This is a genomic window from Catenulispora sp. GAS73 (assembly GCF_041262085.1).
Taxonomy (GTDB): domain Bacteria; phylum Actinomycetota; class Actinomycetes; order Streptomycetales; family Catenulisporaceae; genus Catenulispora.
This window is the reverse complement of record NZ_JBGCCM010000022.1, coordinates 57672-173014: the sequence shown is the minus strand read 5'-3', so window position 1 is coordinate 173014 and position 115343 is coordinate 57672. Positions and strand designations below refer to the sequence as shown.

The following is a 115343-nucleotide window of genomic DNA, read 5'->3' as shown; positions in this document are numbered from 1 at the left end:
CCGCGCCCGCGCCTTCGCCGAATCAGCCCTCTTGCATGGGCTGACGGTCTGCCGTATCGAGCACGCCGACCTCACCGAAGCCGGCGGCGCGACAGCCGCCGCCACGATCATCGAGGCGGGCCAGGCGACAGCCGTCTACGCGAGCTCCCTGGCCCAGGCGATCGGTGCCATCCACGCCGCACACCAAGCGGGTCTGGTGATCCCCGACGACCTGTCGCTGATCGGCGACGAGGACTTCCCGATCGCGGCCTACCTCACGCCTGCGCTGACGACGATCGCCATGCCGCTGGGGGAACTCGGGCGGTACGGGGCTGACGCGATCATCGATCAGCTGGAGGGGGCGGCGCCGGGCGACGTGGTGATTCCCACTGAGCCGAGGCTTGTGGTTCGGGGTTCCACGGGACCGCCCGACTTACTTTGATCCACGCTGCGTGCTTGCCTATGCCGCCTGATCGGCGACGCCCATCTGACGCAGAACGCTGCGGTTGTCGACGCGGACCCATTCCTCGACCATGCGTCCCCGGTCGTCGAAACGGAAGATGTTGATCAGGTCGAACACCACGCGTGCGCCGTTGGGCGGAAGCGGGCCGGCCGGGGACTGGGTGAACTCGCGGACGAAGGTGCCCTCGATCCACGTCTGGCAGGCCAGGTGGTCACCCTCGGCCAGGACGATGCCGCGGCGGATCGTGCGGTCTTCGAAGGCGGCGCGGACCGCGTCGAAGTAGGCCATGAGGCCGGCGAAGTCGGATTCGAAGCCGTCGGGCCCGTGGAAGCGGAACGTCTCGGGGTCGAAGTACGTCGCGGCCTCGGCCATGTCCTCGCCGGACACTTCCAGCTCGCCGGCCCTGACCAGACGTGCCACGAGCTCGTCACGTGTGAATTCCTGTGTCATGCGATCCAGCCTGCCCGCGAAGATGCGTGCTGTCCAACGATGGTTCGGCACTCTATCCATGACTGAAGCGCATGCTATTTTCGTCGCATGGCCGAATTCACGCTGACCGGTCTGCGCATCGTCCAGCAGGTCGCCGAACGGGGATCGTTCACCCGGGCCGCCGAAGCGCTGGGCTACACGCAGTCCGCCGTCTCCCGCCAGATCGCCGCGATGGAGGCGGCAGCCGGGGCCGGGATCTTCGAGCGCAGCCGCCGCGGCGTGGCACTGACCCCGGCGGGCCAGGTGATCGTGCGCCGTGCGACGGAGATCCTCGCCGACCTGGCCGCCACCGAGGTGGAGCTGGCGGGCCTGCGCGATCGGCTCGCCGGGCGCCTGACGATCGGCGCGTACCCGACCGCCGCCATGGCGCTGGTTCCCAGGGCGATGGCTGAGATCACCTCCGGGCATCCGGGCCTCGCGGTCGTCCTGGAGGAGGCCGCGACGCCCGCGCTGCTGCGGCGGCTGCGCGCGGGCCGACTGGACGTGGCCGTCATCGGCATCGGGCACGGGCTGCCGGACTACGACCTCAGTGAGCTCCGACAAACGACGCTGCGTCACGGCGGCCTGATGGTGGCGGTCAAGGACACCCACCGCCTTGCCGGCCGCACCAATGTCACCGCCGCGGATCTGGAGCAGGAGCACTGGATCGCGGGCGAGGCCACGCCGGGCGAGCCACAGTTCGGCGCATGGCCGACCTTGTCGGAACCGCTCATCGCGCACACGTCACGCAACTGGTCGACCCGCCTCGGCCTGGTCGCGGCCGGACTGGGCATCACGGTCATCCCCAGCGTGGCCCTCCCGGCGCTTCCAGCCGACGTCAGGGCGGTGGCCGTCACCGACAGCCAGTGGGCCGGGCGCGGGACGCTGGCGGTGACGCGGCCCCGGTCATCCGCACAGGCTCAGGCGATGGTGACCGCCTTGCAGAGCCAGGCCGAGCGACTCCAGGCCGACCGACTCCGCGACAGCTGACGACCCGACTCGTGCCCCGAACGCGATCAGTACCATTCCCACCATGGAACTGGCCCCAGGGATGGCACTCGGCGACCGCTACCGGCTGGTGGAGCGCATCGGCCGCGGCGGCTTCGGCGAGGTGTTCCGCGCCCACGACGAGAGCCTGGGCCGGCCCGTCGCCGTCAAGACGCTGCGGACGACGGAGGCCACCGAAGCCGCCGGCCAGGCCTTCCTGTCCCGTTTCGAGCGCGAGGCCCGGGTCATGGCCTCCTTGCGGCATCCGGCGATCGTCACGGTGCACGACCGCGGCGTATATGAGGGTATTGCGTACGTCGTCATGGAGCTGTTGTCCGGACCGGACCTTGGCACGATCCAGCAGCAGCGCAGGATGCTCCCGGCCGAGGAGGTCATGGGGTACGGCGTCCAGGCGGCCTCGGCCGTGCGGTATCTGCACGGCCTGCCCGAGCCGGTGGTGCACCGCGACCTGAAGCCGGCGAACCTGGTCCTGGACGGCGGCGCGGTGAAGCTGTGCGACTTCGGCATCGCCGCGGTGCTGGCGCCGGACCTCACCCGGATGACGCAGGCCGGCCAGATGATGGGAACCCCGATCTTCGCAGCACCCGAACAGGTGCGGGGTGAGACCGCCTCACCGGCGTGGGACGTGTTCTCGCTCGGCACCGTGCTCTATTCGCTGTTCGCCGGCGGATCGCCGTTCTTCGCCGGTCCCGATCTGGCGGAGTCCCTGCGGCGGGTGCAGTTCGAGCAGCCGCGGCCGCTGTCCTCCTGGCGTGCCGACATCCCGGAGCGGTTGTCGCCACTGGTCGCGGCGATGATGGACAAGCAGGCGGAGCGACGTCCTCCGGCGGTCGTCGTCGCGCACGAGCTGACCGCCATGCACACGGCGATGACCGCGCCGCAGGCTCAGTACCCTGCCACGCCGCTCGGCAGCGGGGGAGCGGCGGGACCGGAGCCGATCCCGCCGGCGGCGCCCGACCCCGCCACTCTGGCCGAGCAACGGATCCAATCCGCCGAGCACCTGCTCAACGGCGGCCGCTACGCCGACGCCGACCGCGAGTTCGCCGAGGCGGTCAAGCTCATGAAGGCCGCCGGCCAGGGCGGTGATCGCAGGGTACTGATGGCAGAGTTCGGCCGCGTCCGGGCCGGATACGCCCGGGGCGACGGCGCCGCGAGCGCGATCCGCCTGCTGCGGCTGACGGATCGCGCCGAAGCGCTGCTCGATCCTTCGGATGAGTTCGTCCAGGTTCTGCGACGCTTCCAAGCGATGCGGCGCTAGTCTCCTGACTCAGGAGACTAGCCTCGCGCGACCAGCTATTCCCTATCCCTACTGCATGGGCGCCGACCACAGCACGAACTTCGCGGTCGCCTGGTTCTTGTTCGTGTCGACGGAGATGATCCGCGCGACCGCGACCTGGTAGTTCTCGCCCTTGATACAGATCAGGCCGCCCTGCGGCACGGTGGCGCCCAGATTGCCGTTGGAATTCAGGCTGTCGACGCAGTCCTGGCGGGACGGCGGGTTCGCCCCGGTCCAGGCGATGAGCTTCCCGGTGACGCCGAAACGCCCGAAGCCGTACTGGCCCGCGGGCTGGTGGGATGTGCTCAGCTCCAGGTCGCTGTAGATGCCGCTGGTGTAGGCGATGCTGGTCTTGCCGAGCGTGACGCCGTCGGTCCCGAAGACCAGCTGGCCCTGCCAGGCCACGGGGTCGGTCCCGGAAGTGAGCGGGCCGGCGGTGTTCGCCGGCGCGGCCGCCGACGTGTCGCCGGTCGAGGCGTCCGACCCGGCGGTGTTGGTCGAGCCGCCGGCCGACGACGCGGTCGGGTTCGTGCCGCCGGCGTTCTGGGGCGTCGTGGTCGGGCCGCTCGTGGCCGTCGAGCTCTTCGCCGCTTGCGCGGCTGGGTTGGTCGAGCTCTGGGCGGCCGCGGGGCCGGAAGCGGCATGATTGTTCGAGGACTTCGTCATCGCGCTGACCGCGATCACCGCCACGGCACTCAGCGCGGCCGCGCCGACGACCAGGCCCACGACCTTGCCGGTGGTCCAGGTGCCGCCCTTCGCGGGCAGGGCTGTTGTGGCCGCCTCGTGGTGGGGGAGAGGACTAGTTGTCCCAGAGCCCTGAGAAGCTGCGGTCCCGGCGACCGCTCCGGCACCGGCGAGGACCGGCGTCTGCGCCTCCTGCGACGCCCCGTCACGGACGGTCGGCGCCTGCGCCAGCAGGGCGGTCGAGGACTCACTGCGGGCCCGGGCCATCTCGGCGACGCCGTCGGGGAGCCAGCCGGGACCCGCCGCGGTGCTGTCGCCCTCGCAGTACCGGATGATCGCCGCGAGGTCGGGACGAGCCTCGGGGTCCTTGTTCAAGCACGCCGCGACCAGATCGCGCACGACCTGCGGGCACTCGCTGAGGTCCGGCTCCTCCTGCACGATGCGGTACAGGATCGACAGCTCCTCGCCCTCGCCGAACGCCTGGCGTCCGGTGGCGGCGAAGAAGGTCAGGGCGCCGAGGGCGAAGACGTCCAGCGCCGGCGTCGCCGACTGGCCGCGCACCTGCTCCGGCGCCATGTACTGCGGCGAGCCGATGCGTCCGCCGGTCAGGCCGGTGGTGGAGTCGGCGGCGCGGGCCACGCCGAAGTCGATGACGCGCGGTCCGTCCTCGGCGAGGATCACGTTGGCGGGCTTCAGATCCCGGTGGATCAGGCCCGCCTGGTGGATGGCGTCCAGAGCGCGCGCGATGCCCGCGGTGAGGATGCGGACGGTCTGCACCGGCAGCGGCCCCTGGAGCCGCACGGCCTCCAACAGCGAGGGGCCGGGTATGTAGGCGGTGGCCAGCCACGGGATCGGATCGTCCGCGCCGACGTCCAGGAGCTGGGCGATGTGGATTCCGTTCACCTGCTGCGCCGCCCGCGCCTCCAGCGCGAAGCGCCGCCGGAACTCGGAGTCGGCGGCGAGCCCGTCGTGCACGACCTTCAGGGCGACCGGACGCCCGCCCGGGAGCGTGGAGAGGTAGACGCGGCCCATGCCCCCGGCGCCGAGCCTCGCGTAGAGCCGGTAGCGGCCGATCTCGGGCGGATCGGCCGGTTCGAGCACTGAGAGGGCGGATTGTGACAATTCGCGGTGCGAAACGGCCTATGAGCGGCGCCTGGCGTCGCCAGACGACCTTTACAGCCAACCAGGATGCGGCAGGCCGTCTGTCTAGCCATGCTTGCTCCTAGACCGTTTCGCTCGTTCTCGAGGTCAGCTGCGGTTCCGCATACCGCAAATTGTCACAATCCGCCCTCTGAGAACCCTTCGAAGGACCCCGTCATCGCGTGAACGCTCCTGGAACAGTCGATCGGACCGCGCGCGGCGGGTCCGGGCCGGTGTGGACAGTGTGGGCTGTCGAACGGCGTTGACGCAGGCCGCGTGTGTGCGATCGATGCCGACCGGAAGCCTCGCGACAGGATAGTCGGTTCGGTGGCGGGTCGTGCGTCGGGTCGGGTGTCGCGTCAGGTGTAGTTCTGGATCGCAGGGCGCAGATTCACCGAGGTCTGGGGTCTGTCATCCGCGAGCGGTCCCGAGCCGCACCGGCAACGCGATCACGAGATTGCCGACAAACGTATGCGAATACTCCAGCTCGTCCTCTCCGACGGCCAGGTTCAGCTCGGGGAACCGCGCATACAGCCGCTCCAACGCGACCTCTGCCTCCAGCCTGGCCAAAGGCGCACCGAGGCAGTAGTGCGGCCCGTAGCCGAATGCCAGGAGCTCGACGCGCTCGTCGCGGGTGACGTCGAAGCGGTCGGCGTCCGGGCCGTAGGCCGCCGGATCCCGGCCGGCCGCGGAGTATCCGGCCAGGACCGCGGTGCCGGCCTCGATGCGCAGTCCCGCGACGTCCAGGTCCTTCGTCGGGTAGCGGAGCGGGAAGTAGCTCACCGGACCGTCCCAGCGCAGGGTCTCCTCGACCACCGCGGCCCAGGTGGCCTTGCCGTGTCGGACCAGGTCCAGCGCCTCGGGATGTGCGGACAGTGCGCGGACCGCGTTCATCAGCAGCGCCATGGTCGTCTCGTGGCCGGCTATGAACAGGTTCCGCAGCGAGCCGGTGACCTCCTCCGGGCTCAGGAGTGCCGGATCGGCGGCGCGGGCTGTCAGCTCACTGATGAGGTCCTGCTGCGGCTGCTCTGCCCGGTCCGCCACGATACCGCTCAGTACCGCCAGCATCTCCTGGCTGGCGGCGATCACCCGGGCCGGTTCCACGTCCGTGTTCACCAGCACCGAGCTGATCTCGTGCAGGCGCGCGCGAGCCGCCTGCGGAACGCCCAGCAGCTCGCAGATCACCTCCAGCGGCAGCGGCAACGTGAACTGCGTCCGCAGGTCCACGACGCCGTCCGGCGACGCCGAGGCGGCCTGCTCCATCTGGTCCAGCAGCCGATCGACCAGCTGCTCGATCGCCGGCCGCAGAGCCTTGATGCGTCCGCGCGTGAACGTGCTCCCGATCGCCGCGCGCAGGCGCCGGTGCTCGGGCCCGTCAGCCGTCAGCATGCTGCGATTGAGCGTGAATCCTGACAAAGGCCACCCGTCGGGGACGCGTCCCTGCTGGTACTCGGCGAAGTTGGCCGGATCCTTCGAGACGTCGGGGGAGGCCAGGAACTCCTTCAGGGCGGCGTGCCCGAGCACCAGGGCGCCGGGGACGTCGCCGGGCATCAGGACGTGAGCCGCGGCGCCGTCGGTCAGCCAGCGGGCGTTGTTCGCATGGGGGCTGCCGCCGAGCGGGTCCAGACGGTGTCTGGGGCAGCTGTTCTGAGCATCCTGGGCGGTGCCGTCCGGCTCCATGCGCAGCTCCTTGGTCAGCGTTCGTGAGGGTACTGAATCAGCTCTCTGCTCGGTACGTGCTCACTCTTCCCAGGGTTCATGCGGCTGGACAGTCGGTTGACGAAAAAGTCCGCGCCCCGCCACAAAGGCGGAGCGCGGACCCAGGCCGGGGAGCCTGTCACACCATCACATCAGTGCCCTGCTGAATCAGCCCTCGACGATCGCGTTGGCCGCCGCGGCGATCGCGTACTCGGTCGGCACGTTGATCGCCACCGGGCCACCGAAGATCTCGATGAGCCCGGCCCCGCCCAGCGAGGCGCTGATCCCGTGCAGCGCGTTCGCCGTGTACGCCGGCAGGTTGGTCACGTTCGTCAGCACCAGCGGGCCGCCGGCCTGGGCCAGCTGCGCCGCGCCGGTGAGGGCGTCGGCGAAGGACAGGCCGGTCGCCACGCCCGCGACGTGCTCGCCGTGGAAGGTGCTGGCGACCTGCGCCGCGGTGTCGTAGCGGTCGTAGCCGGCGAACTTGGTCACGTTGGCCAGGTGCGCGCCGTTCGCCGCGGCCACGGCCTGCCCGCCGACGGCGGTGACGGCCTTGGCGCTGTGCGCGTAGGCCGCGACCGCCGGGCTCATGGTCTTGTCGTTCGTGAGCAGGATCGCCGCCGGGTTGCCGTTGTCGGCGAACACCGTGGAGGCGTACGGGCCGGAGGCCAGGGCGTCGGCGAAGCCGTTGCCGGTGGCCAGGACCACGTGGCTCGGGTTGCCCAGGGCGCCGGCGATCTTCAGCGCGGTGTCGTAGCGGTCCACGCCGCCGATGCGGGTGATCTGCGCGGCCGGCAGGCCCAGGCCGTTGACCACCTTCGGGGTGATCGCGGCCGTGCCGCCGAGCACGTAGACCTTGCCGCCGGGCTTGAGCACCCGGTGGATCTCGGCGACCACCTGCGAGTCGACCACGTTGCCCGGGGTGAGCAGCAGCGGGCCGCCCATCTTCTTGGCCAGCGGGACGCCCGCGAGCGCGTCGGGGTAGTTCGTGCCGATGGCCAGGACCACCGAGTTGGCCGAACCCGGCGCGTACTGCTGCTGCGAGATCTGGATGCCGGTCTGGTAGCGGTCCTCGCCGGCGATGCGGCCCAGGCGGTTGGCGTCGTAGTTGCCCTGCACGAAGCCCAGCGTCGGCGAGCCGAGACCGGTGGCCGTGTCGTAGCCGCCGCCGGCCTTCAGTGAGGTGTCCTGGCCCATGTACGTGACCCGGGCGTTGTTGTTCGCCTCCGGGATGATCGTGGCCATGTTGCCGTTGGCGGTGATGTCACGGAACTTGCTGGAGTTCGCGTAGATCGTCGCGTTCTCGAAGCCCGGCGCGACCCCGCCGTGTGCCTGCATCTGCAGCGCCTCGACGCCGGCGAACAGCGGGGTGGCCAGCGAGGTGCCGCCGATCGGCCCCCAGTCGGGCGACCCGCTGGACGCGTCGAAGAACGCCATACCGGTCTCCGGCGCGCCGTCCATGGACACGTCCGGGGTGGCCCGCATGGGCTGGCCCAGGTGCGCGCCGTTCGGCGCGGTCTGCGAGATCGAGGCCGGGACGAAGCCGCGCTGGTAGAACGGCTGCGGCACGTCGGTGGAGGTGCCGCCGCCGGCGCCGCCGATGAAATGGCCGGGCCCCGGGTTCGCCGGGTTGACGATCCCGGTTTGGTAGTCGCCCCAGGGCTCCTCGCCCCCGTAGTTGCCGTTCTGGTCGACCTTCAGCGAGGTGCCGCCGACCGCGGTGACCCACTGCGAGCTGGCCGGCCAGGCGCTCTGCTTGCCGGCCGAATGGAGCTGGCAGTTGCCGCCGGTGGCTGCGTTCGCCGGGTCGTTGTCGCCGCAGTCGCCGGTGGCGAAGTTGAAGCTGATGCCCTCCAAGGCACCCCGCATGAAGATGCGGTCGTACGCGGCACGCGTGGCGGCGTCCTGGTTCCACCCGTCGGTGTGCATCAGGCCGTCGATCGAGCCGGAGACGATGTCCGCGGAGTGGTTGTTGACCACGGAGGAGTAGGCGGCCATCAGGTCGTTGTCGTTGCAGGAGTTCGCGGCGACGTAGACGATGTTCGCGTCCGGGGCCATGTTGTGCACGGCCTCGACGTCGAGCGCCTGCTCCTCGTGCCAGGTGCCCTCGCCGCAGGCCGACTGGTCGTTGAACGCCGCCGGGTTCGCCTGCTCGGTGTACTGGCCCGAGCGGAACTGCTGCTGGTGGAACTGGTTGTTGTAGGTCTGCATGTCGGAGACCATGTTCGGGTTCAGGTACGCGTCGATGATCGCGACCGTCGCGCCCTTGCCGGTCAGGCCGGAGCTGGCCATGCCGTAGCCGCTGCGCAACTGCGAGCCGTCGTAGCCGCAGCCCTGGACCGGGACACCGGCGTAGCTCTTCTCGGCCCAGAAGGTCGAGCACCCGCTGGTGTCGAAGGTCGGGTTACCGCTGGCGGGGCTCGCCGACGCGGCCGAGCCGCCCTTGGCGGTGTTCGCGGTGGTGGCCAGCGCCGGCTTGTTCACCGTCGGCGTGTCGGAGAGCCCGGAGATACCGGAGATCACACTCGCGACGTGCGCGGGCAGCATCGCGGCCGAGGACGGCGCGTAGTGGCTCTGCCCGTCGGGCGCGGCGTAGTTGGCGATCGTGGTGCCGAAGGCGGCCTGCACCGTCGAGGCCGAGCCCTGGGTGTCCACCCAGCCGTCGCCGATCGAGGTGACCTTCAGACCGGCCCCGGTCGCCCAGTCGGTGACCGTCTTGACCTGGTCGGCGGTCGCGCCGAACTCCGACTTGACCTGCGCGGGCGTCAGGTACTTGTGGTAGTTCCCGCTGCTCGGGTCGGAGATCGACTGCGCCAGCGAGGACAGCTGGTCGGCGTTCTGGCCGGCCAGGAAGATCCGGGTGCTGATGGTCTGGGTCGCCGGGACCGCGGCCTTCTCGGTGGCGGGGGTGGCCCAGGCCGGCTGGGTCCCGCCGATGGCGACCCGGCCCAGCGAGTCGGTCTGGCCGTTGTTGGTGTCGTTGCCCTGCGCGTGGGCGGTCGACATACCCAGGGCCGCGATGACGGCCGTGGCCATCGGGATCGACCCGACGGACATTATCTTCGAACGCTTCTTTGCCGTTGACATGGTGTTGAGAAACTCCCCGAGAGATGTGATGTGCGCGACGAGTGGGTGACGTTCAGTCCTGGGTCCACCCGCCGACGCCGTAGTAGGTGAAACCGAGGCCGGACCAGGGATTCCTGGGATCTCCGGACCGCCGGCACGCGGTCGGCGGGACCGGCGGGGCGGGGGTGGTCAGTACACTGACGAACCCGGTCGCCGTTCCCGTCATGCTGCCGCCGCCGCAAGGATGGGCTGCACTGTCGCCGTTCCGGCCGGGCGGTCGCGGAACGGTTCTTCGCGGCGCTGGATGTGAAGGAGCGAGTCAACGACGCCCGGTGCGGCGGCAGCGCGTGCCGACGACCGGCGGATCGCCGGTGTGGCCGCGTGGCCTACGCGCACCATGATCGCCTTCGTCGCTCTCACCTCCCCCGAGTGCCGCGGACAGCCAGCGTCAAAACGCTTGCGTCGACATATGACCGCGCTAGTTTCCAGGTTTGGTGTTGAATACCTGTTGAACAAGGGTTTGGGGAAGGGGCGCGGGGGTGAGCTCTACCGTTTGGTTCGGGCTGTTGGGTCCGGTGGACATCCGGCTGGACGGAGTCCCCTCGCCGCTGCCGTCGGCCCGGACCAGGGCCTTGCTGGCCGCGCTGCTGTGTCAGGCCAACCGCGTCGTGAGTGTGGACGGCCTCGTGGACGCGGTCTGGGGCGCCGACCCGCCGGACGGCGCGGTGACGACGCTGCGCAGCCACGTGATGCGCCTGCGCCGCTGCCTCGGCCCGGAGGCGGGCCGGCTGGAGACCGTCGCGCCGGGCTACCGGATCCTGCTCGACCCGGGCACCGAACTGGACACCCGGATCTTCGTGGCGCGCTACCAGGCCGGCCAGACCGCGGCCGGAGCCGGCGACTGGCACACGGCGGCCCGGCTCGCCGCCGAGGCGCTGGCACTGTGGCGCGGCGAGCCGCTGGCCGACGTGCCCTCCGAACTGCTGCACCTGGAGGAGGCCGCGGCCTGGGCCGAGCTGCGGGTGGAGGCGATCGAGCTGCGGGCCCGCGCGGACATCGCGCTGGGCCGTGCCGCTGACGCCGTGGCCGCGCTGCGCCGGCTGGCCGCCGACCACCCGCACCGCGAGCCGGCCTACGCGCTGCTGATGTCGGCGCTGGCCGCCGCCGACCGCCGCGCCGAAGCGCTACAGGTGTACCGGCTGCTGCGCACCGTGTTGGTGCGAGATCTGGGCATGGAGCCGAGTCCTGAGTTACGGGCGCTGCATCAGCGGATATTGGCGATGGACGCCGGGAAGAAGACGGCGGTCGCCGCCGGTGACGGAGCCGCCGCCGCTGTGATCGCCGAGCCGGCGGGCGAAGACGAGCCGAACGCGGCTTTTGTCGCCTGGCCCACGCCGCGCGCGCTGCCTTGGGATACCGCCGATTTCACCGGCCGTGAGGACGAACTTCGCCGCATCGTCGAGGGGGTCACTGAGTCGCTGGAGCCGCACGCTGCCTATGCCGCAGTCATCGACGGCATGCCCGGCGTCGGCAAGAGCGCGCTCGCGATCCACGCCGCCCACCTGCTCACCGACCGCTTCCCCGACGGCCAGCTCTACGCGGACCTGCTCGGCAGCACACCGTCGCCGGCCGATCCCCGTGACGTCCTGACCTCGTTCCTGCGCCTGCTCGGCATCGCCCCGACCGACCTGCCGACCTCCGACCTGGAACGCGGCGCGCTCTACCGCAGCCTCCTGGCCGAGCGCCAGGTGCTGGTCCTGCTCGACGACGTCCACGACGCCGAACAGCTGGCCCCGCTCATCCCCTCCGCCCCGGGATCGGCCCTGCTGGCGACCACGCGCGACCGCCGCGTCGGCATCGCCGGCGCACTGCGCGTCGCACTCAGCCCTCTGACACCTGCCGAATCGCACACGCTCCTGGCCCGCATCGTCGGCGCCGAGCGCACCAGCGCCGAACCCGAGGCGACCACGGCGATCCTGGCCGCCTGCGCCGGACTGCCGCTCGCCCTGCGCGCCGCCGGCGACCGCATCGTCGCCCGGCCCGCCTGGCAGCTCGCCGACCTGGCCCGCCGCCTCGCGCGTCCGAAGGGTGTGGTCGGTGCGGTCGATGCGCGCTTCTTCGACGAGCTCAGGTTCGGCGACCACGACGTACGCGCGACCTTCGAGACCGCATTCGCCGCACTCACAGCCACGGACTCCGACAACACGCTGGCGACCGCGTTCTGCCTACTGGGCTTATGGAACGGCACGGAACTGGGTCTCCCAGTCGCCGCCTCCCTCCTCGGACGCCCACCCGCCGACGCCGAACAGCTGCTGGAGCGCCTGGTCGACCTGTTCCTCCTCCAATCACCCCGCCACGGCCGCTACCTCCTCCACGACCTGCTCCGGAACTTCGCCGCCGCAAAGGCCGCCACCCTGCTCACCCCCGAGCAGCACCGCCAAGCGGCCGACCTCTGGCGCCTGCCGCACGCCCGGTCGGCGGACAGCTCCGTGCTGCGGGACGACGGCTTGTCCCAGCCCTCGTAACCGCGCGGCGCTGCTAAGGCGCTCGCCGCAACGGTGTCCGGCGGCCGCGCCAGGTACTCGGACTCCTCGGCGGCGCTCTGGTTGCTCGTGCGCACCATCACGCACAGCCCCGCGCGGCCCGGCGGCGTGGCCATCACGCCATCACGCCGCGCGGCCCGCAGGTCCGGCTAGAAGTTGAACTGAGCGATGTTCGTGGCGTCGAACACCGTCGGCGCACCGAGCGTGACCACCCCCTGCGCGCCGACCGTGAAGCTGCCCAGCGCCCCGGCCGTGAACGTCTGCCCCTGCCCGCCGGAGATCTGCCCGGAGGCCAGCGCGACCGCGGTGTACGCGGCGAGCTGTCCGAGTTTGCCCGGGTCCCACAGCTCGAAGGCCTTCACCGTCCCGTCCTGGACGTACGACCGCATGTCGTTCGGCGTCCCCAGCCCCGTGAGCAGCACCTTCCCCTTGTACTGCGAGCCGTCCAGGTACTGCGCGGCGGCCTTGATCCCGACCGTGGTCGGGGAGATGATCCCCTTCAGATCCGGGTACTGCTGCAGCAACCCCTGTGTCTGCTGGAACGACATCTGCGCGTCGTCGTTGCCGTAGGCGATCTTCACCAGCTTCATGTTCGCGTACTGGGGCTTCTTCAGCTCGTCCTGCATGAAGCCGATCCACGCGTTCTGATTCGTCGCGGTCTGCGCCGCCGACAGGATCGCGATCTGCCCGCTGTAGTTCAGCTCCTTGCCCAGCAGGTCCACCTCGCTGCGGCCCAGCGCCTCGGAGCTGGCCTGGGACACGAACACCTGCCGGCAGCCCGGATCGGTGTCCGAGTCGTACGTGACCACCTTGATCCCCGCGCTCATCGCCTGCTTCAGCGCCGTGCACAGCGCGCCGGGGTCCTGCGCGGACACCGCGATGGCCGACACGTGCTGCTGGGTCAGGGTGTTGACGTAGGACACCTGCCCGGCGGTGTCGGTGGCACTCGTGGTGCCGACCTCCTTGTAGCTCTCGCCGAGCGCGGTCAGCGCGGTGTTGCCGCCGGCGTCGGAGATGTTGAAGTACGGGTTGTTGACCTGCTTGGGCAGGAACGCGACGGTCAGCCCCTTCTTGGTCGCCGCGTTCGGATCGGCCGCCCCGCTCTGCGTCGCGGCCGGCGCGGTGGAGGCCGCCTTGTCCGTGGAGCTCTTCGTGGCGCCGCCGCACGCGCTCAGGCTCAGCGCTATCAGACCGCTCGCGGCCAGGGCCGCGACGGCGCGCGGAGCCTTGCGTCGCGAGCGCGGAGCGTTGCGTATCAGGACTGTGCTCATGACTTTCCCCTCATTGGTTGGAGTCGGGCTTGCCTGGCGAACACCTGCCGGGCCACCCGCGGCCCGAGCACGGAAACGGTCAGCAGCACGCCGGTGACGACCGTCTGGGACTGCGCGGAGACGTCGGCCAGGCTCATCACGTTCTGCAGCGTGCCGAGCAGGAACACCCCGGCGATCGCGCCGCCGAGCGTGCCCCGGCCGCCGTCGAAGTCCACGCCGCCGAGCAGCACCGCGGCCACCACCGACAGCTCCAGCCCGGTGGCGTTGCTGTACGTGGCGCTGGCGTAGTGCAGCACCCAGAACACGCCGGTGAGCGAGGAGATCAGCCCGGTGGCCACGAACAGCGACAGCTTGACCCGCTTGACGCGGACCCCGGCGTACCAGGCGGCCTCCGGCGAGGCGCCGACGGCGAACACCGAGCGGCCGAAGCCGGTGGCGTGCAGCACCACGATCGCCAGCGCCGCCAGCACCAGCCAGGGCAGCACGGCCGTCGGCAGGAACGAGCCGCCCAGGCGCCCGGAGCCGAAGTCCAGGTAGTTCTGCGGGAAGTCGGTGACCGAGTTCGAGCCGAGCACGATCTGCGCGACGCCTCGGTACAGCGCCATCGTGCCGATCGTGACCGCCAGCGAAGGCAGCCCGAGCCGGGTCACCAGCAGCGCGTTCACCAGCCCGCAGACCACGCCGAGCACGGCGCAGATCAGGATGATCGCGTTGATGTTCACGCCGTGGTTCCACAGCGCGCCCATCACCGCCCCGGACAGGCCCACCGTGGAGCCCACCGACAGGTCGATCTCGCCGGCCGCCACCAGCATCGTCATCGGCAGCGCGATCGCCGCGACCGGCAGCGTGTTGCCGATCAGGAAGCTGATGTTCAACGCGTTGCCGAAACCGCCGACGGTACTGAAGGAGACGCCGATCAGGATCACCAGCAGCGCCCCGACGACGGTGTCCCACCGGACGGCACCGATCAGGGCCGGCCGGCGTCCGGTCCCTTGTGTGCTCAGGGTTTCCGGGACGTCAGTCATTGGTGCCGCTCCTCACCTGTCGGGCCCGGCTGCGCAACAGCCCGGCGATCCGCAACGCCACCACCCGGTCCACCGAGATGGCCAGCAGCAGCAGGACCCCGTCGATCGCCTCGACCCACACCGAGCTGACGCCGATCGCGGGCAGGACGCTGTTGATGGAGGTGAGCAGCAGCGCACCGAGCGCCGCGCCGTAGACACTGCCCGAACCCCCGGTGAAACCGACGCCGCCGACCACCACGGCCGAGACGACGGTGAGTTCGTAGCCGCTGCCGGTTCCGGCGTCGGCGTAACTGAAACGGGCCAGATACAGCGCCCCGGCCAGGCCCGCGAGCGCGCCACACAATATGAAGGCGCCCAACACGCGCCGCCGCACCGGAACGCCGGCCAGCGCCGCGGCCTGCGCGTGCGAGCCGAGCGCGTAGCACTCCCGGCCGCTGCGGTAGTTGCGCAGGAAGTACCCGACCGCGATCACCACGACGATGGCCAGCAGCGCCAGATACGGGATCGCCCAGATTCCGTTGTGGCCGAAGCTCTTGTAGCCGCTCGGCAACAGGCTCGCGGTGACCTCGCGGGAGCCCACCCAGATCGAGTCCAGGGCGCGGATGATGTAGAGCGTCCCCAGCGTGACCATCAGCGAGGGCACCTGGCCCAGGCCCACGAGGATCCCGTTGAAGGCGCCGAAGCCGGCCCCGAGGACGACCGCTAATCCGATCGCCAGGACCGGATTCCCGCCGTGCCGCAACAGATCGCCGGCGGCGAAGGCCGTGACGCCGAGCACCGAGCCGACCGACAGGTCGACGTTGCCGGTGATCACCACGACCGCCTCGCCGACCGCCACGAGTATCAGGATCGTGCCGTTGAGAAGCAGGTCCTTGATTCCCTGCTCGGACAGGAACGAGGTGTTGTCGATCTGCGTGGCGACCAGCATCACGGCCAGCACCACCAGGATGGCCAGCTCGCGCATCACCAGGACCCGGTCCAGCAGGGCCCGGGGCGCCTCGGCGGCGAGCAGCGGCTGCTCGGCCGCCGTCGTGGAGGCCGTCATATCGTGCCTCCCGCCGCGTCCCCGACCGCCGCGCCGGTGGCCGCCGCCATCACGGTCTGCTCGGTGGCGTCCGCGCGCGAGATCTCGGCGCTGATCCGGCCCTCGCGCATCACCAGGACCCGGTCGGCCATGCCCAGGATCTCCGGCAGGTCCGAGGAGATCATCAGCACCGCGACGCCGTCCGCCGCCAGCTGCGAGAGCAGCCGGTGCACCTCGGCTTTGGTGCCGACGTCGATGCCGCGCGTGGGCTCGTCGACGATCAGCACCCGCGGCCCGGTGGCCAGCCACTTGGCCAGCACGACCTTCTGCTGGTTGCCCCCGGACAGCGTGCCGACCAGATCCGACAGGCGCGCGTACTTCACCTGGAGCTTGGCCGCCCAGTCCACCGCGCGGTCGCGTTCGGCGCGTCGGCTGACCAGGCCGGCGGGGTGGTGCGCGGGCAGATCGGCCAGGCCGATGTTGCGCTCGACGCTCATCTGCATGATCAGGCCCTGCGCCCGCCGGTCCTCCGGGACCAGGGCCAGGCCCGCGGCCATCGCCAGGCTCGGCGAACCGGGCTTCAGCATCCGTGCGCCGACCGCGACCCGCCCGGCGTCGAAGCGGTCGATGCCGAACACGGCGCGCGCGACCTCGCTGCGTCCGGCGCCGACCAGCCCGGCCAGGCCCACGATCTCCCCGGAGCGCACCTGGAAGGAGACGTCGGTGAAGACGCCCTCCCGGGTCAGCCTGCTGACATCCAGGGCGACCTCGCCGACCTCGGCCGGCTGCTTGGGGTAGAGCTCGTCGAGGGTGCGGCCGACCATGCGCCGCACCAGGTCGGCCTCGGTCAGCCCGGCCAGCGGCTCGGCGGCCACCAGCGCCCCGTCGCGCAGCGTCGTGACCCGCTGGCAGAGCCCGAACACCTCCGAGAGCCGGTGCGAGATGAACAGCACCGCGGCGCCCTGCTCCCGCAGCGCGCGCACCACCGTGAACAGCCGCGCCACCTCGCTGCCGGTGAGCGCCGCGGTCGGCTCGTCCATGATGAGCACCCGCGCGTCGAAGGACAGCGCCTTGGCGATCTCGACCAGCTGCTGGTCGGCGATGGACAGCCCGCGCGCGGGCCGCTCCGGATCCATCGCGACGCCGAGCCGGGCGAACAAGGCGGCCACGGCTTGGTGCACAGCGCGGTGATCGACGCGGCCGAACGAGCGCTTGGGCTGGCGCCCCATGAAGATGTTCTCCGCCACGCTCAGGTCGGGGAACAACGTCGGTTCCTGGTAGATGACGGCCACCCCGGCGTCGCGCGCCGCGGCGGGCCCGCCGAACTCCACCGGCACGCCGTCCAGCAGCACGCGGCCCTCATCCGGCCGGTGCACCCCGGCCAACACCTTGATCAGCGTCGACTTGCCGGCTCCGTTCTCACCGGCCAGCGCGTGCGCCTCGCCGGCGAAGAGCGAGAGGGACACCGAACGCAGCGCACGCACAGCACCGAAGGACTTGCTCACCCCCTCCAGCGCGAGGACCGGAACGTCGGGGTCCGGGTCGGGTTTCTTCATGAGACGACACCCCTGGGTCTGCTCGGCGTTGCCGTCGGGCGACGAGTGAATTGTTTCAATGAAATTGCCGCGAGGTTAGCTCCGGGGGTGGGGTGCGTCAAGGGTCGTGGAGCGGGGGCGGTGAGTCAGGGGTGGATTCCGGCAGCGGTGGTGCGCCGAAAGTGCATGCTGATCAGCAGCGATCATCAGAAACGAGCGAATGTAAGCAGCTTGATAAAAAACTCAAGGCCTCGCGAAGCTCTCCGGTGATCGATGATGAATCGATTCATACTGACCGCGATGCGAGGGCCGCCGGCCGACGTGGCGGCACCACGCCGGCCGGCGGCCGCGTCATGCGTGCGCTACTGCACGTAGCACGCCTTCGCCGAGCCGAACGCCGGGTCGCCGAAGACGGTGTTCGTGCAGGGAGTCCCACCGGTGAAGCTGCCGAAGTAGTACCGGCCGTTCACGCCGAAGGCCACCTCGTGGGTGCCGGAGAAGGCGCAGGTGCCGTTCTCGACCGCGCAGGACGTCCAGGTCGCGAACGTCGGCGGCGGGCCGAGCAGGAAGCAGGCCTTGGCGACGCCGGGGGTCGGGTCCCCGAAGACCGCGTCGTCGCAGGCGGTGCCGCCGCTGCCGAGTGTGGCGAACTTGTAGGTGCCGTTCGCGCCGAACGCGATCGTCATCAGGCCGCTGTACGAGCAGTTCTGGTTCTCGGTCGCGCACTGCTGCCACCCCGGCGAGGGCGGCTGCGTCGTCTGCACGTAGCACCACTTCGCGACGCCGTTGTCGGGGTCGCCGAAGACGGCGTCCGAGCAGGTGGTGGCACTGCCGGTCTGCAGGTAGTTGAAGCGCGCCGCGGCGCCGAAGGCGATCACCGACGTCCCGTTCACCGCGCAGGTGCCGTTCTCGGCGGCGCAGCGCGTCCACGTCCCCGGCAGTGCGCGGTAGCTGATCGGCGGGGCGGTCGCCGAGGCGCTGTACGCGAGTGTGTACGAGCCAGGGGCCACGCCGCGGAAGTACACGTACTGACCGTCGGTGTCGGCGCTCGCGATCCCGGGCGCCCCGACGAACGCACTGCCGTTCCACGCGGTCTGCCCGTTCACCGTGACCGTCCGGCTCTGTCCCCACGTCGGTACGGCGATCACGCCGGTGGAGCCGGTGTTGGTCGAGGAGTTCACCGTCAGGCTGAAGTCCCCGGCGGTGTCGTGGTCGTAGCCGACCTGGATCTGCTTGCCGGAGGCCACGGTCAGCAGGCCCTCGACGTGCGTGAGGTCGCCGGGATGCGGCACGACCTGGTATGCGCTCCCGGACGGCGCGGTGGGGGAGACCCCCAGCACGTCAGTGGTCAGTGCGCCGGTGGGCCCGGTCGACCAGCCGTGCGCGAGGCTGGTGAAGGCGCTCGAATACGCGTTGAGCGTTCCGTTGTTGGCGAAGCCCTCCCAGAAGGTGCTGGCGGTGCCGATCGGCGAGGTGAGTTGGTAGCCCCACTCGTCGCGCATCAGGTTGAGCGCGTTGACGTCGTCGCCGGCCGTGAAGTGCGCGAAGAGCTCCATTGAGCCGGAGAACGGCGAGAGGTTGTTATTGAACTCAGGGGCCTGAGCTCCCAGGCTGTTCCAGTTCCCGCGCAGGTGTGCGGCGACCGCAGTGGCCTGCGACGGTGTGGTCAGGCCGTACCAGACGGCGAGGGAGTTCCCGTCCTGCGGATACAGCGTGCTGCTCGGGTTGTCCTTGTACGCTCCGGCCGATCCGTCCCACAGCGTGGCGTTGACCGCGGCCTTGATGCTCGCAGCCTGATTCGTGTACGTCGCGGCCAGCGAGCTGTTTCCCTCGGCCGTGGCCAGCCGGGCACCGGTGGTCAGCGCCTCGTACAGCATGGCGTTGGCCTCGATGTTCTCCCCGCCCTGGCCGCCACGGGCCCAGTCGTTGGTGTTGGTGACGTTCAGCAGGTGGTTGCCGTCGATCTTGGCCGTCATGAAGCTCATGCCGAGCTGGTACTTGCTCCAGATGCTGTCCAGCCAGGCCTTGTCGGAGGTGTCGAGGTAGTACGTGTAGGTCCCTATCAGGGTCCAGATGTGGTACGTGTCCGAGCCGTAGAGGTTGAACGCGGGGCCGCTGTAGGGCAGCTCGCCGGTCGACTTCTGGCCCTGGTACATCGTGGTCAAGGAGTTGCGGACGCCGAGCAGGTCGTCGGTGCTGACGTACGCGGTGGTCGTCGAGACGCCCATGTCGCCGGGCCACACCGTGCGGTCCCGCTTCGCACCGTCGGTGAGCACCTCGGTGCCGGTGCCGATGACGGCGTTGTTCTCCCATCCCGACGAAGGCGGCGGCCAGGCCCGGCCCTCGGTCGGGTCGATGGTGTCCAGCTGGGTGGTGTAGGCACCGGCGTACCAGATGCGGTTCAGGGTGTCGTCGTTCGAGCAGAAGTAGTCCGGGTACGCGGCCGGGTCCGAGGCGTTGGGAGCGGCGCTGAACGCCAGGGAGACGCCGTTGATGTCGGCGTAACCGCCGGAGTTCAGGAAGAGGGTCAGGTACCTGAATCCGCCGCGCAGCTTGTCCTTCGGCATGGTGTAGCTGCCGCCGCCGGCCGGGACCCCCGCGATCAGCGCGCCGTCCGCGCCGCCGCCGCTGGAGGCGTCGCTGCCGGTACCGACGAACTGGCTGGACTCCGAGAACGCCAACCCGACGCTTTGAGACGAATCGCTGGCGTCGGCGAAGTTCAGCGTCACCACGCCGCCGACTTCCTTGCCGAAATCGAGGGTCACGGCGGAATCGTTTCCGGTCAGGCGGGTGCTCTGACCGCTGAGCACCGCTGCGGAGTTGCTGACGGTGCCGCTGGTGCCGTAGACCGCGACCGGGGCGACTGTCCGCGAGGTGGGGGACAGGTTGTCGGCGGCGCAAGGGTTTGTGGCGGCGGTGTGGAGGCTCGCCGGTCGCGGTGCTGAGTGCGGTGTTGAATGCGGTGCGGCTTGTGGTGCCGGTGCCGCGTTCGCGGGGGCCGGTGCCGGACCGCCGATGGCGCTGCCGACACCACCGAATGTCAGGCCGAGCGCGAGCGCGGCGACGGGGATGTGCTTCATGGATCTACCCCTCATGAAACGTTTTCGAGCACGACGGGGGGACGCGCCTGCGAAAAGGCGGCGGGAGTGCTGGTTTTGCGAGATTAAATCGATTCAATCCACGAATTCACCCGGGATGCTACTCCCGCCCGGGCCGGACGGCCAGAGCCCGCGGCCCAAAGAATCAGGGGCCTGTGACCGCCGAGGTCGGAGCCTTGACAGCCTTCCGCAGCGGCGGTAAAACCAACACGAACAAAGGGAAACGGCGCGGAAACCAAGAACACCCGGGGTGGCCCATGTACGCAGAGGAACGACAGCAGGCGATCCTGCACAAGGCGCGCGTCGACGGCCGGGTGGACGTCGTGGTCCTGGCCGAGGATCTGACGGTGACCACCGAGACGATCCGCCGGGACCTGACGGCGCTGGAGCGGGCCGGCTTCGTGCGCCGGGTGCACGGCGGGGCGATCCCGGTCGAGCGGCTCGGATTCGAGCCCGCGCTGGCCGTCCGCGACCAGAGCATGACCGCGGAGAAGGAGCGGATCGTCAAGGCGGCGCTGGACCAGATCCCGGACGAGGGCTCGATCATCATCGACGCCGGCACCACCACCGGCCGGCTGGCCTCGGTGCTGCCGGCCGACCGGGAGCTGACCGTCGTGGTGAACGCCCCGGCGCTGGCCGCGCAGCTGGTCGCGCGGCCGAATCTCACGGTCCTGATGCTCGGCGGCCGGATCCGCGGCCGCACGCTGGCCGCGGTGGACGAATGGGCCCTGGCGCCGCTGTCCCAGCTGTGTGTGGACGTGGCTTTCATGGCCACCAACGGAGTCTCCGTCGCACGCGGCCTGACCACCCCGGACCTGGCCGAGGCGGCGGTGAAGCGCGCGATGATCGGCGCAGCCCGGCGCACCGTCCTGCTGGCCGACCACACCAAGGTCGGCAACGACTGCATGGCCCGCTTCGGAGGCCTGGACGACGTCGACCTGTTCATCACCGACGCCGGTCTGGACGAGGAGACCGCCGCCGACTTCGGCGGCGCCGGGGTGCGGGTGGTCCGGGCATGATCGTGACCCTGACCCTCAACCCCAGCCTGGACCGCACGCTGGGCCTGCAGTCGCTGCGCCGCGGTGAGGTGCTGCGCGCCACCTCCGCGCGCATCGACCCCGGCGGCAAGGGCGTCAACGTGACCCGGGTGCTGCGCGCCTTCGACGTCGACTCGCACGCGGTGATCCCGTGCGCGGGCCCGGACGGCGAGGAACTGGTGCGGCTGCTGCAGAAGGCGGGCGTCCCGGTGACCGAGGTCCCGGTCGCGGGGTGGACCCGGTCGAACATCACGCTGGTCGAGGCGGACGGCCGGTCCACGAAGGTCAACGCCCCCGGCGGGGCGCTGACCGGCGAGGAGGTGGCGCTGCTCGCCGACACCGTCGTGGACCGGTGCGTGTCACAGGGCATTGAGAACGCTCCCGCTTCCTGGGCCGTGCTGTCCGGCAGCCTGCCGCCGGGCGTGCCGGACGGCGTCTACGCGAACCTGACTTCGGTGTTCGCCGAGCACGGGGTCAGGGTCGCGGTCGACACCAGCGGTGCGGCGCTCGTGGCCGCGCTCGACGCCGGTCCCGATCTGGTCAAGCCGAACCGGCAGGAGTTGGCCGCGGCGGTCGGGACTCCCCTGAACAGCATCGCTGATGTCGTCGCCGCGGCGGAGAAGCTGCTGTCCCGGGGCGTCAAAGCAGTACTGGCGAGCCTCGGTGCCGACGGCGCCGTACTCGTCGACTCCGCCGGCGCGGTCCTCGGCACCGCCGATCCGATCGATCCGGTCAGCACCGTCGGTGCCGGCGACGCGATGCTGGCCGGCTTCCTGGCCGCCGGCGCGCGGGGCGAGAAGGCCCTGATCGAGGGCATGGCGTGGGCTCGGGCCGCCGTCGGCCTGCCGGGCAGCCAGATGCCCGGCCCGGCCGACGTCAGCCGGGAGGGGATCCGGGTCGTGCGCGACCCGGGAGGTAAACCGGCCGGGGCGGTCCGCCTGGCCGACGACGGCTGACGCTGCCACCGGCGCCATCACGAGGGCATCTTTGCCCGCACCACCGCACGACGAGTGAGGAACAAACCCCAACGATTCGCTTGACGTCCCTAGGAGGACGCGATGTCTTCGATGGCTTATACGCCGGCTCCGACCGGCACCGGATTGAAGGCCACAGTCCAGAAGTTCGGCTCGTTCCTGGCCTCGATGGTGATGCCGAACATCGGCGCGTTCATCGCCTGGGGCCTGATCACCGCGCTGTTCATCCCGACCGGCTGGACCCCGAACAAGTCGCTCGGCGAGCTGGTCTCGCCGATGATCACCTACCTGCTGCCGATCCTGATCGGCTACACCGGCGGCCGGCTCGTGCACGGCCAGCGCGGCGCGGTGATCGGCGCCATCGCCACCACCGGCGTGGTGGTCGGGTCCTCGGTGCCGATGTTCCTGGGCGCGATGATCGCCGGCCCCGCTTCGGCGTGGGTGCTGAAGCAGTTCGACAAGCTGACCGCGGACCGGCTGCGCGCCGGGTTCGAGATGCTGGTCGACAACTTCTCCCTGGGCATCATCGGCGGCGCGTTCGCGGTGCTGGGCAAGTGGGCGATCGGCCCGGCGGTGAACCACGTGACGAACTGGGCCGGCTCCGGTGTGAACTGGGTGCTGAACCACCACCTGCTGCCCTTCGTCAGCATCCTGATCGAGCCGGCGAAGGTGCTGTTCCTGAACAACGCCATCAACCACGGCGTGCTGGACCCGCTGGCGGTGGCGCAGTCCGCGGCGCACCACAAGTCGATCCTGTTCATGCTGGAGTCCAACCCCGGACCGGGCCTGGGCATCCTGTGCGCGTACCTGCTGTTCGGCCCGCGTACGCTGCGCCCGACGGTCCCCGGCGCGATCGTCATCCAGTTCCTCGGCGGCATCCACGAGATCTACTTCCCCTACATCCTGATGAAGCCGCGGCTGATCCTGGCCGCGATCGCCGGCGGGTTCGCGGGTATCTCAGTGTTCTCCGTCACCGGCGCCGGCCTGGTCGCCTCGCCCTCGCCGGGCTCGATCTTCGCCTACCTCACCGAGACCCCTCGCGGGAGCTACTTCGGAGTGCTGGCCGGCGTCGTGGTCGCGGCGGCGGTGTCGTTCGTCGTGGGCTCGGTCCTGCTCGGGTTCGGACGCGGTGAGCAGCCGGAAGACGAACAGGCCGAAGCGGCCGAAGAAGCGGGCGGCGCGTCCGGCGTGTCCGATGCCGTCCCCGCGCAGTCCTCACCTGAAGGAGCGACCGCATGAGCACTCTGTCCGCCTCGGAGATCAAGAAGATCATCGTGGCCTGCGACGCGGGGATGGGGTCCTCGGTGATGCTGGCCGGCACCTTGAAGCGGCAGCTGAAGAACACCGGCGTGACCGTGGAGCACGCGCAGGTCTCGGCCATCCCGGCCGACGCCGACCTGATCCTGACCCAGGTGAGCCTGGCCGAGCGGGCCCGGGCCTCGGCGCCGGGCAAGCCGGTGGTGACGTTCCAGATCTTCCTGGGCGACCCGGCCGTGAACAAGGTCGTCAAAGCCGTGAAGGAAGGCGGCACCATCGATGTCTGACACCGCTGACGGCCTGCTCGCCGAGCGGGCCGTCCGGTTCGGAGTCCAGGCCGCCGACCGCTACGACGCGGTGCGGCAGTGCGGGGAACTGCTGGTCGCGATCGGCGCCGTGACCGAGGACTACGTCCCGGCCATGCGCGAGCGCGAAGACGAGATCTCCACGTACATCGGCGCCGGGGTGGCGATCCCGCACTCCACGGCCGCCGGCAAGAAGTACGTCCGGCGCGACGCGCTGGCCGTGCTGAGCCTGGCCGAACCCGTCGACTGGGGCGAGGGCCAGGAGGTGTCGACGTGCGTGGCGATCGCCGCCCTCGGCGACCGGCACCTGGACATCCTCGCCGAGCTCGCCGAGGTCCTGATGGACCCGGAGCGGGCCGAACAACTGCACAGGGCGACAACCGCTGACGAAGTGATCCGGCTGCTCCAGCCGGCAGGAGAGGCAGAGAACGTATGAAGGCCGCTGTGTTCCACGGACCCGGGGACGTCCGGATCGAGGAGGTCCCCGAGCCCACCGCGGGCGCCGGGGAGGTGAAGATCAAGGTCCTGGCCTGCTCGATGTGCGGGACGGACCTGAAGATCTTCCGCTCCGGGCACTTCCGCATCAGCCCGCCCCGCGTGATGGGGCACGAGATCGCCGGCGAGATCGTCGAGGTCGGCGCCGGCGTCACCGGCTGGGCGGCCGGCGACCGGGTGCAGGTGATCGCCGCGATCCCGGACGGCACCTGCGAGGAGTGCACGCGCGGGCACCAGACCGTGTGCCTGAACCAGGAGTCGATGGGCTACCAGTACGAGGGCGGCTTCGCGGAGTTCATGGTCGTGCCGCCGAGCGTGCTGGCGGTGGACGGGATGAACCGCATCCCGGACGGCGTCGGCGCCGACGAAGCGTCGGTCACCGAGCCGCTGGCCTGCGTCCTCAACGGCCAGGAACTGGCGGGCGTCGGCACCGGCGACGTGGTGGCCGTCTTCGGCGCCGGCCCGATCGGCTGCCTGCACGTCCGGCTCGCCCGCTCGCGTGGCGCGGCGCGGATCATCATGATCGAGGTCAACCGCGAGCGTCTCCAGCTGGCAGCGGACCTCGTCCACCCCGACGACACCGTGTGCGCCGAGGACGGCGACATCATCGAGCAGGTCCGCAAGCTCACCGACGGCCGCGGCGCGGACGTGGTGATCACCGCCACCGCCGCCGGCGCCGCCCAGGAACAGGCCCTCCAGATCGCCGCCCCCCGCGCCCGCATCAGCTTCTTCGGCGGCCTGCCGAAGGACAAGCCGACCATCACGCTGGACTCGAACCTGGTCCACTACCGCGAACTGACGATCGTCGGCGCCAACGGCTCCTCACCCGCGCACAACGCCCGCGCACTGGAGCTGATCGCCACCGGCGAAGTGCCGGTCAAGGACCTGATCTCGGTGCGGCTGCCGCTGGACCGCGTACTGGACGGACTGCAGATCGTGGCCAAGGGCGAGGCGATCAAGGTCACCATCGAGCCCTGAGAAGGGCCCGGCCGAACCGAAGGAGAGGGAACCATGGTCGAGCGCACCGTCGTCGTCGGATCCACCAGCGGGCTGCACGCCCGCCCGGCGAAACTGCTGGTACAGGCCGCCACGAAGCAGCCGGCGACGGTGCGCCTGCGCGTAGGCGACCGCCCGCCGATCGACACCCGCAGCATCCTGGCCGTGCTCGCGCAGCGAGTGAAGCAGGGCACGGAGGTCACGCTGGAGGCCGACGGCGAGGGCGCCGAGGCTTCGGTCGCGGCACTCGCGGAGCTGATAGCGCGGAACCTTGATGAGGAGGGGGAGGATGGCTGAGCGACTGGTCGGCGGGGTAGGCGGGGTCGTCGGGACGAGCGCGACCGCGGCTGCGGCGGCCCGGGCCGCCGGGCGGGCGGCGCTCGACGGTGCCAGCTCGGAGCAGGTCGGTGAGGCGGGTGGTGGTGTGGCCGGGTCTGGTGCACTCGCTGCGGCGGGCGAACCAGCCGGGCAGCCGGCGGCGCTCGATGGTGCCGACGCGGAGCAGGTCGGCGAGGCGGGTGGCGCGGCGGCTGGGTCTGGCGTGCTTGCGGAGGGTGCGGGCTCAGCTGCTCGGCAGTCGGCGGCGCTCGATGGTGCTGGCGCGGGGCGGGCCAATGATGCGGCCGGAGCTGGTGCGCTCGCTGCGGCGGTCGAACCTGCCGGGCAGCCGGTGGCGCTCGATGGTGCCGACGCGGAGCAGGTCGGCGATGCGGGTGGCGGTGCGGCTGGGTCTGGCGTGCTTGCGGCTGGTGCGGGCTCAGCTGCCCGGGAGTCGGCGGCGCTCGATAGCGCTGGCGCGGGGCAGGCCAATGATGCGGCCCGAGCTGGTGCGCTCGCTGCGGCGGTCGAACCTGCCGGGCAGTCGGCGGCGCTCGGCGGTGCCGGCGCGGAGCAGGTCGGCGACGCGGCTGGTGGTGCGGCCGGTGCCGCAGGCCGGGCTGCTCATGAGCAGGCCACTGATGCGCCGCAACTCAGCGGTGTCGGGGTGAGCCCGGGCACGGCGGTTGGTCCGGTCGTGCGCATGACGGCCCCGGCCCCGCTCCCTCCGCCGCACCAGGTCGTCGACTCGGCTGCGGAGCTGGCGTCGGCGCGGCAGGCCGTCAGCGTCGTCGCCGCCGACCTCACCGTCCGAGCCGGGCGCGTGTCGGGCGAGGCGAAGGAGATCCTCGAAGCGTTGGCGATGATGGCTGCGGATCCCACGCTCGGTGCCGATATCGAGCAGCGCATCGCGTCCGGCACCGATGCCGCGCATGCCGTCACCGAGGCCTTCGATGCCCAGGCCGACCTGCTGCGCGACGCCGGTGGCTACTTCGCTGAGCGGGCCGCGGACCTCGAAGATCTGCGTGATCGGGCCGTGGCGACTGTCCTCGGACGTCCGATTCCCGGCATCCCCGATCCCGGTCATGTGTTCGTGCTGGTGGCCGCCGATCTCGCTCCGGCCGACACCGCGAGCCTGAACCCTGAGCAGGTCCTCGCCATCGTCACCGAGCGCGGTGGTCCGACCAGCCACACCGCGATCCTGGCGCGTGGTCTCGGCATCCCGGCGGTCGTCGCGGTTGCCGGCGTGACCGAGATCGCCGACGGCGTCGTCGTCGCGGTCGACGGTGCCTCCGGGATCGTCACCGTCGGTGTCGAGCCGGCGGCGGACAACGCGCCGCGCGTCCGCACCCAGGCGAACCTCGCCGACCTCGGCCCCTGCCACACCAAGGACGGCCACCCCGTATCCCTCTACCTGAACATCGGCTCCCTCAAGGACGTCCGCCCGGGCGCCCAGGGCGTCGGCCTGCTGCGCACCGAGTTCCTGTTCCTCGGACGCAAGGACGCGCCGTCCGTCGCCGAACAACACGCCGCCTACCTGGAGCTCTTCAACGCCTTCCCCGACCCCGGCACCCGCGTCGTCATCCGCACCCTGGACGCCGGCGCCGACAAACCCCTGCCGTTCCTCGGCCTGCCCGACGAGGAGAACCCGGCGCTCGGCGTCAGAGGGCTGCGGACCGCGCGTCTGCGTCCGGAGGTCCTGGACGACCAGCTCGCCGCGATCGCCTCGGCCGCCGCGGCCACGACCTGCGAGGTCTGGGTCATGGCCCCGATGGTCGCCACGCCGGCCGAGGCCGCGGAGTTCGCCGCGAAAGCCCGGGCGCACGGCCTCCAGCACGTCGGCGCCATGATCGAGATCCCCGCCGCGGCTCTGCGCGCCTCCCGCCTCCTGGCGCACCTCGACTTCCTCTCCATCGGCACCAACGACCTCGGCCAGTACACGATGGCCACCGATCGCCAGGACGGCCGCCTGCCCGACCTGCTCGACCCCTGGCAGCCGGCGCTCCTGGAGCTGATCGCGCTGGCCGCCGAGGCCGGGCGCGCGGCGGGCAAGCCGGTGGGCGTCTGCGGCGAGGCGGCGGCCGATCCGGGGCTGGCCGCGGTGCTGGTCGGGCTGGGGGTGACGTCGCTGTCGATGACGGCCGCCGCGGTCCCCGCCGTCCACGCCTCGTTGAGCCGGCGCACGCTGCCGGAGTGCCGAGACCTCGCGGAGCGAGCGCGCGACGTCGACGATCCGGCCGAAGCCCGGGAGTACGCGGCGTCGGTACCACCGTCCTGACAAGCCCCGGACGCCCGGGGTGGCTCGGGGTGGCCCGGCCGGGCGGCCGGGGGTGACCCGGGGTGACCCGTTCGGGTGCAGAAAGGTTACAAAAGCACCCTTTCAGACCACACCCCGACTATGGCGGTACAAGACGCGGCCCCCGGGGCGTCCGGAAACCACTCGACCCACCTGCGGCGCGACATCGGTCTGATCGGCCTGCTGTGGGCCTCCGAAGGCTCGATCATCGGCTCGGGCTGGCTGTACAGCGCGCAGAAGGCGCTGGTCGCGGCCGGCCCGGCCGCGCTGATCAGCTGGGGCATCGCCGCGGTGGCGATCATCGCGCTGGCGTTCGTGCACGCCGAACTCGGCGGCATGTTCCCGGTCGCCGGCGGCACCGCGCGCTACCCGCACTACGCCTTCGGCGGCGCGGCCGGAGCCTCGTTCGGGTGGTTCACGTGGCTGCAGGCGGTGACCGTGCCGCCGATCGAGGTGCAGGCCATGATCGGCTACGCGCAGCACTACTCGTGGGCCGACAGCTGGCAGCACAAGGACGGCACGCTCACCGGCTACGGCGAGCTGGTCGCGATCTTCCTGATGGCGGTGTTCACGGCCGTGAACTTCCTCGGGATCCAGAAGCTGGCCGCCGTGAACAACGCCGCGACGTGGTGGAAGGTCGGCGTGCCGCTGTTCACGATCTTCGTGCTGGCGTTCACGCACTTCCACAGCTCGAACTTCACCGCCAAGTCCGGCGGCGGCTTCATGCCCTTCGGCGCGCACGGCATCATGACGGCGGTGTCGACCTCCGGCATCATCTTCGCGCTGCTCGGCTTCGAGCAGGCGATCCAGCTGGCCGGCGAGTCGCGCAACCCCAAGCGCGACATCCCGCGCGCGACGATCCTGTCGATCCTGATCGGCGCCGCGATCTACATCCTGCTGCAGGTGGTCTACATCGCCGCGCTGCCGGCCGCGACGTTCGCCGCCGGGTGGGCGCACCTGGACTACAAGAACATCAGCGGGCCGTTCGCGGGGCTGGCGACGCTGGTGGGCCTGGGGTGGCTGGCGACCATCCTGTACATCGACGCGATCATCTCCCCCGGCGGCACCGGCCTGATCTACACGACGTCGACCTCGCGCATCACGTACGGCCTGAGCAAGAACGGCTACGTGCCGGTGCAGTACGAGTACGTCACCGAGCGCGGCGTGCCGTGGCTGGGGATGCTCACCGCCTTCGTCGTCGGCTGCATCTGCTTCCTGCCGTTCCCCAGCTGGCAGCAGCTGGTGTCCTTCATCACCTCCGCCAGCGTGCTGATGTACGCCGGCGCGCCGCTGGCCTTCGGCGTGTTCCGGGAGAAGCTGCCGGACGTCGAGCGGCCCTACCGGCTGCGCGCCGGGGAGTTGCTGTCGCCGTTCGCGTTCATCGTGGCGAACTACATCATCCTGTGGGCCGGCTGGTCCACGGACTGGCGGCTCGGGGTCGCGATCGTGATCGGCTACGTGCTGCTGGCGATCTCCCGGATCTTCCACCTGAACCCCGCGCACCCGCCGCTGGAGCTGCGTGCGGCGCAGTGGCTGCTGCCGTACCTGCTGGCCATGGGGATCATCGTGTGGACCAGCGCGTTCGGTCCGATGAAGCACCCGTGGTTCAACGAGTGGTGGTCGCTGGTCGTGGTCGCGGCGCTGAGTCTGGTGATCTACTACTGGGCCAAGGCGGTGGCGCTGCCGGCGGAGCGGATCCGGGCGCACGTCGCGGACGTCGCCGTGATCGACGCCGGCGGGCACTGAGGCCCGGCGGGCACCGAAGTCCGACGGGCACGGCCTTGTCAGCGGCGGCGGCCCGGGATCAAGCTGGCGGCATGACGACCCGGACCCCGCGGACCAGCGCACGCCGCGACCAGCTGACGGCGATCGCCGCCGGCCTGTTCGCCCGCGACGGCTACCACAACGTGACCGTCGGCGACATCGCCGCGGCCGCGGGCCTGTCGGGGCCGGCGATCTACCGGCACTTCCCCGGCAAGCAGGCGATCCTCGCCGAGGTGGTGCGCTCGGGCTTCGACGAGATGGCCCGGGTCCTGGCCGCCGACCTGGCCGGCACCTCGGACCCGGCCGAGCGGCTGCGCCGGACGTACCGCGACCTGGCGGCCTTCGTGATCCGGCGCCCGGAGTTCGGCGTGATGTGGCGCCGCGAGTACCGCCACCTGGCCCCGCAGGACGCGGCCGAGCTGGCCAAGCGCATGGGGGCGGCCTCCGACGCCGCGGTCGCGGAGCTGCGCGTGCTCCGGCCGGCGCTGGAGCCGGCGGACGCGGAGCTGGTCTCGTGGGCGGCGATGAGCGTGATGGGCAGCATCTCGGACCACCGGGTCCGGCTGCCGCGCACGGCGTTCGAGGAGCTGCTGGCGGGGATCGCGATGGACGTGGCGGGGGTGGAGTTCGCGGGGGTGGCCGAGGACGACAGGGCCCACGAGCCGGCGGCGGGGGATCGGAAGGAGCAGATTCTCGCGGCGGCGGCGCGACTGTTCTGGGACCGCGGGTACCACGAGGTGACGCTGGACGAGATCGGGGCGGCGGCGGGGATTGCCGGGCCGAGTGTTTACAGCCACTTCGCGGGGAAGGCCGAGCTGCTGCGGACGATCACGGAGCGGATCGGGGAGCGGCTTCGGCAGGACCTCGCCGAGAGTGAGGCCGCGATGGCCGCCGCTGCGCCGAGCGCCGGAGCCGATGTCGCGCCCGCAGCTGATACCGCTGATACCGCTGATACCGCGCGCGAATTCGCCGCTGGCACAGCACACGCCGCCGCCGCGCCGAGCGCCGGAGCCGCGGTCAGCCCAGATCCTGCGCAGCCCGCCGACACCTCTCGCGCATCTGCTGCCGCGACCGGCGAGCCGAGCTCGGGTGCCGAGCAGCCTGCCGCCGATGCCGCACGCGAATCCGTCGCCGAAACCGACCCCACCGCTGCCCTAGCCGCCCTCACCGACCTGGCCACCCGCTACGTCACCACCGTCCTCACCTCCCGAGACCTCGTCGCCGCCTACTTCACCGAGGGCCACAACCTGCCCGACCGCGATCGCGCCGAGACCCGGCGCTTCCAGCGTGCCTATGCCGCGCACTGGGCCGGGCTCCTGGCCTCGATCGATCCCGGGGCGTCGCCTGAGGAGGTCCGGATCCGGGTGCTCGCGGCGTTCGCCGTCGTCAACGACACCGCGCGGACCCGGCGGCTGCTGGAGCGCTCCGGGCTTGCCGGGCGGTTGCGGGCGCTGATGCTCGCGGTGCTCTTGACACCGACGTGCCGGGCGCGCGATGTTAATCGCCGTTAGGCTGTGGGCCTCGGCAGATATGGAGCTGCAGATGAGCAGGTCGTCCTGGGCCGGTGAGGACGTGGAGGCGTTGCGGGAGCTGGCGACGTCCTTCTTCACCAATGAGGCGCTGCCTCGGGAAGAGGAGTTCGCGGCGCAGGGCTTCCCCAGCAAGGACATGTGGCAGGCGGCCGGGAAGGTCGGGCTGTTGTGCGCTTCGATCCCCGAGGAGTACGGCGGCGGGGGTGGGACCTTCGCGCACGAGGTCGCCATCGTCGAGGCGCAGACCCGGACCGGCGCCGGCGCGATGGCGATCATCGTGCACGCCGGCATCGTCGCGCACTACATCAACGCCTACGCCACCGAGGAGCAGAAGCGCCGCTGGCTGCCGCGCATGGCTTCCGGTGACCTGGTCGGCGCGGTCGCCATGACCGAGCCCGGGACGGGCTCGGACCTGCAGAACGTCGCCACCAAGGCGGTCCGCGACGGCGACGAGTACGTCATCAGCGGCGCCAAGACCTTCATCACCAACGGCCACACCGCCGGCCTGATCGTCATCGTCGCCAAGACCGACACCACCCAAGGCGCGCACGGCGTCTCCCTGCTGGTCGCCGAGGTCGGCGACGCCGGTCACACCGGCCCGGAAGTACCCGGCTTCCAGCGCGGCCGCGTCCTGAAGAAGGTCGGCCAGCACAGCACCGACACCGCCGAACTCTTCTTCGACGGCCTGCGCGTCCCGGCCGAGAACCTGCTCGGCGGCGTCGAGGGCCAGGGCTTCATCCAGCTCATGGTGCAGCTCCCGCAGGAACGCCTGCTGGTCGCCGCCGCTGGCATGGCCATGCTGGAAGCCGCCGTTGACCACACCGTCGCCTACACCAAGCAGCGAGAAGCGTTCGGCCGGCCGCTGTTCAAGCTCCAGAACACCCGCTTCGAGCTCGCCGAGTGCGCCACGATCGCGCGCGTGGCCCGGGTGTTCTTCGACGACTGCGTCGAGAAGCACCTCGACGGCGGCCTGGACGCCACCACCGCCTCCATGGCCAAGTACTGGATCACCGACCGGCAGACCGAAGTCGTCGACCGCTGCGTGCAGCTGCACGGCGGCTACGGCTACATGCTCGAATACCCCATCGCGCGGCTCTTCGCCGACGGCCGCGTGCAACGCATCTACGGCGGTGCCAACGAAATCATGAAGGAACTGATCGCCCGCTCGCTGTAGCGGACCGGACACAGGACAGCCGAAAAGAAAGGAACAGCGATGTCGAACGCGTACGTCTACGACGCGATCCGGACACCGCGCGGCCGGGGCAAGCAGAACGGCTCGCTGCACACCGTCAAGCCGATCTCCCTGATGGTCGGCCTCATCGAGGAGATCCAGGCGCGCCACCCGAACCTGGACCCGGCGCTGATCGAGGACGTCATCCTCGGCGTGGTGTCGCCGATCGGCGAGCAGGGCTCGGACATAGCCAAGGTCTCGGCGCTGGTCGCCGGGCTCCCGGACACCACCGCCGGCGTCCAGCTCAACCGGTTCTGCGCCTCGGGCCTGGAGGCGGTGAACACCGCCGCGCAGAAGGTCGCCTCGGGCCTGGGCGAGGATCTGATCCTGGCCGGCGGCGTGGAGTCGATGTCCCGCGTGCCGATGGCCTCCGACGGCGGCGCCTGGTTCGAGGACCCCGAGACCGCCTACGACATCTCCTTCATCCCGCAGGGCATCGGCGCCGACCTGATCGCCACGATTGAGGGCTTCTCTCGCACCGATGTCGACGAGTTCGCCGTCCGCTCCCAGGAGCTGGCCGCCGCCGCCCGCGCCGCCGGCCACTTCAAGAAGTCGGTCGTCCCGGTCCGCGATCGCAACGGCCTGACGATCCTGGACGAGGACGAGTTCATCCGCCCCGGTACCACTGTGGACACCCTGGCGGGCCTGAAGCCCTCCTTCGAGGCGATCGGCGACCTCGGCGGCTTCGACGCCGTGGCGTTGCAGAAGTACCACTGGGTCGAGAAGATCGACCACGTCCACCACGCCGGCAACTCCTCGGGCATCGTCGACGGCGCCGCGCTGGTCCTGGTCGGCAACGAGCACGCCGGGCAGGCCGCGGGCCTGACGCCGCGGGCCCGCATCCTGGCCACCGCGGTCTCCGGCGCCGACTCCACCATCATGCTCACCGGTCCCGCGCCGGCCTCGAAGAAGGCGCTGGCCACGGCGGGTCTGAGCATCGAGGACATCGACCTGGTGGAGATCAACGAGGCGTTCGCGGGCGTGGTGCTGCGCTACGTGCGCGACATGGGCGCGGGCCTGCCGTTGGAGAAGGTCAACGTCAACGGCGGCGCGATCGCGATGGGCCACCCGCTGGGCGCCACCGGCGCGATGCTGATCGGCACGATCGTGGACGAGCTCGAACGCAGGGACCTGCGCCGGGGCCTGGTCACCTTGTGTGTCGGCGGCGGTATGGGCATTGCCACCATTGTCGAGCGGGTCTGAGGGCGGGGACGAGGAACATGAGCGAGCAGAACCACATCCGCTGGGAGCGGGACGCCGACGGCGTCGTCACCCTGACGATGGACGCGCCCGGCCAGTCGGCCAACACCATGAACCGGGCGTTCGTCGAAGCCCTCGGACCGGTCCTGGATCGGCTGGAGGCCGAGAAGGACGAGATCGCCGGTGTCGTCGTCACCAGCGCCAAGAAGACCTTCTTCGCCGGCGGCGATCTCAATGAGCTGATTCAGGCTCGGCCCGAGGACGCCGCCGACATCATGGCGCGCAACCTGCAGATCAAGGCCCTGCTGCGGCGCCTGGAGACGTTCGGCAAGCCGGTCGCGGCCGCGATCAACGGCGCGGCGCTCGGCGGCGGCCTGGAGATCGCGCTGTCCTGCCACCACCGCGTCGCGCTGGACGCCAAGGGCTCCGAGATCGGCTTCCCCGAGGTCACACTCGGCTTGTTGCCCGGTGCCGGGGGAGTGGTGCGCTCGGTGCGCCTCCTCGGCATCGCCGACGCCCTTCTCAAGGTCCTGCTTCAGGGCCAGCGTTACAAGCCGAAGGCCGCGCTGGAGAACGGCCTGGTCCACGAGGTCGTGGCCACGCCCGAGGAGATGTCGGCCGCCGCCAAGGCCTGGGTGCTGGCCAACCCCGAGGCCAAGCAGCCCTGGGACGTGCCCGGCTACAAGATCCCCGGCGGCGACCCGAAGAACCCGAAGTTCGCCGCGAACCTGCCGGCCTTCCCGGCGAACCTGCGCAAGCAGCTCAAGGGCGCGAACTACCCGGCGCCGCGCAACATCCTGGCCGCCGCCGTCGAGAGCGCGCGCCTGGACTTCGACAACGCGCTGACCGTCGAGGCGCGGTACTTCGTCGAGCTGGTCACCGGCCAGGTGGCGAAGAACATGACGCAGGCGTTCTTCTTCGACATGCAGAAGGTGACCAACGGCGCCTCGCGGCCCGCGGGCTACGAGCCATGGCAGGCCACCAAGGTCGCGGTGCTCGGCGCGGGCATGATGGGCGCCGGTATCGCCTACGTCTGCGCGCGCGCCGGGATCGAGGTCGTGCTGAAGGACGTCAGCGTCGAGGCCGCCGAGAAGGGCAAGGCGTACTCGGCCGGGATCCTGGACAAGGCGGTCTCGCGCGGCAAGATGACGCGCGAGGCGGCCGACGCGGTCCTGGCCCGGATCCGCCCGACCGCCACCGCTGCCGACGCCGCCGGGGCTGACCTGGTGATCGAGGCCGTCTTCGAGTCCCCGGAGCTCAAGAGCAAGGTGTTCGGCGAGATCCAGGACGTCGTCGCCCCCGACGCGCTGCTCGGCTCCAACACCTCCACGCTGCCGATCACCGGCCTGGCGCAAGCCGTCAAGCGGCCGGAGGACTTCATCGGCCTGCACTTCTTCTCGCCGGTGGACAAGATGCCGCTGCTGGAGATCATCGTCGGCGAGCAGACCTCGGACGCGGCCATCGCCAAGGCCTTCGACCTGGCCCGGCAGATCAAGAAGACGCCGATCATCGTCAACGACAGCCGCGGCTTCTTCACCTCCCGGGTGATCGGCCGCTTCCTGGACGAGGCGGTGGCGATGGTGAACGAGGGCCTGCGCCCGAACTCCATCGAGCAGGCGGGCTCGCAGGCCGGCTACCCGGCGCCGCCGCTGCAGCTGATGGACGAGCTGACGCTCACGCTGCCGCAGAAGATCCGCAACGAGGCGCGCGCCGCCGCCGGGCAGGACTGGGTCGAGCACGGCTCGGAGAGCGTGATCAACCGCATGGTCGATGAGTTCGGCCGCGGCGGTCGCTCGGCCGGCGCCGGCTTCTACGACTACGCCGACGGCAAGCGCGTCGGCCTGTGGCCGGGCCTGCGCGAGGCGTTCCCGCCGCACGTCGGCATCCCGTTCCAGGACATGCAGGAGCGGATGCTGTTCGCCGAGGCGCTGGACAGCGTGCGCTGCCTGGACGAGGGCGTGCTGCGCTCGGTCGCCGAGGCGAACGTCGGCTCCATCCTCGGGATCGGCTTCCCGGCCTGGACCGGCGGCGTGATCCAGTACATCAACGGCTACGACGGCGGCGTCACCGGCTTCGTGGCGCGCGCCAAGGAGCTACACGAGAAGTACGGGGAGCGGTTCGCGGTGCCGCAGTCGCTGGTCGAGAAGGCCGAGCGCGGGGAGCGGATCGAGTAGGAGCGCTCTGGATGGCTCTGAACAGGGCCGATTTCGGCGCCAGGCGAGCGGCGTGGCAAGACCGCCTGGCGCCGGACCCGGCGCTCTACGATTGCGCGCGGCGTTTGTCGAGCGGCGCCGCCGGTTCCCTGGATTGCGTCGGGCAAATTCGCACTGTGCTGTGATAATTGGCCGTCTGCCCTCTAGCATGGCTAGCCATGAGGGGGAGACTAGCTGTGTTGATACTTTCCGGCGTCCTGATGGCGGGTTGCGCGTCGCAGGGCACGACTAATCGCGGCGCGGGCTCCGGGACCGGCACCGAAGCCGGCTCGGCCACCGGATCCCGAAGCGGATCCGACACCGGGGCGGGGACCGATCCCGCGACCGGACCGGGCGCCGGGGTCGCGGTGAGCTCCGGGGCGGGCTCGGGGATCGGCGGTGCGTCCGGCGCGGCGCCGAGCGGTGCGCATTCCGGTGCCACCGGTACCGCCAGCTCTGCTGCCGCCGGCCATACGTCCGCCGCGCCGTCGTCCGGTGCGTCGACGTCGGCGTCGGCGTCCGGGCCGGGGTCGGTGGCCGGGAAGGACGCGACGGTGATCGTCGGCGTGGGCAAGGTGCGGGTCGTCATCTACGAGGACTACCGCTGTCCGGTGTGCAAGCAGGTGCACGACCAGATCCAGCCGGTGATCTCCTCCAAGCTCGGCGCCGGCAGCATCAAGGTCGAGTTCCACGCGGTCGACCTCATCGACCACAACACCGGCGGCAAGGGCTCGCTGGCTGCCGGCAACGCGGCCAGCTGCGCGCTGCAGGCGTTCAAGTTCCAGCCGTACCGCGAGGCGCTGTTCGCCGCGCAGCCGAGCGAGAGTACCGACGCCTTCGCCGATCCCAACGAGCTGATCAGCATCGCCAAGACCGTCTCCGGACTGGACAGCCCGACGTTCGAGGACTGCGTGCGGACGCAGCCGTACGGCGCCTCGATCGACAGCACGTACGCCGCCGAGTACGGCTCCGGCAAGCTGGTCGGCGTCCCGTCGGTGTTCATCAACGGTACGCAGTGGAACGTGCCGACCTCCGGGGGCATGGCGACCTCGTTCACTCAGGCCCTGGCTGCCGCAGGGGCCTGATTCCAGTCGTCGGGGCCGGTTCCCCCGCCGGATCCGGTCCCGGCTTTACGATGGATCATGCTCGGCGGGGGAGAAGTCGACGGCGATGATCTTCTCGGTGGCGTAGCCGTCGAGATCCGCGGCCAGCCAGCTCTGACCGGGCCGCGCGCAATGCAGGCGGAACGTGCCGCCGGTGCTGTTCGTGCTGACGATGCAGCACACCGGTACCGTGGCTTCCAGCGCGGCCACCAGGTGGGCCACGCGCACGGCGAACCAGAGCCCGTGTCGTAACAACAGCGCCTGATCCGCTTCGCCGATCACGGGTTCGCCGTCGGCCCGGAAGCGGCGCTCGACCGGGATGACGTCGTCGAGGTGGAAGCTGTTGGTGCCGCATTCCCAACCGGTCAGGTCGCCGAAGCCGCCCGGCGCGCCGCCGGCTTGATCGCGGTGCCTGGCGAGCACGATCACCTCGTCGCGCCGTACCACGCCCTCGGCCAGCAGCTGGTGCAGCCGGGGCGCTTTGGCGGGCGGGGCCTCGCCCAGCGGGAAGTCAGGGCCCAGCGACACCGCCGCCGCATCGTTCATCCGTACCGTGAGCACGCCGTACAGCATGATCGACCCGCCGGTTTCGAACAACCTGATGCTCAGGTTGCCCTACCGCAACCCGTCGAAGAACTCCCCGATATCCGCGGCCAGCACGTCCGGCACCTCCATCGCCGCGAAGTGCCCGCCGCGCGGGAACACCGTCCAGCGCTCGATCCGGTACAGCCGCTCGTACCACGAGCGCGGGACTTCGCCTTCGGGCACGAACTCGTTCGCGAACACCGCCATCGCGGTCGGCACGCGCACCTGGTCGGCGGGGCCGATCGGGCTGCCGTGCCAGCGGTTGTCGTAGTAGTCGCGCATCGAGGTGGTGATCGAGTCCGTGGCCCAGTACAGGGTCAGCATGGTCAGCAGGCTGTCGCGGCCGAAGGTGGCGTCCAGGTCGCCGCCGCTGTCGGACCAGGAGCGCCACTTGTCCAGGATCCACGCGGCCAGCCCGGCGGGGGAGTCGTTCAGGGCGTAGCCGAGGGTCTGCGGGCGCGTCGACTGTACGGCGCTGTAGCCGCGCTCGGTCTCTTCCCAGCGCTCCAGATGCTCGACGTACGCCTGCTCCTGTGGTGTCAGCGGTGCGGAGCCGGGGCCGGTGTAGGGCGCCAGCTCCGGGGTGCTCAAGTGGATCCCGATCACGCGCTCGGGCTCCACCAGCGCCATCTGCGTGGCCACGCCAGCGCCGAAGTCGCCGCCGCACGCCCCGTACCGCTGGTATCCGAGTCCTTGCATGAGCTCGTGCCACAGGCCCGCCACGTACCGCCGGTCCACACCGGCACGCGCCGGCCGCTGCGAGAAGACGTAGCCCGGCAGCGAGGGCACGACCAGGTCGAACCGGTCGCCGAGCCGGTCGACCAGCCCGAGCAGCTCGGCGAAGGTGCTCGGCCAGCCGTGGGTGAGGATCAGCGGGATCCGGTCGCTGCCGCCTTCGTCGCCACCACGGTGATGCACGAAGTGGATCGGCGTCCCGTAGACCTCGGCGACCCGGTGCTGATACCGGTTGAGCTCACGCTCCGCCTTGCGCCAGTCGAACCCGTCGGCCCAATACGCCAGCAGTTCTCGCAGATACCCCGCCTCGACGCCCTGACTCCAGGCATCGCCGGGCGCCGGGTCCGGCCACCGGGTCCGGGCGATCCGCTCGCGCAGATCGGTCAGTACAGCGTCGGGCACAGCGATGGCGAACGGATCAACGCGCATGCTCAGTCCGTACAGTAGGGGCTCTGGTTCGACGTGCTCAGGCTCATCAGCTTCCATTTGTCATTATCGGACAGGATGTTCACCTTCAGGCACGCGTGCTGGTTCGCCGCGTCTTTTGCCGCGTGCGCCAAGTAATCCAGGCTGATGCCCTCGCCGAGCAGGCACAGGATCCCGCCGCACAGCACCATCACCGCCGCGTGCAGCGCCACCGTGCTCAGGATCGGGTGGGCAGAGACCGTGCTGGACAGGGTGCTGGTGTCGCCGCGCGAGATGAAGCGTACGCAGGGCGGGGCCCCGCAGATCTTCTGCGCGTCACCGGTCGTCGACGCCGAGGAGGCCACCACGGTCGTGCCGCCGGATGAGCCTCCCGAGGAGCCCGAGCCCGAACCCGAGCTCGAATCGGCGGTCGATTTGCACGCCGCGGCGAAGACCAGCAGCAGCGTCAGGATCAGTGCCAGTCCACCCCTGGTCCGGGCACTCGTGTGATCGGCCATGTCCACCCCCCACCGTTCATTTACAGGCCTTCGTCCACATTAGCGTGGCGGCGTCGTCTGTTCCGGGCCGATTCAGACCCTTGACGGCGTGCGGTGCCCTGGGTAGGTTCACCGCACGTCTCGTTAGGAACCTTTCCTAACTAAGGAGGGGGCACCCATGGTTTCCAGGGCACGACCACGTATCCGCCGCCACCGCAAGGCCGTCGCCGCGCTCACCGCCGTCGGCCTGGCCGGTCTGGCGGTCGGCACCGCGACCGTCCTGTCGCAGCCCGCGCAGGCCGCCACCACCGGGCTGGTCCGGGTGGACCAGGCCGGGTTCCTGGCCGGCGACGTGAAGCAGGCGTACCTGATGACCGGCGCGGCGGTGTCCGGGGCGTCGTTCTCGGTGCTGAACGCCGCCGGGGCGACCGTGTTCACCGGCAAGGTCGGCGGGACCAGCCTCGGCAAGTGGAACACCGCCTACCCGGACGTCTACCCGATCGTCTTCAGCGGGCTGAAGACCCCGGGGACGTACCACATCAAGGTCGCCGGGAGCGCCGCGGGCACCTCGCCGTCGTTCACCGTGACCAGCGCCGGCTCGCTGTACGGCAAGCTCGTCGCCGACGGCGTCACCTTCTTCCAGACCCAGCGCGACGGCTCGGACGTCATCGCCGGCGCCCTGAACCGGCAGCCCTCGCACCTGCACGACTCCTCGGCGAGCGTCTACGCCTGGCCGACGTTCGCCGCCGGCGGCTCGGACACCATCACCACCTCGGACCTGACCAAGCTCAGCGGCACGGTCGACGTCTCAGGGGGCTGGTTCGACGCCGGGGACTACCTGAAGTTCTCCAACAACGAGGCCTTCGGCGACATCACGCTGCTGGCTGCGCAGCGCGCCCTGGGCTCCGCGGCCCCGGCCACGCTGTCCGCCGAGGCGCACTACGGCGAGACCTGGCTGAACAAGGCCTGGAATCAGAGCACGAAGACACTGGTGCTGCAGGTCGGCATCGGCACGGGCAACTCCGCCGGGACGTTCTTCGGCGACCACGACCTGTGGCGGCTGCCCCAGAAGGACGACGGCGACACCGCCACCGCCGACCGGTACGCCGCCGCGCACCGTCCGGCGTTCCTGGCCGCGAGCCCCGGTGGCAAGATCAGTCCGAACATCGCCGGGCGCGTGGCCGCCGCGTTCGCCCTGGCCGCGCAGGTGGACGCCGCCGGCAACCCGACGCAGGCCGCCGCCGAGTACCGGGCCGCCGCCTCGGTCTACGCCCAGGCCGACACCAGCGCCCCGCCGAACCCGCTGACCACGGCGCTGCCGAACGCGTACTACCCCGAGCCGATCTGGCACGACGCGATGGAGTTGGGCGGCGCGGAACTCGCGCTGGCGGCGCAGAAGCTGGGGCACAGCTCGTCTTCGTACCTGTCGCAGGCGGCCACCTATGCCAAGGACTATCTGGCCTCTGACACCGGCGACACGTTCAACCTGTACGACAACAGCGCCCTGGCGCACGCCGACCTGATCAAGGCGATCGCCGCCGCGGGCAGCCCCTCGGGCTTGGCGGTCACTCCGGCCGCGCTGACCGCGGACTTGAAGCGTCAGGTGAAGTCGGCGGCGAGCAAGGCGGCCTCCGACGTCTTCCACGCCGGCGGTAACTACGCCGACTTCGACGTCGACGCGCACACCTTCGGGTTCCTCACCGAGGAGGCGCTGTACCGGCAGGCCAGCGGGGACACCTCGTTCGCGGCGTTCGCCACCGAGCAGCGCGACTGGCTGCTGGGGGCCAACGCGTGGGGGCTGGCGTTCATGGTCGGGGAGGGCAGCAACTTCCCGAAGTGCATGCAGCAGCAGGTGGCGAACCTGTCCGGGAGCCTGACCGGCACCGGCGCGATCGCGACCGGCGCGGTGATGAACGGGCCGAACAACACCAGCAACTTCGCCGGCGGCCTGGGCTCCTACCAGACCGGGATGAAGCAGTGCCCGGTCGGCGGGACGGACGCGTACAACAAGTTCACCGGCCGCAGCAGCCGCTTCTCCGACGACGTCCGCTCCTGGCAGACCGACGAACCGGCGCTGGACATGACCGGCTCGGCGGTCCTCGGCGCGGCGATGCAGGAGACGCTGGGCGGCTGAGCCCGCGCGGCGTGCGAGTGCGGCCCCTGATGCTGGCGGATCAGGGGCCGTCGGCGTTCCGGAACACCACCCAGCGCATCACGCAGTACATGTAGATACCCTCGGCAAGCCCCGAAACGACGCGCGCCACCGCGAACCCAACCCCGATCGACGTCAGCCCACTGCCGACGCCGAGCACGAAGACCAGATAGTTGACCCCGACGGCCACCGCATACCGCGTGGTCTGCGCCCCAAGCGCACCGTGCGACCGGAAGTTGAACGCCCGATTCAGCACAAAGCTCAGCGCGAACGCGGCGAGGTAGGAGACGGTGACCGCCGCCGGATAGGGCCAGTGCAGCACGCGGTGCGCCAGCGTCAGCAACACGAGGTCCACTGAGAAGGTGAACCCGTTGATGACGGCGAACCCCAGCAGACTCGGCGCGACTACGCGCGAAAGCCCAAAGGGCAGCCTGGCGACGACCGCGACCATCAACGCATGAAAGCGCCGACCCCGGCGCGCCGCGCGCTCGGCCGACGGGGACTGGACGGCGACGTTCTCCTGAACCACCCGGGCAGGGTAGTGGCCCGAGCGGTCTTCTTCGCGAACATTCGGCAACAGGTCGCTCTCGCGGGGCGCTGAGCTGGGCTTCGATCGGCGCGCGCCAGGCCTCGCCACGGCTCGCCGGTGGTGCTGGCTGGGGCCGCCGCCAGGCCTGCGTCTGCCCTCGCGCGTGCTGCCGCAGTTCGGCAGTGCTCACCGCACCGGCCGTCAGCCCCGCGCCTAGCCTCGCGTGTGCTGCCGCAGTTCGGCAGTGCTCACCGCACCGGCCATCAGCCCCGCGCCTAGCCTCGCCGCCCGCTTGCTGGAGTACCTTGTGCTGCCTGCCGCAGTCTGGCCCCGCGCGCGCCCGTGGCGCCGCCGAGCTGCCGATTGGTTTGCTTGCTTGCGCAGCGCCTTAGCCTCGCAGGCTGCCGCAATTCGTAGGTGTTGCCGCCGATCTTGCTGCTGCTGCCGCGCCAAGCCTCGCCGCCTGCGCGCTGCGCTACCGCCGACAGGCTTTCCGGCCGGCACAGCGCGGCACCTAGCCCCGGAAGTAGTCCCGAATCAGCTGCTCCACCGTCAGCGAAGCCGCCAGCGCCGCCGCCCCGGCCAGCACCGCGCCGCTGCCCAGCGCCGAGGTCTCCAGCCGCGGCGGGTACGGCAGCCGTACCGCCAGCCGCTCGGCCACCGGTGCCAGCAGCAGGTCGCCGTTCAGTCCGATCCCGCCGCCGAGTACCACCAGCTCCACGTCCACCACCGCCGCGGCCACCGCGACGTAGTTCGCGATCCGGCGCGCCTCTTCGCGGACCACGTCCAGTGCCCCGGCGTCGTCGGCGCGGGCCAGTTCGAAGACGCGCTCCATGGCCAGGTCGTGTTCGTCGGGGAGTTTGTCCGCCGCGTACTGCAGGATCGCCATGGCGCAGGGGTCCATCGACGTCGGGACTTCCGGCTCCAGGCCGTCCGGGCCTTCGACGAAGTCGGGTTCGAAGGCGCTGTCGAGTTCGCCGGCCGCGCCCTTGAAGCCGCGTACCAGGTTGCCGCCGAGGACCAGGCCGGCGCCGACGCCGGTGCCGATGGACAGGAACAGGAAGCTGTCGGCGCTGCCTCCGCTGCCGCGTGCGTACTCGCCGTGCGCCGCCAGGTTGATGTCGTTCTCGACCGTGACCGGGGTCTGCAGGGCCTCGCTGAACTTCTCGCGTGCGGCGAAGCCCTCCATGCCGCTGACGTTGGCCGCCTGCGACACCCGGCCGTCGCGGCGGTCCACCACGCCGGGGACGCCGATCACCGCGTGCTTCACCGAGGCCGGGTCCACGGCGGCGGTCTTGACCAGCTCCTTCGCCAGCTGGACCGCCGCGCCGACCATGGCGTCGGCGTCCAGGCCGTCCACTTCGGCGTCGCGGCGCAGCACCTCGGCGCCGTCCAGGCCGACCAGCGCCGCGCGCAGGTGGCGGGCGCCGACGTCGAAGGCCACCGCGTGCGCCGCCTCCGGGCGCGGCTTGAAGAACACCGCGCCGTAGGTGAAGCCGCGGGAGGCGTCGGCGGTCTCCACCACCAGCCCGATCTGCAGCAGGTCCTCCAGGACCGCCGAGACGGTGGGCTTGGAGATCCCGGTGGCGCGCGAGATCTCGGCCCGGGAGATCGGCGCGTTCTCGCCGATCACGCGCCACACCGTGCGCAGGTTCAGCTCGCGGACCGTGGCCGAGGTGGCCGGGGCCGGGGTCGGCCGCGCGCCGGATGTGTTCATCGTCCCAGGATAGGGAACCGGTTCGGGCTGGTCGATCATCGGCCCTCAATCCTCGCCGTCCTCGCCGCCGGAGCCGTACCCGGCGTCGCCCCCGGCCGTGACCGCGCTGCGGATGTCCGCGGGGGTTCCGGGGACGAGTTCGAGGTCGTCGATCCAAGCGGCATCTGCTGAGTAAACAGCACGGAACGGCCTGCCCACCAGCCGGGGATCCCTCGCTTGCAGATAGCGCAGTTCGAAGAACTTCCCACCGCCGGGCTCCTCGGCCACGCCGTCGACCACGACCTTCCCGCCGGTCGTGGACATCACCGGGCCGCGCACCGTCCGGGCCAGGCCCGGCAGGGTGCTGTAAGCGTCGCGGAACAGCTCCGCGGCGCGCGCCAGCGGCACCTTGAAGTAGTCGCGCGGGCCGGTGTCGCGGGCCACGAACATGTAGTACGGCACGGCCCCGGCGCGCTGCTCGGCCCGCCACAGCCGGGCCCAGGCCGCGGCGTCGTCGTTCACCCGGCCGATGACCGGGGCCTGACAGTAGACCACCGCGCCGGTGTCGCGGATCCGCGCCAGGGCGGTGCGGGCGATGGCCGGCTCCAGCTCCACCGGGTGGCTCAGGTGCGCCATCACCGCCGGGGTCTTGCCGGCCTCGGCGATCTCCTCGAACAGCCGCAGCGTGGCGTCGGCGTCGTGGTCGGTGACATACCGGTGCGGCCAGCTGGCCACCGACTTGGTGCCGATCCGCACGGTCTGCAGCGACTCCACGGCCAGGAACGGCTCCAGGTGCCGCCGCAGCCGCTCGGCGGTCATCACCATCGGATCCCCGCCGGTGACCAGCACGTCGGTGATCTCCGGGTGCCGCCGCAGGTACTCCACGGTCCGGGACGGCTCGGGGGCCGCGAACCGCAGCTCCGGCTCGCCGACGAACTGCGCCCACCGGAAGCAGTACGTGCAGTAGGCGTGGCAGGTCTGGCCGGCCGAGGGGAAGTACAGCAGGGTCTGTTCGTACTTGTGCTGGACGCCGGGGATCGGGCCGGCGGAGTCGCCGGGCACGTTCAGGTCCTGCTGGTGCTCCGGATGCGGGTTCATCCCGGCCCGGATGCCCGCGATCGCCCGCGCCAGCTCCCCGGCGTCGCCGCCGTCGCGGGCCCGGGTGAGCAACGCCTCGTCGTCGGGGGAGAGCATGCCGGGCTGCGGGAAGAACAAATGGAAGATCGGGTCGGCGTCCGGTTGCGACCAGTCGATCAGTTCACTGAGAACGTACTCGTTGACCCGGAAGGGCAGGACCAGGGAGAACAGGCGGACGCTCTCGCGGAGTCGGGATCGGAGTCCGTACTTCGCGGCGATGTCGTCCAGCCGGTTCGGGCCCAGGGCCTGGAACCGGTTGCCGGCCGAGCGGCCGGCGGCGGTGTGCTGCACAGCCTGACGCTACCCGACGCCGCCGACCGATGGATCCGAGGTCCGCAGCAGGAGATAGGCCGTGTCGGGGATCTCCCCGTAGATCCGCCGGAACGCCGCGTCCAGCACCGCCCCGACCTCGTGCCGGTCGGCGGCCTCCAGCTGGTAGTCCTGGCCGCGGTTGGCGGCGGCGACCTCGCCGACCGCCCGCCGCATGAAGCGCTCCACGCGGCGCGAGGCCACGAAGCGGCGGCCGTCGTCGAGGTCGACGAAGCGGACCAGGTAGGTGCGCTCGATGTTGTCGTCCGCGACGGTGATCGGGGTCAGCGCCTGGTGCGGCGCGGCAGCGTGCCAGACCGCCTGGAAGCGGTTGTTGACGAAGGACCCCAGCGCGCTGTCGACGGTGACCTCCAGCTGCTCGGCGCGGCCGGAGAGCTTGCCGACCGGGTAGAACGACACCAGCGCGCGGTCGTCCCAGCGGTACATCGTGATGTCCGGACCGGAGGAGTACAGCCGCACCTGGAAGTCGGCGGCCATGCCCAGGCCGCGCGGGCCGCCCTGCTGTTCGAAGGCGCGGTGCAGCCGGGCCACGGTCTCCAGGTTGCGCTCCAGCATCGGGCCCAGCTCGTCGGCCCGGCCCAGTTCCAGATCGCGCTGCTCGGCGGCCATGGTGGTCGGGTTGATCAGCAGGACCCTGATGGACACCCCGCGCGCCACGGCCGCGCGCACCATCGCCTCGAAGCGCTGCGCGTACGGCTCGGCGAGCAGGTTCGAGTACGTGTCGAGGATCCGTACGACGCTGGTCGCGCGGCCGGCGTGGGCCAGGAACTGCGAGTAGTCCAGCTCGGCGTGCTCCCGGACGCCGCCCTGCCCGGCGCGCTCGATGATCGGGGTGATCACGTAGATGGTGAACACCGCGCCGATGAGGTCGGCGGCGGTGTTCAGCGCGAAGTTCGGCCAGTACGGCGCGACGGTGCGGCCGATCCAGCCCAGCGTGAGGATCGCGGCCAGACCCACGACCAGCCCGGTGATCCAGCGCGGGTCCGGCGCGCGCCGACGCAGCCGCGGCAGCGGCCGCAGCCACCGGATCAGGGGTATGCGACGCGATCGGGACGCCTCACGGCGCGCAAGCGCGCGGCGGCGGCGTCGGTCGTCGTCATCTGCGCCTCTGTAGTCCCCGAAAGCCATGCTGCCGAAGGCTACTGGTGATGATCCATCTCTGCCAGACCTCGCGGGTTGCTCGCAGTTGTCGATCGGCTACCGTGCCGGGTGCCGGGGCGCCGGCCAGTCCGTTCCGCGCAGCATCGCGTCGGTTCCGCCGTCGCAGAACAGGACCGAGCCGACGATGAAAGAGGCCTGATGCGACAGCAGGAACGCCACGGCGGCGGCGACCTCTTCGGGGCGTCCGGGGCGGCCTGCCGGGATGGCCTTCTCGAAGGCCGCGATGCCGTCGGCGGTGAGGTCGTCGGTGCGGTTGGCGCGGGTCATCGGGGTGTCGATCATGCCGGGGGCGACGGCGTTGAGCCTTACGCCGTCGGCGATCCAGTCGGCGGCTCGGGTGCGGGCGTACCAGGCCAGCGCGGCCTTGGTGGCGGGGTAGGCCTGCACCGCGGCGAGGTCGCCGTGGGTGTCGGCCAGCGCCCGGGCCGTCGGTTCGTCGCCGGCCAGACAGGCCTCTGCGATCTCGACCGGCCAGCCCGGCTGGCAAGTGGTGGAGTTCGACGACGGCAGCACGACCGCGCCGCGTCCGGCGGCTTTCAGCGCCGGACGCAGGCCTTCGAGCAGGGCGATGGCGCCGAAGTAGTTCACCGAGACCAGCAGCGAGCCGGGGCGTCCGGTGGCCGGTGCCAGGCCGGCGAAGGGGAGCAGGCCGTCCAGGCGACCGTCGCAGTGTTCTGTGATGGCGGCGATCGCGGCTGAGCGGCCCTCCTCGGTGCCCAGGTCGGCTTCGACCTCGGTGCCGGCCAGGTCCACGCCGATGACCCGGTGGCCGTCGTCGGCCAGCCAGGCGGCGAGCGTCGCGCCGATGCCGGAGGCGGCGCCGGTGATGGCGATGGTGGACATGGCGCGGAGCGTATGCCGGATCGGTATTGAATGTAAGAGCCCTCAATGTCTCTGGCATGTTCGCGGGCGCCGCTCTATGGTCCGCGCCGTGATAACCCCCGCTGCCCCTGATACGCCCGACGTCCTGGCCCCGGCGACCCTCGGGCCGGTTCGGCTCCGCAACCGCGTGATCAAGTCCGCCACCTTCGAGGGCGCCACCCCGCATGGCCTGGTTACCGACGAGCTGATCGCCTACCACCGGCGTCCGGCCGCCGGCGGCGTCGGCATGACCACCGTCGCCTACCTGGCCGTCTCCCCGGAGGGACGCACCGAGCGTCGGCAGATCCACTGGCGGCCCGAGGCCGTGCCGGGGCTGCGCGCGCTCACCGACGCCGTCCACGCCGAGGGCGCCGCGGTCTCGGCGCAGATCGGGCACGCCGGACCGGTGGCCGACGCGCGCTCGAACCGTGCCGCGGCCCTGTCCTGCTCGCCGATGCTGAACCCGATCAGCTTCCGCCGCACCCGCGCGGCGAGCGCCGCCGACATCGAGCGGATCACCGCCGATCACGCCCGGGCGGCCCGGCTCGCCGTCGAATCAGGGTTCGACGCCGTCGAGATCCACCTCGGCCACAACTACTTCGCCAGCGCCTTCCTTTCCCCGCGCCTGAACAAGCGCGACGACGAGTACGGCGGCCCGCTCGCCAACCGCGCCAAAGTCGCGCTGGGCTTGGCGCGCGCCGTCCGGGACGAGGTCGGCGACCGGATCGCGGTCACCGCGAAGCTGAACATGGAGGACGGCTATCCCGGCGGCCTGCGGATTGAGGACAGCTTGCAGGTCGCTCAGTGGCTGCAAGAAGACGGCACACTGGATGCGCTGGAGCTGACTGCCGGCAGTTCCCTGATGAACCCGATGTACCTGTTCACCGGGGACGTGCCGTTGCGGGAGTTCGCCGCGCAGTTCCCGCCGCTGCCACGGCTCGGAATTCGCTTGTTCGGCAAGAAGTTCCTGCGCGCCTATCCCTATCAGGACACGTATTTGATGGAGCGCGCGCTGCGCTTTCGGGCCGAACTCACGCTCCCCTTGATCCTGCTCGGCGGCGTCACGACCCGCGCGACGATGGACCGGGCGATGGTCGCCGGATTCCAGTACGTGGCGATGGCGCGTGCCCTGCTGCGCGAACCGGATCTGGTGAACCGCATCGCCGCCGACGCCTCCACGCCGTCGCTGTGCATCCACTGCAATCGCTGCATGCCGACGATCTACACCGGGACTCGGTGCCCTGAGATCGGGTGACGTCTGCCCCAAGGCTCCTTCCGATTGACGTTTCAACCTGCGGCGGGGCCGTGGCGCACCGGCCGCTCGACCGCACGCTCAGCGTCCCCCGAACGGCGCATGGCGGCTCGCCACCCCTCGGCGGCCCGGAGCAAGGATGGCGGAGGTGTTCGACACCAGGCGTCGCCTCGGGTCGGCGGGATATCCTCTCGCCGCGACGGCGCTTTCTGAATCCCCCGAGGGGGAATCATGATCTCTGGTCGAATCGCTTCCCGGATCGGTGTGGGACTCGGCGCGCTCGCCCTCGCCAGCGCCCCGCTGGCGGCCTCCGCGGCCACCGCCGCGCACGCGCCGGCCAAGGCCCCGGCCAGCTGCAGCAACAAGGGCTGCAACGGCAAGGACCCGCAGGCCACCGGTTGTTCGCAGACGTTCCAGGCTCGGAACATCCGGACCGCGAACATCATGAGCCACGGCAAGAAGGTCGGCTGGGTCGAACTACGGTGGTCTCCGTACTGCGGCAACAACTGGGCCCGCGTGGTCTCCGCGGTCGGGACGGCCAACCTGGCCGCCACGGCCACCCGCTCCGACGGCGCCAAGATGTCCGCCAGCGGCAAGGGCGCCGTGTTCTGGACGCCGATGATCTTCGGCCGCGACCTGTGCGTTTCGGCGACTGGCACCGTCAACGGGGCCACCGCCACCACCTCGTGCGGATGACGGCGGGCGCAACCAGGCGCATAGTGGAGGCAGTGACGGCCGCGCGGTTTGGCGCCGCGTGACCGGACCGGAGGACTTTTCCCCCCAGAAGCGGGGCGGGCCGCACGACATTGGCGGCCCGCCCCGCACCTTTGTGGTCACAGGTGCTCAGATCAGGGGCAGCAGCTCTGTCAGGGAGCTGATGACCGGCACGTGCACGTCCTCCGGCGTCGTCCTGGAATCGTCCGGCCGGATCATCGCGCGGCCCTGATATCCCAGCGCGATGGCGGCCGCGACCAGCTCCGGATCGTCGTCGACGAACAGGCAGTCGGCCGGTGCCAAGCCCAGGGCTTCGCTGGCGTGGTGGTACATCCGCGGATCAGGCTTGGTGCAGCCGAGGACTTTCGAGATCGCGTAGGCGTCGAAGAAACCGCCGAGGCCGATGGCGGCGTGCAGATCGGGCAGGTTCGGCCAGGCGTCGGACACGACGGCCATCGGGACGCCGCGCTCGCGCAGCTCCGTCAGGGTCTCGATGACCTCGGGGAAGGTCTCCAGGAGGGTTTCCGGCGGGACGTCCCGCACCAGCGCGGCCAACAGCTCCGGTGACGCCTGAAGGCCGACGTGTGTCAGCATCGCGCGATGGTAGTCGTCGTGGTCCGGGGTGGAAGTGCTGGCGGCCATGAAACGGTCGCCTTCGCGGACAGCTTCGGCCAGCTCTTCGTCGGTGACGTGCGGGACATGCGCCTTCACCGTCGCCTCGAAGTCGGCGCGGGGATTCCACCGGCCGCCGATGGGTTGCATCAGGACGCCGCCGGAGTCGAGCAGAAGTGCCTTCGGAACTTGGGGTGCCTGGGGAACCTGAGGAGTCTGCGTCACAGCCCTGATAGTAGATCGCCATACCGCGCGACCTGATCCAATGCGCGCGCCGGCGGGAAGCGCAGATCCTCGGGGCTCTTCGCCGCCGCCAACTGCTCCCAGGTCACCGGCGTCGACACCGCCGGATGCGGCGTGGCGCGCAGCGAGTAGGGCGCGATGGTGGTCTTGGCGTGGGTGTTCTGCGACCAGTCCACGAACACCTTCCCGGGCCGCTCCGCCTTGGACATGCTGGAGACCACCAGGTCGCGGTGCGTGCCCTCCAGGGCTCGGGCGATGGTGTGCGCGAGCTCGCGGGCCTGCTCGCCGGTGACGCCTTCCAGCGGCGCGTACAGGTGCAGGCCCTTGGCGCCGGAGGTCTTCGCCGACAGCTCCAGGCCGTGCGCGGACAGCAGATCGCGGGCGGCCAGCGCGACCCGCACGCAGTCCACCACCGTGGCCGGCGCCCCCGGATCCAGGTCCAGCACCAGCAGGTCGTGGTGCTCCTGGTCGGAGACCCGCCACTGCGGGACGTGGAACTCGATCGCCGCCAGGTTCGCCGCCCACATCAGCGAGGACAGGTCGTCGATGAGGACGTACTCGACCTTCTTGCCGGAGCTGGTCGCCGCGATGTCGGCGGTGCGGATCCAGGACGGCCGGTGCGCCGGCGCGTGCTTGGCGAAGAACCCTGAGGCGTCCACGCCGTCCGGGTAGCGGATGAAGGTCACCGGCCGGTCGGTCAGGTGCGGCAGCATCGCCGGGGCGACGCGCGCGTAGTAGTCGAGGATCTCGCCTTTGGTGAAACCGTCCTCGGGATACAGGACTTTGTCGAGGTTGGTCAGCTTCACCGCCCGGCCGTCGATCTCAATGGTCTGCGATGCTTGGGCGTCAGGACTCACGGACCACCTCCGTGGCGTCCTTGTCGGGGCGGATGCCCTTGAAGACCGGATGACGCAGGCGGCCCTTCATCGTCCACTCACCGAACCTCACCTCGGCCACCACGACCGGCTCGACCCAGGTGGCCACGCGGGCGTCGACGGCGTCCACGGCCGTCGCGAACGGGCTTTCAGGCGTCGCCAGCTCCGACAGCGCCTCCAGCAGGACTCTGCGATCGTGCTCGGTGAACCCGCTGCCGACTTTGCCGACGTAGCGCAGGTGTCCGGCGTCGTCCGGGATGCCGAGCAGCAGCGCGCCGACTTCGCGAGGCGGGCGTCCGGGAACGGCGCCGTGGCCCTTCAGCGGCGTGAAGCCGCCGATGACCGCGTCCTGGGTGGCGGTCAGCTTGACCTTGCGCCAGGCCGGAGACCGCGTCCCCGGCTGGTACGTCGAGTCCAGGCGCTTGGCCACGATGCCTTCCAGGCCGGCCTGACGCGCCGCTTTCAGCACGTCGGCGACCGGTGTGTCAGGGAACGAAGGCGACGTCTGCCAGTGCGGTCCGGACAGCTCCAGGGACTCCAGCAGTTCGCGGCGGTCCTGGTAGGGGAGTTCCAGGGTGGAGCGGCCGTCCAGGTGCAGTAGGTCGAAGATCAAGTAAGAGGCCGGATTCGTCCGGGACAGCCGCGTCGCTTCCGATCCGCTGGTGCCGAAGCGGGGTTGCAGGGCGCCGAAGCTGACCTTGCCGTCGTCGTCCAGGGCGATGATCTCGCCGTCCAGCAGGAGTTGGGCGCTGCTGACGGTCTTGGCCAGGGCCTTGATCTCCGGGTAGGTGTCGGTGACGTCGTTGCCGTTGCGTGTTCGCAGCCGGGCCCGGCCGCCCTCGACGCGGCACAGGGCCCTGATGCCGTCCCATTTGAACTCGGCGGCCCAGCCGGTGCCGGTCGGGGCGGTGCCGGGGATCGCCAGCATCGGGCGCAGGTTGTCCGGGGGCGCGGCGAAGTCAGGGTCCTGACCTTTCTCGCGGTGGATCATCCAGTCCGAGCTGCCGGCGCCGCCGGTGCGGAACAGGGTGTAGTGGCCGGACAGGCGTTCGCCAGTCAGTTCGACTTTGATCTCGTCCTCGGTCCACTTCTCCGGGACGTAGGTGCCTCGGTCGTAGGTGGCGACGGTGCCCGCGCCGTACTCGCCGGCCGGGATGCGGCCGGTGAAGTCGGCGTATTCCACCGGATGGTCCTCGGTGCGCACGGCACGGTGGTTGCCTCTGGGATCGGTGGGGACGCCCTTCGGCAGGGCCCAGGAGACCAGGACGCCGTCGTGTTCCAGACGGAAGTCCCAGTGCAGGGCGGTGGCGTGGTGTTCCTGCACCACGAAGATCGGCTGCTTGCCCCGCCGCTTCCTCGGCGGCGTCTCGGGAACCGGCTCCGGCGTGCGCGCGGCGTCCCGCTTGGCGCGGTACTCGTGCAGCCGGTCGGGTTCCGGCGCTGCGGCAGGAGGCACGGCTCCATGACATCCCGGGCCCGGCCGGGGTGCGAGTCCGGATGATCCGAATTAGCGTCGGGGCATGCGGGCGATCTGGAGCGGCGTCATCTCCTTCGGCATGGTGACGGTGCCGGTGAAGATGTTCGGCGCGACCGAGGAGAAGCGGGTCGCGTTCCATCAGGTGCACGTCGCCGACGGCGGCCGGGTGCGGCAGAAGCGGGTCTGCGAGCTCGACGGCGAGGAGGTGGCGCTGTCCGACGTGGCCAAGGGGTACCAGCTGCCGGACGGCGACGTCGTGGTGCTCACCGCGAAGGACTTCGACGGGCTGCCGGAGGCGATCGCGAAGACCATCTCGGTCGAGGCCTTCGTGCCGGAGGAGCAGATCGACCCGATCATGTATTCGAAGTCGTACTACCTGGCGCCGGACAAGCTGGGCGTACGGCCCTACGCGCTGCTGCGGGACGCGATGGCCGCCTCCGGCCGGGTGGCCGTGGTGCGGTTCGCGATGCGTGAGCGGGAGAGCCTGGCCGCGCTGCGCGTGCGCGACGACGTGCTCACGCTGGAGACCATGCTGTGGGCCGACGAGGTCCGCAAGCCCGACTTCGACTTCCTGGAGTCCAAGATCGAGCCCAAGGCCGCCGAGCTGAAGATGGCCGAACTCCTGATCGACTCGCTGAGCACCGACTTCGACCCCGCGGACTACCACGACAACTACCGCGAGGCGCTGGAGGAGATCATCGAGAACAAGGTGGCCGGCCGCGAGGTCGTCACGCCCCCGGCCCCAGCCGAGGGCGGCGCGCAGGTGATCGACCTGATGGCGGCGCTGAAGGCGAGCGTGGAGGCGGCGAAGAAGACGCGCGGCGGCGCGGGCGCCTCGGAGGAGCCCGCGGCGCCGGCGAAGAAGGCCGCGGCCAAGAAGACCGCGGCGGCGAAGAAGACGGCGGCTTCGGCGTCGGGGTCGGGGTCGGGGTCGGCGGCAGCATCGAAGAGCGCTGCGACGCCGGCGCGGGCCGCGAAGGGTGCGCGGGGTGCGGCGAAGACCGCGGACCTGCACAAGCCCGCGCGGAAGAAGCCGGCGACGAAGTCGACTTCTACGCGGCGCAGTGCTTGAGGCGCTTGGTAGCGCTCAGCTGCGTGTCGAGCGATTATCGGCGCCCCTGACTTGTCCGCGGCCGGGCGCTGGCCTAAGGCACGACCACGGCCAGGCGGGTCGGCTCGCGGTGGCAGGCGGCCACGGCGCGGGCGATCATCAGTGCCCGTGCACCGCCGACAGCCGCTCGAAGTCGCGGCTCGCGACGTGGTTCCGGTCCGCGGCCGAGCCCAGCGTGTAGGCCGGGTACAGGCCCAGGTACTCACCGCTCGTGGTCTGGCTCCACTGCCGGGCCAGGGCGCTGGAGGACTTGTGGAAGTTGGCCATGTATCCGCCCTCGTACACCTTCAGCAGGGCGAACCCGCCCGGGTACTCCTTGGTCGCGGCGACTTCCAGGAAGTCGACCCCGGGCGCTGCCGGGGAGGTGGTGCGCAGGTTGCGGTGCGTGTGTCCGGCGTGGTGCAGGAACACGCCGGGTGTCCTGGCGTAGAGCGCCTCCAGCCGGGCGGCGTCGGGGCGCGCCAGGTCGAAGGCGGGGCCGGCGATCGTGGACACCGCCGAGGCGTCGGTGACGGGGTGGTGGTCGAACACCAGCGTGGGGCGGTGCGGGTCGTCGGCCAGGATCTCGGTCAGCTCCGCGAACTGCGCGTCGTCGAGCGCGCCGCCGGGGGTGTTCAGCGTCGTGGTGTCCAGGCCGATGATGCGCAGGCCGGCCAGGTGCGTGCTGGTGAGCCGGCCCTGCGGCAGGTCGTAGACGGTTGGTACACAGTCGTTGTAGCCGGTGTCGCCGACCGCGGGGCAGGTCTGGTACCCGGCGCCGGTCTTCGGCTGGTCGTGGTTGCCGCGGGCCACGACGTACCGGCCGGCGTCCAGGCGCCCGGCCAGCGTCAGGTGCCCGAACCGGTCGAGCAGGTGCTTGGAGCCCGCCAGCTCGGCCGGCAGCGCGGCGGAGCTGAGGTCGCCGGCGACGAGCAGCACGTCGGCGCCGTGCCGGCCGGCGTCGGCGATCATCGACTCCGCCATCACCTCCGGATACGGCGGCAGGCCCGGCGCCTGGCTGAACCCGGGCGGGAAGCTCGCCGTGGCCAGCCCGCTCACGGTCTCGCCGATGTGCAGGTCGTTGGCCAGCGCGAGCGAGAACAGGTGCCGGCCACGCGGCGGCACCAGGGTCGTGACCTGCCCCGGAGCCGCGGAGTGCACGATCCCGGAGGACAGCAGCCGCGCGAGGATCGCCAGCAGCTGGCTGTTGGTGGGGTTGGGCGGGATGACCAGGCCGCCGGGCGGAAACGTCAGCTGCGGCAGCATCCGCGGCGTGGCCGGCACCTTCGCGGACAGGGCCCGGTAGTAGTAGGTCGTCCCGGGCCGCAGCCCCACGACCTCCACCTGGTGGTAAGCGCTGTCGCCGTGCCGCTGCACCGCCACCCGGTCCAGCCGATCCGGACGCGTGCCGTAGCGCACGACCCCGTCGCAGGCCACCGGCGCCGGCTCCTGCCCGGGCTGATACGGAATCGCCGGCGTCGGCCCGCCGGCGGTGTACCAGGTCAGCACGAAGCCGGTATCGGTGACCGTCACCATCTCCAGATCCTGCGGGAACACGCCCTGCGCGGCCGCGGCCGCCGCCGGCGCGGGCAGCAGCCCCGGCAGAACCAGCCCCGCCCCAGCCCCGGCGGCGAGCCGGACGAGGTCGCGACGGGTGAACCCACAGCAGTCCTGGACAGCCGGATCGGTCATGGCGGTCAGCATGGCAGAGCCCTGTTAATGGGTCGGGGGCCCTCGGCGAACACTCTCGGAAGACTTCGGCGAGCGGGAAGCAGGCGATCTGCGGCGGAGCGACGGGCTCCAAGCCGTAGTTGGCGAGTTCTCCCAGGGTTACTTGGCGAATTGGTACGTATCTTCATGGCGTACCGGGCCGCAAGACTGGGCGGCCTGATCGTACCGTCATGCCTGGATGGCCCACGTGCCTCACGGGGTAGCCAGTGCGAGATGTCGTTTCGTCCTCGACGAGTCCGCAGGCGAAGGGGAACGACCGCAGCTGACTGGCCCGTGCCGGGTCGTCCTCGGCATCAGCCAACTCGCCCAGGATCTCGATCAAGCGCTGCTGCTGATCTGCCGGGAGCTCGCCCATGATCCAGGCGACGTTCTCCATCATCTTCACCGCGGAGTGCGGGTCGACCTCCTCGTCGCCGCAGCTGTCGAGCCACCACACGATGTCCACGACCAGCCCGGCAAGCACCGGCACCAAGGGATCCATCTCGCTCACCTGCGCGGATGGCTGGCGCGAGCCAGGTTTTCGATCTCTTCGAGCCGGATGGCCGCGCAGTCGCGACGATCGGAGTTGTCCGGGCCTGTTTGCCACTCGCGTAGCCGCTCAATCACCGACGGGGTCGCAGGAGCTTTGAAACACGCCATCTCCTGCACCGCCACTTCGCAATCGTCGAGTCCTTCGACGGCGAAGCGGTCGAGCCCCGCGGGCAGACAGCCGGTCAAGCTCTGGAACAAGGCGACCCGTGCATAGGAATGCACCGTCGATTCCCACGCTCGAACCAGGAGATCTGCCGCGTCGGCGACGGCCAAGCGGCCGAGACCTTTCGCGGGCGTCTCCAGGCCACACCAGTCCTCATCGGCCAACGCCGTCGCGAGCGAGTTCATCAGAACGGGGACGTCCGCGCCATCTCCGTTGGCGGCAAGGACATCGACGGCCAGGCGGCGCAGCTCTGGGTCAGTGCCTGCTGCCCACTCCCGGGCCCGGTTGACCGCCGCGCCGCCGAGGCCTCGGAGCGCCGCCGCGATGTTCGGGATCGCACCGGAGCTGCGCAGCTCCGCGTTCTCGGCGAAGTCCAGGAGAGCGAGCTCGCCCCGTCCCGCCAGCTCCAGCAGCTCCATCCAGCGCCTCGGGCTGTTGCCGGCCTTGATCCCGTCGAGTATTGCTTCCGAGCTCAGGTCCTTGATCGCTTCGGGTCCCGGACGGTTCCTCCGTGCCTCGGCGCGGCCGTCAAGGACCGTGCGAACACGCTGATGGGAGCGGGCCCAGATCGGCCACGGTCCCCAGCCATAAGCCGCTTCGGCGAGTTCCTCATCGTCCAACCGGGCGAGGACTTCTTGATCCAGCCCGTCCCACAGTTCTGCGACCTCCCAGTTCCAGATCGCGTCCACGGCTGCTTTCCAGTACTTGCCCTCGGCCGCATAGCGTCGAAGGAGCGGAGCCGCGTCGGTTCGTTCGAGCTCCACCAACCAGGCCAGCACCTGCAGCGAGAGCTCAACGTCGCGCAGCTCCGTGCGCCCCGGTTCCCCGAACAGGTGGTGGGCGATCGGGTCCAGCGGTAACTCCATCCGATGGATCAAGCACGCGAGATACTCGTCGCGCGATTCGGTCTGGGCATCCCATCGGGGGTCTCGAACGACGCACCCGACCACCAGATCTCCGGCCCCGGGCTCGGCCAAGGCTCGACGCGCCCCCAGTCCCCGGCCACGCTGCAGCTGCCCGAGAAGTGTCTCCGGCTCGGCGTACTCGAAAACGATTAGGTCATCCGACATCGCAGACGATGATCCCGGCCGCACGGTCAGGCTGCCACGAGATTTCTGGGGCTCGCCGACTACAACTGGTAGTCGCGACCGCTGCGATCCGGCACGAAGGCGCTCACCGGTTGACACTCTCGAACAGAACTTCGAATATGGCCGGGTGGCACTGATCGCGCATACGTTCGAGGACGACGCGGAGCACGCCGCGGCCGTGGCGCGGTTGCGGGTGCTGGTCGGCGGGGGTGCGGCGGGGACGGGTGGTGCTGAGGGGGCTGGGGTCGCGGATGTGCCGGTGTTGGCGGCGCTGCGGGCGCTGGTGCCCGGCGGGGTGTTGCGGCGCGGCGGGGTGCTGGCGGTGGAGGACCGGGTGCGGCCGTGGGGTGACGCGCCGAGCTACCTGGCGTTGGCGCTGGCGGCCGGGGCTTCGGCGGGCGGGGCGTGGTGCGGGGTGGTGGGGCTGCCCGCGTTCGGGATCGCGGCGGCTTCGGGGATGGGCGCCGACCTGGGGCGCTTCCTGATGCTGGACGAGCCCGGGGAGCGGTGGGCCGAGGCGGTGGCGGTGCTGGCCGGTGCGGTGGACCTGGTGCTGGTGCGGCCGCCGCGGCGGCCCGGTGGCGAGCAGGTGCGGCGTATCGGTGCGCGCCTGCGCCGTACGGTGCGCCAGCGCGGTGCGGCGCTGGTGGTGGCCGGTGAGTGGCCCGGCGCCGACCTGCGGCTGCGGTTGACGGAGTCGGCGTGGTCCGGGCTCGGCGACGGTACCGGGCACCTGACCGGGCGCCGGGTCGCGATCACCGCCGCCGGACGCGGTGCCGCCGGGCGGGAGCGCACGGCCCGGCTGTGGCTGCCGGCCGCCGACGGGGCGGTGCGCGAATGGGCGGCGGAGACGGACGCGCCGGGGCTGCCGGGGGACCGGGCCGAGCAGCGGTTCGGGGTGTCGGCGCAGATCCGGGACGGCGGTGAGGTCGTGCGGCTGTGGAGTGCGTAGGGGGCAACCGGCCCTACCCGCGCATCCGAGCCCGAACTTGAAACCGAATCTGAGTCCGAACCGAACCCGAACCCGAACCCATCCAGCGTCCACCGTCCAAGAAAGGAGCCACCCGTGTCCGCCCGCCCCGCCGTCTCCGCCGTCCCCGACCGCGCGCTGGCCGTGTGGTGCCCGGACTGGCCGGTGGTGGCGGTCGGCGCTGACCCCGACACCCCGGCGGCCGTCGTCGTCAAAGGCCTGATCGTGGCCAGTTCCTCGGCGGCGCGCGCCGAGGGGGTGCGGCGCGGGCAGCGCACGCGGGACGCACAGCGGCTGGCGCCGGGGCTGCTTCTCTACCCGCGCGACGAGGCCGCCGAGGCCCGGGCCTTCGAGCCGGTGCTGACCGTGCTGGCCGACTTCACCCCGCGCTTCGAGGTGGTCCGGCCGGGCCTGGCGGCGCTGCCGCTGGACGGTCCGGCGCGCTACTTCGGCGGTGAGGACCTGGTGGTGCGGGCGATCCGGGACCGGGTCGGGGACGCGGGGATCGGAGCCGGGGTGGGGGTCGCCGACGGGGTGTTCGCCGCGGCGCTGGCCGCGCGCACCGACACGCGCGTGGTGCCGGGGCGGACCGCGGAGTTCCTGGCGTCGTTCCCGACCACCGTGCTGGACCTGCCGGACCTGGTCGAGCCGCTGTCCCGGCTCGGCGTGCAGACCCTGGGCCGGCTGGCCGAGCTGCCGGCGGACGCGATGGCCGGACGCTTCGGCGCGGACGGCGTGGCGGCGCACCGGCTGGCCCGCGGGCTGGACGCGCGGCCGCCCGCACCGCTGCGTCAGGGCCCTGACTTGTCCGTGGAGGCGGTCTTCGACCCGCCGGCCGACGGCTCGGAGCGGATCGTGTTCGCCGCCAAGGCGCTCGCCGACGAGCTGCACGCGGTGCTCGCGCAGGCCGGGGTGGCGGGGGTGCGGGTGGCGGTGGAGATCCATGGCAGCGCCGGTCCCGGCGCCGAGCCGGAGGTCTCCTACCGGCTGTGGCGGCACGAGGGGCTGCTGTCGAGCACGGCGGTCGCCGAGCGGGTGCGCTGGCAGCTGTCCGGATGGCAGGCGAAGCTTCAGGCAGATGATCAGGGCCCTCATACATTTGTTGCCGACCAGGGCATCACCCGCCTCCGCCTGATCCCCGACCACCTCGTCCCGGCCCGCGGCGTCCAGCCGGGCCTGTGGGGCGCGGACGAGGCCCCGGACCGCATCGCCCGCGCCGCCGAGCGACTGCAGGCCATGTACGGCCCGAACGCCGTCACCCTCCCGGCCGACGGCGGCGGCCGCAGCCCGGCCGACCAGGGCGTCCGCACCCCCTACGGCGACCTGCCGCCGCCCGATCCCGGCCCCGAGCCCGCGCCCTGGCCGGCCGCGCTCCCGGCGCCGGCGCCCGCCGACGTCCCGCGCGAGCCGCGCCCGGCCGAGGTCGCCGACGCCACCGGCAACCCGGTCGGCGTCTCCGGCCGCCTGCGGATCTCCGCCCGGCCGGTGCTGCTGACGCTGTCCGGGACCGGCGAGCGTCTCAGGATCCTGTCGTGGGCCGGGCCCTGGCCGCTGGCCGAGCGGTGGTGGGAGCCGGGCGCGGCGGTGCGGCGGGCCCGGTTCCAGGCCGTCACCGCCGACGGCCGCGCCTGGCTGCTGATCGTGCAGGACGGCCGCTGGTTCGTCGAGGCGGTGTACGACTGATGGCGGTGGACGACTGATGGGCACCTTCAACCCGGTCATCACCTGGCGCGAGCTGGAGAAGCGCCTGGCCTGGGGCCGCTACGGCGAGGCCGAGCAGGCGGCTCCGGAGCCGGAAGCGGACGCGGCGACGGCCCCGCCGCCCCGCCGCACCGCCAAGCTCGACCCGCCCTACGCCGAGCTCCACGCCCACTCCCACTTCTCCTTCCTCGACGGCGCCTCCAGCCCCGCCGAACTGGTCGCCGAGGCCGCCCGGCTGGGCCTGCACGGCCTGGCCGTCACCGACCACGACGGCTTCGCCGGCGCCATGCAGTACAAGCAGGCCGCCGAGGACGCCGACCTGGCCACGGTCTTCGGCGCCGAGCTGTCGCTGGAGCTGACCGCGGCGCGCACCGGCGTCATGGACCCGGCAGGCCACCATCTGCTGGTGCTGGCGCGTGGCGCCGAGGGCTACCGGCGGCTGTCGGCGGCCATCGGCAAGGCGCAGCTGGCGGGCAAGGAGAAGGGCAAGCCGGTCTACGACCTCGAAGATCTGGCCGAGGCGGCGAGCGAGGGGGACTGGACCATACTGACCGGCTGCCGCAAGGGCACCGTCCGCCAGGCATTGGAGCGGCATGGCCTGAACGAGGACGGCTTCGAGGCGGCCGACATCGAACTCAGGAAGCTGATGGACCTGTTCGGCCCCGACCGGGTCCTGGTCGAGCTCACCGACCACGACCAGCCCCTGGACGACGCCCGTAACCGCCTGCTGGCCCGCCTGGCCACCCGCCACGCGCTGCCGACCGTGGCCACCGGCAACGTCCACTACGCCCGCCCCGCCGACTACCGCCTGCACACCGCGATGTCCGCACTCCGGGCCCGCCGCACCCTGGCCGAGATGGACGGCTGGCTCCCCGGCGCCCCGACCGCGTACCTGCGCAGCGGCGCCGAAATGCTCGCGCGCTTCCCCGTGCACGAGTACGGCCGGGCCGTGGTCCGCAGCGCCGAGCTGGCCGCCGAGCACGCCTTCGACTTCAAGACCATCAACCCACAGCTGCCCGACTACCCGGTGCCCGACGGCCACACCGAGGCGAGCTGGCTCAGACACCTGACATACCTCGGCGCGGCCGAACGCTACGGCCCGGAGAGCGGGAATCCCAAGGCCTACCAGCAGATCGCCTACGAACTCGACGTCATCGAGGAGCTGAAGTTCCCCGGCTACTTCCTCATCGTCTACGACATCGCAGAGTTCTGCCGCACCCACGGCATCCTGGCCCAGGGCCGCGGCTCGGCCGCCAACAGCGCGGTCTGCTTCGCCCTGGGCATCACCAGCGTCGACTCCGTCCGGCACGGCCTGGTCTTCGAGCGCTTCCTGTCCCCGGTGCGCGACGGCCCGCCGGACATCGACGTCGACATCGAGGCCGGGCGCCGGGAGGACGTGATCCAGCACGTCTACGCCAAGTACGGACGCGACCGCGCGGCCATGGTCTGCAACGTGATCACCTACCGCGCCCGCCTGGCGCTGCGCGACTCGGCACGCGTCCTGGGCTACTCGCCGGGCACCGTCGACGCCTGGGCCGGCAGCATCGGACCGCACGAGGGCGTCCCGGACGGCTCGCAGGACGTCCCCGAGCAGGTGCTGGAGCTGGCCGGGCAGTTGCAGCGCCGCCCCCGGCACCTGGGCATCCACAACGGCGGCATGGTGATCGTGGACCGACCGCTGGCGCAGGTGGTGCCGATCGAGTGGGCCCGCCGCGAAGGCCGCACCGTCCTGCAGTGGGACAAGGACGACTGCGCGGCCGCCGGTCTGGTCAAGTTCGACCTGCTGGGCCTGGGCATGCTCGCCGCGATCCACGAGGCGCTGGACCTGATCGCCGACCACCACGGCACCCGGCTGGGCCTGCACGACCTGCCGCAGGACGGGGACCCCGAGGCGGAGGCCGTCTACGAGATGATCCAGGACGCCGACACCGTCGGGGTGTTCCAGATCGAGTCGCGCGCGCAGATGTCGACGCTGCCGCGACTGAAGCCGAGAACCTTCTACGACCTGGTGGTCGAGGTGGCGCTGATCCGCCCCGGGCCGATCCAAGGCGGCGCCGTGCACCCGTACCTGCGGCGGCGCAATGGCGACGAGGACGTCACCTACCCGCACGAGACACTGGAACCGGTGCTGCGGCGCACGCTGGGGGTGGTGCTGTTCCAGGAGCAGGCGATGCAGATGGCGATCGCGGCGGCCGGATTCAGCGCCGCCGAGGCCGACCGGCTCCGGCAGGCCATGGGCTCCAAGCGCTCGCCGGAGCGGATGGCCGAACTGCGAGGGCGGCTGCTGGCCGGCATGGCCGAGCGCGGCATCACCGGCGAGGTCGCCGAGGACATCTACGCCAAGCTGCACGCCTTCTCAGGGTACGGATTCCCCGAGTCGCACTCGGTGTCGATGGCCTACATCGTGTGGTGCAGCTGCTACCTGAAGCGCTACTACCCGGCCGCGTTCACCGCCGCGCTGCTGAACAACCAGCCGATGGGCTTCTACAGCCCCGGCTCGCTGATCACGGACGTGCGACGACACGGGGTGCAGGTGAAGCGGGTCGACGTGAACGCCTCCGGGGCGAAAGCCACGTTGCAAAGCCCTGATCCGTCGCACCGAAACGGCTCCCGATCACGCCGCCACCACCAGCACGCCTCACCGATCCCGCAACCGGCCATCCGCCAGGGCCTGAGCAGCGTACGCGACCTGGGCGACGACGCGGCCGAGCGGGTGGTGGCCGAGCGCGAGGCCGCCGGCGCGTTCACCGACATCGAGGACTTCATCGTGCGCACCGGCCTGTCCCGCCCGACACTGGAGGCACTGGCCACCGCAGGGGCCTTCGGCTGCTTCGGCCTGGACCGCCGCGAGGCACTCTGGACGGCCGGCGCGCTAGCCGGCACCACCCCCGGCCACCTGCCGGGCACCGCCCCGGGCACAACGCTCCCGAAGCTGGACCCCCTCACCCCGGTCGAAGTCACCCTGGCCGACCTGTGGGCCACCGGCACCACCCCGGAGGACCACCCAATCGGCCACCTACGGCCCCACCTGGCACTGCGCGGCGTGACCCCCGCCGCCGAACTACGCACCGCCCGCAACCGCACCCTGGTCCGAGTCGCAGGGCTGGTGACGCACCGCCAGCGCCCCCCAACCGCACACGGCACCTGCTTCCTGAGCATGGAAGACGAGACCGGCCTGATCAACGTGATCTGCCCGGCCCCAGTCTGGGAGGCACAGCGGCGCGTGGCACTGGAGCACGGCGCACTGCTAATCCACGGGACGCTGGAGCGAACCGACGGCGCGGTGAACGTCGTGGCCGGCCGGATCGAGGCACTGCGGGCGGGGGTGGGGCGGAGGGCTCGGGACTTTCGGTGAGGGGCCGGCATTGCTGGTGTGGCCAGGTTGCCGGTTCCGGCGAGAACCGGCGCCTTGGCGCTGCGGCTGGTGACGGGTCAGCGCGACTCGCGGCGTGGTGAGGGGGTCCGAAGGACCATGCGGGGTGTTGGTTCTGGGTCCCTCGCCGCGTCGGCGGGCTCTGCCAACCTGCCCGGTTTGGCGGTGTCAAGCCGGACGAGGCTGTACCACAGCAACAGCGATGCGGCTTGATTCCGCCAAACCGGGCTGGTTCCGTTTACGGCGACGACGCGGCGAGGGACCCAGAACCCTGGCGACCACAAGCAGCGACCGCCGCCAACCAGCGCAACGCAGGCAACAGCGGATAGAAAGCCGACCAGTCCCGGACCGCCGCCAAACAGCAGGTCGCGCGGGTCGCCCCCTCGCTGTAGAGCGCCCGCCGGAGGCCTCAAGGTGCCCACCACGCCCGACGATTGCCGCCTACGACATGCGCAGTGACTCGGACCGCCGCGCGGTCGTGGACACGAAAACCGGCAGCCGCAAACGCAACCCGGTATGCGAGTCGGGCGTGGCGGCATTTTGTTAGAAAATTATCGCCCCTTATAAACAGATATAGCACGCGCCGCCGACACGCACACCAAGCCGCTGGAGCACCGGCAAATATCCTCACACCACCGTCGCAACCACCGTCGTAACCACCGTCGGAACCACAGCCAACACAATCCCAAACAACTCCCGATAAGCCGCCAACACCCCCGCGTCCTCCCTCAACACCCGCTCCCGCCTACCGTCACCATCCGTCACCAGCAACCTCCGCCCGCTCAGCGTCACCCGTCCCTCCGCTGTCGGCAGCGAGCACATCAGGTTCCGCCGGAACAGCGACGTCGGCGCCGTGACCTGCCACCATCGGCCCATCTCGAAGTCCGCCAGCGTCAGTGCGCGCGGGTCGACGCGGTACTCCGGCGCGCCGTCGAGCAGCACGTCGAGTCGGCCGTCGGCGGTCTCCACGAGCTGGAACGTCCCGAACGGGTCGCGCTGCTCCCGGCGCTCGGCGTAGCGCAGCGGCAGCTCGCTGTGCTTGCCGAAGCCGACGTCGGCGAGCCACACCCCGCCGGCCGCGTCGGTGACCCGCAGCGCCAGGTGGTCCAGGGGCCGGTTGGTGAACGCCCCGAGTTCCGCAGAGTACGTACGCGCCGCCAGCCTCTCCACGCCGAACCCGACCGCCTCCAGCAGTGCCGCGAACAGCCCGTTCAGCTCGTAGCAGAAGCCGCCGCGCCGCCGCGTCACGATCTTGTCCACCAGCGCGCCGAGCTCCAGCGAGATCTCCTCGCCCGGCAGGTGGATGCTCAGGTTCTCAAACGGGATCGTCATCACATGCGCGCGGTGCAGCATGTGCAACGTATCGACGTCCGGCTTCAAAGGACCGGCCACGCCGATACGGTCGAGGTAGGCGGCGATCTGTTCCGCGCGAAGCTCCGACATGGCTCATTTCTGCCAGCTTTCACCACCCGTCGCAAGACTCTGGTGTCGGCCGAGGCCCGGTCATGCCTGAAACCGACTATTGACCCCTACTCCCGATATGAGACCATGCCAGGCGTAGGCAACCCCTGCCCCGAACGCGGCTAGATCGTTCGGCCGTTTCGACACAAGGACCCCCCTTGGGCTACCTCGCTCTCCTCCGCCTACCCTTCATAGCCCGCCTGCTCACCGGCTCCCTCATCGGCCGCCTCCCCGGCGGCATGTCCATCCTCATGATCCCGCTGGCCCTGCGCCGCTCGGGCATGGACTACGGCTTCGTCGGCATCGCCTCCGGCACCCTCGCGGTGTCCGCCGCGGTCGGCGGCCCGGTCCTGGGCCGCCTCGTGGACCGCGTCGGGCAAGTCAGGGTCCTGGTTCCCGCCGCCGCGGCCTCCGGCGTCGGCTTCGCGATCCTCGCGTTGGCGCCCGGGAACCGGCCGACCGTGCTGCTCGGCGTGGTGCTGGCCGGGGCCGCCGCGCCGCCGCTGGAGCCGTGCATCCGCATCCTGTGGCCCTCGCTGGTGCCCGCCGAGGGCCTGGCCTCCGCATACTCGCTGGACTCCGCCGCACAGGAGCTGATCTTCGTCTCCGGGCCGCTGGTCGTCGCCGGCTGCGTGGCCTGGGCCTCGCCGGTGGCGGCGCTGTGGCTGGGCGCGGCGCTCGGCGCGATCGGCGTGCTGGTGGTCGCGACCACCCGGCCGGTGCGCGGGTGGCGCCCGGAGCCGCGCGAGGCGCACTGGCTCGGGCCGCTGCGCAGCCCCGGCCTGGTGGTGCTGCTGACCTCGCTGATCGGCCTGGGCGTCGCGATCGGCACGCTGAACGTCGTGCTTGTCGACTACGCCGAGCACCACAAGTTCCCCGGCGGCGCCGGCACCCTGATGGCGATCAACGCCTTCGGCTCGCTGATCGGCGCCCTCGTCTACGGTGCGCGCAAGTGGCGCGGCTCGGCAACCAGCCATCTGCTCGCGCTGCGCCTCGGCCTCGGCGTCGCCTACGCTCTGCTGCTCCTGGTCCCGGCGCCGCCGCTGATGGTGGCGATCATGGTGGTCTCCGGCGTCTGCTTCGCGCCGTCGCTGACCGTGCTGTTCATGCTTACCGGCGAGTTCGCCCCGACCGGCACCGCCACCGAGGCCTTCGCCTGGCTGATCACGCTGTTCCAGGTCGGCGCGGCCACCGGCGCGGCGATCAGCGGCTTCGTGATCGCGCACGCCGGCCTGTCCGCCGCGGCCGTGACCGCCGTCGCCGGAATCGGCGCCGCGGTGCTCATCCAGCTCGCCGGCCGCCGCTACCTGCACCAGCCGGAGTCCGAGGGGCCGGTCGAAACTCCGGTATACGCCTGACAAGACTGCATGGCACGAGGCGTCGTACCAGCGACAGGATCGCGGACTATGGAACACCTGCTGTGGTACGACGCCCCGGCGACCGACTGGGAACGCGAGGCGCTGCCGATCGGGAACGGCCGGATCGGCGCGATGGTCTTCGGCGGGGTCGCCGCCGAGCGCGTCCAGTTCACCGAGAAGACGCTCTGGACCGGGGGACCAGGGCACCTCGGCTACGACCACGGCGACTGGCGCGAACCCCGGCCCGGCGCGCTAGAAGAGGTGCGGCGGCGGATCGACGAAGAGGGCTTCCTGCCCAAGGCGACCGTCACCGAACTGCTCGGGCAGCCCAAGACCGGCTTCGGCAACTTCCAGAACTACGGCGACCTGATCATCGAGTTCCCGACGTTGAACGCCGTCCCGACCTTGAACACCATCCCGACGTTGACTGACAGCGTCCAGGACTACCGCCGCACCCTCGACATCTCCGACGCCCTCGCCGGCGTCGCCTTCGAAGCCGACGGCGTGCGCCACCGCCGCGAATACTTCGTCAGCCACCCGGCCGGCGTCCTCGTCGGCAGGCTGGCCGTCGACCGGCCCGGTGCCCTCGACTGCGTCCTGCGCTACGAACCCGGCATCGACGCGGCCCACGTCACCACCGAGGACGCCACGATCGTCATCCACGGCGCCCTGCCCGACAACGGCCTACGCCACGCCGCCCGGATCAAGGTGATCCCGGAAGGCGGCCGCCTCACCGCGCACGAAGGCCGCCTCACCGTCGAAGGCGCCGACCAGATCGTCGTCGTCCTGGCCGCCGCGACCGACTACGGCGCCGCCTATCCCGCCTACCGCAACGGAATTGACCCGTCCGGTCCGGTCGCCGACGCCGTCGCCAAAGCCGCGGCCACCGCCTACGAAGACCTGCACGCCGCGCACGTCGCCGACCACAGCGCCCTGTTCGACCGCGTCGTCCTGGACCTCGGCGGCACCCTGCCGGACGACGTCCCCACCGACCGCCTCCTGGCCGCCTACGGCACGCCGGACTCGACCCCGGACGCCGACCGCGCCCTGGAACAGCTGTTCTTCGACCACGGCCGCTACCTGCTCATCGCCTCCTCCCGCCCCGGGAACCTCCTGCCCGCGAACCTGCAGGGCGTCTGGAACGCCTCGCCGACGCCGCCGTGGTCCGCCGACTACCACGTCAACATCAACCTGCAGATGAACTACTGGCTGGCCGAACCCTGCGCGCTGGGGGAGTGCGCCGAGCCGCTGTTCGACTTCATCGAGGCTCTGCGCGCGCCGGGCCGGGTCTCGGCGCGCACCATGTTCGGCACCGAAGGCTGGGTGGTCCACAACGAGACGAACCCGTTCGGCTTCACCGGCGTGCACGACTGGCCGGAGTCGTTCTGGTTCCCCGAGGCCGCAGCCTGGCTGTGCCTGCACCTGTGGGAGCACTACCAGTTCACGATGGACGAGGACTTCCTGCGGGAGCGCGCTTATCCGGCGATGCTGGAGGCCGCCGAGTTCTGGCTCGCGAACCTGCGCCGCGATCCCCGCGACGGCAAGCTGGTCGTGAACCCCAGCTTCTCCCCGGAGCAGGGCGAGTACACGGCCGGCGCGGCGATGGCGCAGCAGATCGTGCACGGGCTGCTCGACACCACGGTCGGCCTCGCCGGCGTGTACGAGCCCGATACGGATCGTTTCGACCGTCTCAACGCCGCCTGCGAAGACCTGGATCCCGGGCTGCGCGTCGGCTCCTGGGGTCAGTTGCAGGAATGGAAGGAAGACCTCGACGATCCAGAGAACCAGCACCGCCACGTCTCGCAGATGTACGCGCTGCACCCGGGCCAGGACATCGACGGGCTCTGGGACGAGGACCTGGTCCCCGCGGCCCGCACCGTGTTGAACGCCCGAGGCGACGGCGGGACCGGGTGGTCGAAGGCCTGGAAGGTCAACTTCTGGGCCCGGCTGTGGGACGGCGACCACGCCCACAGACTGCTCGCCGAGCAGCTGCGTGGCAGCACCCTGCCGAACTTGTTCGACACGCACCCGCCGTTCCAGATCGACGGCAACTTCGGCGCCGCCGCGGGCATCGCCGAGATGCTGCTGCAGAGCCATCTCGGCGAGATCCGGATCCTGCCCGCGCTGCCTGCCGCCTGGCCGGTCGGGGCGGTGACCGGCCTGCGGGCCCGCGGCGCGGTCCGCGTCGACATCGCCTGGGCTGATGGGCAGGTCACCGAGGTCTCGCTGACCTCGGATCGGCACCAGGTCCTTCAGATCCGCTGCCGGTTGTTCAAGGGGCTGATGCGCTTCCAGGCCGAGGCCGGCCGCACCTACACGTGGAAAGAAGAGATCTAGGTATTGTGCGTCGTGGCGCGTCGCGCCAGGGTGTCAGCCATGTGGAGACCCCTGGTTCTGGCCGCAGCCGCGGCCATGTTCGTCGCCGGCACGCTCGCGGGCACCGCCGCGGCCGCCGCGCCGACGCTGGAGATCAACTATCAGAACCCGGTGACGGCGCTGCCGCCGATCGCGCGGCCGGACACCCCGAGCTGTACGGTCACGGCGATGCAGCACGACTTCGCCAACAGCTACGGCCAGCCCTTCGTCGGCACCCTGACGCCGCCGGCGAACTGTCCCGGGCCGTGGTCGAAGGTGGTGCTGGACTGGTCCGGCAACGCCGCCGGGCGGCAGTACGACCGGCTGGCGGGGGTGTGGATCGGCGGCTCGGAGGTGTTCCGGACCAGCACGCCCGAGCCGGATCCGGCGGGCATCAGCTGGCATGTGGACCAGGACATCTCGGCGTTCATCCCGCTGCTGCGGACGCCGCAGCCGGTGGTGGTTGACCTGGGGAACATCGTGAACAGCACATACACCGCGACCTATCACATGACGATGACCGTGACGTACTACCAGGCCGACAAGCACAACCCGCAGGCCGCGCACAGCGATGTCGTGGTGCCGATCTCGCAGAGCACGTCGGCGGCCGGCTGGTACAGCCTGACCAAGGGCCAGACCGCGAGCGCCACGGTGACGCTGCCGCGGAACACCGAGAGCGCCGATCTGCAGCTGTACGCGCGCGGCGGCGGCTGTGAGGAGTTCTGGTACTCGAACGTGCCGGACTTCTACGCCGCGTCGCATTCCAGCGAGGGGCTGTGCGGCGGTGGGACGTACCGCGAGGTGCAGGTCCTGGTCGACGGCAAGGCGGCCGGGACCGCGCAGCCGTTCCCGGTGATCTACACCGGGGGTGTCAGCCCGCTGATGTGGCGGCCGATCCCGAGCATCGACGCGTTCCGGACCCAGCCGTACGACCTGGACCTGACACCGTTCGCCGGGGTCCTGGCCGACGGCAAGCCGCACACCGTGACCCTGGTGCCGCCCTCGGACATCAGCGACACGTGGCTGATGGACGGCAGCCTGTTCGTGAACGTGGACGCCGGCTCGACGCAGACCTCCGGCGCGGTCACGCAGGACACGATCACGCCGTCTCCGGACGTGAACTACACGGTCGCGACGCAGTCCGACGGCAGCGACCTGATCACCGCGGCGGTGACGCGGGACTGGACGGTCGCCGGCTACGTCGACACCTCGCACGGCCGGATCACCACGAGCGTGGTGCGGCACAGCGCGTACTCGAACTCCGACGACGTCGCGCAGGCCGGGTCGGTGCAGACCGTGAAGCAGCGGGACTCCGGCTGGACCCAGACCACCACCGGTCGCGGACCGGGGCTGGGGAACCGGCAGGTGCGGAACGACAGCTGGTCGTACCCGATCGACATGACCAGTACCTACGTCCCGGGTGCGAACTCGGACTCGTACACCGTCGACGGGCAGGTCAGCGTCACGCGCCAGCTGACCAGCACGGAGACCGACCACGGCGACGCGTGGAAGCCGATCTCAGCGGTCGACGACCATGTGCAGGCCAAGGGCGGTTTGCAGCGTGTGAACGGGGTCGTGACCGCGGCGGACGGCTCGGACTCCGAGCTGTACGTCGGCGCAGACCGGTCCGGGTGCTACGGGCACTACATCGCCGCCGACCACGGCTATGTGACGCAGGACTTCCAGACGGGGTGCTTCGGCAAGTAGGCGAGTAACCGGGAGCTCAGGCTCTCGAAACGAGATCAGATCGTGGGGTCGAGGGCGGGCTAAGGCCTGGCCTCGGCCCCACGATCTGTATCCGTCCTTTCGTCTTGACATGCAGCCATCTGGCTGCCTAAATTAAAGGCAGCCGAAAGGCTGCATATCGAAGCTCGGCGGACCGGAGGTGTGGGCGGGCATGGACGACGCGCTCGACGACGTGTTCAAGGCGCTGGCCGACCCGAGTCGGCGTGCGCTGCTCGACACGCTCAACGCCCGCAACGGGCAGACGCTGCGTGAGCTCTGCGCCGGCCTGGAGATGGCCAGGCAGTCCGTCAGCAAGCACCTCACGGTGCTGGAGGAGGCCGGGCTGGTGACCACCGTGTGGCGGGGCCGCGAGAAGTTGCACTACCTCAACGCCGCGCCCGTGCACGAGATCGCCCACCGCTGGATCAGCCGCTTCGACCAGGCCAGGGTCCAAGCCCTGGCGGACCTGAAACTCGCCCTGGAGGAGACCCCGATGGACGCCCCGACTTTCGTCTACACCACCTACATCCGCACCACTCCGCAGAAGCTCTGGCAGGCCCTGACCGAGCCCGCCTTCACCCAGCGCTACTGGTCCACGGAGTTCACCACCGACTGGCAGGTCGGCTCGCCGATGACCTGGGACAACCACGGCGTGGTGATCGCCGACCCGGAGCAGGTCGTGCTGGAGGCGGACCCCTACAGCAAGCTCTCCTACACCTGGCACTCCGTCACCCCGGAGCTGGCCAAGCGCTTCGACTGGGACGACGAGACGCTGGCCAAGCTCTCCGGCGAGGCCCGCTCGAAGGTCACGTTCACCATCGACGAGGAGGCCGGCCAGGTCGTGAAGCTGACCGTCGTGCACGACGGCTTCGAGCCGGGCTCGAAGTTCGCCGAGATGGTCAGCCACGGCTGGCCGGCCGTGGTGGCGAGCCTGAAGTCGCTGCTGGAGACCGGCGAGCCGCTGTCGGAGGAGAACTGAAGCTACCAGCGGGTAACATGTCAGGGGCGATCACTACGATCGCCCCTGATACCTGTCCGCCGCACATCCGCCCAGCGCCACCGCACGCTGCTCACGCCCCAACAAGGAGACGACCATGGTCTTCTCGGTCCCCGTCACCGTCCGAGGCTACGAACTCGACACCCAGGGCCACCTCAACCAGGCCGTCTACCTCCAGTACTCCGAGCACGCGCGCTGGGAACTGCTCCGCGCGGCCGGCATCCAGCAGAACGACCTGATCGCCGGCGGCATCGGCCCGGTCGTGGTCGAGATGAACGTCAGGTTCCTGCGCGAACTGCGCGGCGGCGAGGAGGTGGACGTCACCTGCGAGCTCGCCTGGGCCGAGGGCAAGGTCTTCCAGTTCAAGCAGCAGGTCCTGAAGAAGGACGGCACGGTCTGCGCCGACATCGTGGTGGTCGGCGGGATCCTGGACCTGCAGGCGCGCAAGCTCGTGCCGAACCCGGCTGAGCGGCTGGCGGCGGTGGCGAGCGATCCGGCTCTGTTGGGGATCTGAGGGGTCCGGGCTTCGCCCGGTTCGCCGTCCGGTTTGTCGTCCAACCACTCACAAGTCGGACCTTCACCAGATCGGTTGATCGGCGGTCGCTGGGCGTTTCGCCCGGTGACAGGTGGTCGTTTCTCCGGACGAGCGGCACGTGATCGGTGCCGCCGCTACACAGGAGGAAGTACCAGTGCTGAAGACCAAGAAGATCGCCGCGCTTGTCGCCGCCACCGGCGGTCTGGTGATGGCCGGGGCCGGCATGGCCAGCGCCGACGCCACCGCCCACGGCTCCGCCCAGGACTCCCCGGGCATCGCCTCGGGCAACAACATCCAGGTTCCGGTGGAGGTGCCCGTGAACGCCTGCGGCCTCACCGTGAGCGTCATCGGTCTCCTGAACCCGGCTTTCGGCAACACCTGCGTCAACGGCTGACACTCAGCGCGGCGCGCGCGGTGGGCGGCTCCGAGGATCCCTGGCGGGTTCTCGGGGCCGCCCCTTTTTGTGCGCCGACGACCAGCTCCGCGCGGGGTTGCCCCCGGGGTGCCGGTATTCACTCGTACGAACGATTCCGGGTTTAGTCCGAAAAACCTCCCGCAATCCGCCTCGTTAGCCGGATAGGTCTATCGGCTCGTCTGAAGTAACGACAGACGGAACAAGGCAGGGGCTTTCATGCAATCGCAAGTGAAGCGGCGGATCGTTTTCGGGCTCACCACCGGCGGGCTGCTCGCCACCGGCGGCGCCGGGTTCGCGCACGCGGAGGCGTCGAGCGCCGGCTCCGGCGACTCCGGCACCACCACCGCCGGCTCCCCGGGCATCCTCTCGGGCAACACCATCCAGATCCCGGTGGACATCCCGATCAACGTCTGCGGCGTGACGGCGAACGTGATCGGCCTGCTCAACCCGGCGGCCGGCAACCACTGCTCGAACGACGGCGGCGCCACCGCGGGCGGCGCGACGGCCGGCGGCAGCGGCGGCGCCACGGCCGCCGGCAGTTCGGTCGGCTCGCCCGGGATCCTGTCCGGGAACACCATCCAGGCGCCGGTGCACATCCCGGTCAACGTCTGCGGCGACTCGGTGAACGTGGTCGGCGTCGGCAACGGTGCCAAGGACAACCACTGCCACAACGGCGGCGGCGCGACGACCGGCGGCAGCGGCGGGGCCACGGCGACCGGCAGCTCGGTGGGCTCGCCCGGGATCCTCTCGGGCAACACCGTCCAGGTCCCCGTCGACGTCCCGGTCAACCTCTGCGGCGACACCGTCAACGTGGTCGGTGTCGGCAACGGTGCCAAGGGCAATCACTGCCACAACAGCGGCGGCTCCGGCTCCACCGGCGGCGCGACCGCCACCGGCAGCTCGGTCGGCTCGCCCGGCATCCTGTCCGGGAACACGGTCCAGCTGCCGATCTCCGTGCCGGTCAACGCCTGCGGCGACTCGGTGAACGTGGTCGGCGTCGGCAACGACGCCGACGGCAACGCGTGCGCGAACAACACGCCGTCCACGCCCCCCACCACGACCACCCCGCCGCCGACCACCAGCACCCCCGGCGGTTGGGTCGCCCCGCACACCACCGGCGCCGAGGCCGGCGGCGCGGTCCCGGCGGCCCCGGCCACCGGCATGCTCGCGCACACCGGCGCGGACGCCCTGATGCTGGCGCCGATCGGCGCGGCGCTGATGGGCGGCGGCACGCTCATGTACCGCAAGTTCAAGCCGGCCCGCTCGCGCTAGGTTCCGGTCACACCGGGGTTCCGGTCGATACCTGCCGACATCCGCCGACAAGCGTCGCTGGATATCGGCAGGTATAAAGAGGTAAGTAGCGCGTGCGGGGCTCGGGTCCTCAGGGATCCGGGCCCCGTCCTCGCCGCGTTCCCGCGCTTTTCATCGCCTTCTCAGCGGGAAGCTGCACAGTGCTGCTGTGTCTTGGGAATACAAGTACCAAGCGCGAGCACTGACCGGGTGACAGGGAGAAGCGAAGCGATGAGGACCGGCTGGATCGAACTCGCCGCCATTCCGGCGGTGCTGCTGGTCGTGTATCTCCTGCGCACCAACACCTGGGCCAGCCACCACGTGCGCAGCGTTTGGAACTGGCTGAAGGCCTGGGCGAAGCTGGCGCCGTTCACCACCGTGCTCTCGCTGCTGGTCGCGGTGCACGCCTGGATGCTGATCGGGCTGTCCCCGCGGCTGCGCAACGCCGTCCTGCTCACGCACTCCACCACGCTGGCCCACCTCAAGCAGGAGCCGCTGACCGTGCTGTTCGGCTCGGCCATGTGGACCGACGTCAGTGAGCTGCTGTTCCTGGCCCTGACCGCCTTCATCTACCTGGCGCCGCTGGAGCGCTGGATCGGCACCTGGCGCACTCTGCTGGCGTTCCTGGCCGGCCACATCGGCGCCACGATCCTGATCGCGTTGTGGATCGAGGAGACGGTCGTCCTCACCCCGGAGCAGGACCGGGTCTACTCCCGCACCATCGATGTCGGCATCAGCTACGGCGCCTACGCCTGCGCCGCGCTGCTGGCCTACCGGCTGCGTTGGCCGTTCCGGCTCTCGGCGTGGTCTCTCATGCTGGCCTACCTGCTCTACCAGGCCTCGCTGAAGGACTTCGACGCCACCGTCGACTACACCCCGCTCGGGCACCTGGTCGCCTTCGGCATCGGGCTGGCGCTGTACCCGCTGACCAGGACCGACCGGGCCCGGGAGCGAAGGCACGATCCGTGGATCAAGATCCCCCGGCCGACCTCGGAGTTTCCCGCAGCGGAGCCGACGTCCGATAATGAGCCCACGAGCCTGGCGCGGTGACCCCGTGAAGCCGGGCGTGTGACAACGACGTCCGCCCCCGAACCGCGAGGGATGCGCCATGCCCGCAGCCGTTCCCCTGACCGACCCGACGACTCCCGCCGACCTGGCCGCGCTGAACGAGATCCAGCAGCGCGTCCTGTGGCTGGCCACCCGGATCGTCGACGCCGCCAACCACGACCGCGCCACCGGCGACGGGGTCAAGGTCGGCGGCCACCAGGCCTCCTCGGCCTCCCTGGTCACCGCGATGACCGCGCTCTACTTCCGCTACTTGGGCCCGGACGACAAGGTCTCGGTCAAGCCGCACGCCTCCCCGGTCTTCCACGCCATCCAGTACCTGCTCGGCGAACTGGACGCCTCCTACCTCACCAAGCTGCGCGCCTTCGGCGGCCTGCAGTCCTACCCGAGCCGCACCAAGGACCCCGACCGCGTCGACTTCTCCACCGGCTCGGTGGGCCTGGGCCCGGCCGCGCCGCTGTTCGCCGCCGCCGCGCGCCGCTACGTCGACGCGCACTTCGGCGCCCGGCCCCGCTCCCGCTTCGTGGCCCTGCTCGGCGACGCCGAACTGGACGAGGGCAACGTCTGGGAGGCCATCGCCGACCCGGCCTGCGCGGGCCTGGGCGAGGTCATGTGGATCGTCGACTTCAACCGGCAGTCCCTGGACCGCGTGGTCCCCGGCATCCGCGAGGGCCAGCTGCGCCTGCAGTTCGAGGCCGCGGGCTGGCACGTCGTCGAGGTCAAGTACGGCCGCCGGTTGCAGGCGGTCTTCGACCGGCCCGGCGGCGGCGCGCTGAAGGCGTGGATCGACGCCATGCCGAATGAGCGCTACCAGTCGCTGTTCGGCCTGGACGGCGCGCGCCTGCGCTCGGCGTTCCTGGAAGGCGCCCCGCCCGAGGTCGCCCCGCTGATCGCGGTGGTCCCCGACGACGACCTCGGCGCCCTGCTCACCGACCTCGGCGGCCACGACCTGACCGCGATGCTCGACGCCTACGCCGAATGCGACGCGGTCACCGACCGGCCGAGCGTGGTCTTCGCCTACACGGTGAAGGGTTGGGGCCTGCCGATCGCCGGCAACCCCCGCAACCACTCCGCGCTGCTGAGCACCGAGCAGATCGCGGTCCTGCGCGCGGCCCAGGGCCTGACCGAGGCCACCGAGTGGGACCGCCTGCCCCCGGACACCGCCGCCGGCCGTCTGGCCGCGGCCCGCGCCGAGCGGCTGAAGCGCCCGCTGCCCACCGCGCACCCGGCGATCCCGGTCCCGACCCAGGTCGAGACGCGCTCCCCGGCCAAGCCGACCTCCACCCAGGAGGCCTTCGGCCGTCTGGTGTCCGGCCTGGCCCGCACCCCGGAGGTGGCGCGGCATCTGGTGACCACGGCGCCGGACGTGGCGACCTCGACGAACCTGGCCGGGTTCATCAACAAGTTCGGCGTCTTCGCCCCCGCCGAGGTGCAGAACTACACCGCCGCCGACTCCCCGGTGCGCTGGACCGAGTCCCCGTCCGGGCAGCACATCGAGCTGGGCATCTCCGAGATGAACCTGTTCCTGCTGCTGGGCCAGCTCGGCCTGGCCTGGGACCTGTCGGACCAGCCGCTGCTGCCGATCGGGACGGTGTACGACCCCTTCGTCTGCCGCGGCCTGGACGCCTTCATCTACGGGACCTACTCCGGCGCGCGCTTCCTGATCGCCGGCACGCCCTCCGGCGTCACCCTGGCCCCCGAAGGCGGCGCGCACCAGTCCACGATCACCGCCTCGATCGGCCTGGAGCTGCCGAACGTGGTGTTCTCAGAGCCCGCCTACACCCGCACGCTGGACTGGGTGCTGTGCGACGCGCTGGCCCGGATGGGCCGCGGCGAGGCCGGCTCCTCGGCCTACCTGCGGCTCACCACCCGCCCGATCGACCAGGCCCCGTTCGAGGCCGCGCTGGCCCGGGTGGGGGAGGAGCGGCTGCGCGAGCAGGTGCTGGCCGGCGGCTACCGCCTGCACATCGCCGCCGAGCTGGAGTCCGCCGGCGCGCCTGTGGTGCACCTGGCGGCCTCCGGCGCGGTCCTGCCGGAGGTGCTGGAGGCCGCCGCCGAGCTGGCCTCCGAGGGCGTCGCGGCGCACGTCGTCGACGTGACCAGCCTGGACCGGCTGTACACCGGCTGGCGGCGCGCGCTGCAGCAGGACTACCGCAGTGCCACCGGCCCGCGCCGGCCGTCGGTGCTCAAGGAGCTGTTCCCGGGGCGCGCGCCGATCGTCACCGTGCACGACGCCGCCTCGCACGCGATGGCCTGGCTCGGCTCGGCGGTCGGGGTGCCGGCGGTGCCGCTGGGCGTGGACACCTTCGGCCAGTCCGGGACCGTCGCGGACCTGTACGCGCAGCACGACCTGGTGCCCGGCGCGATCGTCAACGCGGCGCTGGCTGCGCTCGCGCTGTGATCAGCTGAATCTGCTGGTTCCCGTGGGCCGTCGAGGGATCTTCCTCGGCGGCCCACAGTGTCAGTGACAGGTGGATGCGGATCACGATGCTGACCCACACCATCAGGCCGACGAAGTCGATGACGATGCCGTAGGGGTTGGACGCGGTGTGGCGGACGATCTCCTGCGCGGCGGCGGACAGGACGGCGGTGCACAGGCCGGTCGCGGCGGCGCTGAGCCACAGGTCTTTGGTGGGCGGGGCGCCGCCGAGGCGTCGGCACAGCTGGTGGCTGATGACGGTGAACAGCGCCGTGCCCAGAGCGAGTAGCACGAGGGAGGCGACGAGTGTCGTCAGTGTCTGCCAGCTCGCGCCGGAGTGGTGCCAGCGCACGCGCAGACGGCCCCAGCTCATACCGGAGACGGCGAAGCCCAGGAACATCAAGGGGATCGCGGCCAGGGCGGCGACGGTGTCGCGGACGCCGCGGCGCCACGGGACCGGGTCGTCCTCGGCGCCCCAGATGGTGCGTTGGGCCCGGGCGAGGGTGTTCATCCAGGCCCAGGCTCCGTACAGGACGCCCATCGTGCCGATGATCGAGGTGGTGGCGGTGAGCAGGGCGTGGGCCTGGGCGTTGAACAGGGAGCTGACGTCCTGGACCGGGATGCCGATGGTCTTGGCGAGGTTCTGGTCGGCGTTCCTGTATCGGTGGGGGTGGCGCTGGGCCAGCCAGGCCAGGCCGAGGTAGCCGAGGACGAGGACCGGCAGGAGCGACAGGGTGCTGTAGTAGACGACGGCGCTGGCCGCGTCGCGCATGTCGATGCGGTAGTAGCGGGAGTAGGCGGCGAGGGCTCGGCCGGTGTGGGGGGCTTTGCGCAGCGCGCTTTGGGCGTCGCGGATCTTCCGACGCGGGCCTTCTTTGAGGAGTTGTGCGGGCACGCAGGTCAGGAAACTGTATGCGGTGGCCCTTCCAGGTGCGACACGCCGTTGGGTAATCTGACGTACCGTCAGATAGGAGCGCCGATGTTCCGGACCGAGCCGGCTTTGCCGGAGCAGGAGTGGCAGCTGCGGTTGGAGGTCGGCGACTCGCCTGATGGGGTCGCCACCCTTGTCCTGGACCGCCCGGAGAAGTTGAACGCCTGGAGCTGGGAGGCGTCGCGGCAGTTGGCGCGTTTGGCGTCCCGGATCCGGTTCGACGACCGCATCAGGGTTCTGGTGGTTCGCGGCTCCGGCCGGGCTTTCTGCGCCGGTGTGGACCTCGGGCTGCCCGAGGACCGCATCACCGGCCGCTCGGACGCCGAACGTGCCCGGAACTTCGCTGAGGGCCTGCGCTGGGTGCACGAGCAGTTCCGGGCGTTCGCGACGCTGCCGCAGCCGATCGTGGCGGCGGTGCACGGCTACTGCCTCGGCTTCGGCTTCGAACTGGCGCTGATGTGCGACATCCGTCTGGCCGCCGCCGACGCGGTGTTCGCGCTGCCCGAGGCCACGATCGGCGTGGCGGTCGACGCCGGCGGCGAGATGCGGCTGGCCCGCGACGCCGGCAGCGGCTGGGCAAAGCTGCTGGCGCTGACCGGACGGCGCGTCGACGCGGCGACGGCGGCCCGGATCGGCGTGGTGCAGGACGTGCTCGCGCCCGAGGAGCTGCTGCCGGCGGCTTACGCGCTGGCGGGCGAGATCGCGGCGAACGCGCCGCTGGCGGTGCAGGCCATCAAGCGGTCGGTGGACGCGTTCGCGGATCGCGGGCTCGCCGAGGCGATGGGGCAGGCGGCGCTGCTGGCGGCGACGACGTTCGTGTCGCAGGACGCGCCGGTGGGGTACGCGGCTAAGGCGGCTCGGCGGGCGGCGGAGTTCGAGGGGAAATGAGGGGTTCGGCCAGGCACGTCGCCGTGGGTCGGTGTCAGGGTGGATCGCTTCGCAACCGCTGTGGTTGTGGTCGGCGTCCTCCCGGCATGTCCACTCCTAAGACTGTCGTGGCCTTCCACGCACACCCCGACGACGAGGCGCTGCTCACCGGTGGAACGTTGGCGCGCCTCGCCGCCGAGGGGCATCGCACGGTCATCGTCGTGGCCTGCGACGGCGCGATGGGCGACGCCACCGAGCCCGGCGCGCTGGTGCGGCTCGACGAGCTGCGGGCCAGCGCGCGGGTGCTCGGGGTGGCGCGCGTGCACCACCTCGGCTACGCCGACAGCGGCCACGGCGCGATTCTCTACCCGGACCCTCCGGACCGGCCGCGGTTCATGCGCGCGCCGGTCGACGAGGCGGCGAGGCGGTTGGCCGCCGTCATCGAGGAGGAGCACGCCGATCTACTCCTCAGCTATGACGCCGCCGGCGGCTACGGCCATCGCGATCACGTGCGGGTGCACGAGGTCGGGGCGCGTGCCGCCGAGCTGACCGGCGTGCGCGTGCTGGAGGCGACCGTGCCGCGCGAGCCGGCGGTGCGGTTGGGGAAGGCGTTGCAGGCTGTGAGGGTCCTGCGACGCTACGACTTCTCGGACGCCAGCTGGTTCGGCAGCCCGCGTGCGGCGATCACGCACCGGTACGACGTGCGGCGCTACGCCGGGGCGAAGCAGGCGGCGCTCGCTGAGCACCGGACGCAGCTGGGGAAGGGCCGGGGCGGGCTGTTCCACCGCATGCTGGTCCGCATGCCGACGCCTCTGTTCGCCGCGTTGCTCGGCCGCCGTGAATGGTACGTCGAACCGCGCCGCGACTGAGTGTTGTGTTTGCCTCTGTCTACTTAAGGAGCTCCCCATGTACCCCGGCCTCCCCGAACCGCCCCCGCCCGGCACCGCGATGCTCCCGCCGGGCGCGTTCGCCGGCGTCACGGTGTTCATCACCGGCGGCGGCACGGGCCTGGGCCGGGCGATGGCGGCGGAGTTCGCCCGCTGCGGCGCCGCGGTCGGGATAGCCAGCCGCGACGCCGGGCACCGGGAGCGGGGCGTCGCGGAGGTGCGGTCGGCGGGCGGCGAGGCGGTCGGCGTGCCCTGCGACGTCCGCGACCCCGAGGCGATCCGCGCCGCGTTCGATACCGTCGAGGAGGCGCTCGGGCCGGTGACGGTGCTGGTCAACAACGCCGCCGCCAACTTCCCGATCGCCGCCGCCGACCTGTCGCCGAACGGCTGGCGAGCCGTGACCGCCATCGTCCTGGACGGCACCTTCCTATGCTCGCAGGAACTCCACCGCCGCTGCACATCCCGCCAAAGCCCCGGCGCCATCCTCAACATCCTGGCAACCCAAGCCTTCACCGGCGGCCCCGGCATGTCCCACGCCGCCGCGGCCAAAGCAGCCGTCGGCAACCTGACCAAGTCACTGGCCGTCGAATGGGCCCCCGACGGCATCCGCGTGAACGCCCTGGCCCCAGGCCTGTTCCCACACGACGACATGCGCGAAGACCTCAAGGCCCTCCGCCCCTCGCCCGACACCGACGCCACCCGCCAACCAGCCCTCCGCACCGGCCGCCGCCACGAACTCGGCTGGGCGGCGACCTACCTGTGCTCCCCCTTCGCCGCCTTCCTCACCGGGCACACCCTGGTCATCGACGGCGCCAACCACCTCCGCCGCGACTTCGTGATGCCGCCGCACACCCCGATCCGCGAGCAGCTGCCGCCGCGTGGGTAGCGGGCCGCGGCGCACACTTCGGCCGACCGCACGACACGCCGCAGCAAACTCCCGCCCGCGACGATCCGGGACTAGCTGGCGACGCACACCACGCTGGCTGGCTGCCTCGCTGCTTGTCGGTTCACTGCGCCGGTTGGCTTGGCCAAGCTTCCCGCCCGCGACGATCCGGGACTAGCTAGCGCCGCACGCCGTGCTGGCTGTGCGCACCGCGAGCTCGCCCTACGTCGCGCCGGCCTCGCCGCCTGGCTGCCTCGCTGCTTGCCGGTTCACTGCGCCGGTTGGCCCCGCCAAGTTTCCGGCACCGCCGCTCCTGCATGCCGCATGCTTGGCTGGCTTCGCTGCACACCGTGCCAGCCTCGCCGCCTGCTGGTCCGCTGTGCCGAGTGCGATCAGCCTGGCCGAGCTTTCCGTTGCGCCAGCTCGGTACCTGCTTGGCCGGCCTCGCCGTCTGCCTCGCCGCGCGCCCGGCCTCCTCGGCCGGTAAGTTGCGCATGTGCAACCGAGCGAGCAGGCAGCGGCCGCGCCGAATCTGGGCGTCCTCGACCGCGAGCTGTGTGACTGTCGGGCGTGTCCGCGGCTGGTCGCGTGGCGGGAGGAGGTCGGGCGTGTCAAGCGCAAGTCCTTCGCCGACGAGACGTACTGGGCGCGTCCCATTCCTGGTTTCGGGCCCGCCGACGCTCGTCTGCTCATCGTCGGGCTCGCGCCGGCGGCGCATGGCGGTAATCGGACTGGTCGCATGTTCACCGGTGATCGGTCCGGGGACATCCTCGTTGAGGCGCTCCACGCTCTCGGCCTCGCGAACCAGCCGACCTCGGTCGCCGCCGACGATGGGCTGGAGCTGCGCGGCGTACGCTTCACCGCCCCGGTGCACTGTGCGCCGCCGGACAACAAGCCGACGCCCGGCGAGCGCGATACGTGTCGGCCGTGGTTGGTGCGCGAGCTGGAGCTCATGCGGCCGAGTGTGCGGGCGATGGTGGTGCTCGGTGCGTTCGGGTGGCAGGCGTTGTTTCCGGCGATCGCCGCCGCCGGCTGCTGGCACGTCCCGAAGCCCCGCCCCGCCTTCGGGCACGGCACCCGCGTCGAGCTCGGCGCGGCCGACGGCGGCGCCGGCCTGGCGATCCACGGCTGCTACCACGTCAGCCAGCAGAACACCTTCACCGGACGCCTCACCCCGCAGATGCTGCGTGACGTGATCGGGGCCGCGGCCTCGGAGGCGGGTTTGTGACCGGGTCACCGGGACGCGATGCGATCAAGGCGCCGCGTCCAAAGCCTCCAGTCCGCTGGCCTGCGTCCGCCAGTCGCTGACGTTCGGGTTCGAACTCGACCCCTGCCCCGACCACCGCTCCCCGATCTGATTGAGCGAGTTGCGGTCCGAAGCCCACAGCGAACCTGTCTGAGCCTGAATGAACGAGCTGTAAGCGCCCCCGACCGAGCTGTCGCTGTTCAGCTGCCCCAGGAACCGCATGAAGATCCCCTTGAACTGCTTCTGATTGTCATCACAGGTCGCGTTCAACGCATCGCACGACTCCGTGAGCAGCCCGTTCGACACCAGCGTCGGCGAGTTCACCGCCGAGTCCGCCAGGTACCGCGCCTCGCTCAGGTCGCCGCCGTCCCCGGTGGCCCGGTACATCTCCTGCGCCGCCCCGATGGCCAGCCCCTGGTTGTACGTCCAGACCGTCTGCCCGTTGTTCGCACACGAACTCGTCAGCCCGTCGTTCACCAGCCCCGAACCGTTGATCAGCCCGCTGGACCGGAACCAGTTCCATGCCGTCGTCGCCTGCGCCAGCCACGCCGTGTCGCCCGGAATCCGGTTGTGCAGCGCGGCGGTCAGGTCCACATACAGCGCGTTCGTCACAGAGTTCTTATACGTCTTCTGTGTGTTCCACCAGACGCCGCCCCCGCAGCTGCTCGTATCCCACAGGGTACTGACATAGTTCATGATGGTGACGGCCTCGTTGAGATACGTCTGGTTCCCCGTGAGGTCATAGGCGTCGATCCACGCCGACGCCCACCACTCCGTGTCGTCCGTGGCCTGGCTGATGAAATCGCCCTGGATGGCGTCCGAACTCCGCGCCCCCGCCGGGAACGCCACCTTGTTGACCTGGAACGTCCGATCGACGATCCACTGATACGACGTGTCCCCCGAAGCCCGCGTGTAGTCGATCACCGAGGTCAGTGCCACCGCCGAGTTCCACCAGCTCGACGGCCACCACGCGTCGTACGGATCGTAGGACCACATCAGCGCGTCGGCGGCGGCGCGCGTCGGCACGGCGTCGGCGCGCGCCCACGACGTACAGCTCCCGTTCTGGCCGGTCACCGCACGCCCGCAGGCCCGCACCGCGCCGCCGTAGAGCTTGCCGAGCGGGTCGTCGATGTTGATCTCAACAGTCTGAGTCCCGGTCGCACCGGCGGGCGTGCTCACCCGGCCCTTACTCGACCCGTCCGGCCAGCTCGCTCCGCCGTCCCAAGACCGGTCCATCCAGACCTCGTCCCCGGCCGCGCCGCCCGAGATCGACGCCCAGGCCATGCCCCCGGAGTCGACGTGCAGCGAGATGTCGCGGCCGGACAGCGTGGTGTCCGGCACCGGCGAGGTGTTCCCGGTCGAACTCCCCGAGCTGATGCCGTCACACCGCGCCGCGCACACCTGCAGGTGAACCCAGTTGGTGCACACCACGCCGTTCGCGTCACCGCAGGCGCGCACGACCGCGCGCCGGTGGTTCGACGGGTCGGACATGTTGTACATCAGGGTTCGAGTACCGGTCCACGTGCTCGGGATCCAGGCCTTGCCCAGCAGGCCGTCCCAGCTGCTGCCGGCGTCCCAGGACCGGTCGATCCAGACCGAGTCGTTCAGCTGCCCGTTGTCGATGCTGGCCCAGGCCATCCCGTCGACGTCGTCCACGTGCAGCTCGACCACGCGGCCGTTCACGTACACGTTCGGCGTCGGGAACGTCTCCTGCTGGGCCAGCGACGGATCGCGGGTGTCGCAGTACAGCGCGCACACGGTGGTCGCCGCGCCGGCCCGTGTCGGCGCTCCGAGCAACAGCGGTGCCATCGCCGTGACCAGGGCAGTGAGGAGAATCAGGATCCTGCGCATGACGAGCACCTCCTGGAAAGCCGGACTGGAACGGGGCCGAGCGCGAGCGGTGAATCAGGACTGCGCGAAAGTGAACCAGTGCACGTTCACGAAGTCGGCCGGCTGGCCGCTGGAGAACGTCAGGTAGACGGTGTGCACGCCGGTGACCTTGCTGATGTTGGCAGGCACCGTCTCCCATGACTGCCAGCCACCGGTGTTACCGAGGGCGAAGCTGCCGATCGGCGCGGCCGTCGGGCTGTCCAGCGCGACCTGAACCAGGCCACTGACACCGGACGCGGCACCGGAGGCGACCCGCGCCTTGAACTGCGTCGCGCCGGCGCTGCCGAAGTCGACGTTCGAGTACGCGAGCCAGTCGCCGTTGGCGATCCAGCCGACGTCCTGGCCGCCGCCGGAGTCCGACGTGGCCTCGTTCTGCGTGCCGTTGTGCGAGCTGTAGCTCACGGCCTGGATCGTCGAGTACGCGCTGACGCTGCCGCCGCCCCCGCCGCTGGAGGAGCTGGAGGACTGGCTCGGGCTCGGCCCGCCGCCGGGGCCGGTCGCGGTGCCGCCGCCGACCGCGACGGTCAGCAACGTCGGGTTGCCGTCGGACACGGCGCCGGACTGGTCGGCGCCGCCGTTCGGGGCGACGTCGTCGTACGGGAAGCCGTAGCCGCGGCCGTCCAGGCTGGCCGCGTGCGCGATCCGCGAGTAGTGGTTGGTTATCGCGTTCTTGTAGTAGTTCGCCGGGTTCTCGCCGTCGGGTTGGTTGGCGTCGGTCAGCAGGGTGCTGCGATTGAACGCGGCGCTGATCCGGGCGGTCAGCGGGCCCATCGCGCCGGCGGTGTTGGCGAACGGGCCGGTGCTGCAGCTGAAGATGTCGGCGGCCGAGGGCTGGCCGAAGCTTCCCAGGCCGGGGAAGGTCAGCTGCCCGCCGGAGACCTGGCCGGTCACGCTGCCCCAGGAGGCCTGGGTGTCAACGGTCAGCGTCTGGTTCGAGTACTGCGACCAGACCTGGTCGACGTAGGGCTGGTAGTACCCGGAGAACAGCGCGCTGTTGATCACGATGCCGTTGTTCGGGCTCAGCGCGCGCAGGTTGGCGCCGCCGGACTTGACGACCAACTGGTCCCAGCCGGCGCCGTCCGAGGCGTGCTGGGCGATCAGGTTCGAGCAGACGGTGTCCAGGCCGTTGGTCGGCAGGCCGCTGACGGTCTGCGTCGCGCCGGAGGCGTTCGTCAGGGCCAGCGAGATCGGCAGCGAGACGAAGTCGACGTAGCTGATGTTGGCGAACATCTGCGAGGAGTTGTAGGTGAACTCGCAGAAGTCCCACTTGATATTGATGTTCGGGTCCGACTGGTTGCTCACCGACGGCTCGACCAGGCCCGGGCCCGGGTTGAGCAGGAAGGTCAGCGGGGCGCCGACGGAGAACCAGATCCGGCCGCCGGCGATGTGCGGGATGGTGATCGTGGTGGTGCTGCCCGGCGCGCCGAGCGCGATCGCGCAGTTGGCGCCCAGGGGGCTGCCGGGGGAGCCCGGCGAGGACGGGTAGTAGACCGTGTGCCCGTCGGACTCCAGCAGCATCAGGGCGTTGTTGTTGTCGATCGCCTGGCCGGTGACGTAGGCGTAGACCTGGTTCGAGGTCGTGGTGTTCTGCAGGGCGATCTGCAGGGTGGGGGTGGTCGCCGAGGCCCGGAAGGCCAGTGCGCCGGTGCCCAGACCGAGCGCGGTGCCGCCGAGCGCGACGGCGGAGGACAGCAGTTTTCTGCGATTCATCATGGGGCGCTCCTCGGGAGCGGTCTGCACCGATTGTGGGGAGGTGCATGGGGTGGGGGCCGGAAACGTTTACGACAAGCGGGTCGCCTCAGAGTATGGAAACCCGGCAGTCTGCCGTCAATGTCCTGGGACCCCATGGATTCGTAAAGATCGAACATCGATCTGCAAAACAGAGCACTTATTGACGGAAAGCAACCCCCGCCGTACCGTGCCGTTCGGACGCTTACCCACACCCTCGGGGTGTCCAGCCACGCGTGCCGTCGACCGGCCGTGTGGTTGTAAGGCTACGTGTATCCCCGTCCCCAGGGAGCATCGCCCATGCGTTCATCCCCACCTGCCCGCCCCGCCGACCGGGGCGCCGTGCCGCACGCGCGCCTCTGGCACCGCCTCGCGATGTCGATCGGCGCGGTCGTGGTCCTCATCCTCGGCGTCCTCACCACCGGCCCCGGCGCCGCCCGGGCCGCGGGTTCGCAAGAACCCTGCGACATCTACGCCTCCGCGGGAACCCCGTGCGTGGCCGCACATAGCACGGTCCGGGCGCTTTACACGTCCTACAACGGGCCGCTCTACCAGGTCCGACGCGCCTCCGACGGTGCGACCACGGACGTCGGCGTGATCTCGGCCGGCGGTTATGCGAACGCTGATTCGCAGGACGTCTTCTGCGTGCAGACCGCCTGCACCATCAACAAGGTCTACGACCAGTCGCCGCAGCACAACGACCTCACGATCGAGGGCGGCGGCGGTGCGGCCCCGAATCCGGACGTCGCGGCGAACGCCAACGCCGCGCACATCGTCGTCAACGGCTCCAAGGCCTACGGTCTGTATGTCGGGCCCGGCGTCGGCTACCGGGACGACAACACCAGGGCGGTACCCGTCGGCGGTCAGCCTCAGGGTGCGTACATGGTCGCCAGCGGCACGCACGTCAACAACGGCTGCTGCTTCGACTACGGCAACGCCGAGACCAACAACCAGGACACCGGCAACGGCCACATGGAGTCGGTCTACATAGGCACCGCGTGCGGGCAGAGCCCATGCGCCGGCAGCGGTCCGTGGGTTCAGGGCGACCTGGAGAACGGGCTCTACACCGGTGCGGGCAGCAACCTCGGGAACACCGGCAACAACAGCGAGTTCGTCACCGGGATGGTGAAGAGCAACAACCAGTCGACGTTCGAGGTCGAAGGCGGGAACTCGCAATCCGGCGGGCTGAGTACCTGGTACAACGGCTCACTGCCACCGAACGGCTACACGCCGATGTCGCTGGAAGGCGCGATCGTCCTCGGCACCGGCGGGGACAACAGCAACAGCGACATGGGCACGTTCTTCGAGGGCGTGATGACCGCCGGCGTGCCCAGCGACGCCGCTGACGCCGCCGTCCAGGCCAACATCGTCGCGCAGAACTACAGCGGCAACAGCGGCGGCCATCCGCAGTCCTCCGGCGGCACCATCACCCTGCCCGGCGGCCAGTGCGTGGACGTGCTCGGCGACGACGACGGCCGCGACCTCACCCAGGTCAACCTCTGGAGCTGCCAGCCGAACGCCATCGACCAGCACTGGACGCACAACTCCGACGGCTCGCTGGAGACCCTGGGGCGCTGCCTGGACATCGACGGCGACGGCACCGCGGTCGGCACCAAGGTGGAGCTGTGGGACTGCAACGGCGTCGGCGGCCAGAAGTGGATCCAGCAGGGCAACGGCTCGCTGCTGAACCCGCAATCAGGGCTCTGCCTCGACGACCCGAGCGCCAACACCTCCAACGGCACCCAGCTGCAGATCTACACCTGCAACAACACCCCCGCGCAGCAGTTCTCGGTCAACGGCGGCGGCACCGTCAACGGCCCCGGCAGCCAGTGCGTGGACGTCGCCGGCGACGACAACGGCGGCAACCTCACGCACGTCCAGCTGTGGGACTGCCAGCCCTACGCCGCCGACCAGCACTGGCACCACAACGCGAACGGCTCGCTGGAGACCCTGGGCCGCTGCCTGGACATCGACGGCAACGGCACCGCGGTCGGCACGAAGGTCGAGCTGTACGACTGCAACGGCGTCGGCGGCCAGGTCTGGCAGCAGCAGTCCGACGGCTCGCTGTTCAACCCGCAGTCGGGCCTGTGCCTCGACGACCCGGGGGACAACACGGCGAGCGGGACGCAGCTGCAGATCTACACCTGCAACCAGTCCGCGGCGCAGAAGTTCTCGCTTGAGTAGGAGTTAGAGCAGAGCGGGCTGGCCGCTTGCGGCCGGCTCGGCACGTGCGGCGTGCTGTCAGGCGAGAGCTGACGGCACGCCGTCGGTGTTCTCCGGCCGAGCGACGAAGTCGGTCGTCACGCTCAGCTCGCGCCACCGTTCGACGTCGGCGGCGAAAGCGGCGAGGTTCTCGGTGACCGCGCGGTAGGCGTCGGAGCCGAGCACCAGATGGCTGGGTGGCTCGGGGAGCTCGGTCAGGCGCAGCAGTGCTGTGGCGGCGCGGGTGGGGTCGCCTGGCTGGTGGCCGTTGAAGTCGGCGCGGGCTGTGCTGATCGGGTCGACGAGCTGGTCGTAGTCGGGGATCGTGCGGGTGGTTCGGTGCAGGGAGCGGCCGGACCAGTCGGTGCGGAAGGCGCCTGGTTCGACGGCGGTGACGTGGATGCCGAGGTGCGCCACTTCGGCGGCCAGGGCGCGGGTGATGCTCTCCAGGGCGGATTTGCTGCTGGCATAGGCGGCGAGGGTGGGGGAGGGGATGAGGGCGCCGACCGACGTGATCGTGATGATGTGGCCCGAGCGGCGCTCACGCATCGTGGGCAGGACGGCCTGGATCACGGCGACTGTGCCGAAGACATTGACGTCGAACTGGCGGCGCCACTCGGGCAGCGTGGACTCCTCGACGGTGCCTTCGTGGCCGTAGCCGGCGGCGGCGATCAGCACGTCCACCGGGCCGACGGAGGCCTGGGCCTCCGTGATGACGGCGGCGGCGTCATCAGTGCTGGAAAGGTCCAGGATCCGTGCGTGGGCGCGGCCGGGCGCGAGCTTTTCGAACTCCTTCCGCGCCTGCTCGGTGCGGACGGTGCCGATCACGATGTGCCCGGCGTCCAGGGCGTGACGTGCGGTGGCGCGGCCGAGGCCGCTGCTCGCGCCGGTGATGAGGAAGGTGCGGTGCGGCATGGCTGGTTGACTCGCTTTCCGAAACTGACTTACGCGACTGTCATCTATTTAGCTGACGCCAGCGTAAGCTAGTCGGTATGGCCAGGCAACCTTCAGCACCCGGGACCGGAACGGGAACGACAGCCGGAACCGCCGACCCGATCGACGGCCGCCGCACCGACACCCGAGCCCGCATCCACGACGCGGCCCTGCGGGTCTTCGCCGACCACGGCTACGAGCGGGCCACCATGCAGCAGATCGCCGACCTCCTCGGGATCACGAGGCCGGCGCTGTACTACCACTACCGCAGCAAAGAGGACATTCTCTCCAGCATCCACGACGACCTCGCCGTCTCCGTCGACGACGTTCTCACCTGGGCGAAGCAGCAGCCGAAGACCCGCGCCACCCGCCAGGAGCTGCTGCACCGGCTGCACGACCTGATGGCCGGGCCCTGGGGGACGTTCAGCCGCTTCGCGCAGGCCAACGAGGCGGCGATGCGCGACCTGTCCGCGGCCGCCGAGTTCGCCCGGCGCATGGACGAGGTCGGCGGTCTGCTCAGTCCCGCCGACACGGTTGACGGCCGTCTCAAGGGACGGCTGGCGCTCACCGCCTTGTTCATGGCGAACGCGCGAGGTGCGCAGCTCGGCGGTACGGAGGCTGAGAGGATGACCGCTGCTCTGGAGGTGGCGGGCGCGCTCGTCCGCTAGCGAGGGTCAGGTGGGCGGCCGCACCCGCGGACGACCTACACGCGCGCCGCCGACTATCGTCAACCACGTGGACGTGACTGCGACGGATCTCCTCGACGAGGACCCGCCCGAAGACTCGGCGTCGTCGATCGAGCCGACCGAGCCGAGCGAGCCGACCGAGCCGCCCCCGCCGGTCCAGCTGATCCCCTACCGCAACCGTCGCAGACGCTGGCTTCGGCGGGCGGCGAAGACCGTCGCCGTGCTGTTCGTCGCCAGCACCTTCCTGTCCACCGCGTACAACGCCGCCACCAACGGCCGCGCCTCCGTACCGGCCGGCCTGACCTACGTCCAGGCCGGCGACGTCTCGACCCGCTACCGCGAATGGGGCGCCGGCGGCACGCCGATCGTCCTCGTCCACGGCTTCGTCGAGTCCGCCGACACCTGGCAGTACCTCGCGCCGCTCCTCGCCGCGCAGGGGCACCGGGTCTACGCGCTCGACATCGACGGCTGGGGCTACACGCAGCGCGTCGCGCCGTTCGACGTCGGGCACCAGGCGCGCCAGCTCGACGCGTTCATCGAGGCCCTGCACCTGGACAAGCCGCTGCTCGTCGGCCACTCCAGCGGCGCGGCCGTGGCGGCGCTCGCGACGCTGGACAAGCCCGGCGACGTCAGCGGCGTCATGTTCCTCGACGGCGACGGCCTGGCGACCGGCGCGGGGCAGAAGACGCCGCTCACACACCTGTTCCTCAACCCGTATCGCACGACCCTGATGCGGCTGGCGATCCGTTCCGACACCGTCGTCCGCGCCATCTACGGCGCCACGTGCGGCTCGGGCTGCCCCAAGCTGGACGCCGCGGGGCTGGACCAGTGGCGGCGTCCCCTGGAGGTGCCGGGCGCCGAGGAAGCGTTGTGGAGCATGGTCAATCTCGGTGTCGCCGGTCTCCCGCCGGCCCGCCTCGCCGAACTCGCCACGCTGCCGATCCCGAAGTCGGTCGTGTTCGGCGGCGCCGACTCCTCCTACGACCCGAGCTCGCCGCAGACCACCGCGGCGCGGATCGGCGCCCCGGCCCCGACCGTCATTCCCGGAGCCCAGCACCTGACGTCGGTCAACAGCCCCGGGGCCGTCGCCGGGGCGGTCGCGGCGCTGGAGGCGCGGGTCGCCGGCTAGGCCCTGTCAGCTCCGGCCGGCTGTCCGACCGGGCCCCGACGACGGACCGCCCACCCCGGCCGCCCGCAGGATCGCCAACGCGGCCGTCACGGCCACCGACACGCCGCCGACCGCTGCGCCGACCTTGCGGTTGCGCAGCTGCCGGGCCTGGCGTGCTTCGTACTCGCGGCGGCTGGCTCGGCTGGGGTGCCTGTACTGGACGTCCATCGGGCCAGCTCCTGTCCTGCCGGGTGTCGGGCTGATGCCAACATGCCGTGTGGGGTGGCGGTCTGCCGTCGGGTGGTACGCCGTTCGGGGGGTACGGGGCCGGCTCACCCCTTGGCGACCGCGCCAGCCCAGTCGAGGTTCACGCCCATCTGCGCGTACATGTCGGTGTAGCCGACGAAGCAGTCGAACTTCGTGATCTTTCCGTCGTGCAGGTACCAGAAGTCGGCGGTCGGGGCGTCGATCCGCGCGCCGTTCGGCTTGAGGATGCCGGCCGGGGTCTGCGCCGGGCCCTCGAAGGTGCCCTGGATCGACAGTTCGAGGGTGACCGTGTCGCCCTCGACCGTGATGCTCTTCAGGTCGCGGTGCACGTCGGGGAAGATGCCGGCCATGCGGGTCAGGACGTCGCCGAGGGCCTGGCCCTGGTAGCTCTGGCCGGCGACCTTGTCGTTGAAGACGCCGTCCTTGGTGAAGCTGTCGATGAACGCCTTCACGTTCAGGCTCTTGCCCTCGGCGTCGTGGTAGGCGCCCAGCACGACGGCCAGGTTGGCGATCTCGTGCGCGGTCAGGTGCCGGTTGGTGAGCGGCAGCGCGGCGAGCTGGCCGCGGCTCAGGGCCGCGTGCGACTGCGTGACGCCGGCCGGGCTCGCGGCCTGCGCCGGCGCGGCGGCTATGGCGACGCCGGTCAGGCTGGCGACGGCGGCGGCGGTGACGATCGTCTTGCGGGCGAGCGAGTTCATGGTCTTCTCCTGAGGTCGGTGCGGGGCGTCACTGGTATTAAATCAAGCGTTCGTTTGAACAGTTAGAAGCATGGCGCCGATCGCGCGACCCTGTCAAGCGAACGTTTGAACTTCAGTGCTGACGTGGGAGGAAGCTGATTCTCTCGCGGGGGAGTACAGCGGCGCGCGGCAGGATCCTGCGACGCTCGGCGAAGTGCGGTGGACCTACTTCGCCCGCTCCGCCGCCATCCCCGCGACGAACCCCGTCGTATGCCGCCCGGCCCGATGCGCCGGGTGCGCGAGGAGCTCGCGCAGGAACCCGATCGTCGTCCGCAGCCCCCGCCCCTCCACGCGGAACTCCCCGAGCGCGCGGTCCATCCTGGCGAGGGCTTGGTCCCGGTCGGGTGCCCAGACGACCGTCTTGGCCAGCAGCGAGTCGTAGTCCGGCCCCACCAGCCACCCCGGATAGGCATGCGAGTCCACGCGGACGAACGGCCCGCCCGGCGGCACGAACTCCGTCAGCAGTCCCGGCGCCGGCGCGAAGTCCTGGTCCGGGTCCTCGGCGTTGACCCGGCTCTCGATGGCCCAGCCCCTCGGCGTGACGTCCTCCTGCCGGAAGCCCAGCGGCAGTCCGGCCGCGATGAGCAGCTGCTCCCGCACCAGATCGATCCCCGTGGTCATCTCCGTGACCGGGTGCTCCACCTGCAGGCGGCAGTTGACCTCCATGAGGTGGAACGAGCCGTCCGGCGCGAGTACGAACTCGAACGTGGCCGCCCCGACGTACCCCACCGCCAGCGCACCGCGTACGGCCGCGTCGCACATCTGCCGGCGCAGCGTGTCGGGCAGGTTCGGCGCCGGCGCCTCCTCGATCAGCTTCTGATACCGGCGCTGCACCGAGCAGTCCCGCTCGCCGAGATGCACCGCGGCGCCGTGCCGGTCGCACAGCACCTGCACCTCGATGTGGCGCGCGTCCTCGACGAAGCGCTCCACGTACAGCCGGTCGTCGCCGAAGACGGCGCGGGCGTGCGCGCTGGTCTGCCGGAAGGCCTGCGTCAGCTGGTCGCCGGCCCGCACCACGGCGATGCCGCGCCCGCCGCCGCCGGCCACCGCCTTGAGGATCAGCGGGTATCCGATCTCGTCGGCGACCTTGCGCGCCTCGGCCAGGCCGGTCACGGCGCCCACCGAGCCCGGCAGCACCGGCAGTCCGGCCTCCGCCATCAGGGCGCGGGCCAGGGCCTTGTCGCCGAGCTTCTCGATGACGTGCGGCGGCGGGCCGATGAACGTGATGCCGTGGGCCTCGCAGACCTCTGCGAAATCAGGGTCCTCCGACAGGAAGCCGTACCCGGGGTGGATCGCGTCGGCGCCGGTGCGCAGCGCCGCCTCCATGACCGAGGGCATGTGCAGGTAGCTGGCCTTCGCCGACGGCGGCCCGATGTGCACGGACTCGTCGGCGAAGCGCACCACCGCGGACTCCCGGTCCGCGGTGGAGTGCACGGCCACGGTCCGGATGCCCAACTCCCGGCAGGTGCGGGCGACCCGCAGGGCGATCTCTCCGCGGTTGGCGATCAGCACGGTCCCGAACATGCCGCTCAGCGCCCGCCGACCGGCTCGACGACGATCAGCGGCTGTTGGAACTCCACCGCACCGCCGTCGGGCACGAGGACCTCCCGCACGATGCCGGCGATCTGCGTCTCCACCGGACTCATCATCTTCATCACTTCGAGGATCCCGATCCGCTGCCCCGGCACGACGCTGTCTCCCACCGCCACGAACGGCGGCGCGCCGGGCTCGGGGGAGTGGTAGAACGTGCCGATCATCGGGGCACACACGCGCTGGAGCCCGTCGTCGGCAGCACCGGCAGCGCCGGCAGCAGCGGCGGCATCGGCAGCGTTGGCAGCCAGAGAATCCGTGCGCGGAGAAGAGGATTCGGCCGCATTCGGACCGACCCCGGGCACTGATACAGACGCGCTCGTCTCTAGAACAGGCGAAGGCCACTCGATCTCCAACGCGGTCCCCAGATGCTCCAGCCGGATCCGGCTCGGCGGCTCGGGCCGCGTCCGCGCCAGATCCGCGACGTGGTGGCACATGGCCGCCAGATCAGCCGTCTCCGGCCCGGCCACAGCAGCCCGCATCACACCCGTCGCATGGCGTCGCACCACGCCGTTTTTGGCAGCCTCGTCTCTGAGGTCGGTGGTCACGGCCTGCTCCTTTCCTCGGGTCCCACCGGTTCGGCGTCTTCAGTTCCGAACCGGTGGAAACGGTCTCTGCGCTCGGCGATCAGCCGCTGCGGGTCCCAGGGCATGAGCTCCTGAAGCGTCGCCTTCAACGCGCTCTCCAGCAGCACGGCCGCCCCGGCGGAATCCCGGTGCGCGCCGTCGGGCGGCTCCGGGACGACCCCGTCGACGATGCCGAGCCGTAGCAGGTCACCGGCCTGTACCCGCAGCGCCGCAGCCGCTGTCGTCGCCGCCTCCGGCGCCTTCCACAGGATCGCGGCGCAGCCCTCGGGGCTGATCACCGAGTACATCCCGTTCGCGCTCACCAGCACCCGGTCGGCCACCGCCAGCGCCAGCGCCCCGCCGCTGCCGCCCTCACCGGTCAGCACGGCCACGATCGGCACCGGCAGCCGCGCCATCAGCCGCAGGTTCTCGGCGATCGCGACCGCCTGCCCGGCGCGTTCGGCATCAGGACCCGGATTCGCCCCCGGCGTGTCGATGAGCGTGACCACCGGCAGCCCGAGCTTGGCGGCCATCCGCATCAGCCGCGCCGCCTTGCGGTAGCCGGCCGGGGTCGCCATGCCGAACCGCCGCCGCCGGCGCTCGGTGAGATCCGGTCCGCCCTTGTGGTGGCCGATCAGCATCACCGGGAACCCGGCGACCAGCCCGGTCCCGCCGACGATGGCCGGGCAGTCCTCGGCCAGACGGTCGCCGTGCAGCTCCTGGAAGTCGTCGACGACGTGCCGGATGTAGTCCGGCGTGGTCGGGCGTTCGGGATGCCGTGCCAGGCGCACCGTGTCCCAGGGCGCGCGTTCGGTCAGCTGATCGGCCGTGCGGAAGATCGTCTCGGCGGAGCCCCTGACGTTCCCGGCGCCCTCGACAGCCGTGGGGAGCGGGCACGGCTCCGAAGCCGCATCGGACCGGCCGCTGATGCTCAGCACCCGCGCCAACGCCGACCGAAGACCGGCGCGCGGCACCACGTCGTCCACCATCCCGTGCCGCAGCAGGAACTCAGCAGTCTGAAACCCCTCCGGAAGACGCTCGCCGATCGTCTGCTCGATCACCCGCGGCCCGGCGAACCCCATCCGGGCCCCGGGTTCGGCGAAGATGACGTCGGCCAGGCTCGCGAACGACGCCGCCACGCCCCCGTACGTCGGATCGGTGATCAGCGACACCGTCAGGATCCCGGCCTCGTCCAGCGCCGCGAACGCCTGGGCGGTCTTCGCCATCTGCATCAGCGACAGCACGCCCTCCTGCATCCTGGCCCCGCCGGACGCGGTCACGACCAACAGCGGGACCCGGCGCGCCAGACTCGTCGCAGCGGCCTGAGTGATCATCGCGCCGACCGCGCACCCGAGGCTGCCGCCGAGGAACCGGAAGTCCATGGCCACGGCCACCACCGGATGCCCCTCGATCAGGCCACTGACGCAGACCGCGGCATCGGACAACCCGGTGTCGGCCCTGGCGTCCCGCAACCGGTCCGGGTACGGCCGGCTGTCCACGAACTCCAGCGGGTCGTGCACCGTCGGGCCGCCCCGGATCGGTACGGCCGATCCGGGGTCGAGCAACTGGTCGAGCCTCTCGGGCGCGGTCAGCCGTCCGTGCCGTGCGCACTCCGGACACACCTTCAGCATCCTGATGAAGCGCTTGGCGTAGAGCAGCCCTTCGCAGCCCTCGCACCGCACCCAGTGCGACGCCGAAGACTCCCGTGCGCCCTCGACGGTGGTCACGGCCAGTCGCCCCCGGCCCGTTCCCAGCGATAGAACTCGCGGGCCATGGCGTCCTTGGGCTCGCGCCAGGTCTCCGGGTCGTAGGCGTCGACGTACGCGGCCAGCCGTTCGCTGACGGCCCGGAACTCCGGATGCGCCGCGTGCCGCGCGACCTGCGGCCCGGCCGGCTGGTCGGACTCGATCAGGTGCATGTAGACGTCCCCGAACTGGAACAGGCTGCGGCCCCGGACCCCGATCAGATCCGGCAGCTCTCCCCGGTCGGAGTCGGCGAAGACCTCTGCGATACCGTCCGCGGAACCCGGCTTCATCCGGGCGACGATGAGGGTGCGATGCACGTCCGTCACACCTCCGCCGCGCGCTTCTCGACCTTCTCCCGGATCAGATCCATCTGGACCCGGGAGTTGTTGTTGATCCGCTGCGTCATGCCCGCGTCGTCCACCGGCGCGGTCGGCTTCATCGCGAAGTCCTGGATCCAGCGCATGCTGGTGCCCTCGGGGACCTCGCCGTACTCCCACCGGATGTCCATGTACTCGAACGGGCCCGGCTCGACCCGGCGCGCGCGGACGGCCTGCGCCTCGCGGTCCGTCTCGCGCTCGGAGACCCAGCTCCAGACCTTGCCGTTCTCGTCGGGATGCATCGTCAGCCGGAAGCGCGTGCGCTCGCCGGTGCGGTCCAGCACCTCCACGGACGCGTACTCGCTGAACAGGCTGGGCCAGTTCTCCAGATCGTTCGTGATCTGCCACACCAGATCCAGCGGGGCGTTGATGACGACGGTGTTGTCGGTGTGCCCGGGCATGTCAGGACCCTTCCTTCAAAGAGAGGTTCACGGCTTGCAGGAACTCGGCCGAGGACTTGGAGGTCTCCGCGGACGTCATCGACCGGCCGTGCCGGTTCTCCAGCTCCCCGACGACGGCCAGCAGCCCGAGCGAGTCCACCCCGAAGTCCTCGAAGGTGGCGCCCGGCCGGTCCAGGTCGAGCGGGCTGACGGTGACCCCGGCCTTCTGCTTCAGCAAGGTGGCCAGGTCCGTGGAGGTCAGTTCGACGGTCACGGGATCGCCCTTTCGTCGTGTCCCAGCGGGACGGTCATCGGGGTCGGGGGTGTCAGGACTCTGAGCCGATTCTGAGGACCAGAGCGGAGTTGGAACCCATCAGGCCCCTGCTGAGCACCAACGCGGCGCGCGGCGCGGTGGTCCGAGCGAAGCCCGTGACCAGGTCCAGGTCGTACGCACAGCCGTCGGCGTTCGGGGTCGGCGGGATCAGGCCCTGTTCCAGCGCCAGCGCGGCGGCGGCCGTGTCGAGCGCCGAAGCTCCGCAGTAGGCCCGGCCGGTTCCCGCCTTGGGCGCGGTCACCGCGACCCGCGCGGCATGTTCGCCCAGCACGTCGGCCAGCGCCAGGGCCTCGGCGCGGTCGGCCTCGGGCACGGCGAGGGCGTCGGCGAAGACCACGTCCACGTCCTCCGGCGGGCAGTCCGCCTCGGCGAGGGCACTACGGATGGCGTGTGCGAGCCCTTCCCGCGACTCGGCCCATCGGGACGCGCCGGTGAACGTCGCGGCGTGCCCGGCCACCACCGCCCTGATCCGCGCGCCGCGAGCCCGCGCCGTCGCCTCGTCTTCGAGCACGAAGAAGGCACCGCCTTCGGCCGGTACGAATCCATCGGCCTGCTCGGCGAAGGGCATATATGCCTGCTCGGCCTCGGCGACGGTACTGAGCTCCGGGTACCCGAGCTGGCACACCATCGAGTACGGCGCGATCGGCGCCTCGGCCGCGCCGACCACCACCGCGCTGGTGCCCCGCACGACGTCACGCGCGGCGTGCGCGAGCGCGTCCAGGCCGCCGGGCTCGTCGCTGGCCACCACCGCGCAGGGCCCCTTGAACCCGCCGCGGATGGAGATCTGTCCGGTGCTCGCCGCGTAGAACCAGGCGATCGACTGGTACGGCCCGACATGGTGCGGGCCCCGGCTCCACAACTGCTGGAGCTCGCGCTGGCCGAACTCGCCTCCGCCCGAGCCGGCCGCCGTCACCACTCCGATGCCGAAGGGGTCGCCCTCCGCGTCGATCGGGAGTCCGGAGTCGTCGAGCGCCATGCCGGCGGCGGCCAGAGCGAAGTGCGTGAACCGGTCGGTCGCGACCAGAACCCGGTCCTCGACGAACTGCGCCGGATCGAAACCGTTGACCAGGCCCGCGATCCGCAGTGGGAACTGCTCGCAGCCCTCCCGGTCGATCGGGGCGAGCACCGAAGTGCCCTGACACGTCGCCTTCCAGAAGTCGTCGGTGCCGACGCCGTTCGGCGCCACGACCCCGATCCCCGTGATGGCCGCGCGTCGGCGGGCCGCGGAGCCGTTCATAAGGAGGCTCCTTCACGGCTGAGGACGACGGCGGACTGGAAGCCGCCGAAGCCGCTGCCCACCGACAAGACGTGGCGCAGCGGAAGTTCCCGGGCGCTGCCCGGGACGTAGTCCAGATCGCACTCCGGATCGGGCTTGCTGTAGTTGGCCGTCGGCGGCACGACGCCGTGCTGCAGCGCCAGGGCGCAGGCGGCCAGCTCGATCGCGCCGATGGCCCCGAGCGAGTGCCCGACCATCGACTTGATCGAGCTCATCGGGGTCTGATACGCGTGCGCGCCGAGCGAGCGTTTGACCGCGGCGGTCTCGTGGCGGTCGTTCTGCTTGGTGCCCGAGCCGTGGGCGTTGACGTAGTCCACGTCCGCCGGGTCGAGCCGCGCGTGGTCCAGGGCCCGGTCGATCGCCTCCGACATCTCCCGGCCCTCCTGCGTGAGCCCGGTCATGTGGTGCGCGTTGCCGAAGGTCGCGAAGCCGTTGAGCACCGCGTAGATCCGCGCGCCTCGCCGACGGGCCTGCTCCAGCTCCTCCAGGACCAGCACGGCGCCGCCCTCGCCGAGGACGAAGCCGTCCCGGCCGGCGTCGAAGGGGCGGGAGGCGTGCTCGGGGTCGTCGTTGCGGGCCGAAGTGGCCTTGATCGCGTCGAAGCAGGCGACGGTGATCGGCGAGATCGGGGAGTCACAGGCTCCTGCGATGACGACGTCGGCCCGGCCGTCCTCGATCGCCTGCGCGGCGTAGCCGACGGCGTCCAGGCCGGACGTGCAGCCGGTGGACACCGTTTGTACGGGCCCTGAGGCGCCGAAGCGCTCGGCCACGGCCGAGGCCAGGGTGCTCGGCGCGAAGGCGCGCGCGAGGTAGGAACCGGCCTTCTGATGGTCGACCTCCCAGGCCTGGCCTTCGGCGCTGACTGCGACGTAGTCGTGCTCCAGCCGGGTCGTGGCGCCGACCGCGGTGCCCAGCGACACCGCGAGCCGCCACGGATCGGCGGCGGCGAGGTCCAGGCCGCTGTCCTGGATCGCCTCGGCCGCGGCGGCCAGCGCGAACCAGACGTAGCGGTCGTTGCGGTCGATCTCCTCGGCGCTCAGGCCGCCGGCTGCCGGGTCGAAGTCGCACTCGGCGGCGATGCGGGAGCGGAAGCCTTCGGCGTCGAAGAAGGTGATGGCGCGGGTGGCGGTGCGGCCGGCCGAGAGCAGGTCCCAGAACGCCGGGACGCCCGTCGCCCCGGGCGCCACCACGCCGATCCCGGTCACCGCCGCCCGACGGGTCGGTATCGCAGGGCTCGTCATCGGACGGCCTCCGCCGGTTCCGGCGCGTCCTCCTGCTCGGTGTCCACATGGCCGAGCTCCGGGCTCGGGGCCAGCGGGCCGAGGTGGAACACCAGGCGCGCCTCGGTGGTGCCGACGTTGCGGAACCGGTGGCGCATGCCGATCGGGATCATCAGGCCCTGGTCCGGGCGCAGCGGCTGGGGCGTGCCGTCCAGGTCGACCACGAGGTCGCCGCTGACGACGAAGACGAACTCCTCGGAGAAGGGGTGGTAGTGCTCGCCGATGCGTTCGCCGGGCTGCACGATGGCGACTCCCATGAACCCGCTCGTCGCGCCGACCGCGGACGGCGTGAGCATGGCCCGCAGATCGCCGCCCCGGCGGCGGTTCGACGGAGCGTCCCCGACGTTGACGACAACAGGCAGGTTCGTGGTCATGACGATCTTCCCCTCGCGCTTGGGTGGCCCGGCGCTTGGTGCCGGGAGTCCGCGGTGTTCGCGGGTGTCGCAGGTGTCGCAGTGTTCGCAGATCGGGCATCGGGCCCGGCTTCGGCTCGGCCGTCAGGCCTGCGGCGAGCGCCGGTCGGTGATCGGCGTCAGTTCCCAGTCGGCGAGCGCGGCCCGTCGGCCGCCGTCGTCGCGCAGGTCCGGCGCGGACCGGAGCAGCCGGGCCAGCACCGCGCCGGCTCGCGGAGCGGTGACGCCGAGTGCCGCCGCCGGATCGGTCTGCGGCGGCGCGGTCAGGTCGACCAGCCGGACCACGCGGTCCTCGCGCTGGAACACGGTGCTGCGCACGAGCGGAGAGGCCGGGTCGTGCACAGCGGTTTCGTCTTGGCGGGACAGGTATTCGGCGATCGCGGCGCCGCAGCCCGGTCGGGCAGGATAGGAGAACGCGTAACGGCCCGGCTCCTGTGCGGGCCGCTCGGCACGCGCGTGGTGGTGCACGGCGGGCAAAGCGGCGCGCAGGAAGAAGTCTCTGGCGGACAGCGGGTCGCTCAGGTCCCGGGCCTGTTCCAGATACGGATTGATCGCTTCCTCGACCGCTCTCACCTCGGGCTGCGCGGCGACGTGGCGCAGCGCGGCGACCAGGTCGCCGACCACCTCGACCGAACGGACCACCTGGTTGCCGCGCATGAACAGCGAGGTGCGGACCAGCCGGGTGGTGTCGTCGACCTTGGCCGCGGGGGAGGTGTAGCCGGCGAGGATGCCGGCGACCGTTTGTTCGCTGCCGGGCTTCACGGAGAAGGTGAGCGCGTGCCGGGTGATGCCGTCCGGTCCGGGGCCGAGCGCCACCGGGTGCGCCGATCCGTTCCGCTCCCTCGGCGGCAGGGCGCTGTCGACGCTCTGCGTGCCGAAGGTCTCCCGGAACACCGTGAAACGCAGGGATCTGGTGTCCCGGACGCAGCTGCTCAGGGGTCTGACGACCTCGCGGTGCTCCGGGCTGTCCAGCCAGGTCAGGAACGGCTCCGCGGCCTCCCACTCGCTGGTGATCAGCCAGCGCAACGGGTCCTCGGTGGACTGGCAGAGCTGGTCCATCAGATGTCCCGGCACGGCCGAGACCTGGTACCGCATCCGCTCGTAGGCGTCGAGGAAGCGTTGTTGCGCGCCGTCTTGCACATCCAGCAACAGGACGACCCGCAAGCGGGAGTCGGTCGTCGGGCGGGCGCGCTCGTCGAGAACGGGAGACGGCTGAGCCATGGTCGGTCTCTCTTTCGGGTTGCCTGACCACCAGATCGTTTCCGAGGTATCCGGATGGCGCGACGATTCGCATCCATCCGGGCGAAATTCGCACAATCGGGGCGCTCGCGGGGGATGGAGAAGGGGAGAGGTCTGCCGGAAGCCGCCGAGAACCGTCGGCGGACGCCGGGGACCGCCGGGCAACGTCACGAATGGAGCCACGCCGTGAACCAGCCAAGCGCGCACCGGGTGCCGGTCCTCGTCGTCGGAGGCTCCCTCGTGGGCCTGTCGACGTCGGTGTTCCTGGGCCGCCTGGGCGTCCCCCACCTGCTGGTCGAGCGGCACGCCCGGACCTCGCACCACCCCCGGGGCCGCGGCAACAACCTGCGGACGATGGAGCTGTTCCGGGTCGCCGGGGTGGACGCCGACATCCGGCAGGCGGCGTCAGTCCTGCGCGACAACCACGGGATCCTGCAAGCCGACACGCTTGCCGGGGCCGAGCAGGAGTGGCTATTCCGGCAGATCGATCCGGGCGGCCGGACGGCCGGGTTCAGTCCCGCCTCGTGGTGTCTGTGCAGTCAGAACGATCTCGAACCGGTGCTGCTGCGGCATGCGGAGAAGCTGGGCGGTACGGTCCGTTTCGGCACGGAGCTGGTCTCGTTCGAACAGGACGGCGACGGCGTCACCGCTGAGCTGGTCGAGCGTTCCACCGGAGAGCGCAGCACGGTCCGCGCCGGCTACCTGGTCGCCGCCGACGGCCCCCGCAGCCCGATCCGAGAACGCCTGGGCATCAGCCGGAGCGGACGCGGCGACCTGTTCCACAACGTCAGCGTCACCTTCCGCGCGAGCCGGCTCGCCGATGTCGTGGGAGACCGGTTGTTCATCGCGTGCTACGTGACCAACCCCGAGGGCGCCGGTGCGCTGCTCCCGGTGGACAACCGCGAGAACTGGGTCTTCCACCTGCCATGGCACCCCGACCGGGGCGAGACGATCGAGGACTTCACCGACGAGCGGTGCACGGCGCACATCCGAGCGGCCGCCGGCGTCCCCGATCTGCCGGTGGAGATCACCGGCCGGGCGCCGTGGCACGCGGCCGAGCGCGTGGCCGACCTGTACCACTCCGGCCGGGTGTTCCTGGTCGGCGACTCAGCGCACGAAATGCCGCCGACCGGAGCGTTCGGTTCGAACACCGGTATCCAGGACGCGCACAATCTCGCGTGGAAGCTGGCCGCGGTGTTGGGTGGTTGGGCGGGGCCCGAGCTGCTGGAGTCGTACGGGGCCGAGCGTCGGCCGGTGGCGGTGGAGACTGCGTCGCGTGCGGTGCTCCGCTCGGCTGAGCACCGGCACCCGGGCTTCGACGCGCCTGCCGGTGGTCCCGGGCGGACGTCGATGCTGCCGGCTGTGCTTGGCTATCGGTATACGGCAGGCGCTCTTGTCGGTGCGGATGTGCAGGCGCCGACTGTTCCCGAGAACTTCGCGGCCACCGGCGAGCCCGGCACCAGGGCCCCGCATCTGTGGTTGGACGGGGACGACGCGAAGGTGTCGACGATCGATCTGTTCGAGCGCGTCCCGGTGTTGCTGACAGCGCACGACAGCGCGTGGCACGCGGCCGCGGCGCCGGTGGCGGCGGAGATCGGGGCGCCACTGGAGTGCCACGCGCCGAATACGGACACTGATTGGCAGCAAGCCTACGGCGTCGAGCCGGACGGTGCGGTGCTGGTGCGGCCGGACGGGTTCGTCGCGTGGCGGTCGGGCGGCGGGGCAAGTGACGCGAAGGCCGAGTTGGGGGACGTGCTGCGCGAGGTGTTCAGCCTCTGATACTCACTGCTCCTCTTTGACGCGCCCCGGGGTCGATGGCGTGAGGGCGCCACCGACCCCGGGGAGAACCGGTCGCTGCTCAGTGCAGCGACATCACCGGATCGCCGTTGCCGTCCAGGCCGGCCCCGGCGATCGTGCAGCTTCCGCCGCGCACCGCGCCGTTGTTGCAGGCCTGGCGCACGCAGCTGCGCAGGGCGAGCTGGCCCCAGTAGTCCGGGTGCAGCGACTCCTGGATGTAGTACGGGCTGCTGCCGATCGTGGTGACCGTGCGGATCTGGTTGACCCACTCGGTCTGGTTGACCGCGCCCGGGTTGGTCCAGGAGCTCAGGCCCTTTTCCTCCAGCAGGCCTACGGTGTTCTCACAGAGCCGGCGGCCGTTGAAGGCCGAGGAGATGTCGAGCTTGCGCACGTTGCTCAGCCCGCTCTGCGCGACGGCGTTGGAGACCGCGCCGGAGATCGTCGGCAGCGCCGTGCCGTTGGCCCAGTTGGCGTCGTTGTCCCAGAATCCGCAGCCGCCGGTGGACTGGCGCGTGAAGCCGGACTGCGAGTAGCGGAAGCCCGAGCCGTTCGGGATCGGCGAGGGGTAGTTCTGCACGAGGATCGTGTAGTCGCCGTCGGCGTAGCCGTCGTTGGCCATGGCCTGGTGCACGTTCTGCAGCGCCTGCGCGATGTGCGTGGTGACCGTGGCGACGTTGGACGCCGAGAAGTTGCCGGTCACCGAGGAGTCCTGGCTGCAGTACGAGGGCCACCACGAGGGCGTGGTCAGGAAGTCCTCGACGCAGGTGGTGACGATCGAGGAGAAGTTGAAGTCGTTCCCGCCGATCGAAACCGCGACCATGGTGACCTTGTGGGTGGCGGCGAAGTTCTGCAGCATCAGGGCCTGGCCCTGGTTGCCGCCGGAGTTGTAGAAGTCCAGGCCCGGCTTGAAGTTGCCGCTGTCGGTGTACGTCGCCGTCTCCGCGCCGCTGCACGCCAGGTTCAGCCCGTTCACGCCGCCGCCGATGTAGATCTCAGCGGACTGCGACCGGTGGCAGCGCGGGATGGTCTCGGCGGTGTGGCCCGGGTTGTCGTAGTAGGCCGTCGGGCCCAGCGCGTCGATCTCCGAGCTGCTGTCGTTGGTGTTGCCGGCCCAGCGGCCGGCCTCCCCGGAGATGTAGCTGTCGCCGACGGAGACGACCCACGGCGCCCCGCCGGGCGTGGCCGCGTGCGCGGCACCGGTGCTGACGACGGCGGTGGTACCGGCGAGAACGGGGACCAGGATCGCGCCCGTAATCAGGGCACGGAGACGAGTGCGCGCCCGATGAAGCCTGCTCATGCTGTGACCTCTCAAGAACCCGACAGGTGGTTGTTCCTTGCCGGGACCGATCGGCCGCGTCGCGTCCCTCGTTCCGTGAAACTGGCAGACTGCTCCGGTGCTGGCAAGGGCTGCGGCGAGATTGTTACCGTCGGGTATCCGGGAGGTGGGTACGCGGGGAGGCCGGGGTGAGATCGCGGAAAAGGAGTTGCGTGCCCCGCTGCCTCGTCCGGTAACCTTCGACCAGGCCGTGACAGATCATCAAGGGAGGTGGTACCCGTGAACACTCGTTCAACGTGGGTGCTCCTCCTGCCGGTCACGGCCGGCGACTGACGTAGCTGTCGCCGGAGCGCCCCAAGGCACTCCTGGAAGGCGACAGCTATGAACGCCATCGCACATCTCATTCCTGACCCCGTGACGCCTGTGATCACGAGGGTCGCAGCAGCCCAGTGGCACGCAGTCGAAGACGGCCTGACGGTCGGCCGCGGGAACACTTCGCGCCGTCCCGACGGACGGCTGTTCATCAGCATCGACGCGTGGCACGACGCGGTCTTCGACCAGCTCGCTGCCGTCATGCTCGCGGAACTGCCGGCGCCGCTCTACACGGTGCTCGACGCCGAGGACTCGGCGACGGCCGAGAACTGGCGTCGCGCGGGCTTCGTCGAAGGGCGACGTGAGCGGCACTATCTGGTGCCTCTCGAAGCAAAGATCAGTGCGCGGATTCCGGCCGGCGTGACCTTCGCCGGCGGGGAGGACGTGTTCCGCGCCGAAATCGACGGTACCGAGGTCGGTCTGGTCCGTCTCATCCCCCTGATGAGCAGCGACGGGACGCCGCGGATCGCGCGGATCGCGTCCATCGAGGTCCGCGCTGATCAGCGGCGTCGTGGCATCGGCCGGGCGCTGCTGGCGCACGCGCTGGACGCGCTGCGCGAGCGCGGGTTCGGCAGGGCGTCGGCCGACGTCGAGGAGACCGACATCGCGGCGATCGTTTTGGTGGAAGGCGCGGGCGCGCGCCGTACGAGCAACAGCATGGAGTTGATGTGGCAAGACTGAATCGGGGCATCGAGGTTGAGGGCACTGTCATCGAGTGCCTGTACAACGCCAACTTCCGGGTGCAGCTGGACAACGGACACAAGGTGCTCGCGCACATCAGCGGGAAGATCCGCAAGAACTACATCAGGATCATGCCGGAGGACCGGGTGCTGGTGGAGCTCAGTCCTTATGACCTGACGCGCGGTCGGATCACGTTCCGGTACCGGTCGTAGCCGGCCGCTCCAGATCCGCGACCCAGTCATCGAGTCCTGATTCGCTGAGCACCACGTCCAGTCCGGCGGCGGCGGCGCCGATCAGTGCGCCGTCGTCGCCGAGGGACGCTGCCCGCAGCGGGATCGGGTCGGTGCGGCGGAACTCCATCAGCCCGTCGAGGTAGGCGGCGTCGAAGTCGGGTTGTGCGGCGGTTCTGATCAGCGGGGCGAGGCCGCCGAGGGTGACGAGGTCCGGGTCGTGGGCGTTGACGAGTCCTGCGATACCGGAGGCGAGGGCGTCGGCCACGCTTCGTACCGCGCCGGCGGCTTCGGCGTCGTGGTCGGCGCGTTGGAGGACGTCCAGTGCGAAGGCGCGCGGGTCGTCGGGCGATGCGGCGCCGAGATAGCGTGCCAGGGCTCTGCCATCGACCTCGTTGTCCCAGCATCCTCGTGCTCCGCACGGGCACCGTCGCGACCGGTCGCCGAAGGGCATGTGCCCGTACTCGCCACCGGTGCCGCTGCCGCCGACGGCCGGGACGCCGTCGATCACCAGTACGCCGCCGAGGCCGACCTCGACGGTCAGGTGCAGCACGGTTCCGGCGCCGAGGCCCGCGCCGCCGCGCGCCTCGGCGAGGCCGGCCAGGGTGGCGTCGTTGCCGATCACCAGGGCAGTAGCGGCGTCGGGGAGGATGCCGGACAGGTCGGTCGGATCCCAGCCGAGGGTCGTGGGACGGACGAGGTGCCGGTGGCGGACGGCGGCGGCCACGCTGACCGAGACGGCGCGCAGGCGGTGGCCGTGGCGGTGTCTCAGGTCTCTCAACGCGTCGGCGATCTCGCGGACGACTTGCTGTTCGGCGCCGTGCGCGTGCCGTCCGGCGGCGATCGTGGCCGGACGGCCGTCGATGCCGGCGAGCGCGCAGCGCCACCCTTCGTAGCGCACCTCGACGACGGCGACGAGGGGGCCGCGCGGGTGGGGGAGGAGCTGGGTCGTCGGGCGTCCGCGGCCGGCTGCGGGGGCCGGGACCTCGTCGAGCAGGTCGAGGGCGCGCAGGCGTGCGGTGATGTCCGTCGCGGAGCCGCTGCCGAGGCCCAGGCGGCGCGCGGCGTCGGCGCGGGTGACGCCGGGCGTGCGCCGGACCTCGTTCAGGAGCGCTAGGGGGCCCGGCCAGCGTGCGTCGCGCGGTCTTGTCATCCGGCTCGTCCCCTTTTAAACTCGGTGACCGAGGATAATACTCGTCAGGAGTGGCCCATGCACGTCATGCACCTCATCCACGCCTCCCGCCGCTTGACCGTCGCGGCCGTGCTCTTCGACATGGACGGGACGCTCGTCGACTCCGACGCGGCGGTCGACCGCTCCTGGCTCGCCTGGTCGAGGGAGTACAGCGTCGATCCGGCGCTGCCCCTGGCCATCGCCCCCGGCCACCCGGCGGCCGACACCGTCGCCAAGATCCTCCTCGACGCCGACCCCGCGACGATCGCCGAGGCCGCAGCCCGCCAACTGGCGCTGGAGTACGACGACCTCGCCGACGTCGCCGCCACCGACGGCGCCCACGAGCTGATCGCGGCGCTGGACGCGCGCGCCGTCCCGTGGGCCGTCGTCACCAGCGCGGACGCGCGGCTGGCGAAGCTGCGCCTGGCGGCTGCGGGCATCAGCCCTCGGATTCTCATCACGACCGACGACGTGCCGGTCGGCAAGCCGGACCCGGCGGGCTACCTGCGCGCGGCCGAACTGCTCGGCGTGGCGCCCGGGGACTGCCTCGTGGTGGAGGACACCGAGCCCGGAGTCGCGGCGGGCCGGGCTGCTGGGGCGACGGTCGCGGCGTTGAAGGGCGTCCCCGGCGACCTGGGGATCGACGGGCTGCGGCGGATCACGGAGTTGATGGTCGGGCGCGAGGTTTGACGACATTGCTGTAGCGCGGTGGTGTCGGCATGCAGCGGCTTGCCGGTTTCCTCAGACATAACCCCGGCGCTGCACGATCTGCAACGCGACGGCCCCCACCGGAATGTTCAGCCAGAAGCTGATGAGCCGGTAGACCAGCACCGCCGACGTGACCGGGCCGGCTGCTGCGCCGAGCGCCGTCATGCCTGTGATCAGCGCGGCTTCCAGGGCGCCGAGGCCGCCGGGGGTCGGGGTGGCGCTGGCGACTATGCGAGAGGCCATGTAGACGGCGCCCACCTGGCCCAGGGGGAGGTGGACGCCGAAGGCGTGCAGGCAGATCGCCAGGGCGCTGATCTGGATCAGGGGGAGGCCCAGGGCGCCGCCGGCGATCTCGGTGAGGCGGGTGGGGCTGGTCGCGACGGCGGCCACGGTTTGGCCGGCGGCTTTGAGGAAGTGCCAGACCTTGTCGTGGACGAAGCGGCGGCCGGGGCCGGTCAGGGCGAGCAGGCCGGCGGCGACCAGGACCGCGCACACCGCGGGCAGGAGCCAGTGGCCGGAGGGCATGCCGAGGTGGACGCCGGAGTGGCGTTGGCCGGTCCAGGCGAAGAAGGTCACTGACACGATGCCGCTCGCCAGTGCGCCGGCCACGCTCTGCAGGCCGACGGCGGCGGTGGCCGAGCCGGTCTCGACGCCGGCCTTCTGCAGGAACCTGAGGTTCAGGGCCATGCCGCCGACGTTGTTCGGGGTGATGCGGTTCAGGAACGAGGAGGCGAACTGCACCAGCACGTTGGGTGGGAACGGCAGCCGCTCGGGGATCGTGCCGGCTTGTAGGAACGCCGAGAAGACCTGTGACAGCAGCACGATCGGCACCGCCGCCAGCACCCACCACCAGTCCGCCGTCTTCAGCGCCGCGGTGGCGGTCCCGGCGTTGGCCAGCTGCGGCAGGATCAGGTGGATCACCAGCAGCGCGCCGACCAGCGCCAGCGCTTTCTTCCACGTCAGCCGCGCGAGGTGGGCCTTCTTCGGCTCCTCGACGTGGCAGGCCTCGCGGACCGCGCCGGACAGGTCACGCAGCAGGCTCGGGCCGCCGCCGGCCCGCAGCGTCCGGTGCTTCGCCGCCGCTCGGGCCGCCTGGGCCGCGGCGCGGTCGTGTTCGGCGACGGCATGCCGGGCCGGACTGCCTATCAACGCCAGCGTTTGCAAGTACGGCAGCACCGTCGCAAGACGGTCTGGACCCAGGCTGGCGAGTGCGCAGGCGACCGCGCGTTCGGGCCCGATCCGGGCACCGGACGTCGCCAACAGTACCGCCAGGTCGGTGCCGAGCTGCGTGGGGGAGGCGTCGAGGCGGGCGCGGGCGAAGGCTTCCAGCCGCGTCGTGCCGTCCGGGGCGACGAGGATGTGGTCGGGTGTCAGGGCTCGGTGGGCGATCCGGTGCTGTTGGAGGTGGGCCACGGAGCGCCAGGCGTCGGTGAGGGCTGCGTCGTCGGAGTCGGCCGAGTCGGCGGAGTCGGCGGAGTCGTCGGAGTGGTCGGAGTCGTCGGAGCCAGCCGTCTCGTTGCGGAAAAGCAGCCGCTCCCGCGAATCGTCGTCCGTGACCAGCATCGCCCCGCCGCCGGCCACCGGGAACGCGGTCACCGGCTCGACGACCCGCGCCCCGGTGTGCCCGGCCGCGACCAGCATCACCAACTCGTGCTCGGCCGCCGCCAACGGCTCGATCGCCAGATCCCCGGGCTCGGTCAGCAGCAGGCGCCGCCACAGCCGGTGGAACAGGTCCCGGTTGTGGTCCTCGCGACCGAGGACCCGCACCGAGTTGCGTCCTTCGGTGGTCTCGGCGAGGTAGCGGATCCCCTCGCTGTCCCGCTGATCGGAGGCGGGCACTTCGTGCAGCACTGTGATCGGAAGTCCGCACGCCACCAGCGCGTTCGCGACGGCCCTCGGCCCGGGCCGATCCGGTGGCGCCCCGCCGAACAGCAGCACGATCGAGGCCGCGACGCCCCCGATCGCCAGCGCCGCCACGCCGTCCATCGGCAGCACCGCGGCCGCCGCCGCGCTCAGCACCACGCTCCCGGCGACCGACTGCCACACCGCACGCCGCCACCGCCGCGACAGCCACGGCCCGGCCGTGACTGCGGCGGAGGCGCAGGCCGCCAGGTACACCGCCGACGGCCACCCCACCGGAAGCAGGGCCCGGTGATCGGTGAGCACCGCGGGCCACTCCGCCGGCCGGCTGTGGGTCAGGACCGTGTGCACCAGCGCCCCGGCCAGGAGCGCCCCGAGCGCGGCGGCCGGCAGCACCCGCAGCAGCGCGTCGCCGCGCCGCCGCCGGACCACCACGACGACGGCCGCCACCGGCCCCAGCACCGCCGCGATCTGCACCACCGCGACCAGCACGTCCCGCACCCCGACCGGCAGCGCCGCGACCGCCGTGATCAGCCCATGCTGCACCTGCCGCGCGAACGATCGTGTCGCCACCGCCAGCAGCACCGTGGCCACGAGCACGGCCCCGGACACGATCAGCCGCACCGCGTCGGCGGCCCGCCGCACGTCCCGCTCCGGCGGGACGTCGAGCACCGGCGCCTCGGGCGCTTGCGGCAGGGGCGGGGCTGTCATGGGGCTGAATTCTGCCAGGCTGGATCACGCCTGCGGCAACCATCCGGCTCCAGGCGATCGCTGCCGCATCGCGCACCGCCGCGACGGCGCTCAGACCTGGTTGTTCCACATGCGGAACATGATGCACTCGCCGTTCTTGTCGAAGGTCACCGTCCACAGGTTGGCGAAGGTGCCCAGCTCCTTGTAGCGGCCGGTGCCCTCGATCGCGGCGGTGTCGCCGTTGACGGCGAGCAGCGACCACTCGAACTCCCAACCGCCCTCCTGCCACTGCGCGCGACCGAGCCAGCCCTCGACGATCGCGTCACGGCCGATCCAGTCGGTCTCGTAGGGCCGTTCGTGATACTCGGCCTCACGCGTGAACAGCGCGGCGATGTCCCTCTTGGCGTTACTGGTCCACGCCCGCACGTAGCCTTCGACCCAGTCGTTGATCTGTTCCTCGGTCACCATCGGTGCTGCCCTCATCCCTGAGCCGTCGGCCGCACGACGATCTCGTTGACATCAACCTCAGCAGGCTGCGACACGGCGTACAGGATCGCCTCGGCGATCGCGGTGGCGGGGATGGCGATCGCCATCATTTCGTCCACCGCGCCCTTGACCGCGCCGTCGCTGATGGACTCGGCCAACTCGCTGCGGGTCAGGCCCGGGTTGACCACCGTGACCCGGACGTCCCGGCTCTCCTGGCGCAGCCCCTCCGACAGGGCGCGGACCGCGAACTTGGTGGCGCTGTAGACGGCGGAGGTCGGGTCGACCCGCAGGCCCGAGACCGAAGCGATGTTCACGATGTGTCCGGAGCCCTGCTCCTGCATGAGCGGCAGGACGGCGGCGATGCCATGCAGCACGCCGCGCAGGTTCACGTCGATCATCTGGTTCCACTCGTCGACCTGGAGCGCGGCCAGGGGCGACAGCGGCATGACGCCGGCGTTGTTCACCAGGACGTCGACGCGCCCGAACCGGTCGCGCGCGGCCGCGACGAAGCCCTGCACGCTGGCGAGGTCGGTGACGTCCAGCTCGTGCGCGAGGGCGCTGCCGCCGTCGGCCTCGATGTCCTTGGCGAGGACGGTGAGGCGGTCCGTGCGGCGGGCTCCGAGCGCCACGCGGTGACCTGCGGCGGCGAGTCGTCGGGCGGTGGCCTCGCCGATGCCACTACTGGCCCCGGTGATCAGGACCACTTGTGACGCAGTTTCGGTGGACGGGTGAGACATGGCGTGCCTTTCGGGGCGTCGGTGGTCGTGTCGTGCGCCGACCGCTACCGAAAGGATGAGTCCGCTCCGTCGAAACCGGCAGGACAGGTCTTCCTAGGTGCGCGACTCCTAGGCACAGCGGCGTACGATCCAAAGCATGAGCGGCAATGAGCTGGGGGAATTCCTGCTGGCGCGCCGGTCGCGCGTCCTCCCGGCTGACGTCGGCTTTCCCACCTCGCAGGGCCGTCGGGTGCGTGGGCTGCGGCGCGAGGAGGTGGCCGTGCTGGCCGGTGTCAGCGCCGACTACTACGCCCGGCTGGAACAGGGACGCGAGCGCCATCCCTCCGGCCAGGTCGTCGACGCGATCGCGCGTGCGTTGTGCCTGGACTCGGACGCCTGCTGGCACGTCTACCGCCTGGCCGGCCTGGTCCCGAAGACTGAGACTCCGACCTCGACCCCAGACTCGGATCGGGCCAAGCCGGAGCTGCTGCGCCTGATGCACGCCTTCCCCGGCGCGGTCGCCTACCTGGTGAACCGCCGCCTCGAAGTCCTCGCCACGAACGCCCTCGCCGACGCGCTCCTGTCGCCCCTCACCGACCCGCGCGGCATCGTGCACGCGCTGTTCTGCGACCCCGCCGCACGCGAGCTGTTCGTCGACTGGTCCTCCGTCGCCCGGGACACCGTCGCGGCACTCCGGGCGGCGTACGGCCACGAACTCCACGACCCCCGCATGCCGGCCCTGATCGACGGACTCGTGGCCGACAGTGCGGAGTTCGCGGAGCTGTGGAGCCGTCAGGACGTCGGGCGTCTGGCCGGCAGGACCAAGACCTTCGAACACCCGGACGCGGGCCGGCTGACCCTCAGCTATCAGACCTTCGAGCTCCAGGACGCGCCCGGGCAGTACCTGCTGGTCGGCAGCGCCGAGCCCGGGAGCCCGGACGCCGAACGGCTGGCACTGCTCGGGGCGCTCGCGTCAGACCTGGCCGGCGCCGCCGTCGACGTGGACCTCGGCGCCGGTCATGAAGCTGCTGCGGTCTGAGGCGCGGAAGGTCACGACCTGCGCGGCCTCCTCGGGCCTACTGGCTTTTCCTAATCGGCGAACGGCGGAGCGCCGACCAGCTTCACCAGGAACCGGTCCAGCTGTTCCTCCAGCGGGGGCCAGGGCATGTCGGGCTGATTGACGCGCAGCGAGACCGCGCCGTGGACGGCCGTGCGCAGGTCCAGGGAGACGGTCGCCGCGTCGGCCTGCGGGACCAGGCCGGCGTCCATGCAGCGACGGATCGCGGCGGTCGTGTGGTGGGCCATCTCCTCCTTGAAGGACATGTCCGTGCGCCGGTTGAGGCCGCTCTCGTGCAGCACCTTGTACAGGCCCTGATGTTCGCGCGACCACGTGCCGAGCAGCCTCGCCCGGGCGCGCAGCGCGGCCACCGGGTCGGCGGCGCTCGACTCCGCGTCGCTCGCCGCGCGCTGGAGGTCCGCGTGGCAGTGTTCGAGGGCGGCCAGCACCAGGGCGTCGCGGTCGGCGAAGTGGATGTAGACCGAGGTCGCGGCGATGCCGACCTCGCGGGCGACCGCGCGCATGGACAGTGCCTGGTCGTCGCCGAGTTCGTCGAGCAGCCGCAGCGTCGCTTCGATGATCTCGGCACGCAGGCGCTCGCCCTGGCCGCGCCGGTTGCGGCCGCGCGGTGTCGCGGGCGTGGCGGCCGGTTCCGGCGGAGTGGTCGCATCCATGGCTTCCCATTGTATGGGACGCCCTGTAGGGCTACGCTTGTAGAGCTACAGCTGTAGCCCTACGGATATTCACTTATGGGAGTCACCATGTCCCTGCCAACGCAGAGCACATTGGAAGAACTCGACCCGGTGTTCGCGGAAATGGCCGCGGCGAGCTTCCGGCCGACCGCGTCGGGAGCGCAGCTGACGCCGCGCGAGCGCACCATAGTCAGCCTCGTCGCCGACGTCTGCGAGCAGATCCTCGGAACGCCGTTCGAACTGCACGTGCGCGCCGCCCTGAACAACGGCCTCGACGCTGACGACCTTCGCGAACTGCTGCGCTTCGTCTCCTACGACAGCGGCTACCCGGCGGCGCTCGCCGCCTTGGAGCGTCTGGCAGAGGTCGAACGCTCGCACGACCTGCCCGGCCCGACAGGCCAGAGCCACCACGTGAACGCCGACGGCACCGGCAGCCCCATGCCCGCGATACTGCGCGACGAGATGAACGCCATCGACCCGGGCTTCGCCGAATACATGGACCTCCAGTCCCGGATGCGCGCCGACATGTCCCGGATCAGCGTCCGTGAGCGCTCGCTCGCCTGCATGACGGTCGACGTCATCTATCAGACCCTTGAGGAGAGCTTCCGCATCCACGTCGGCCGCGCCCTCGGCGCGGGCGTGACGCCCGACGAGGCCCGGGCCGCCGTCCGCGCCACCGCGACGTTCGGGATGACGCGGGCGTGGCGGGCTTTGATCGTGCTCGACGGGCTGCTCATCGATCTGGAGGTGTAGCAGGGGACTGCGCCCTGACGTGATCGCCTTCGCTACCCGAACGTGAACGAGTAGGCGCTCAGCCCAGGCGACAACGTCACAGTCAGGGTGCTGCGTTCCGGGGCGGAGCGGTCGACGAGCGTGGAGATGTTCGGCGCCCCGGACACCGGATAGCTGGTGGTCTTCCCGTCCACGGTGGCGGTGACCGTGCCGGTGCCGCCGACGTCGAGGTATACCTTGCCGGCCATGAAGTTCAGCTGGATGCCGGCGTTCTGTCCGGCGGTCAGCGATTGCGAGTCGACCGTCCAGGACCCGGTGAGAGCGAAGTCGTCGTCGGGGACGGACGCCGGGTAGGCGAAGGTCTGCGTCCCGGTGTGGAAAGTGCCGGCGGCGCCGGGGGCGAGGTTGTTGGCGCGCTCGGCGCCGAGGTAGGTCTCAGGGGTCTGCGCCGCGTCGGTGGGGGTGGTGTCGGGGAGGTCGGTGGCCGGCGGCAGGGCGAGGCCGCCGGGGTGTGCGGCGGTGAGGAGTTGGCGGATCAGCGACTCAGTGTTCGAATAAGCACCCTCGCCGACCGAGGCGAACCGGACCTGGCCGGTGGAGTCGATGAGGTAGTCGGCGGGCCAGGAGTCGTTGCCGAAGCTGTTCCAGGTCGTGTACTTGCTGTCGAGCGCGACCGGGTACGTGATCCCCAGGCGCTTCGCTCCGGCCGCGACGTCGCCGGGGTCGGCCTCGAAGGTGTACTCGGGGGTCTGCACGCCGATCACCACCAGGCCGTCGGCCGCGTAGTCGGTGTACCAGGCCTGCACGTGCTTGATGGCGCGCTGGCAGTTGATGCAGGAGTAGGCCCAGAAGTCGACGAGGACGACCTTGCCGCTCAGGGAGGCCGGGGTGAGTGCGGCGCCCGCCGGGGTGTTGTACCACTGCTGGATGCCGGAGATCGTCGGAGCCCTGCCGCAGTCGCCCAACGCGGTCATCTGCGACTGGACGCAGTTCGCGAGTGCCTTGGGCGAGGCTGGCGCGAGGGCGTGTGAGGCTCCTGACTTGTCCAGCGCGGCGTTCAGGTTCGAGGTGTAGTCGGGGACGGCGCGCTGCAGGGCGTCGGTGACGTTGAACGTGAGCGCCACGGCCAGCGCGATGACGACGACGCCGGCCGTGATCCGCACTCCGCGCTGCCGGTTGCGGAAGGCCCGCACCCGCTCGGCCACCCGCCGCCCGGCCAGGGCGAACGCCAGCAGCGGCAGCGCCGTGCCGACGGCGAACGCGACGGTGAGCGCGACCGTCCCGACCCCGATCCGCCCCGAGGCGCCGGCGACGGTGATGGCCGCGAGCACGGGACCGGCGCAGGGCACGTAGACGGTGCCGAGCGCCAGCCCGAGCACGAAGCCGCCGTGCTCGTCGGCGACTTGCCGCTGCGGGATGCGGTTGAAGGGCCGCTCCAGCAGGTCCTCGACGCGCGGGAACATCATGGCGACACCCAGCAGCACCAGCACGACCAGCCCGGCCCACCGGATGATGTCCTTCGGCACCGGCAAAGCGCTCACCACCAGCGTCCCGAGCAGGGTGAAGACGCTGAAGCTCAGGACCAGCCCGGCCACGATGAGGTACGGACGCCGGCTGGCCCGGCGCGGTGACGGGTCCGCCGGTTCCGGCGCTCCCGGGCGGCCGGCGCCGCCGGCCCCGCCGGTGAAGAACAGCACCGGCAGCATCGGCAGGACGCACGGCGAGATGCCGGTGATGAGCCCGCCCACCAGCCCGATCAGAACCAGAGTGATCACGTCTTCATCCTGCATCGGAAGACTGACGGTCTGCTGACGACCCGGGCTCCGTCACCAATCTGTAAGGAGGCGGGTGCACCGGCAGGTGCGTACTTTGCGACGGCCCGGGCAGCCTGGTGGGTCTGGGACCATCGGCAGCGGGTCGCGGCCTTCGCGACAGCACTCGGTCGGGAGGTGCCACTCGTCGAGATCTCCCGCTACGAGTCAACCTGGCTACTGAGCTGCGGCGTTTTATAAGCAGGAGGTGGGGGACTGTGGAGGAGCCAGCAGGCTTCGGTGAGTTCGTGGCGGCACGAAGGGCCGTACTCTTTCGTGCGGCGGTGCTGCTCACCGGCGATGTGCATCTCGCTGAGGACGTGCTTCAGGCGACGTTCATGCGGGTCTGGCTCCGGTGGCGGTCAGTCTCGGCGATGGAGAACCCCGACGCCTACGTGCAGCGCGTTCTGGTTTCCGTCTTCCTCTCGTGGCGACGCAGGAAGTCGTGGCATGAGACGCCCAGTATCGCGATACCGGACGTGGTCCGCGAAAGCCGGGCGGCCGAGATCGACAGCCACATCGACCTCATGACTGCGATACGGCGACTGCCGCCGCGCCAGCGAACGGTGATTGCTTTGCGCTATCTCCTGGATGCCAGCGAGGCCGAGACCGCCGCTGCCATGAGCTGCTCTATCGGGACGGTGAAGCGCCAGGCGCACAGGGCTATCGGCAATCTAAGAGTCGAGCTGGAGAGACATCAGCTACGAGGTTCAACGGTAGGGGAGGAATCATGACCGTCGATCCGCTCAGTGAAGAATCGGTGCGTACTGCTGTCCACGAGACATTTTCGCGTTTCGTGCCGACTACCGAAATCGACAGCTTCCAAAGCGACGTTCTCTCCGGCGCGCGTCGGCTGCGTGCGACGCGTTTGATCTCGGGAGCGGCGGTCGGCGTTGTGGTGCTTGGCGGTGCGCTGTTCGCCTCAGCTGCGATCGGACGGGGTTCGGGCCAGCAATCCACGGCTGTCGTGGCTGCCCCGCCGCAGTGCCCCAC

At 70.9% G+C, this 115343-nt stretch carries 97 protein-coding genes (2 of these 97 cut by a window edge); 49 read left to right on the top strand and 48 right to left on the bottom strand.

Translation table 11 applies throughout. The features are described 5' to 3' along the window. Positions 1 to 421 carry the final stretch of a LacI family DNA-binding transcriptional regulator gene (locus ABH935_RS30600; protein WP_370381411.1) on the top strand. 563 nt of this gene lie to the left of the window's left edge, so the window shows 421 of its 984 coding nt (coding positions 564-984); its start codon lies beyond the left edge, outside the window; it ends in the stop codon at positions 419 to 421. Positions 422 to 439: 18 nt separating this feature from the next. Here ABH935_RS30600 and ABH935_RS30595 read toward each other — a convergent pair whose 3' ends face one another. Further along, positions 440 to 892, bottom strand: a complete 453-nt coding sequence (locus ABH935_RS30595) for an ester cyclase (protein ID WP_370381410.1) — start codon at positions 890 to 892, stop codon at positions 440 to 442. A gap of 87 nt (positions 893 to 979) precedes the next feature. On the opposite strand from ABH935_RS30595, the gene ABH935_RS30590 reads away from it, so the two are divergent. Next, positions 980 to 1900: a LysR family transcriptional regulator gene (locus ABH935_RS30590; RefSeq protein WP_370381409.1), complete on the top strand. Its 921-nt coding sequence runs from the start codon at positions 980 to 982 to the stop codon at positions 1898 to 1900. Between the two features lie 43 nt (positions 1901 to 1943). Next, positions 1944 to 3176, top strand: coding sequence for a serine/threonine-protein kinase (locus ABH935_RS30585; RefSeq protein ID WP_370381408.1), 1233 nt, complete (start codon positions 1944 to 1946; stop codon positions 3174 to 3176). A 48-nt stretch (positions 3177 to 3224) separates the two neighbouring features. Here ABH935_RS30585 and ABH935_RS30580 read toward each other — a convergent pair whose 3' ends face one another. The 3 genes from ABH935_RS30580 to ABH935_RS30570 all read right to left on the bottom strand — a co-directional run bounded on the left by ABH935_RS30580 (position 3225) and on the right by ABH935_RS30570 (position 9773). Then, complete coding sequence (locus tag ABH935_RS30580) at positions 3225 to 4979, bottom strand: protein kinase (protein WP_370381407.1); 1755 nt, start codon at positions 4977 to 4979, stop codon at positions 3225 to 3227. A 450-nt stretch (positions 4980 to 5429) separates the two neighbouring features. Continuing rightward, positions 5430 to 6698 carry a cytochrome P450 gene (locus tag ABH935_RS30575; protein WP_370381406.1) on the bottom strand — a complete coding sequence of 423 codons (1269 nt, stop codon included), beginning with the start codon at positions 6696 to 6698 and terminating at the stop codon, positions 5430 to 5432. Between the two features lie 186 nt (positions 6699 to 6884). Beyond that, on the bottom strand, positions 6885 to 9773 hold the full coding sequence (locus ABH935_RS30570) for a cell wall-binding repeat-containing protein (RefSeq protein WP_370381405.1): 2889 nt from the start codon (positions 9771 to 9773) through the stop codon (positions 6885 to 6887). Between the two features lie 548 nt (positions 9774 to 10321). Between ABH935_RS30570 and ABH935_RS30565 the strand changes: the two genes are divergently transcribed. Further along, positions 10322 to 12307, top strand: coding sequence for a BTAD domain-containing putative transcriptional regulator (locus ABH935_RS30565; RefSeq protein WP_370381404.1), 1986 nt, complete (start codon positions 10322 to 10324; stop codon positions 12305 to 12307). 167 nt (positions 12308 to 12474) lie between these two features. On the opposite strand, the gene rhaS is transcribed toward ABH935_RS30565, so the two are convergent. The 5 genes from rhaS to ABH935_RS30540 form a co-directional block, all read right to left on the bottom strand. Next, on the bottom strand, positions 12475 to 13596 hold the full coding sequence (gene rhaS, locus ABH935_RS30560; RefSeq protein WP_370381403.1) for a rhamnose ABC transporter substrate-binding protein: 1122 nt from the start codon (positions 13594 to 13596) through the stop codon (positions 12475 to 12477). After that, positions 13593 to 14621 carry an ABC transporter permease gene (locus tag ABH935_RS30555; RefSeq protein ID WP_370381402.1) on the bottom strand — a complete coding sequence of 343 codons (1029 nt, stop codon included), beginning with the start codon at positions 14619 to 14621 and terminating at the stop codon, positions 13593 to 13595. The genes rhaS and ABH935_RS30555 overlap by 4 nt, the downstream gene beginning before the upstream one ends. Continuing rightward, entirely contained in the window at positions 14614 to 15666 is a 1053-nt protein-coding gene (locus tag ABH935_RS30550; protein WP_370381401.1) for an ABC transporter permease, read from the bottom strand. The genes ABH935_RS30555 and ABH935_RS30550 overlap by 8 nt, the downstream gene beginning before the upstream one ends. Then, positions 15663 to 17201: a sugar ABC transporter ATP-binding protein gene (locus tag ABH935_RS30545; protein WP_370381400.1), complete on the bottom strand. Its 1539-nt coding sequence runs from the start codon at positions 17199 to 17201 to the stop codon at positions 15663 to 15665. Before ABH935_RS30545 ends, ABH935_RS30550 begins: the two co-directional genes overlap by 4 nt. Positions 17202 to 17542: 341 nt before the next feature. Further along, positions 17543 to 20260, bottom strand: a complete 2718-nt coding sequence (locus ABH935_RS30540; protein WP_370381399.1) for a trehalase family glycosidase — start codon at positions 20258 to 20260, stop codon at positions 17543 to 17545. 275 nt (positions 20261 to 20535) lie between these two features. Between ABH935_RS30540 and ABH935_RS30535 the strand changes: the two genes are divergently transcribed. The 14 genes from ABH935_RS30535 (at position 20536) to ABH935_RS30470 (ending at position 36960) form a co-directional block, all read left to right on the top strand. Beyond that, on the top strand, positions 20536 to 21297 hold the full coding sequence (locus ABH935_RS30535) for a DeoR/GlpR family DNA-binding transcription regulator (protein ID WP_370381398.1): 762 nt from the start codon (positions 20536 to 20538) through the stop codon (positions 21295 to 21297). Then, complete coding sequence (pfkB, locus tag ABH935_RS30530) at positions 21294 to 22271, top strand: 1-phosphofructokinase (RefSeq protein ID WP_370381397.1); 978 nt, start codon at positions 21294 to 21296, stop codon at positions 22269 to 22271. The genes ABH935_RS30535 and pfkB overlap by 4 nt, the downstream gene beginning before the upstream one ends. A 102-nt stretch (positions 22272 to 22373) precedes the next feature. Then, on the top strand, positions 22374 to 23528 hold the full coding sequence (mtlA, locus tag ABH935_RS30525; RefSeq protein WP_370381396.1) for a mannitol-specific PTS transporter subunit IIC: 1155 nt from the start codon (positions 22374 to 22376) through the stop codon (positions 23526 to 23528). Continuing rightward, positions 23525 to 23833, top strand: coding sequence for a PTS lactose transporter subunit IIB (locus ABH935_RS30520; RefSeq protein WP_370381395.1), 309 nt, complete (start codon positions 23525 to 23527; stop codon positions 23831 to 23833). The genes mtlA and ABH935_RS30520 overlap by 4 nt, the downstream gene beginning before the upstream one ends. After that, complete coding sequence (locus ABH935_RS30515) at positions 23826 to 24287, top strand: PTS sugar transporter subunit IIA (protein ID WP_370381394.1); 462 nt, start codon at positions 23826 to 23828, stop codon at positions 24285 to 24287. Before ABH935_RS30520 ends, ABH935_RS30515 begins: the two co-directional genes overlap by 8 nt. Continuing rightward, positions 24284 to 25324 carry a zinc-dependent dehydrogenase gene (locus tag ABH935_RS30510; protein WP_370381393.1) on the top strand — a complete coding sequence of 347 codons (1041 nt, stop codon included), beginning with the start codon at positions 24284 to 24286 and terminating at the stop codon, positions 25322 to 25324. The genes ABH935_RS30515 and ABH935_RS30510 overlap by 4 nt, the downstream gene beginning before the upstream one ends. 33 nt (positions 25325 to 25357) lie before the next feature. Further along, a complete protein-coding gene (locus ABH935_RS30505; protein ID WP_370381392.1) occupies positions 25358 to 25639 on the top strand; it encodes an HPr family phosphocarrier protein in 282 nt (93 codons plus the stop codon). A 688-nt stretch (positions 25640 to 26327) separates the two neighbouring features. Beyond that, on the top strand, positions 26328 to 27938 hold the full coding sequence (gene ptsP, locus ABH935_RS30500) for a phosphoenolpyruvate--protein phosphotransferase (protein WP_370381433.1): 1611 nt from the start codon (positions 26328 to 26330) through the stop codon (positions 27936 to 27938). Positions 27939 to 28058: 120 nt separating this feature from the next. Further along, positions 28059 to 29702: an APC family permease gene (locus tag ABH935_RS30495; protein WP_370381391.1), complete on the top strand. Its 1644-nt coding sequence runs from the start codon at positions 28059 to 28061 to the stop codon at positions 29700 to 29702. Positions 29703 to 29773: 71 nt separating this feature from the next. Beyond that, entirely contained in the window at positions 29774 to 31231 is a 1458-nt protein-coding gene (locus ABH935_RS30490) for a TetR family transcriptional regulator (RefSeq protein ID WP_370381390.1), read from the top strand. Positions 31232 to 31262: 31 nt separating this feature from the next. Next, on the top strand, positions 31263 to 32426 hold the full coding sequence (locus tag ABH935_RS30485) for an acyl-CoA dehydrogenase family protein (protein ID WP_370381389.1): 1164 nt from the start codon (positions 31263 to 31265) through the stop codon (positions 32424 to 32426). A gap of 39 nt (positions 32427 to 32465) precedes the next feature. After that, the gene (locus tag ABH935_RS30480) at positions 32466 to 33686 is read left to right on the top strand and encodes an acetyl-CoA C-acetyltransferase (protein WP_370381388.1); all 1221 of its coding nucleotides are present in this window, start codon (positions 32466 to 32468) and stop codon (positions 33684 to 33686) included. 17 nt (positions 33687 to 33703) lie between these two features. Continuing rightward, positions 33704 to 35857: a 3-hydroxyacyl-CoA dehydrogenase NAD-binding domain-containing protein gene (locus ABH935_RS30475; protein WP_370381387.1), complete on the top strand. Its 2154-nt coding sequence runs from the start codon at positions 33704 to 33706 to the stop codon at positions 35855 to 35857. A gap of 215 nt (positions 35858 to 36072) precedes the next feature. Continuing rightward, positions 36073 to 36960: a DsbA family protein gene (locus ABH935_RS30470; protein ID WP_370381386.1), complete on the top strand. Its 888-nt coding sequence runs from the start codon at positions 36073 to 36075 to the stop codon at positions 36958 to 36960. Between the two features lie 45 nt (positions 36961 to 37005). Here the strand turns inward: ABH935_RS30470 and ABH935_RS30465 are convergent, their stop codons facing one another. Genes ABH935_RS30465 through ABH935_RS30455 form a run of 3 tightly spaced genes read right to left on the bottom strand, consistent with a single transcriptional unit; the run spans position 37006 to position 39221 of the window. Beyond that, on the bottom strand, positions 37006 to 37575 hold the full coding sequence (locus ABH935_RS30465; protein ID WP_370381385.1) for a hypothetical protein: 570 nt from the start codon (positions 37573 to 37575) through the stop codon (positions 37006 to 37008). A gap of 18 nt (positions 37576 to 37593) precedes the next feature. After that, positions 37594 to 38727, bottom strand: a complete 1134-nt coding sequence (locus ABH935_RS30460) for an epoxide hydrolase family protein (RefSeq protein ID WP_370381384.1) — start codon at positions 38725 to 38727, stop codon at positions 37594 to 37596. Positions 38728 to 38729: 2 nt separating this feature from the next. Then, entirely contained in the window at positions 38730 to 39221 is a 492-nt protein-coding gene (locus tag ABH935_RS30455) for a hypothetical protein (RefSeq protein WP_370381383.1), read from the bottom strand. A gap of 157 nt (positions 39222 to 39378) precedes the next feature. Here ABH935_RS30455 and ABH935_RS30450 point away from each other — a divergent pair, with 157 nt between their 5' ends. Further along, positions 39379 to 41334: a glycoside hydrolase family 9 protein gene (locus ABH935_RS30450; protein WP_370381382.1), complete on the top strand. Its 1956-nt coding sequence runs from the start codon at positions 39379 to 39381 to the stop codon at positions 41332 to 41334. Between the two features lie 40 nt (positions 41335 to 41374). On the opposite strand, the gene ABH935_RS30445 is transcribed toward ABH935_RS30450, so the two are convergent. The 5 genes from ABH935_RS30445 to ABH935_RS30425 all read right to left on the bottom strand — a co-directional run bounded on the left by ABH935_RS30445 (position 41375) and on the right by ABH935_RS30425 (position 47048). Further along, positions 41375 to 41803 carry a GtrA family protein gene (locus ABH935_RS30445; protein WP_370381432.1) on the bottom strand — a complete coding sequence of 143 codons (429 nt, stop codon included), beginning with the start codon at positions 41801 to 41803 and terminating at the stop codon, positions 41375 to 41377. A 592-nt stretch (positions 41804 to 42395) separates the two neighbouring features. After that, positions 42396 to 43598, bottom strand: coding sequence for an ROK family protein (locus ABH935_RS30440; RefSeq protein ID WP_370381381.1), 1203 nt, complete (start codon positions 43596 to 43598; stop codon positions 42396 to 42398). Positions 43599 to 43643: 45 nt separating this feature from the next. Further along, positions 43644 to 45005 carry a KamA family radical SAM protein gene (locus tag ABH935_RS30435; RefSeq protein WP_370381380.1) on the bottom strand — a complete coding sequence of 454 codons (1362 nt, stop codon included), beginning with the start codon at positions 45003 to 45005 and terminating at the stop codon, positions 43644 to 43646. A gap of 9 nt (positions 45006 to 45014) precedes the next feature. Next, positions 45015 to 46172 (bottom strand): hypothetical protein, encoded by a 1158-nt coding sequence (locus ABH935_RS30430; RefSeq protein ID WP_370381379.1) that lies wholly within the window; start codon positions 46170 to 46172, stop codon positions 45015 to 45017. Between the two features lie 69 nt (positions 46173 to 46241). Next, complete coding sequence (locus ABH935_RS30425) at positions 46242 to 47048, bottom strand: SDR family oxidoreductase (RefSeq protein WP_370381378.1); 807 nt, start codon at positions 47046 to 47048, stop codon at positions 46242 to 46244. Between the two features lie 88 nt (positions 47049 to 47136). On the opposite strand from ABH935_RS30425, the gene ABH935_RS30420 reads away from it, so the two are divergent. After that, on the top strand, positions 47137 to 48321 hold the full coding sequence (locus ABH935_RS30420) for an NADH:flavin oxidoreductase (RefSeq protein ID WP_370381377.1): 1185 nt from the start codon (positions 47137 to 47139) through the stop codon (positions 48319 to 48321). 228 nt (positions 48322 to 48549) lie between these two features. Next, the gene (locus ABH935_RS30415) at positions 48550 to 49014 is read left to right on the top strand and encodes a DUF2690 domain-containing protein (protein ID WP_370381376.1); all 465 of its coding nucleotides are present in this window, start codon (positions 48550 to 48552) and stop codon (positions 49012 to 49014) included. A gap of 147 nt (positions 49015 to 49161) precedes the next feature. On the opposite strand, the gene ABH935_RS30410 is transcribed toward ABH935_RS30415, so the two are convergent. The 3 genes from ABH935_RS30410 to ligD (ABH935_RS30400) are packed head-to-tail and all read right to left on the bottom strand — an operon-like array spanning position 49162 to position 52218. Then, positions 49162 to 49869 (bottom strand): HAD family hydrolase, encoded by a 708-nt coding sequence (locus tag ABH935_RS30410; RefSeq protein ID WP_370381375.1) that lies wholly within the window; start codon positions 49867 to 49869, stop codon positions 49162 to 49164. Further along, positions 49866 to 50744, bottom strand: coding sequence for a non-homologous end-joining DNA ligase (ligD, locus tag ABH935_RS30405; RefSeq protein WP_370381374.1), 879 nt, complete (start codon positions 50742 to 50744; stop codon positions 49866 to 49868). The genes ABH935_RS30410 and ligD (ABH935_RS30405) overlap by 4 nt, the downstream gene beginning before the upstream one ends. Then, positions 50734 to 52218, bottom strand: a complete 1485-nt coding sequence (ligD, locus tag ABH935_RS30400; protein ID WP_370381373.1) for a non-homologous end-joining DNA ligase — start codon at positions 52216 to 52218, stop codon at positions 50734 to 50736. The genes ligD (ABH935_RS30405) and ligD (ABH935_RS30400) overlap by 11 nt, the downstream gene beginning before the upstream one ends. A gap of 64 nt (positions 52219 to 52282) precedes the next feature. On the opposite strand from ligD (ABH935_RS30400), the gene ABH935_RS30395 reads away from it, so the two are divergent. Continuing rightward, positions 52283 to 53311 carry a Ku protein gene (locus tag ABH935_RS30395; RefSeq protein ID WP_370381372.1) on the top strand — a complete coding sequence of 343 codons (1029 nt, stop codon included), beginning with the start codon at positions 52283 to 52285 and terminating at the stop codon, positions 53309 to 53311. Positions 53312 to 53449: 138 nt separating this feature from the next. On the opposite strand, the gene ABH935_RS30390 is transcribed toward ABH935_RS30395, so the two are convergent. The 3 genes from ABH935_RS30390 to ABH935_RS30380 all read right to left on the bottom strand — a co-directional run bounded on the left by ABH935_RS30390 (position 53450) and on the right by ABH935_RS30380 (position 56824). Further along, the gene (locus tag ABH935_RS30390) at positions 53450 to 55021 is read right to left on the bottom strand and encodes a metallophosphoesterase (RefSeq protein ID WP_370381371.1); all 1572 of its coding nucleotides are present in this window, start codon (positions 55019 to 55021) and stop codon (positions 53450 to 53452) included. 163 nt (positions 55022 to 55184) lie between these two features. Then, on the bottom strand, positions 55185 to 55541 hold the full coding sequence (locus tag ABH935_RS30385) for a hypothetical protein (protein ID WP_370381370.1): 357 nt from the start codon (positions 55539 to 55541) through the stop codon (positions 55185 to 55187). 5 nt (positions 55542 to 55546) lie between these two features. Continuing rightward, entirely contained in the window at positions 55547 to 56824 is a 1278-nt protein-coding gene (locus ABH935_RS30380) for a hypothetical protein (protein WP_370381369.1), read from the bottom strand. Between the two features lie 145 nt (positions 56825 to 56969). Here ABH935_RS30380 and ABH935_RS30375 point away from each other — a divergent pair, with 145 nt between their 5' ends. The 3 genes from ABH935_RS30375 (at position 56970) to ABH935_RS30365 (ending at position 62868) form a co-directional block, all read left to right on the top strand. After that, positions 56970 to 57794: a hypothetical protein gene (locus tag ABH935_RS30375; protein ID WP_370381368.1), complete on the top strand. Its 825-nt coding sequence runs from the start codon at positions 56970 to 56972 to the stop codon at positions 57792 to 57794. Between the two features lie 114 nt (positions 57795 to 57908). Beyond that, positions 57909 to 59495 (top strand): DNA polymerase Y family protein, encoded by a 1587-nt coding sequence (locus ABH935_RS30370; RefSeq protein ID WP_370381367.1) that lies wholly within the window; start codon positions 57909 to 57911, stop codon positions 59493 to 59495. A 16-nt stretch (positions 59496 to 59511) separates the two neighbouring features. Then, a complete protein-coding gene (locus ABH935_RS30365; RefSeq protein ID WP_370381366.1) occupies positions 59512 to 62868 on the top strand; it encodes an error-prone DNA polymerase in 3357 nt (1118 codons plus the stop codon). 645 nt (positions 62869 to 63513) lie between these two features. Here the strand turns inward: ABH935_RS30365 and ABH935_RS30360 are convergent. After that, complete coding sequence (locus ABH935_RS30360) at positions 63514 to 64329, bottom strand: arylamine N-acetyltransferase (RefSeq protein ID WP_370381365.1); 816 nt, start codon at positions 64327 to 64329, stop codon at positions 63514 to 63516. A 176-nt stretch (positions 64330 to 64505) separates the two neighbouring features. Between ABH935_RS30360 and ABH935_RS30355 the strand changes: the two genes are divergently transcribed. The 9 genes from ABH935_RS30355 to ABH935_RS30315 all read left to right on the top strand — a co-directional run bounded on the left by ABH935_RS30355 (position 64506) and on the right by ABH935_RS30315 (position 76488). After that, positions 64506 to 65705: an MFS transporter gene (locus tag ABH935_RS30355; RefSeq protein WP_370381364.1), complete on the top strand. Its 1200-nt coding sequence runs from the start codon at positions 64506 to 64508 to the stop codon at positions 65703 to 65705. 48 nt (positions 65706 to 65753) lie between these two features. Next, positions 65754 to 68042, top strand: coding sequence for a glycoside hydrolase N-terminal domain-containing protein (locus ABH935_RS30350; protein WP_370381363.1), 2289 nt, complete (start codon positions 65754 to 65756; stop codon positions 68040 to 68042). Between the two features lie 39 nt (positions 68043 to 68081). Beyond that, positions 68082 to 69767 carry a peptide-N4-asparagine amidase gene (locus tag ABH935_RS30345; protein ID WP_370381362.1) on the top strand — a complete coding sequence of 562 codons (1686 nt, stop codon included), beginning with the start codon at positions 68082 to 68084 and terminating at the stop codon, positions 69765 to 69767. 190 nt (positions 69768 to 69957) lie between these two features. Then, a complete protein-coding gene (locus tag ABH935_RS30340; protein ID WP_370381361.1) occupies positions 69958 to 70764 on the top strand; it encodes an ArsR/SmtB family transcription factor in 807 nt (268 codons plus the stop codon). Positions 70765 to 70879: 115 nt separating this feature from the next. Continuing rightward, positions 70880 to 71296, top strand: a complete 417-nt coding sequence (locus ABH935_RS30335; protein ID WP_370381360.1) for an acyl-CoA thioesterase — start codon at positions 70880 to 70882, stop codon at positions 71294 to 71296. 229 nt (positions 71297 to 71525) lie between these two features. Further along, positions 71526 to 71711: a chaplin gene (locus ABH935_RS30330; protein WP_370381431.1), complete on the top strand. Its 186-nt coding sequence runs from the start codon at positions 71526 to 71528 to the stop codon at positions 71709 to 71711. 237 nt (positions 71712 to 71948) lie between these two features. Next, entirely contained in the window at positions 71949 to 73004 is a 1056-nt protein-coding gene (locus ABH935_RS30325; protein WP_370381359.1) for a chaplin, read from the top strand. A gap of 249 nt (positions 73005 to 73253) precedes the next feature. Further along, entirely contained in the window at positions 73254 to 74072 is an 819-nt protein-coding gene (locus tag ABH935_RS30320) for a rhomboid-like protein (RefSeq protein WP_370381358.1), read from the top strand. Positions 74073 to 74130: 58 nt separating this feature from the next. Further along, positions 74131 to 76488 (top strand): pyruvate dehydrogenase, encoded by a 2358-nt coding sequence (locus tag ABH935_RS30315; RefSeq protein WP_370381357.1) that lies wholly within the window; start codon positions 74131 to 74133, stop codon positions 76486 to 76488. Here the strand turns inward: ABH935_RS30315 and ABH935_RS30310 are convergent. Beyond that, the gene (locus tag ABH935_RS30310) at positions 76457 to 77401 is read right to left on the bottom strand and encodes a YhjD/YihY/BrkB family envelope integrity protein (protein ID WP_370381356.1); all 945 of its coding nucleotides are present in this window, start codon (positions 77399 to 77401) and stop codon (positions 76457 to 76459) included. The genes ABH935_RS30315 and ABH935_RS30310 overlap by 32 nt on opposite strands. Before the next feature lie 84 nt (positions 77402 to 77485). Here ABH935_RS30310 and ABH935_RS30305 point away from each other — a divergent pair, with 84 nt between their 5' ends. From ABH935_RS30305 to ABH935_RS30290, 4 genes are all read left to right on the top strand, one after another. Then, complete coding sequence (locus tag ABH935_RS30305; protein WP_370381355.1) at positions 77486 to 78325, top strand: enoyl-CoA hydratase/isomerase family protein; 840 nt, start codon at positions 77486 to 77488, stop codon at positions 78323 to 78325. Between the two features lie 86 nt (positions 78326 to 78411). Beyond that, a complete protein-coding gene (locus ABH935_RS30300; RefSeq protein WP_370381354.1) occupies positions 78412 to 79173 on the top strand; it encodes a PIG-L deacetylase family protein in 762 nt (253 codons plus the stop codon). 37 nt (positions 79174 to 79210) lie between these two features. Continuing rightward, positions 79211 to 80077 (top strand): SDR family oxidoreductase, encoded by an 867-nt coding sequence (locus tag ABH935_RS30295; RefSeq protein WP_370381353.1) that lies wholly within the window; start codon positions 79211 to 79213, stop codon positions 80075 to 80077. Positions 80078 to 80570: 493 nt separating this feature from the next. Then, entirely contained in the window at positions 80571 to 81302 is a 732-nt protein-coding gene (locus ABH935_RS30290; RefSeq protein ID WP_370381352.1) for a uracil-DNA glycosylase, read from the top strand. Between the two features lie 24 nt (positions 81303 to 81326). On the opposite strand, the gene ABH935_RS30285 is transcribed toward ABH935_RS30290, so the two are convergent. Together ABH935_RS30285 and ABH935_RS30280 are read right to left on the bottom strand one after the other, a co-directional pair. Beyond that, entirely contained in the window at positions 81327 to 83171 is a 1845-nt protein-coding gene (locus ABH935_RS30285) for a glycoside hydrolase family 76 protein (RefSeq protein WP_370381351.1), read from the bottom strand. 54 nt (positions 83172 to 83225) lie between these two features. Beyond that, a complete protein-coding gene (locus ABH935_RS30280) occupies positions 83226 to 84923 on the bottom strand; it encodes a beta-1,3-glucanase family protein (protein ID WP_370381350.1) in 1698 nt (565 codons plus the stop codon). A 315-nt stretch (positions 84924 to 85238) separates the two neighbouring features. Here ABH935_RS30280 and ABH935_RS30275 point away from each other — a divergent pair, with 315 nt between their 5' ends. Continuing rightward, positions 85239 to 87122 (top strand): arabinofuranosidase catalytic domain-containing protein, encoded by a 1884-nt coding sequence (locus ABH935_RS30275; protein WP_370381349.1) that lies wholly within the window; start codon positions 85239 to 85241, stop codon positions 87120 to 87122. Positions 87123 to 87179: 57 nt separating this feature from the next. Here ABH935_RS30275 and ABH935_RS30270 read toward each other — a convergent pair whose 3' ends face one another. Then, positions 87180 to 88055 (bottom strand): oxidoreductase, encoded by an 876-nt coding sequence (locus ABH935_RS30270; RefSeq protein WP_370381348.1) that lies wholly within the window; start codon positions 88053 to 88055, stop codon positions 87180 to 87182. 77 nt (positions 88056 to 88132) lie between these two features. On the opposite strand from ABH935_RS30270, the gene ABH935_RS30265 reads away from it, so the two are divergent. Then, the gene (locus tag ABH935_RS30265; protein WP_370381347.1) at positions 88133 to 88741 is read left to right on the top strand and encodes a TetR/AcrR family transcriptional regulator; all 609 of its coding nucleotides are present in this window, start codon (positions 88133 to 88135) and stop codon (positions 88739 to 88741) included. 67 nt (positions 88742 to 88808) lie between these two features. Further along, complete coding sequence (locus ABH935_RS30260) at positions 88809 to 89888, top strand: alpha/beta hydrolase (RefSeq protein WP_370381346.1); 1080 nt, start codon at positions 88809 to 88811, stop codon at positions 89886 to 89888. 6 nt (positions 89889 to 89894) lie between these two features. Here the strand turns inward: ABH935_RS30260 and ABH935_RS30255 are convergent, their stop codons facing one another. The 12 genes from ABH935_RS30255 to ABH935_RS30200 form a co-directional block, all read right to left on the bottom strand. Then, the gene (locus ABH935_RS30255; protein ID WP_370381345.1) at positions 89895 to 90095 is read right to left on the bottom strand and encodes a hypothetical protein; all 201 of its coding nucleotides are present in this window, start codon (positions 90093 to 90095) and stop codon (positions 89895 to 89897) included. Positions 90096 to 90199: 104 nt separating this feature from the next. Beyond that, entirely contained in the window at positions 90200 to 90832 is a 633-nt protein-coding gene (locus ABH935_RS30250; RefSeq protein ID WP_370381344.1) for a nuclear transport factor 2 family protein, read from the bottom strand. A 204-nt stretch (positions 90833 to 91036) separates the two neighbouring features. Then, the gene (locus ABH935_RS30245; protein WP_370381343.1) at positions 91037 to 92395 is read right to left on the bottom strand and encodes an acetyl/propionyl/methylcrotonyl-CoA carboxylase subunit alpha; all 1359 of its coding nucleotides are present in this window, start codon (positions 92393 to 92395) and stop codon (positions 91037 to 91039) included. 5 nt (positions 92396 to 92400) lie between these two features. Beyond that, positions 92401 to 93009 carry an acetyl-CoA carboxylase biotin carboxyl carrier protein subunit gene (locus tag ABH935_RS30240; RefSeq protein ID WP_370381342.1) on the bottom strand — a complete coding sequence of 203 codons (609 nt, stop codon included), beginning with the start codon at positions 93007 to 93009 and terminating at the stop codon, positions 92401 to 92403. Further along, on the bottom strand, positions 93006 to 94754 hold the full coding sequence (gene accD, locus ABH935_RS30235; protein ID WP_370381341.1) for an acetyl-CoA carboxylase, carboxyltransferase subunit beta: 1749 nt from the start codon (positions 94752 to 94754) through the stop codon (positions 93006 to 93008). Before accD ends, ABH935_RS30240 begins: the two co-directional genes overlap by 4 nt. Beyond that, positions 94751 to 95089, bottom strand: a complete 339-nt coding sequence (locus ABH935_RS30230; protein ID WP_370381340.1) for a TcmI family type II polyketide cyclase — start codon at positions 95087 to 95089, stop codon at positions 94751 to 94753. Before ABH935_RS30230 ends, accD begins: the two co-directional genes overlap by 4 nt. A gap of 5 nt (positions 95090 to 95094) precedes the next feature. Then, the gene (locus ABH935_RS30225) at positions 95095 to 95550 is read right to left on the bottom strand and encodes an SRPBCC family protein (RefSeq protein ID WP_370381339.1); all 456 of its coding nucleotides are present in this window, start codon (positions 95548 to 95550) and stop codon (positions 95095 to 95097) included. 1 nt (position 95551) lies between these two features. After that, a complete protein-coding gene (locus ABH935_RS30220; protein ID WP_370350014.1) occupies positions 95552 to 95803 on the bottom strand; it encodes an acyl carrier protein in 252 nt (83 codons plus the stop codon). 52 nt (positions 95804 to 95855) lie between these two features. Further along, positions 95856 to 97100, bottom strand: a complete 1245-nt coding sequence (locus ABH935_RS30215) for a beta-ketoacyl synthase N-terminal-like domain-containing protein (protein ID WP_370381338.1) — start codon at positions 97098 to 97100, stop codon at positions 95856 to 95858. Next, a complete protein-coding gene (locus tag ABH935_RS30210; protein WP_370381337.1) occupies positions 97097 to 98380 on the bottom strand; it encodes a beta-ketoacyl synthase in 1284 nt (427 codons plus the stop codon). Before ABH935_RS30210 ends, ABH935_RS30215 begins: the two co-directional genes overlap by 4 nt. Next, on the bottom strand, positions 98377 to 98793 hold the full coding sequence (locus ABH935_RS30205; RefSeq protein ID WP_370381336.1) for a cupin domain-containing protein: 417 nt from the start codon (positions 98791 to 98793) through the stop codon (positions 98377 to 98379). Before ABH935_RS30205 ends, ABH935_RS30210 begins: the two co-directional genes overlap by 4 nt. Positions 98794 to 98916: 123 nt before the next feature. Beyond that, a complete protein-coding gene (locus ABH935_RS30200; RefSeq protein WP_370381335.1) occupies positions 98917 to 100053 on the bottom strand; it encodes a SchA/CurD-like domain-containing protein in 1137 nt (378 codons plus the stop codon). A gap of 204 nt (positions 100054 to 100257) precedes the next feature. Between ABH935_RS30200 and ABH935_RS30195 the strand changes: the two genes are divergently transcribed. Next, the gene (locus tag ABH935_RS30195; protein ID WP_370381334.1) at positions 100258 to 101850 is read left to right on the top strand and encodes an FAD-dependent oxidoreductase; all 1593 of its coding nucleotides are present in this window, start codon (positions 100258 to 100260) and stop codon (positions 101848 to 101850) included. 79 nt (positions 101851 to 101929) lie between these two features. On the opposite strand, the gene ABH935_RS30190 is transcribed toward ABH935_RS30195, so the two are convergent. Further along, positions 101930 to 103165 (bottom strand): hypothetical protein, encoded by a 1236-nt coding sequence (locus ABH935_RS30190; RefSeq protein WP_370381333.1) that lies wholly within the window; start codon positions 103163 to 103165, stop codon positions 101930 to 101932. Between the two features lie 552 nt (positions 103166 to 103717). On the opposite strand from ABH935_RS30190, the gene ABH935_RS30185 reads away from it, so the two are divergent. Next, complete coding sequence (locus ABH935_RS30185; RefSeq protein WP_370381332.1) at positions 103718 to 104197, top strand: N-acetyltransferase family protein; 480 nt, start codon at positions 103718 to 103720, stop codon at positions 104195 to 104197. Next, positions 104185 to 104409: a translation initiation factor IF-1 gene (gene infA, locus ABH935_RS30180; protein WP_370350023.1), complete on the top strand. Its 225-nt coding sequence runs from the start codon at positions 104185 to 104187 to the stop codon at positions 104407 to 104409. Before ABH935_RS30185 ends, infA begins: the two co-directional genes overlap by 13 nt. Here the strand turns inward: infA and ABH935_RS30175 are convergent. Beyond that, positions 104387 to 105580 (bottom strand): ROK family protein, encoded by a 1194-nt coding sequence (locus ABH935_RS30175; protein ID WP_370381331.1) that lies wholly within the window; start codon positions 105578 to 105580, stop codon positions 104387 to 104389. The two genes, infA and ABH935_RS30175, sit on opposite strands and share 23 nt — an antisense overlap. Before the next feature lie 57 nt (positions 105581 to 105637). Here ABH935_RS30175 and ABH935_RS30170 point away from each other — a divergent pair, with 57 nt between their 5' ends. Then, a complete protein-coding gene (locus tag ABH935_RS30170; protein ID WP_370381330.1) occupies positions 105638 to 106288 on the top strand; it encodes an HAD-IA family hydrolase in 651 nt (216 codons plus the stop codon). 51 nt (positions 106289 to 106339) lie between these two features. Here the strand turns inward: ABH935_RS30170 and ABH935_RS30165 are convergent, their stop codons facing one another. The 3 genes from ABH935_RS30165 to ABH935_RS30155 all read right to left on the bottom strand — a co-directional run bounded on the left by ABH935_RS30165 (position 106340) and on the right by ABH935_RS30155 (position 110079). After that, complete coding sequence (locus ABH935_RS30165; RefSeq protein ID WP_370381329.1) at positions 106340 to 108877, bottom strand: flippase-like domain-containing protein; 2538 nt, start codon at positions 108875 to 108877, stop codon at positions 106340 to 106342. A gap of 90 nt (positions 108878 to 108967) precedes the next feature. Then, positions 108968 to 109324 (bottom strand): nuclear transport factor 2 family protein, encoded by a 357-nt coding sequence (locus tag ABH935_RS30160; protein WP_370381328.1) that lies wholly within the window; start codon positions 109322 to 109324, stop codon positions 108968 to 108970. Positions 109325 to 109335: 11 nt separating this feature from the next. Continuing rightward, positions 109336 to 110079 carry an SDR family oxidoreductase gene (locus tag ABH935_RS30155; RefSeq protein WP_370381327.1) on the bottom strand — a complete coding sequence of 248 codons (744 nt, stop codon included), beginning with the start codon at positions 110077 to 110079 and terminating at the stop codon, positions 109336 to 109338. 136 nt (positions 110080 to 110215) lie between these two features. Between ABH935_RS30155 and ABH935_RS30150 the strand changes: the two genes are divergently transcribed. Further along, positions 110216 to 111097, top strand: coding sequence for a helix-turn-helix domain-containing protein (locus tag ABH935_RS30150; protein WP_370381326.1), 882 nt, complete (start codon positions 110216 to 110218; stop codon positions 111095 to 111097). Here ABH935_RS30150 and ABH935_RS30145 read toward each other — a convergent pair. Both ABH935_RS30145 and ABH935_RS30140 read right to left on the bottom strand, forming a co-directional pair. After that, entirely contained in the window at positions 111032 to 111220 is a 189-nt protein-coding gene (locus ABH935_RS30145) for an SDR family oxidoreductase (RefSeq protein WP_370381430.1), read from the bottom strand. The genes ABH935_RS30150 and ABH935_RS30145 overlap by 66 nt on opposite strands. Further along, complete coding sequence (locus tag ABH935_RS30140; RefSeq protein WP_370381325.1) at positions 111148 to 111789, bottom strand: TetR/AcrR family transcriptional regulator; 642 nt, start codon at positions 111787 to 111789, stop codon at positions 111148 to 111150. Before ABH935_RS30140 ends, ABH935_RS30145 begins: the two co-directional genes overlap by 73 nt. Positions 111790 to 111876: 87 nt before the next feature. Here ABH935_RS30140 and ABH935_RS30135 point away from each other — a divergent pair, with 87 nt between their 5' ends. Next, positions 111877 to 112560: a carboxymuconolactone decarboxylase family protein gene (locus ABH935_RS30135; protein WP_370381324.1), complete on the top strand. Its 684-nt coding sequence runs from the start codon at positions 111877 to 111879 to the stop codon at positions 112558 to 112560. Between the two features lie 32 nt (positions 112561 to 112592). On the opposite strand, the gene ABH935_RS30130 is transcribed toward ABH935_RS30135, so the two are convergent. Beyond that, positions 112593 to 114314, bottom strand: coding sequence for a cytochrome c biogenesis protein CcdA (locus tag ABH935_RS30130; RefSeq protein WP_370381323.1), 1722 nt, complete (start codon positions 114312 to 114314; stop codon positions 112593 to 112595). A gap of 254 nt (positions 114315 to 114568) precedes the next feature. On the opposite strand from ABH935_RS30130, the gene ABH935_RS30125 reads away from it, so the two are divergent. Together ABH935_RS30125 and ABH935_RS30120 are read left to right on the top strand one after the other, a co-directional pair. Continuing rightward, a complete protein-coding gene (locus ABH935_RS30125) occupies positions 114569 to 115084 on the top strand; it encodes a SigE family RNA polymerase sigma factor (RefSeq protein ID WP_370381322.1) in 516 nt (171 codons plus the stop codon). Next, positions 115081 to 115343 carry the 5' portion of a hypothetical protein gene (locus ABH935_RS30120; RefSeq protein WP_370381321.1) on the top strand. 484 nt of this gene lie beyond the right edge of the window, so 263 of the gene's 747 nt are visible here — the first part of the coding sequence; the start codon lies at positions 115081 to 115083; the stop codon falls past the right edge of the window. The genes ABH935_RS30125 and ABH935_RS30120 overlap by 4 nt, the downstream gene beginning before the upstream one ends.

Bases quoted from the DNA above. Each gene is read 5' to 3' on its own strand.
- ABH935_RS30380 (WP_370381369.1), bottom strand. From the start codon at position 56,824: ATGTCGGATGACCTAATCGTTTTCGAGTACGCCGAGCCGGAGACACTT.
- ABH935_RS30385 (WP_370381370.1), bottom strand. From the start codon at position 55,541: ATGGATCCCTTGGTGCCGGTGCTTGCCGGGCTGGTCGTGGACATCGTG.
- ABH935_RS30360 (WP_370381365.1), bottom strand. From the start codon at position 64,329: ATGTCGGAGCTTCGCGCGGAACAGATCGCCGCCTACCTCGACCGTATC.
- ABH935_RS30330 (WP_370381431.1), top strand. From the start codon at position 71,526: ATGGCCGGGGCCGGCATGGCCAGCGCCGACGCCACCGCCCACGGCTCC.
- ABH935_RS30225 (WP_370381339.1), bottom strand. From the start codon at position 95,550: ATGCCCGGGCACACCGACAACACCGTCGTCATCAACGCCCCGCTGGAT.
- ABH935_RS30250 (WP_370381344.1), bottom strand. From the start codon at position 90,832: ATGAACTCGCTCGCCCGCAAGACGATCGTCACCGCCGCCGCCGTCGCC.
- ABH935_RS30165 (WP_370381329.1), bottom strand. From the start codon at position 108,877: ATGACAGCCCCGCCCCTGCCGCAAGCGCCCGAGGCGCCGGTGCTCGAC.
- ABH935_RS30440 (WP_370381381.1), bottom strand. From the start codon at position 43,598: ATGAACACATCCGGCGCGCGGCCGACCCCGGCCCCGGCCACCTCGGCC.
- ABH935_RS30495 (WP_370381391.1), top strand. From the start codon at position 28,059: ATGGCGGTACAAGACGCGGCCCCCGGGGCGTCCGGAAACCACTCGACC.
- ABH935_RS30280 (WP_370381350.1), bottom strand. From the start codon at position 84,923: ATGATGAATCGCAGAAAACTGCTGTCCTCCGCCGTCGCGCTCGGCGGC.
- ABH935_RS30300 (WP_370381354.1), top strand. From the start codon at position 78,412: ATGTCCACTCCTAAGACTGTCGTGGCCTTCCACGCACACCCCGACGAC.
- ABH935_RS30460 (WP_370381384.1), bottom strand. From the start codon at position 38,727: ATGCGCGTTGATCCGTTCGCCATCGCTGTGCCCGACGCTGTACTGACC.
- ABH935_RS30275 (WP_370381349.1), top strand. From the start codon at position 85,239: ATGCGTTCATCCCCACCTGCCCGCCCCGCCGACCGGGGCGCCGTGCCG.
- ABH935_RS30135 (WP_370381324.1), top strand. From the start codon at position 111,877: ATGTCCCTGCCAACGCAGAGCACATTGGAAGAACTCGACCCGGTGTTC.
- ABH935_RS30365 (WP_370381366.1), top strand. From the start codon at position 59,512: ATGGGCACCTTCAACCCGGTCATCACCTGGCGCGAGCTGGAGAAGCGC.
- mtlA (WP_370381396.1), top strand. From the start codon at position 22,374: ATGTCTTCGATGGCTTATACGCCGGCTCCGACCGGCACCGGATTGAAG.
- ABH935_RS30520 (WP_370381395.1), top strand. From the start codon at position 23,525: ATGAGCACTCTGTCCGCCTCGGAGATCAAGAAGATCATCGTGGCCTGC.
- ABH935_RS30485 (WP_370381389.1), top strand. From the start codon at position 31,263: ATGAGCAGGTCGTCCTGGGCCGGTGAGGACGTGGAGGCGTTGCGGGAG.
- ABH935_RS30315 (WP_370381357.1), top strand. From the start codon at position 74,131: ATGCCCGCAGCCGTTCCCCTGACCGACCCGACGACTCCCGCCGACCTG.
- ABH935_RS30345 (WP_370381362.1), top strand. From the start codon at position 68,082: ATGTGGAGACCCCTGGTTCTGGCCGCAGCCGCGGCCATGTTCGTCGCC.
- ABH935_RS30585 (WP_370381408.1), top strand. From the start codon at position 1,944: ATGGAACTGGCCCCAGGGATGGCACTCGGCGACCGCTACCGGCTGGTG.
- ABH935_RS30350 (WP_370381363.1), top strand. From the start codon at position 65,754: ATGGAACACCTGCTGTGGTACGACGCCCCGGCGACCGACTGGGAACGC.
- ABH935_RS30155 (WP_370381327.1), bottom strand. From the start codon at position 110,079: ATGTCTCACCCGTCCACCGAAACTGCGTCACAAGTGGTCCTGATCACC.
- ABH935_RS30425 (WP_370381378.1), bottom strand. From the start codon at position 47,048: ATGTCCACCATCGCCATCACCGGCGCCGCCTCCGGCATCGGCGCGACG.
- ABH935_RS30170 (WP_370381330.1), top strand. From the start codon at position 105,638: ATGCACGTCATGCACCTCATCCACGCCTCCCGCCGCTTGACCGTCGCG.
- ABH935_RS30190 (WP_370381333.1), bottom strand. From the start codon at position 103,165: ATGAGCAGGCTTCATCGGGCGCGCACTCGTCTCCGTGCCCTGATTACG.
- ABH935_RS30445 (WP_370381432.1), bottom strand. From the start codon at position 41,803: ATGGTCGCGGTCGTCGCCAGGCTGCCCTTTGGGCTTTCGCGCGTAGTC.
- ABH935_RS30175 (WP_370381331.1), bottom strand. From the start codon at position 105,580: ATGACAAGACCGCGCGACGCACGCTGGCCGGGCCCCCTAGCGCTCCTG.
- ABH935_RS30325 (WP_370381359.1), top strand. From the start codon at position 71,949: ATGCAATCGCAAGTGAAGCGGCGGATCGTTTTCGGGCTCACCACCGGC.
- ABH935_RS30205 (WP_370381336.1), bottom strand. From the start codon at position 98,793: ATGACCACGAACCTGCCTGTTGTCGTCAACGTCGGGGACGCTCCGTCG.
- ABH935_RS30545 (WP_370381400.1), bottom strand. From the start codon at position 17,201: ATGAAGAAACCCGACCCGGACCCCGACGTTCCGGTCCTCGCGCTGGAG.
- ABH935_RS30255 (WP_370381345.1), bottom strand. From the start codon at position 90,095: ATGGACGTCCAGTACAGGCACCCCAGCCGAGCCAGCCGCCGCGAGTAC.
- ABH935_RS30490 (WP_370381390.1), top strand. From the start codon at position 29,774: ATGACGACCCGGACCCCGCGGACCAGCGCACGCCGCGACCAGCTGACG.
- ABH935_RS30160 (WP_370381328.1), bottom strand. From the start codon at position 109,324: ATGGTGACCGAGGAACAGATCAACGACTGGGTCGAAGGCTACGTGCGG.
- ABH935_RS30595 (WP_370381410.1), bottom strand. From the start codon at position 892: ATGACACAGGAATTCACACGTGACGAGCTCGTGGCACGTCTGGTCAGG.
- ABH935_RS30320 (WP_370381358.1), top strand. From the start codon at position 73,254: ATGAGGACCGGCTGGATCGAACTCGCCGCCATTCCGGCGGTGCTGCTG.
- ABH935_RS30215 (WP_370381338.1), bottom strand. From the start codon at position 97,100: ATGAACGGCTCCGCGGCCCGCCGACGCGCGGCCATCACGGGGATCGGG.
- ABH935_RS30185 (WP_370381332.1), top strand. From the start codon at position 103,718: ATGCTCGCGGAACTGCCGGCGCCGCTCTACACGGTGCTCGACGCCGAG.
- ABH935_RS30515 (WP_370381394.1), top strand. From the start codon at position 23,826: ATGTCTGACACCGCTGACGGCCTGCTCGCCGAGCGGGCCGTCCGGTTC.
- ABH935_RS30480 (WP_370381388.1), top strand. From the start codon at position 32,466: ATGTCGAACGCGTACGTCTACGACGCGATCCGGACACCGCGCGGCCGG.
- ABH935_RS30295 (WP_370381353.1), top strand. From the start codon at position 79,211: ATGTACCCCGGCCTCCCCGAACCGCCCCCGCCCGGCACCGCGATGCTC.
- ABH935_RS30550 (WP_370381401.1), bottom strand. From the start codon at position 15,666: ATGACGGCCTCCACGACGGCGGCCGAGCAGCCGCTGCTCGCCGCCGAG.
- ABH935_RS30210 (WP_370381337.1), bottom strand. From the start codon at position 98,380: ATGACGAGCCCTGCGATACCGACCCGTCGGGCGGCGGTGACCGGGATC.
- ABH935_RS30200 (WP_370381335.1), bottom strand. From the start codon at position 100,053: ATGGCTCAGCCGTCTCCCGTTCTCGACGAGCGCGCCCGCCCGACGACC.
- ABH935_RS30455 (WP_370381383.1), bottom strand. From the start codon at position 39,221: ATGGCCGATCACACGAGTGCCCGGACCAGGGGTGGACTGGCACTGATC.
- ABH935_RS30140 (WP_370381325.1), bottom strand. From the start codon at position 111,789: ATGGATGCGACCACTCCGCCGGAACCGGCCGCCACGCCCGCGACACCG.
- ABH935_RS30555 (WP_370381402.1), bottom strand. From the start codon at position 14,621: ATGACTGACGTCCCGGAAACCCTGAGCACACAAGGGACCGGACGCCGG.
- ABH935_RS30540 (WP_370381399.1), bottom strand. From the start codon at position 20,260: ATGAAGCACATCCCCGTCGCCGCGCTCGCGCTCGGCCTGACATTCGGT.
- ABH935_RS30535 (WP_370381398.1), top strand. From the start codon at position 20,536: ATGTACGCAGAGGAACGACAGCAGGCGATCCTGCACAAGGCGCGCGTC.
- ABH935_RS30475 (WP_370381387.1), top strand. From the start codon at position 33,704: ATGAGCGAGCAGAACCACATCCGCTGGGAGCGGGACGCCGACGGCGTC.
- ABH935_RS30570 (WP_370381405.1), bottom strand. From the start codon at position 9,773: ATGTCCGTCGGGTCGATCCCGATGGCCACGGCCGTCATCGCGGCCCTG.
- ABH935_RS30510 (WP_370381393.1), top strand. From the start codon at position 24,284: ATGAAGGCCGCTGTGTTCCACGGACCCGGGGACGTCCGGATCGAGGAG.
- ABH935_RS30270 (WP_370381348.1), bottom strand. From the start codon at position 88,055: ATGCCGCACCGCACCTTCCTCATCACCGGCGCGAGCAGCGGCCTCGGC.
- ABH935_RS30395 (WP_370381372.1), top strand. From the start codon at position 52,283: ATGCGGGCGATCTGGAGCGGCGTCATCTCCTTCGGCATGGTGACGGTG.
- ABH935_RS30575 (WP_370381406.1), bottom strand. From the start codon at position 6,698: ATGGAGCCGGACGGCACCGCCCAGGATGCTCAGAACAGCTGCCCCAGA.
- rhaS (WP_370381403.1), bottom strand. From the start codon at position 13,596: ATGAGCACAGTCCTGATACGCAACGCTCCGCGCTCGCGACGCAAGGCT.
- ABH935_RS30450 (WP_370381382.1), top strand. From the start codon at position 39,379: ATGGTTTCCAGGGCACGACCACGTATCCGCCGCCACCGCAAGGCCGTC.
- ABH935_RS30430 (WP_370381379.1), bottom strand. From the start codon at position 46,172: ATGGCTTTCGGGGACTACAGAGGCGCAGATGACGACGACCGACGCCGC.
- pfkB (WP_370381397.1), top strand. From the start codon at position 21,294: ATGATCGTGACCCTGACCCTCAACCCCAGCCTGGACCGCACGCTGGGC.
- ABH935_RS30150 (WP_370381326.1), top strand. From the start codon at position 110,216: ATGAGCGGCAATGAGCTGGGGGAATTCCTGCTGGCGCGCCGGTCGCGC.
- ABH935_RS30390 (WP_370381371.1), bottom strand. From the start codon at position 55,021: ATGACCGATCCGGCTGTCCAGGACTGCTGTGGGTTCACCCGTCGCGAC.
- ABH935_RS30335 (WP_370381360.1), top strand. From the start codon at position 70,880: ATGGTCTTCTCGGTCCCCGTCACCGTCCGAGGCTACGAACTCGACACC.
- ABH935_RS30590 (WP_370381409.1), top strand. From the start codon at position 980: ATGGCCGAATTCACGCTGACCGGTCTGCGCATCGTCCAGCAGGTCGCC.
- ABH935_RS30340 (WP_370381361.1), top strand. From the start codon at position 69,958: ATGGACGACGCGCTCGACGACGTGTTCAAGGCGCTGGCCGACCCGAGT.
- ABH935_RS30285 (WP_370381351.1), bottom strand. From the start codon at position 83,171: ATGCGCAGGATCCTGATTCTCCTCACTGCCCTGGTCACGGCGATGGCA.
- ABH935_RS30505 (WP_370381392.1), top strand. From the start codon at position 25,358: ATGGTCGAGCGCACCGTCGTCGTCGGATCCACCAGCGGGCTGCACGCC.
- ABH935_RS30265 (WP_370381347.1), top strand. From the start codon at position 88,133: ATGGCCAGGCAACCTTCAGCACCCGGGACCGGAACGGGAACGACAGCC.
- ABH935_RS30415 (WP_370381376.1), top strand. From the start codon at position 48,550: ATGATCTCTGGTCGAATCGCTTCCCGGATCGGTGTGGGACTCGGCGCG.
- ABH935_RS30245 (WP_370381343.1), bottom strand. From the start codon at position 92,395: ATGTTCGGGACCGTGCTGATCGCCAACCGCGGAGAGATCGCCCTGCGG.
- ABH935_RS30305 (WP_370381355.1), top strand. From the start codon at position 77,486: ATGTTCCGGACCGAGCCGGCTTTGCCGGAGCAGGAGTGGCAGCTGCGG.